General features: G+C 41.9%; 104 protein-coding genes and 2 pseudogenes (1 of these 106 only partly in view). 74 read left to right on the forward strand and 32 right to left on the reverse strand.

What is annotated here, in order from left to right; genetic code table 11:
- Positions 1 to 100: 100 nt before the first annotated feature.
- The 3 genes from AU255_RS09880 to AU255_RS09895 all read right to left on the reverse strand — a co-directional run bounded on the left by AU255_RS09880 (position 101) and on the right by AU255_RS09895 (position 4,282).
- Positions 101 to 1,795: an FAD-dependent oxidoreductase gene (locus AU255_RS09880; protein WP_080522712.1), complete on the reverse strand. Its 1,695-nt coding sequence runs from the start codon at positions 1,793 to 1,795 to the stop codon at positions 101 to 103.
- 434 nt (positions 1,796 to 2,229) lie between these two features.
- Positions 2,230 to 2,934, reverse strand: coding sequence for a response regulator (locus AU255_RS09890; protein ID WP_080523330.1), 705 nt, complete (start codon positions 2,932 to 2,934; stop codon positions 2,230 to 2,232).
- 4 nt (positions 2,935 to 2,938) lie between these two features.
- Positions 2,939 to 4,282 carry a histidine kinase gene (locus AU255_RS09895; protein WP_080522714.1) on the reverse strand — a complete coding sequence of 448 codons (1,344 nt, stop codon included), beginning with the start codon at positions 4,280 to 4,282 and terminating at the stop codon, positions 2,939 to 2,941.
- Positions 4,283 to 4,509: 227 nt separating this feature from the next.
- Between AU255_RS09895 and AU255_RS09900 the strand changes: the two genes are divergently transcribed.
- The 5 genes from AU255_RS09900 (at position 4,510) to AU255_RS09930 (ending at position 7,789) form a co-directional block, all read left to right on the forward strand.
- Positions 4,510 to 4,947 carry a cupin domain-containing protein gene (locus AU255_RS09900; RefSeq protein ID WP_080522715.1) on the forward strand — a complete coding sequence of 146 codons (438 nt, stop codon included), beginning with the start codon at positions 4,510 to 4,512 and terminating at the stop codon, positions 4,945 to 4,947.
- 22 nt (positions 4,948 to 4,969) lie between these two features.
- Positions 4,970 to 5,491: a DUF2380 domain-containing protein gene (locus AU255_RS09905; RefSeq protein WP_080522716.1), complete on the forward strand. Its 522-nt coding sequence runs from the start codon at positions 4,970 to 4,972 to the stop codon at positions 5,489 to 5,491.
- A 90-nt stretch (positions 5,492 to 5,581) separates the two neighbouring features.
- Positions 5,582 to 6,115, forward strand: coding sequence for an REP-associated tyrosine transposase (locus AU255_RS09910; RefSeq protein ID WP_080522717.1), 534 nt, complete (start codon positions 5,582 to 5,584; stop codon positions 6,113 to 6,115).
- A gap of 616 nt (positions 6,116 to 6,731) precedes the next feature.
- Positions 6,732 to 7,241 carry a GNAT family N-acetyltransferase gene (locus tag AU255_RS09925; protein WP_233144605.1) on the forward strand — a complete coding sequence of 170 codons (510 nt, stop codon included), beginning with the start codon at positions 6,732 to 6,734 and terminating at the stop codon, positions 7,239 to 7,241.
- Positions 7,242 to 7,360: 119 nt separating this feature from the next.
- Entirely contained in the window at positions 7,361 to 7,789 is a 429-nt protein-coding gene (locus AU255_RS09930) for a DUF1330 domain-containing protein (protein ID WP_080522720.1), read from the forward strand.
- A 550-nt stretch (positions 7,790 to 8,339) separates the two neighbouring features.
- Here AU255_RS09930 and AU255_RS09935 read toward each other — a convergent pair.
- Positions 8,340 to 8,690 (reverse strand): annotated as a pseudogene (locus AU255_RS09935) (ZIP family metal transporter); the annotation flags it as partial.
- A gap of 66 nt (positions 8,691 to 8,756) precedes the next feature.
- Here AU255_RS09935 and AU255_RS09940 point away from each other — a divergent pair.
- Positions 8,757 to 9,464 (forward strand): transposase, encoded by a 708-nt coding sequence (locus AU255_RS09940; protein WP_080522722.1) that lies wholly within the window; start codon positions 8,757 to 8,759, stop codon positions 9,462 to 9,464.
- Positions 9,465 to 9,521: 57 nt separating this feature from the next.
- Here the strand turns inward: AU255_RS09940 and AU255_RS09945 are convergent, their stop codons facing one another.
- Entirely contained in the window at positions 9,522 to 10,910 is a 1,389-nt protein-coding gene (locus AU255_RS09945; protein ID WP_080523332.1) for an IS4 family transposase, read from the reverse strand.
- A gap of 165 nt (positions 10,911 to 11,075) precedes the next feature.
- Here AU255_RS09945 and AU255_RS09950 point away from each other — a divergent pair, with 165 nt between their 5' ends.
- From AU255_RS09950 to AU255_RS09990, 9 genes are all read left to right on the forward strand, one after another.
- Positions 11,076 to 11,531, forward strand: a complete 456-nt coding sequence (locus AU255_RS09950) for a hypothetical protein (protein WP_080522723.1) — start codon at positions 11,076 to 11,078, stop codon at positions 11,529 to 11,531.
- Between the two features lie 690 nt (positions 11,532 to 12,221).
- Positions 12,222 to 13,217 (forward strand): IS30 family transposase, encoded by a 996-nt coding sequence (locus AU255_RS09955; protein WP_143735900.1) that lies wholly within the window; start codon positions 12,222 to 12,224, stop codon positions 13,215 to 13,217.
- Positions 13,218 to 13,292: 75 nt separating this feature from the next.
- Complete coding sequence (locus AU255_RS09960; protein WP_080522724.1) at positions 13,293 to 13,610, forward strand: cupin domain-containing protein; 318 nt, start codon at positions 13,293 to 13,295, stop codon at positions 13,608 to 13,610.
- Positions 13,611 to 13,808: 198 nt separating this feature from the next.
- The gene (locus AU255_RS09965; RefSeq protein WP_080522725.1) at positions 13,809 to 13,934 is read left to right on the forward strand and encodes a type II toxin-antitoxin system RelE/ParE family toxin; all 126 of its coding nucleotides are present in this window, start codon (positions 13,809 to 13,811) and stop codon (positions 13,932 to 13,934) included.
- Between the two features lie 10 nt (positions 13,935 to 13,944).
- On the forward strand, positions 13,945 to 14,160 hold the full coding sequence (locus tag AU255_RS09970) for a HigA family addiction module antitoxin (RefSeq protein ID WP_233144607.1): 216 nt from the start codon (positions 13,945 to 13,947) through the stop codon (positions 14,158 to 14,160).
- A 231-nt stretch (positions 14,161 to 14,391) separates the two neighbouring features.
- Positions 14,392 to 14,634, forward strand: coding sequence for a type II toxin-antitoxin system Phd/YefM family antitoxin (locus AU255_RS09975; RefSeq protein ID WP_080522726.1), 243 nt, complete (start codon positions 14,392 to 14,394; stop codon positions 14,632 to 14,634).
- The gene (locus AU255_RS09980; RefSeq protein ID WP_080522727.1) at positions 14,631 to 14,894 is read left to right on the forward strand and encodes a Txe/YoeB family addiction module toxin; all 264 of its coding nucleotides are present in this window, start codon (positions 14,631 to 14,633) and stop codon (positions 14,892 to 14,894) included. Before AU255_RS09975 ends, AU255_RS09980 begins: the two co-directional genes overlap by 4 nt.
- 447 nt (positions 14,895 to 15,341) lie before the next feature.
- A complete protein-coding gene (locus AU255_RS09985) occupies positions 15,342 to 15,710 on the forward strand; it encodes a type II toxin-antitoxin system RelE/ParE family toxin (RefSeq protein ID WP_080522728.1) in 369 nt (122 codons plus the stop codon).
- A gap of 34 nt (positions 15,711 to 15,744) precedes the next feature.
- The gene (locus AU255_RS09990; protein ID WP_080522729.1) at positions 15,745 to 16,047 is read left to right on the forward strand and encodes a helix-turn-helix domain-containing protein; all 303 of its coding nucleotides are present in this window, start codon (positions 15,745 to 15,747) and stop codon (positions 16,045 to 16,047) included.
- Between the two features lie 218 nt (positions 16,048 to 16,265).
- On the opposite strand, the gene AU255_RS19790 is transcribed toward AU255_RS09990, so the two are convergent.
- The 7 genes from AU255_RS19790 to AU255_RS10020 all read right to left on the reverse strand — a co-directional run bounded on the left by AU255_RS19790 (position 16,266) and on the right by AU255_RS10020 (position 21,246).
- A complete protein-coding gene (locus AU255_RS19790) occupies positions 16,266 to 16,442 on the reverse strand; it encodes a BrnA antitoxin family protein (RefSeq protein WP_143735901.1) in 177 nt (58 codons plus the stop codon).
- Positions 16,443 to 16,448: 6 nt separating this feature from the next.
- Positions 16,449 to 17,408, reverse strand: a complete 960-nt coding sequence (locus AU255_RS09995; RefSeq protein WP_408606489.1) for a ZIP family metal transporter — start codon at positions 17,406 to 17,408, stop codon at positions 16,449 to 16,451.
- 77 nt (positions 17,409 to 17,485) lie between these two features.
- A complete protein-coding gene (locus AU255_RS10000) occupies positions 17,486 to 18,235 on the reverse strand; it encodes a VIT1/CCC1 transporter family protein (protein WP_080522731.1) in 750 nt (249 codons plus the stop codon).
- An 18-nt stretch (positions 18,236 to 18,253) separates the two neighbouring features.
- On the reverse strand, positions 18,254 to 19,600 hold the full coding sequence (locus AU255_RS10005) for a sensor histidine kinase (protein WP_080522732.1): 1,347 nt from the start codon (positions 19,598 to 19,600) through the stop codon (positions 18,254 to 18,256).
- Entirely contained in the window at positions 19,597 to 20,265 is a 669-nt protein-coding gene (locus AU255_RS10010) for a response regulator transcription factor (protein WP_080522733.1), read from the reverse strand. Before AU255_RS10010 ends, AU255_RS10005 begins: the two co-directional genes overlap by 4 nt.
- A 2-nt stretch (positions 20,266 to 20,267) precedes the next feature.
- Positions 20,268 to 20,576 carry a PepSY domain-containing protein gene (locus tag AU255_RS10015; protein ID WP_158083098.1) on the reverse strand — a complete coding sequence of 103 codons (309 nt, stop codon included), beginning with the start codon at positions 20,574 to 20,576 and terminating at the stop codon, positions 20,268 to 20,270.
- Positions 20,577 to 20,664: 88 nt separating this feature from the next.
- Positions 20,665 to 21,246, reverse strand: coding sequence for a cytochrome b/b6 domain-containing protein (locus tag AU255_RS10020; protein WP_080522735.1), 582 nt, complete (start codon positions 21,244 to 21,246; stop codon positions 20,665 to 20,667).
- A 317-nt stretch (positions 21,247 to 21,563) separates the two neighbouring features.
- On the opposite strand from AU255_RS10020, the gene AU255_RS10025 reads away from it, so the two are divergent.
- The gene (locus AU255_RS10025; protein WP_080522736.1) at positions 21,564 to 23,510 is read left to right on the forward strand and encodes a heavy metal translocating P-type ATPase; all 1,947 of its coding nucleotides are present in this window, start codon (positions 21,564 to 21,566) and stop codon (positions 23,508 to 23,510) included.
- A 219-nt stretch (positions 23,511 to 23,729) separates the two neighbouring features.
- A complete protein-coding gene (locus AU255_RS10030) occupies positions 23,730 to 25,694 on the forward strand; it encodes an esterase/lipase family protein (protein WP_080522737.1) in 1,965 nt (654 codons plus the stop codon).
- 307 nt (positions 25,695 to 26,001) lie between these two features.
- Here AU255_RS10030 and AU255_RS10035 read toward each other — a convergent pair whose 3' ends face one another.
- Together AU255_RS10035 and AU255_RS10040 are read right to left on the reverse strand one after the other, a co-directional pair.
- Complete coding sequence (locus AU255_RS10035; protein WP_080522738.1) at positions 26,002 to 29,082, reverse strand: efflux RND transporter permease subunit; 3,081 nt, start codon at positions 29,080 to 29,082, stop codon at positions 26,002 to 26,004.
- Positions 29,083 to 29,150: 68 nt separating this feature from the next.
- Positions 29,151 to 30,167 carry an efflux RND transporter periplasmic adaptor subunit gene (locus AU255_RS10040; RefSeq protein ID WP_080522739.1) on the reverse strand — a complete coding sequence of 339 codons (1,017 nt, stop codon included), beginning with the start codon at positions 30,165 to 30,167 and terminating at the stop codon, positions 29,151 to 29,153.
- A gap of 140 nt (positions 30,168 to 30,307) precedes the next feature.
- On the opposite strand from AU255_RS10040, the gene gcvH reads away from it, so the two are divergent.
- The 10 genes from gcvH (at position 30,308) to AU255_RS10090 (ending at position 38,005) form a co-directional block, all read left to right on the forward strand.
- The gene (gcvH, locus tag AU255_RS10045; protein ID WP_080522740.1) at positions 30,308 to 30,688 is read left to right on the forward strand and encodes a glycine cleavage system protein GcvH; all 381 of its coding nucleotides are present in this window, start codon (positions 30,308 to 30,310) and stop codon (positions 30,686 to 30,688) included.
- Positions 30,689 to 30,927: 239 nt separating this feature from the next.
- Positions 30,928 to 31,287 carry a diacylglycerol kinase gene (locus AU255_RS10050; RefSeq protein ID WP_080522741.1) on the forward strand — a complete coding sequence of 120 codons (360 nt, stop codon included), beginning with the start codon at positions 30,928 to 30,930 and terminating at the stop codon, positions 31,285 to 31,287.
- A gap of 13 nt (positions 31,288 to 31,300) precedes the next feature.
- Positions 31,301 to 32,233, forward strand: coding sequence for a carbohydrate kinase family protein (locus AU255_RS10055; protein WP_080522742.1), 933 nt, complete (start codon positions 31,301 to 31,303; stop codon positions 32,231 to 32,233).
- Positions 32,234 to 32,347: 114 nt separating this feature from the next.
- Positions 32,348 to 33,070: a HupE/UreJ family protein gene (locus tag AU255_RS10060; protein WP_080522743.1), complete on the forward strand. Its 723-nt coding sequence runs from the start codon at positions 32,348 to 32,350 to the stop codon at positions 33,068 to 33,070.
- A gap of 5 nt (positions 33,071 to 33,075) precedes the next feature.
- Positions 33,076 to 33,621 (forward strand): hypothetical protein, encoded by a 546-nt coding sequence (locus AU255_RS10065; RefSeq protein WP_080522744.1) that lies wholly within the window; start codon positions 33,076 to 33,078, stop codon positions 33,619 to 33,621.
- A 303-nt stretch (positions 33,622 to 33,924) separates the two neighbouring features.
- On the forward strand, positions 33,925 to 34,677 hold the full coding sequence (locus tag AU255_RS10070; protein ID WP_080522745.1) for a YebC/PmpR family DNA-binding transcriptional regulator: 753 nt from the start codon (positions 33,925 to 33,927) through the stop codon (positions 34,675 to 34,677).
- A gap of 3 nt (positions 34,678 to 34,680) precedes the next feature.
- On the forward strand, positions 34,681 to 35,181 hold the full coding sequence (gene ruvC / locus AU255_RS10075) for a crossover junction endodeoxyribonuclease RuvC (RefSeq protein ID WP_080522746.1): 501 nt from the start codon (positions 34,681 to 34,683) through the stop codon (positions 35,179 to 35,181).
- On the forward strand, positions 35,178 to 35,786 hold the full coding sequence (ruvA, locus tag AU255_RS10080; RefSeq protein WP_080522747.1) for a Holliday junction branch migration protein RuvA: 609 nt from the start codon (positions 35,178 to 35,180) through the stop codon (positions 35,784 to 35,786). Before ruvC ends, ruvA begins: the two co-directional genes overlap by 4 nt.
- 378 nt (positions 35,787 to 36,164) lie before the next feature.
- A complete protein-coding gene (gene rlmD / locus AU255_RS10085) occupies positions 36,165 to 37,502 on the forward strand; it encodes a 23S rRNA (uracil(1939)-C(5))-methyltransferase RlmD (protein ID WP_080522748.1) in 1,338 nt (445 codons plus the stop codon).
- Positions 37,503 to 37,504: 2 nt separating this feature from the next.
- Positions 37,505 to 38,005 carry a L,D-transpeptidase gene (locus AU255_RS10090; RefSeq protein WP_080522749.1) on the forward strand — a complete coding sequence of 167 codons (501 nt, stop codon included), beginning with the start codon at positions 37,505 to 37,507 and terminating at the stop codon, positions 38,003 to 38,005.
- Between the two features lie 137 nt (positions 38,006 to 38,142).
- Here AU255_RS10090 and AU255_RS10095 read toward each other — a convergent pair whose 3' ends face one another.
- The 3 genes from AU255_RS10095 to queG form a co-directional block, all read right to left on the reverse strand.
- Positions 38,143 to 39,249, reverse strand: a complete 1,107-nt coding sequence (locus AU255_RS10095; protein ID WP_332889051.1) for a TolC family outer membrane protein — start codon at positions 39,247 to 39,249, stop codon at positions 38,143 to 38,145.
- The gene (locus tag AU255_RS20785; RefSeq protein WP_233144608.1) at positions 39,159 to 39,455 is read right to left on the reverse strand and encodes a TolC family protein; all 297 of its coding nucleotides are present in this window, start codon (positions 39,453 to 39,455) and stop codon (positions 39,159 to 39,161) included. The genes AU255_RS10095 and AU255_RS20785 overlap by 91 nt, the downstream gene beginning before the upstream one ends.
- Positions 39,456 to 39,538: 83 nt before the next feature.
- On the reverse strand, positions 39,539 to 40,588 hold the full coding sequence (gene queG, locus AU255_RS10100; RefSeq protein ID WP_080523333.1) for a tRNA epoxyqueuosine(34) reductase QueG: 1,050 nt from the start codon (positions 40,586 to 40,588) through the stop codon (positions 39,539 to 39,541).
- 39 nt (positions 40,589 to 40,627) lie between these two features.
- Here queG and AU255_RS10105 point away from each other — a divergent pair, with 39 nt between their 5' ends.
- The 12 genes and pseudogenes from AU255_RS10105 to AU255_RS20795 all read left to right on the forward strand — a co-directional run bounded on the left by AU255_RS10105 (position 40,628) and on the right by AU255_RS20795 (position 50,582).
- Positions 40,628 to 42,091 carry an NAD(P)H-hydrate dehydratase gene (locus AU255_RS10105; protein WP_080522750.1) on the forward strand — a complete coding sequence of 488 codons (1,464 nt, stop codon included), beginning with the start codon at positions 40,628 to 40,630 and terminating at the stop codon, positions 42,089 to 42,091.
- Positions 42,092 to 42,093: 2 nt separating this feature from the next.
- Complete coding sequence (tsaE, locus tag AU255_RS10110; protein WP_080522751.1) at positions 42,094 to 42,528, forward strand: tRNA (adenosine(37)-N6)-threonylcarbamoyltransferase complex ATPase subunit type 1 TsaE; 435 nt, start codon at positions 42,094 to 42,096, stop codon at positions 42,526 to 42,528.
- Positions 42,529 to 42,678: 150 nt separating this feature from the next.
- Positions 42,679 to 45,114, forward strand: coding sequence for a fatty acid cis/trans isomerase (locus AU255_RS10115; protein WP_080522752.1), 2,436 nt, complete (start codon positions 42,679 to 42,681; stop codon positions 45,112 to 45,114).
- Between the two features lie 142 nt (positions 45,115 to 45,256).
- Positions 45,257 to 46,444 (forward strand): cytochrome-c peroxidase, encoded by a 1,188-nt coding sequence (locus AU255_RS10120; RefSeq protein ID WP_080522753.1) that lies wholly within the window; start codon positions 45,257 to 45,259, stop codon positions 46,442 to 46,444.
- An 81-nt stretch (positions 46,445 to 46,525) separates the two neighbouring features.
- Positions 46,526 to 46,600, forward strand: a pseudogene (locus tag AU255_RS20790) (hypothetical protein); the annotation flags it as partial.
- Positions 46,600 to 47,406 carry a LysR substrate-binding domain-containing protein gene (locus AU255_RS10125; protein ID WP_233144662.1) on the forward strand — a complete coding sequence of 269 codons (807 nt, stop codon included), beginning with the start codon at positions 46,600 to 46,602 and terminating at the stop codon, positions 47,404 to 47,406. The pseudogene AU255_RS20790 and the gene AU255_RS10125, both read left to right, overlap by 1 nt.
- Before the next feature lie 129 nt (positions 47,407 to 47,535).
- Complete coding sequence (locus AU255_RS21395; RefSeq protein ID WP_408606490.1) at positions 47,536 to 47,652, forward strand: ferritin family protein; 117 nt, start codon at positions 47,536 to 47,538, stop codon at positions 47,650 to 47,652.
- A gap of 29 nt (positions 47,653 to 47,681) precedes the next feature.
- The gene (locus AU255_RS10130) at positions 47,682 to 48,206 is read left to right on the forward strand and encodes a peroxiredoxin (RefSeq protein WP_080522754.1); all 525 of its coding nucleotides are present in this window, start codon (positions 47,682 to 47,684) and stop codon (positions 48,204 to 48,206) included.
- 79 nt (positions 48,207 to 48,285) lie between these two features.
- On the forward strand, positions 48,286 to 49,635 hold the full coding sequence (gor, locus tag AU255_RS10135) for a glutathione-disulfide reductase (protein ID WP_080522755.1): 1,350 nt from the start codon (positions 48,286 to 48,288) through the stop codon (positions 49,633 to 49,635).
- Positions 49,636 to 49,755: 120 nt separating this feature from the next.
- On the forward strand, positions 49,756 to 49,890 hold the full coding sequence (locus tag AU255_RS21095) for a hypothetical protein (RefSeq protein WP_269844783.1): 135 nt from the start codon (positions 49,756 to 49,758) through the stop codon (positions 49,888 to 49,890).
- A 360-nt stretch (positions 49,891 to 50,250) separates the two neighbouring features.
- Positions 50,251 to 50,382, forward strand: a complete 132-nt coding sequence (locus AU255_RS21100; protein ID WP_269844784.1) for a hypothetical protein — start codon at positions 50,251 to 50,253, stop codon at positions 50,380 to 50,382.
- Positions 50,379 to 50,582, forward strand: coding sequence for a hypothetical protein (locus tag AU255_RS20795; protein ID WP_233144609.1), 204 nt, complete (start codon positions 50,379 to 50,381; stop codon positions 50,580 to 50,582). The genes AU255_RS21100 and AU255_RS20795 overlap by 4 nt, the downstream gene beginning before the upstream one ends.
- A 445-nt stretch (positions 50,583 to 51,027) precedes the next feature.
- Here the strand turns inward: AU255_RS20795 and AU255_RS10150 are convergent, their stop codons facing one another.
- Positions 51,028 to 54,927 carry a DUF3683 domain-containing protein gene (locus tag AU255_RS10150; protein ID WP_080522756.1) on the reverse strand — a complete coding sequence of 1,300 codons (3,900 nt, stop codon included), beginning with the start codon at positions 54,925 to 54,927 and terminating at the stop codon, positions 51,028 to 51,030.
- Between the two features lie 364 nt (positions 54,928 to 55,291).
- Here AU255_RS10150 and AU255_RS10155 point away from each other — a divergent pair, with 364 nt between their 5' ends.
- The 6 genes from AU255_RS10155 (at position 55,292) to AU255_RS10180 (ending at position 63,203) form a co-directional block, all read left to right on the forward strand.
- Positions 55,292 to 57,025: an FAD-dependent oxidoreductase gene (locus tag AU255_RS10155; protein WP_080522757.1), complete on the forward strand. Its 1,734-nt coding sequence runs from the start codon at positions 55,292 to 55,294 to the stop codon at positions 57,023 to 57,025.
- 39 nt (positions 57,026 to 57,064) lie between these two features.
- Positions 57,065 to 59,524 (forward strand): heavy metal translocating P-type ATPase, encoded by a 2,460-nt coding sequence (locus AU255_RS10160; RefSeq protein ID WP_233144610.1) that lies wholly within the window; start codon positions 57,065 to 57,067, stop codon positions 59,522 to 59,524.
- A 164-nt stretch (positions 59,525 to 59,688) separates the two neighbouring features.
- The gene (locus tag AU255_RS10165) at positions 59,689 to 60,471 is read left to right on the forward strand and encodes an MlaE family ABC transporter permease (protein ID WP_080522759.1); all 783 of its coding nucleotides are present in this window, start codon (positions 59,689 to 59,691) and stop codon (positions 60,469 to 60,471) included.
- The gene (locus AU255_RS10170; RefSeq protein WP_080522760.1) at positions 60,468 to 61,247 is read left to right on the forward strand and encodes an ATP-binding cassette domain-containing protein; all 780 of its coding nucleotides are present in this window, start codon (positions 60,468 to 60,470) and stop codon (positions 61,245 to 61,247) included. Before AU255_RS10165 ends, AU255_RS10170 begins: the two co-directional genes overlap by 4 nt.
- Positions 61,237 to 62,256, forward strand: a complete 1,020-nt coding sequence (locus tag AU255_RS10175; RefSeq protein WP_080522761.1) for an MlaD family protein — start codon at positions 61,237 to 61,239, stop codon at positions 62,254 to 62,256. Before AU255_RS10170 ends, AU255_RS10175 begins: the two co-directional genes overlap by 11 nt.
- Positions 62,253 to 63,203 carry a hypothetical protein gene (locus AU255_RS10180; protein ID WP_143735902.1) on the forward strand — a complete coding sequence of 317 codons (951 nt, stop codon included), beginning with the start codon at positions 62,253 to 62,255 and terminating at the stop codon, positions 63,201 to 63,203. Before AU255_RS10175 ends, AU255_RS10180 begins: the two co-directional genes overlap by 4 nt.
- Positions 63,204 to 63,397: 194 nt before the next feature.
- Here AU255_RS10180 and AU255_RS10185 read toward each other — a convergent pair whose 3' ends face one another.
- The 4 genes from AU255_RS10185 to AU255_RS10200 form a co-directional block, all read right to left on the reverse strand.
- Positions 63,398 to 64,564 carry an HlyD family efflux transporter periplasmic adaptor subunit gene (locus AU255_RS10185; protein WP_080522763.1) on the reverse strand — a complete coding sequence of 389 codons (1,167 nt, stop codon included), beginning with the start codon at positions 64,562 to 64,564 and terminating at the stop codon, positions 63,398 to 63,400.
- Positions 64,552 to 66,027, reverse strand: coding sequence for an efflux transporter outer membrane subunit (locus AU255_RS10190; RefSeq protein WP_080522764.1), 1,476 nt, complete (start codon positions 66,025 to 66,027; stop codon positions 64,552 to 64,554). The genes AU255_RS10185 and AU255_RS10190 overlap by 13 nt, the downstream gene beginning before the upstream one ends.
- Positions 66,024 to 67,604 (reverse strand): DHA2 family efflux MFS transporter permease subunit, encoded by a 1,581-nt coding sequence (locus AU255_RS10195; protein ID WP_080522765.1) that lies wholly within the window; start codon positions 67,602 to 67,604, stop codon positions 66,024 to 66,026. The genes AU255_RS10190 and AU255_RS10195 overlap by 4 nt, the downstream gene beginning before the upstream one ends.
- A gap of 165 nt (positions 67,605 to 67,769) precedes the next feature.
- Positions 67,770 to 68,657, reverse strand: a complete 888-nt coding sequence (locus AU255_RS10200; protein WP_080522766.1) for a hypothetical protein — start codon at positions 68,655 to 68,657, stop codon at positions 67,770 to 67,772.
- Positions 68,658 to 68,890: 233 nt separating this feature from the next.
- On the opposite strand from AU255_RS10200, the gene AU255_RS10205 reads away from it, so the two are divergent.
- Positions 68,891 to 69,763: a LysR family transcriptional regulator gene (locus AU255_RS10205; RefSeq protein ID WP_080522767.1), complete on the forward strand. Its 873-nt coding sequence runs from the start codon at positions 68,891 to 68,893 to the stop codon at positions 69,761 to 69,763.
- 479 nt (positions 69,764 to 70,242) lie between these two features.
- Here the strand turns inward: AU255_RS10205 and bioA are convergent, their stop codons facing one another.
- Positions 70,243 to 71,532, reverse strand: a complete 1,290-nt coding sequence (gene bioA, locus AU255_RS10210) for an adenosylmethionine--8-amino-7-oxononanoate transaminase (RefSeq protein ID WP_080522768.1) — start codon at positions 71,530 to 71,532, stop codon at positions 70,243 to 70,245.
- 120 nt (positions 71,533 to 71,652) lie between these two features.
- Entirely contained in the window at positions 71,653 to 72,087 is a 435-nt protein-coding gene (gene dksA, locus AU255_RS10215) for an RNA polymerase-binding protein DksA (protein WP_080522769.1), read from the reverse strand.
- A 113-nt stretch (positions 72,088 to 72,200) separates the two neighbouring features.
- On the opposite strand from dksA, the gene AU255_RS10220 reads away from it, so the two are divergent.
- From AU255_RS10220 to pyrF, 14 genes are all read left to right on the forward strand, one after another.
- A complete protein-coding gene (locus AU255_RS10220; protein ID WP_080522770.1) occupies positions 72,201 to 73,370 on the forward strand; it encodes an aminotransferase class I/II-fold pyridoxal phosphate-dependent enzyme in 1,170 nt (389 codons plus the stop codon).
- A 4-nt stretch (positions 73,371 to 73,374) separates the two neighbouring features.
- Complete coding sequence (locus AU255_RS10225; protein ID WP_198942585.1) at positions 73,375 to 73,701, forward strand: rhodanese-like domain-containing protein; 327 nt, start codon at positions 73,375 to 73,377, stop codon at positions 73,699 to 73,701.
- A 228-nt stretch (positions 73,702 to 73,929) separates the two neighbouring features.
- The gene (locus AU255_RS10230; RefSeq protein WP_080522771.1) at positions 73,930 to 75,186 is read left to right on the forward strand and encodes a glutamate-5-semialdehyde dehydrogenase; all 1,257 of its coding nucleotides are present in this window, start codon (positions 73,930 to 73,932) and stop codon (positions 75,184 to 75,186) included.
- Entirely contained in the window at positions 75,187 to 75,810 is a 624-nt protein-coding gene (gene nadD / locus AU255_RS10235) for a nicotinate-nucleotide adenylyltransferase (RefSeq protein WP_080522772.1), read from the forward strand. It abuts the gene before it with no gap.
- A 24-nt stretch (positions 75,811 to 75,834) separates the two neighbouring features.
- Entirely contained in the window at positions 75,835 to 76,194 is a 360-nt protein-coding gene (rsfS, locus tag AU255_RS10240) for a ribosome silencing factor (protein ID WP_080522773.1), read from the forward strand.
- Positions 76,184 to 76,606 carry a DUF3617 domain-containing protein gene (locus AU255_RS10245; RefSeq protein ID WP_080522774.1) on the forward strand — a complete coding sequence of 141 codons (423 nt, stop codon included), beginning with the start codon at positions 76,184 to 76,186 and terminating at the stop codon, positions 76,604 to 76,606. Before rsfS ends, AU255_RS10245 begins: the two co-directional genes overlap by 11 nt.
- Before the next feature lie 95 nt (positions 76,607 to 76,701).
- Positions 76,702 to 77,577, forward strand: coding sequence for a 4-hydroxy-tetrahydrodipicolinate synthase (gene dapA, locus AU255_RS10250; RefSeq protein WP_080522775.1), 876 nt, complete (start codon positions 76,702 to 76,704; stop codon positions 77,575 to 77,577).
- A gap of 21 nt (positions 77,578 to 77,598) precedes the next feature.
- Positions 77,599 to 78,174, forward strand: coding sequence for an outer membrane protein assembly factor BamC (bamC, locus tag AU255_RS10255; protein WP_080522776.1), 576 nt, complete (start codon positions 77,599 to 77,601; stop codon positions 78,172 to 78,174).
- Between the two features lie 151 nt (positions 78,175 to 78,325).
- Complete coding sequence (gene purL, locus AU255_RS10260) at positions 78,326 to 82,192, forward strand: phosphoribosylformylglycinamidine synthase (RefSeq protein WP_080522777.1); 3,867 nt, start codon at positions 78,326 to 78,328, stop codon at positions 82,190 to 82,192.
- 47 nt (positions 82,193 to 82,239) lie between these two features.
- Positions 82,240 to 82,776, forward strand: coding sequence for a hypothetical protein (locus AU255_RS10265; RefSeq protein WP_080522778.1), 537 nt, complete (start codon positions 82,240 to 82,242; stop codon positions 82,774 to 82,776).
- Positions 82,777 to 82,825: 49 nt separating this feature from the next.
- Positions 82,826 to 83,821 carry an IS30 family transposase gene (locus tag AU255_RS10270; protein ID WP_143735847.1) on the forward strand — a complete coding sequence of 332 codons (996 nt, stop codon included), beginning with the start codon at positions 82,826 to 82,828 and terminating at the stop codon, positions 83,819 to 83,821.
- 245 nt (positions 83,822 to 84,066) lie between these two features.
- Positions 84,067 to 84,861, forward strand: coding sequence for an NYN domain-containing protein (locus AU255_RS10275; RefSeq protein ID WP_080522779.1), 795 nt, complete (start codon positions 84,067 to 84,069; stop codon positions 84,859 to 84,861).
- Positions 84,862 to 84,900: 39 nt separating this feature from the next.
- The gene (locus AU255_RS10280) at positions 84,901 to 86,019 is read left to right on the forward strand and encodes an aminotransferase class V-fold PLP-dependent enzyme (RefSeq protein ID WP_080522780.1); all 1,119 of its coding nucleotides are present in this window, start codon (positions 84,901 to 84,903) and stop codon (positions 86,017 to 86,019) included.
- Between the two features lie 202 nt (positions 86,020 to 86,221).
- On the forward strand, positions 86,222 to 86,950 hold the full coding sequence (gene pyrF / locus AU255_RS10285) for an orotidine-5'-phosphate decarboxylase (RefSeq protein WP_080522781.1): 729 nt from the start codon (positions 86,222 to 86,224) through the stop codon (positions 86,948 to 86,950).
- 123 nt (positions 86,951 to 87,073) lie between these two features.
- Here the strand turns inward: pyrF and ltrA are convergent, their stop codons facing one another.
- Positions 87,074 to 88,387, reverse strand: a complete 1,314-nt coding sequence (gene ltrA / locus AU255_RS10290; protein WP_080522782.1) for a group II intron reverse transcriptase/maturase — start codon at positions 88,385 to 88,387, stop codon at positions 87,074 to 87,076.
- Positions 88,388 to 89,278: 891 nt separating this feature from the next.
- Here ltrA and AU255_RS21400 point away from each other — a divergent pair.
- The 4 genes from AU255_RS21400 (at position 89,279) to glk (ending at position 97,152) form a co-directional block, all read left to right on the forward strand.
- Positions 89,279 to 89,401, forward strand: a complete 123-nt coding sequence (locus tag AU255_RS21400; RefSeq protein WP_408606491.1) for a hypothetical protein — start codon at positions 89,279 to 89,281, stop codon at positions 89,399 to 89,401.
- A gap of 485 nt (positions 89,402 to 89,886) precedes the next feature.
- Positions 89,887 to 92,334 carry an EAL domain-containing protein gene (locus tag AU255_RS10295; protein ID WP_080522783.1) on the forward strand — a complete coding sequence of 816 codons (2,448 nt, stop codon included), beginning with the start codon at positions 89,887 to 89,889 and terminating at the stop codon, positions 92,332 to 92,334.
- A gap of 610 nt (positions 92,335 to 92,944) precedes the next feature.
- The gene (locus tag AU255_RS10305) at positions 92,945 to 96,163 is read left to right on the forward strand and encodes a glycoside hydrolase family 15 protein (protein WP_233144611.1); all 3,219 of its coding nucleotides are present in this window, start codon (positions 92,945 to 92,947) and stop codon (positions 96,161 to 96,163) included.
- 2 nt (positions 96,164 to 96,165) lie between these two features.
- Positions 96,166 to 97,152 carry a glucokinase gene (glk, locus tag AU255_RS10310; protein WP_080522786.1) on the forward strand — a complete coding sequence of 329 codons (987 nt, stop codon included), beginning with the start codon at positions 96,166 to 96,168 and terminating at the stop codon, positions 97,150 to 97,152.
- Between the two features lie 112 nt (positions 97,153 to 97,264).
- Here the strand turns inward: glk and AU255_RS10315 are convergent, their stop codons facing one another.
- The 3 genes from AU255_RS10315 to AU255_RS10325 form a co-directional block, all read right to left on the reverse strand.
- Positions 97,265 to 98,722, reverse strand: coding sequence for an MFS transporter (locus tag AU255_RS10315; protein WP_158083099.1), 1,458 nt, complete (start codon positions 98,720 to 98,722; stop codon positions 97,265 to 97,267).
- Positions 98,723 to 98,904: 182 nt separating this feature from the next.
- Positions 98,905 to 99,702 (reverse strand): transglutaminase domain-containing protein, encoded by a 798-nt coding sequence (locus AU255_RS10320; protein ID WP_080522788.1) that lies wholly within the window; start codon positions 99,700 to 99,702, stop codon positions 98,905 to 98,907.
- Positions 99,703 to 99,806: 104 nt separating this feature from the next.
- Positions 99,807 to 100,304: an acyl-CoA thioesterase gene (locus tag AU255_RS10325; protein ID WP_080522789.1), complete on the reverse strand. Its 498-nt coding sequence runs from the start codon at positions 100,302 to 100,304 to the stop codon at positions 99,807 to 99,809.
- 393 nt (positions 100,305 to 100,697) lie between these two features.
- Between AU255_RS10325 and AU255_RS20355 the strand changes: the two genes are divergently transcribed.
- The 4 genes from AU255_RS20355 to AU255_RS10335 all read left to right on the forward strand — a co-directional run bounded on the left by AU255_RS20355 (position 100,698) and on the right by AU255_RS10335 (position 103,297).
- Entirely contained in the window at positions 100,698 to 101,402 is a 705-nt protein-coding gene (locus AU255_RS20355) for an inorganic phosphate transporter (RefSeq protein WP_198942586.1), read from the forward strand.
- 5 nt (positions 101,403 to 101,407) lie between these two features.
- On the forward strand, positions 101,408 to 102,262 hold the full coding sequence (locus tag AU255_RS20360; RefSeq protein ID WP_198942587.1) for an inorganic phosphate transporter: 855 nt from the start codon (positions 101,408 to 101,410) through the stop codon (positions 102,260 to 102,262).
- A gap of 163 nt (positions 102,263 to 102,425) precedes the next feature.
- On the forward strand, positions 102,426 to 102,572 hold the full coding sequence (locus AU255_RS20800; protein WP_233144612.1) for a hypothetical protein: 147 nt from the start codon (positions 102,426 to 102,428) through the stop codon (positions 102,570 to 102,572).
- A 167-nt stretch (positions 102,573 to 102,739) separates the two neighbouring features.
- Positions 102,740 to 103,297, forward strand: coding sequence for a hypothetical protein (locus tag AU255_RS10335; RefSeq protein WP_080522790.1), 558 nt, complete (start codon positions 102,740 to 102,742; stop codon positions 103,295 to 103,297).
- Positions 103,298 to 103,322: 25 nt separating this feature from the next.
- On the opposite strand, the gene AU255_RS10340 is transcribed toward AU255_RS10335, so the two are convergent.
- From AU255_RS10340 to AU255_RS10345, 3 genes are all read right to left on the reverse strand, one after another.
- Complete coding sequence (locus AU255_RS10340) at positions 103,323 to 104,192, reverse strand: endonuclease/exonuclease/phosphatase family protein (RefSeq protein WP_080522791.1); 870 nt, start codon at positions 104,190 to 104,192, stop codon at positions 103,323 to 103,325.
- An 83-nt stretch (positions 104,193 to 104,275) separates the two neighbouring features.
- Positions 104,276 to 104,416 (reverse strand): hypothetical protein, encoded by a 141-nt coding sequence (locus tag AU255_RS20095; RefSeq protein WP_158083100.1) that lies wholly within the window; start codon positions 104,414 to 104,416, stop codon positions 104,276 to 104,278.
- A 9-nt stretch (positions 104,417 to 104,425) separates the two neighbouring features.
- Positions 104,426 to 105,127: a protein-L-isoaspartate(D-aspartate) O-methyltransferase gene (locus tag AU255_RS10345; protein WP_080522792.1), complete on the reverse strand. Its 702-nt coding sequence runs from the start codon at positions 105,125 to 105,127 to the stop codon at positions 104,426 to 104,428.
- Between the two features lie 199 nt (positions 105,128 to 105,326).
- Between AU255_RS10345 and AU255_RS10350 the strand changes: the two genes are divergently transcribed.
- The 4 genes from AU255_RS10350 (at position 105,327) to AU255_RS10365 (ending at position 110,905) form a co-directional block, all read left to right on the forward strand.
- Positions 105,327 to 106,352, forward strand: a complete 1,026-nt coding sequence (locus tag AU255_RS10350) for a zinc-dependent alcohol dehydrogenase family protein (RefSeq protein WP_080522793.1) — start codon at positions 105,327 to 105,329, stop codon at positions 106,350 to 106,352.
- 392 nt (positions 106,353 to 106,744) lie between these two features.
- On the forward strand, positions 106,745 to 107,695 hold the full coding sequence (gene ygfZ, locus AU255_RS10355; protein ID WP_080522794.1) for a CAF17-like 4Fe-4S cluster assembly/insertion protein YgfZ: 951 nt from the start codon (positions 106,745 to 106,747) through the stop codon (positions 107,693 to 107,695).
- 5 nt (positions 107,696 to 107,700) lie between these two features.
- On the forward strand, positions 107,701 to 108,684 hold the full coding sequence (locus AU255_RS10360; protein ID WP_080522795.1) for a COX15/CtaA family protein: 984 nt from the start codon (positions 107,701 to 107,703) through the stop codon (positions 108,682 to 108,684).
- 76 nt (positions 108,685 to 108,760) lie between these two features.
- Positions 108,761 to 110,905, forward strand: a complete 2,145-nt coding sequence (locus AU255_RS10365; protein ID WP_080522796.1) for an AMP-binding protein — start codon at positions 108,761 to 108,763, stop codon at positions 110,903 to 110,905.
- 436 nt (positions 110,906 to 111,341) lie between these two features.
- Here the strand turns inward: AU255_RS10365 and AU255_RS10370 are convergent, their stop codons facing one another.
- Positions 111,342 to 111,986: an alpha/beta hydrolase family protein gene (locus tag AU255_RS10370; protein ID WP_080522797.1), complete on the reverse strand. Its 645-nt coding sequence runs from the start codon at positions 111,984 to 111,986 to the stop codon at positions 111,342 to 111,344.
- 126 nt (positions 111,987 to 112,112) lie between these two features.
- On the opposite strand from AU255_RS10370, the gene AU255_RS10375 reads away from it, so the two are divergent.
- On the forward strand, positions 112,113 to 114,086 hold the full coding sequence (locus AU255_RS10375; protein ID WP_080522798.1) for a diguanylate cyclase: 1,974 nt from the start codon (positions 112,113 to 112,115) through the stop codon (positions 114,084 to 114,086).
- A 123-nt stretch (positions 114,087 to 114,209) separates the two neighbouring features.
- A protein-coding gene (locus AU255_RS10380) for an FAD-binding oxidoreductase (RefSeq protein WP_080522799.1) crosses the window boundary here: on the forward strand, positions 114,210 to 115,343 show its 5' portion. It continues 369 nt past the right edge of the window; the window shows 1,134 of its 1,503 coding nt (coding positions 1-1,134); the start codon lies at positions 114,210 to 114,212; the stop codon falls past the right edge of the window.

The following is a 115,343-nucleotide window of genomic DNA, read 5'->3' on the forward strand; positions in this document are numbered from 1 at the left end:
TCACCGGGCAATTCTCAGCTTTTGTTAACCAGATATTTATTTGTTTAAGAGCTGTCATATAGGCAGTGGCAGATATTTACAGTGTTCAAATGTGCCACTATCATTTCAGACCGTAGGACGTGACAATAGGCTCTCTACCCAGTGTAACATCATTGAAGTATTCATAGGTACAAACGCCTAAAAACCCGCCAGAAATATTAATGACCTGTGTGTAACCTTTCTGTTGCAGTGCGAGCACAGCATTATAAGAGCGTTGTCCTGAACGACAATGGACATAAACAGGAACATCTTTAGGGATTTCCGTATATCTTTCACGCAATTGTGAGAGAGGAATAATTTTGGCATTTTTAATATGTGCCTGGTCATATTCATGCATTTCGCGTACATCAAGAATATACGCATCCTGCTCGACTAATTCACGAACTTTGCTCATGGAAACTTGATTAAAAGCGCCATGCAAAATATTAGATGCCACATAACCAGCAAAATTGACCGCATCCTTACCGGTGCCAAAAGGGGGGGCATAACACAATTCAAGATCACGCAAGTTATCAACGGTTGCACCAAATTTAATTGCTGTTGCGATAACATCTATTCGTTTATCGACATTGCCATGCCCAATTGCCTGAGCACCCAGTACACGGCCGGTAGGTTTTTCAAAAATAACCTTGAAGTCGAGTGTTTCCGAATGTGGCATGATACCGACTCTGTCAAAAGGGATAATCTCTACCCAGCCATACTCAATATTGAGGTTCGCTAAAATATTTTCGTTGAGCCCCGTTGCAGCAGCATTATAGTTAAAAACTTTAACCACCGAAGAACCGATATAACCTGTATTTCTAATCGGTTTGCCATGTATATGATCAGCTACTGCACGCGCTTGTTTTAGCGCAGGGCCCGCTAAAGCGAGTTTAAAATTATCCTGTGCCAGAATGTTATACACTTCAATAGCGTCACCCACAGCATAGATATCAGGATCGTTAGTCAGGAAATTAGAATCGACTTTTATCGCCCCGGTTTTACCCAGTTCAAGCCCTGCCTGTTTAGCCAGACCTGTTTCCGGCACAATGCCTATCGACATCACAATGACTTCTGAGGTGATTTCTTTGCCTGACTGCAAAATCACTTTATTCGTATCAAAAGCAGTGACTTTATCGCCGAGCACCAGCTCAACGCCATTGTCTATGATTTCTTTATGCAGAATTTGCACCATATCATCATCAAACTGATTTAACACTTGAGGAAGTGCTTCCACCAGCGACACCTTATGACCCGCTTCAACCAGGTTTTCCATCACTTCGATACCAATAAAGCCGCCACCGATTACCGTAATTCTTGAAGGCTTAACCTGGTGAATGAATTTGTTGAGCTTATCAATATCCACCACATTTCTTACCGTAAAAATATTGGCTTTTTCGATACCTGGAATCGAAGGAACAATCGCTCTTGCACCCGGTGAAAGTATGAGTTTATCGTAAGGCTCTTTATAGCTTTCACGGCTGACCAGGTTTTTAACTTCAACCTGTTTATTGGCTCGGTCTATGGATAGAACTTCGCTATTCGTTCTTGCTTCAATATTATACTGGCTCTTGAATAGCCCAGGATTCATCAATATAAGATTTTCCGCCTTTTTAATTTGACCGCTTAAATGATAAGGCAGACAACAATTTGAAAATGATACATCGCGGCCTTTTTCAAACATAATAATTTCATCATCTTCACCCAATCTTCTTAGCCTTGCAGCGGCAGATGCGCCACCCGCGACACCACCTACGATTAAATATTTTTTGCTCATAATATTAAGTTCTTAAGTTGATAAATTATAATTTTCATGTTCTACATGAACGCAGTTGTATTGATATATGTTTATTGTGTCGGACACAGTCAGTTCTGGCAAATTACTTCTATGTAAAATTGGAGCATAAAAAAAATCTCAAGGGATATTTTCTCACACTCTCGCGTATAAAATACAATAGTGAACCCCATTCCACCCAAAACAACCGCCACTCTGTCGGCACAAAAAGATGTCAGATCCATACCAACAAGTTCATAATGAAAAAGAGACAACGTATCCATACGTCTGCGTTACTCACTGTTTTAACGCGAATGCAATTGATAGGGTAGCCAATTTACCTTGCCCAAACTTTCCTTCGATGGGAATGCGTTATCGCTAGTCATTGAGTCATTGCTGCTGTTCTTGCTTCATTTTTAGTTAATTATTCTAAACTATCAGTGAGTTATTTTGTGAGTAGGCTCTAATAATTCCGTTTCTGATCCCGATAGCTCAGAAAAATTAATCACTTTCATTCTGATCGCCAGATAAATCAGCTCAATGTCACTGCTGACGTTTAACTTACTTTTAATCAGGTAATGACAATTGGATACAGTTTTCTGGCTAAGATTAAGGGCTCTAGCAATCTCTTCTTTGGAACGCGACTCAGCCAGCATGCGAAAGATTTCAAATTCACGAGTCGATAAAGATTTTAATGCTGTATGTTGGTAACCAGATTTTTCCAAAGCTAATGCCTGAGCCATATCGGGGCTTAAGTAGTGGCGGCCGGCATACACTTCATAAATCGCCTGTAACAATATTTCCGGTGCGCTATTTTTAGTGACATAGCCTAGCGTACCGGCATTCAGTGCCTGTAGCGCAAAGATCGGATTTTGATGCATACTGAAAACCAGAATTTTGGCCAGTGGCTCGCGTTGTTTAATGCGCGTGATGGTTTCAATCCCGCCTTGTTTAGGCAAGGAAAGATCCATAATCACGACATCAGGATGCATATCTTTAAAGCGTTGATAGGCTTCTGCGCCATCAGAGGCTTCAGTGATGACTTCCAATCTCGCTTGTTTTTTTAGCAATGAGCGATAGCCTTCGCGAATCATGGCATGGTCATCGACCAGCAGTAGCGTAATTTTGGGTTCAGACGTCATCATGTCAGTTTTTCTGTAAGGGAATTGTGATATGTACGCGCAATCCACCGGATTTATTATTTTCCAGATTCAATTGTCCGCCTAATGCGCTGACCCGCTCACGCATACCTAATAATCCCATGCCTGAATTTGGCTTAAACGGTAGCTCTGCACTGCCATTATCGCTTATCGTCAGTGTTACTCGATCACTGTTAATCGTCAGCTCAATCGTCGCGCTGGACGCATGGGCATGTTTAGCAATATTAGTGATGCCTTCCTGGATAAGCCGGAACAGCGTCATCGGCAAAGGCTCTGCGAGCTGCGCGCAATCTCCTTTGATCATGAGGCAATAATGAATTTTACGACCAGCGCGAGTATTCCATTCGCTAAGCAAACTGTTTAAACTGGCTTCAAGCCCTAATTCATCAACTTCAGCGGGTCTTAGTTTCACCAATAGCTCGCGTACCGTTTGCATAATATGGTCATTAATGCGGCTGATATTTTTAGCTTCATCCACTAATACCGGGCATTCCTGTTCTGCAGTTTGGGTAATAGAGGCTGCCAGGGCATTAATCGCCGCTAAGCACTGACCCAATTCATCGTGCAACTCTCTGGCTAAATAACGTCGTTCTTGGTCCTGCAAGGTAATCAGTTTATAGGTTAATTGTTTGCGCTCATTTAAGAGCTGCTGCTGACTGCTGGCTAAGTCATTAATCGCTGTTGCTGTTTGTTGCCATTCCAAAAGCTTAAAATCAGGCAGGCGCACAGTTAAATCACCGCTCTGCATTTTCTTTAATCCAGTCACGATCACTTGAGCAGGGCGTAAAGCCTGACGGATGGATAAATAAACCAATAAACAAACTGCCACAATAGTAAAAGCAGATAGCGTTAATAAGACCCGCAGATTTTCCCATGCCCGCGCTAATTCTTTTTCTGCGCTAGGTGTCAGGCTAAGTGCACCATGTTTCCGACCTTTAAAGGTAATTTCCCGTTTTATTTCAAGACCGGGATTAAACAGCCATTGGTACGCGATTGCAAAGGCACGTGGCCATTGTGTTGCAGGCCATTCAGCTCCTCGACAAAGACCGCGTGTAAAACCATTATTGGCAGTAATAAAACGGAGACAAACGCCAGAAACATGACTGGTTTCCTGCCATAAGCTTAAATCAGGAAATTTATTAGCCTGGCCAAAACCGGCATCAATACGCAGTAATTGCATGTGCAATTGTTGAGTTACTGAATCGAGTAAGGCTTGCGCTTCCTGCTTTGCTTGCCGATCCGCCTGATAGAGCACATAAGATGCTGTGCCCAACAAACAAAATAGTGCCACCAGAGTGATGCGTAGCAGCAAATGGAATTTCAAATTCATACAAACATACTCGAAGCGATTAACAGCATAAACGGAAATAAAATACCCTGTTTGTCATTCTATGCGTCAAAGAAAATGATTGAAAGCGATCTTAACAGTGCGGGCAAATTGCCCGGTCATCGTGGGCAATTATCTGCATCCTTAATGACTCTAAATGATTATGCTACCAATAACGGCAAAATTAGTCGTGTCGTGTCGTTACATTAACTTACCCAGAGGATAAACCCATGACCCCTTACACGTTTGATGATCGAAATATTCATTGGCATAAACTTGGCGATTTTGAGCACATTGTTTATTCCATTTTAGATATTGATACAGATAATAAAATTGTCGATGTACTGTTTAAATTGGAGCCACATAAACAAATCGTTCTGCATAGGCATAAAGCGCTTAATAAAACCCTGGTTATACAAGGCGAACATCACTTATATAAAGCAAATGGCGACATCAAGGAAGTCCGTGCTGTCGGTAGCTATACGTCAAGCCCTGCCAGTGAGGAACCGCACAGAGAGTGCGGCGGAGATGAAGGCGCGGTGGTTTTTTTTAGTATCCGAGGCGAGGAGGGGATTTTATACGAAATACTTGATGATCAAGAAAGTATAATCGGCACACTCAGTTTTCAGGACTTTAGCGACTTATTTGCCGCGCATAAAAATCATTAACGATGATAAAAATGAGGATAAGATGAACATAATAAAAGGCATCGTTGCCCCAGGTCTCTTGCTGTTTATGCTGCTTATTTTCGGAACAGCGAATGCCGCAGAGAGAATCGCTATCTTGTCTTTTGAACTGAATGACATCACCTCTTTACCCAATACGCTGGCAGAGCAAATTAGAACCGCTTCAATAAAGCCCTTACTAGAACAAGCCATGATTCAGACAGGTGAGTATGAAATTATCCAGATTAGCCCCGAGCAACAAAAAGCCAGCAATGCAGGCTTCGGTTATTTATTCAGCTTTCATGATATTGCCGCTAAGCTGGGTAAAGGCGTTAATGCAGACTGGATCATAGTTGGCCAACACAGCAAGCCCAGTTTTCTGTTTTCGTATTTGATTGCACATGTTATCAATGCCCATACAGGGAAGTCGGTAGCACGCTATGATATAGAGCTAAAAGGTAATCATGAAAAAGTGATGCAGCGAGGGGTGAGGAAACTGGCCAGGGAGATTGATCGGGTGATTGTTGGGTTGGGGAAAGGTGACTAAGCGTTAAGCACGGTAGGTCCTATGAGCGTAGCGTAATCGGACGCATGATTGCCCGTGTGACCATTGTCCTTTTCAAAAAGGATAAAGATTATGCCCAACTATCGAAGAGCATTAATTCCAGGAGGAACGTATTTTTTTACGGTTAATCTTCTCCAACGGCGTGATAATAATTTGTTGATTCGGGTGATAAACCTGCGTCGAGAAACGGTACGAAAAGTACGTAAAAGTCACCCTTTCTATATCGATGCGTGGGTTGTATTACCTGATCATTTGCATTGCGCGTGGACATTGCCGCCTGATGATAGTAATTTTAGCCTGCGTTGGGGTTTAATAAAAAGTGGATTTTCACGATCCTTACCTAAAAACGGAAAGACGCACCACAAGGTAAGAAAGGCAGCAGGAGAACGAGGAATATGGCAACGACATTTTTGTGAGTATGTCATTCGTGATGACTTGGACTACCAGCGTCATGTGGATTATATTCATGTAAACCCATTGAAGCATGGTTATGTAAAACGAATTATAGATTGGCCTTATTTAACTTTTCATCATTATGTAGCCCGTGGAATTTATTTGCCGAATTGGTGTTGTGATATAAATAACTCGGTTGATGGTGATGAATAACATGCGTCCGATTACGCTATGCTAATCGGACCTACCGTGCTGCCCGGTTTGTTGATAAGAAGGAGCATTATTTTTTCTGTTGTCAGTATGGTTATGATGAGGCGGTTCAGCAATAGGGTACGCAACAGGCGAATGTTTCCTGATTGAAGTGGAGGAGTGATTAGAATCACTCCGGGGAAGAGGGTAGGCAGTTTTTGTATCAGTATGATCAGAATTTTGAGGTGTTTCGGTACGGATATTGGCATGATTAACGAACTTCATCCGATAAAAGAGCTGGATAGCTTGTTGAGCTGGTTGACATTGCTGTTCAGACTGCCGTTTTTGCCTTAATTTTTGCAAAAAAAGGGTAAGCTGTTTTTATTATCAGGGCTATGCTCATATTTATGACAAAAATCCCAATAATAGCGTAGCCATTTTTTATAGTAACCTTGTTCCGGTTTTGGTACAGCTTCTTGAATTAATAAATCACAGAAATAGTGGTTAATATGTTTTGGAATAGTGAACATGGGAAGATATACTGAAACTGTTTTTTGATAGAAAAAGATGGATATACTGCCTAGAGATAGTAGCTTTCAGTAAAGTGCTTGTCAAATAAGTAAAGTCTAGTGTATAAGTTATGCAGAAACTAGATAATAACTTGTTACATGGAGAAACTAGTCTTATGATTTCGGTGAAACTGAGAGATCTTCATTACCAAGATAAAGAAGCTGTCACTGCCATGCTTCGAGATCCTCAGGTAATGAGGTTTCTAGGGCCTCGTCGCGCCCTAGCAGAAGATGAGGCGGATTCGTGGTTCGAGACAGCGCTCGCTAACCCGACCCGCTTCGCTATTGTCGAGGCTAAAACTGACGAGTTCATCGGGTTTTGCGGCGTTAAACAGATAAATGGTGTTCCGGATTTTGGCTATTTCATCAGGTCGGAGTTTTGGGGCAAGGGCATAGCTGCCAAGGCGTGTGAGTTGGCAGTTGAAAGGCTATCCTCCGAAATCGATTTGGAGATCGTTCAGGTTTTCATCGCGGATGACAATTTGGCTAGCCAAAGAGTAGCTCAAAAGCTGGGCTGGCAGGCCACGCACAATGCTTCTAAGGATGGTGAATATGGCCATTACTACCGAATCACCATGTAACCAGGCGGTCAACCGGACGCCAAAAGCGTGCCGCTTTTGGTTTCCTCCGCTGGCGCTCCGGCGCCGGTTACCTCAGCGTTATGTTTTATGCGGTTTCGAGAATAAATTAGGAGAGAAAAATGAAAAAAGAATATTTTGAGCCTACACAAGAATCTGGTGCGGCACTTTTTAAAAGGAATATAGGTGGTGAAGTGGTAATGCTGAATCTGCTTCGCCTTAGAGATGTAGCCGACTACTCAAACAATCCTGAGCTATCCCCGGAATCGCCCATTTCAGGTAAAGAAGCTTTCAAAAACTACATTGACCATACACTTCCTTTTTTGCAACGTTCTGGTGGTGAATTGCTCCTGTTAGGTGAAGGGGGCAAATATTTTATTGGGCCAAGTGATGAAAAATGGGATCTTGTCATGCTAGTTAAGCAGAGTTCAGTCCAAAACTTTTTCTCATTTGCTAGCGATCCTGAGTGTATGGCGGGCATTGGTCATAGAACTGCAGCAATAGCAGATTCTAGACTGCTGCCAATAGTTGAGAATGCAGCGGCAACATAACAAAACGTTCAAGTACGTTCCGGCGCTGCGCGCCTCCACCGGTCCCAAAATGGCTGCGCCCTTTTGGGCCGCTTAGGAGCGAGGGTTTAATAATACCCGAAAGTATGACGTAGGATTTTGGCATCACAGGCGTGCTAGGAAAACAGGCGCATAGCAGGCTACGCAACTGGTTTTCTAGCGTGACTGTGAAGTCAAAAGACAAGTCAGACTCGGGTATTATTGAATTCTCGCTCCTTAACTCAAACGTTATAGGCTTAGCTTGAATTCGTGCGGTTTGGCCTCATAACTATTGAGCGGTAATTTCGCCGTGTCAAAGCTGGAGAACAGTCATGTTCGAAGAAGCAAAAGAAGCTGCTGAGGCACGAAGCGCAGCATCTTTAAGTTGCAAAGATACACCTCCTTCCCTATAAACTGATCATTCATAGGTGCTACATCATCCTTAAGCACTTCATCCATGCGCGTTTGCCAGTGACAAAAACCACGTTAAAAACTTTCCAACGGCCAGCGCCCAAAAGTGTGTACCAAGATCAATTCGCCTTCCCATACTTTTCTACTTCATCATATTGTCCAGAAGCATCATAACTATAAAACCTGCTATCACAGCGAATGTTGCATAACGGGCTTTGCATTTTGCCTGGGTTTCCGGGATGATCTCCTCACTAATTACAAACAACATGGCACCAGCTGCAAACCCCATGGCGACAGGTAAAATAGGTTGAAAAAGAGATACTGCAACCAGGCCAAATAATGCACCTACCGGTTCTACCAGGCCCGTCAGTGTTGCAATGATGACTGCTTTTTTAGGGTTGTATCCCAATGCAACCAGAGGCAATGAAACATCCATTCCTTCAGGTATATTCTGTAAACCAATAGCAATAGCCAGTGCGATACCATTTTGAATAACTGGGGTCAGATACAAATTAAATGTTATACTGATCATTAAATAATTTATATTCGGTATCATATCATGGCGCGCCTCCCAAGAATATCACCCGCTGGAGTTCCGGTTCACATAATTCAGCGAGGTAATAATAGGCATACCTGTTTTGCTGCAATGGAAGATTATAGTGCTTACATAAGTTGGCTAAAAGAGTATTCAATAAAGTATGCAGTGGATATTCACGCCTGGGTATTGATGACAAATCATGTCCATCTGCTTTGTACACCACAACGAGATGGGGCGGTGAGCTCAATGATGCAATCAGTTGGTCGTCGGTATGTGCAATATTTCAATTATCAGTATCAGCGAAGCGGTACGCTCTGGGAAGGGCGCTATAAATCGTGTTTGGTTCAAGCAGAGAAGTATTTGATAGAGGTATATCGGTATATCGAAATGAATCCAGTAAGGGCAAAGATGGTGGAAGATCCAAGTGAGTATGTTTGGTCAAGCTATCAGGTTAATGCATTGGCTAAGAAATCCGATTTATGTACACCTCATCCCGAATATTTAAGGTTAGGGAGTACAAAGAGTGAGCGCATGGAAAATTACCGTGCTTTGTTTGCTTATCATGTGGATGGCGATTTATTGGGTGAAATCAGGTTGGGTCTCAACAAGGGCATGGCTATTGGGCATGATCGTTTCAAGGAGGAGATTGAGAAGTTGACTGGTAGAAGACTGAAGCCCCAAAAAGTAGGGCGACCTATCGGGTGGCGTAAGAAAATGAAGGGTATTTAATTTGTATCTGACCCGAATGGCACTTACTTAAGAATACAACACATACATCACAGTGAGTTACTTTATTTTTTTCGGGTGTCCATTCTTTCTAATCTCTGCTCTTGCTTCTTCTCTAGGTTTCATTAACAAGGAAAAAGGCTTTGGTCTTCTTTTTACTGCACGAGGCTCTATTCGACCAGGACGATTTCCAACCCGCTGCTGAGCAATCAATACAAATAATGATTCTTCAATGACTCCTGTACCAGTAAGAGCAGTCTGTTGAGTCCATGCCAACCACAATTGTAGTGTATGCTTAAAGCTAAGCTGGCGTGGTAATATATCGGCTAATAAAGCCGCTTGAGCCATTAATAATCGAATCAGATTATAGGCCAGAAAATAGACCCATATCTCCTTTTCACTCATTTCGGGTGTTTTACAGCTTAGCGTTTCCATTCCCATCGTCGTTTTTATGTTCCGGAAATCAACTTCAATCTGCCAGCGTTTTTTATACAAAACCTTGAGTTCTGGTTTCGATGCTTCTTTAGGGCATAGCAATGTTGTTATGAGTATTTTGCCATGGGTGCTTAACTCACGGATAAGTAACGTTTTCGGTGCAACATCATAGTACGCTTGTGCCATCCAGTCTGGTTTGATCTTTGGTTTGGTTAGTTCGATTAGGTGATCTCTGGTACCTATTCGTTTGCCTTTCCTAAAGTCAGTTACCCGTTTACGCGCGCCCATTTGCTCAAAGACGGCATCAATGCCTTTTTCACGCAGTGAAGCTAACAAAAAATAGGTACCATAAAAAGCATCGCCAAGAACAAGGTCTCCCGTATTAAAGGTGTCTATAATATTACGAAGCAAACTTTGCTCATCTGAGCCTTTTCCATTGAACCGTCCTATCGACGCATTTAAAACGGCCCCACTTGAAAGGCAGATAACGCCAACCAACCGACAAATTGGAAAACCAAGTCCTGGTTTTTGACCACTCTGCTGAGGATATACTGCCTGATTTTCAACGGTGTCGGGCATTGTTACAGTGGTTCCATCAATTAAATGTACACGCCTTCCATGCCAGCGCCATTGCTCAGGGATTTGACAGTTAATGAGCTCACCTGTCTGGCAAACTAGGTCAGAAACCATTGCTAATGGCAAACGCTGTCTTGCTCGACAATACCCCCCCGTAGAGGTACTAACAGGTGCAAGACCACCAATGATACGTTTTATTGCTGCATCATTGACCGCTTTTTGACAGGAGCGGTCTTCACTCAATGCTTGTGCTAAAAATATTGAAAGTGTTTCTGTTGGGGGATAAAGTCGCTCTCGGTGTTCAGGTAATAAGGTGTCAACTCTTGATAGCAGTTCAGGACAGGTGAGCAGGTTAAAAAATTGATACGAATCTGTCTTTTCTGCACATTTTTTTATTCTTTGTTGCTGGCAGCGTAAAAATTTGTTATTAATAAACATTAAGGCAGGTTTCTCGGTGATGGCTAAGTTTTTTTGTCGCAATCAGTTTATCATCTAACCTGCCTTTTTTAATATTTTCAATAGGTTATATCTTAAGTAAGTGCCATTCGTATCTGACCCCAGTTATTCCAGTTATTATGACCCCAGTTATTATCATAGAAAAAGATGGATATACTGCCTATCAGCATATCAAGGCTCTCTCGTCTGCTGATAAGACTCGACCAGAGGCAATGCGAAGCGCTTTGGGCACAGGAGCCATTCTCAATAGATTCGAAGTATGAATATCTAGTCTTGGGCGTATTGAAAGAACAACCCGGTGATACTGAGCTTCAGAAAGAAGGTGACGTTATTAAGCTATCGCAATCCCAAGTATCTACAATATTATCTTTCGCTGTTAACTATCTTAATTTACTCGAGGTAATATTCGCTTCCTGGAAATACTATACTGCTGACCGTAACATGATTGAAGCGGAGTTTTATTCTAATATTTCTCCAAAGCGAGATTTTTTCCCACTTAACAACTTTAGGATTGCAACGGGAATCTATCCTTCTATAGCAGAGTTCACGTTGCACATGAAGAACAAATACAATAAAGCGGATTTAAAAAACAAAATTGCCTAACAAATCCATAAACTCGGACCGTAAAAAGCGCCGCTACGCTCGTGTGTCATGAAGAAAGGCGAAAGTCTTTCATGCTGTATTAAAGATGAGGGTAGGCCCCTCGATTTCGACAGTCAGTTGTTGAAATCAAACCACCCGATGCGGCTACTGTAAAGAGCAGTGGTCGTGAGCGATTTGGGAAAAGGCCGCCTTGAGCGGTCAGGTACGTATTATGGAGATGAACGAAAGTGAACCCCCGATGCAGTGTCGAAATGGAAAACGTTGCTGTCAAAACCAGACTATGAGCGTAAGTCTGGGATAAGTCTTGATGTGAACTGGAATACAGGCAAGGCGGCAGTCGGCATAGAGGGGGCATGAACATAATAGATAAAAGGGTCAGTACCCTTTTTAAGTAATATAAACATAACTATTTGTTTATATTTATTAAATTCCTTTAGCCCTTAAAAAAGGGCTACGACCCCTTTTACCCCCTTAAAAAGGGCTACGACCCCTTTTACTACCCGATGTATCAAGCGAAAAAAGGAAATGGTAGATGTTAGCCATAAAGTTGGGCATAATGTTGAGAATTAAAAAATGATTGATAGGTTTGGTTGAACTTCCCGAATTCATATAATAACTGCAACACCTCTTTAAAGGGTTAGATGGTATAGTTTCCGTCGACTAAAACCTGAAACTAAAAAGAGGTGCTCAATGAACACGTTTAACCATCTAACCCAAGAGGAAAGATTTTACATTTATACGCAACTAAAACAAGGCGTTTCTAAGAATCAAATAGCCATCACATTGGGGCGTCATAAATCGACTATTGGACGTGAAATTACGCGTAATACAGGTCAGTGTGGTTATCGTTACAAGCAAGCTGAGAGAATAGCTAAACAACGCCATATTGATAAGCCCAAAAACATCAAGATGACGGCTGAGTTACAACAGATAATAACGCCTTTAATCAAAGAGAAATGGAGTCCTGACTGTATTTCAGGACGCTTAAAACAACAAGGTAAGGACTCCGTCAGTCATGAGACTATTTACCGTTATATTTTAGCTAACAAAGCAGCCGGTGGCGATTTGTATACTTATTTGAGGCATCAAGCCAAACCTTATCGTAAGCGATATGGAAAAAATGATTATCGCGGAACGATACCCAGCCGTGTTGATATTGATGAGCGACCAAAAGTGGTTGATGATAAAACGCGTTTAGGTGATTGGGAAACAGATACTGTTATCGGTAAAGGACATAAAGGCGTATTGGTGACGCTGACTGAACGGGTCTCAAGGCTCAACTTCGCCATCTCAATTGAGCGTAAAGAATCTGAATTAACGAAAGAGGCGATTATCAATGCTCTTGAGCCTTTTAAACGTTGGGTTCACACGATTACCTTTGATAATGGACGTGAGTTTTGTGGGCATGAAGCCATTGCAAAAACACTCGACTGCGGCACTTATTTTGCCAAACCGTATCATTCGTGGCAACGAGGTTTAAATGAAAACCACAATGGCTTATTAAGGCAATACTTCCCTAAAAAAGAACCTTTGGATAAGGTAACTCAAGATGAGGTTGATAGTGCAATTACAGCACTTAATCATCGTCCAAGAAAAGGGTTAAATTACAGAACTCCATGGGAAGTATTTTGCCAAATAACGGGGGTTGATATAAATAAATCACAGGGTGTTGCATTAATTGCTTGAATTCGCGCTTCTATTTATGGGTTTTTCTACAACCTCGTTATGCATTGTTAATATTTCGAATATGGAGGGTTGTGAATGTCAGTGTTTAATAATCTTCTAACCTGCCAACTACAAGGCGTCAAAGGCACTGAGGTGGTTGTAAGCCATGTTACTGTACCTCCGAATACAACGTTACCTAAGCATTGGCATCCCGGAGAAGAATTCGCATACATACTTGATGGATCACTTGTTTTATGCCAGGAAAATGAACCTGAAATGGTGTTTAAAAAAGGAGATGCGTGTGTCGTTCCCTGGAAAAAAATTCATACTGTGATGACAAGGGATGAAAATGTAACGATATTAGTTTTTCGCGTACACGAACAAGGCCAGCCAGAAAGAGTCCTAGTGGAATAGATGCTTGTTAGCTAATGCATACAAAGCGCGTTAAAGTCCGTTCCGGCGCTGCGCGCCACCACCGGACGCAGCTGCAGATAAAAGGGTCAGTACCCTTTTTAAGTAATATAAACATAACTATTTGTTTATATTACTTAAATTCCTTTAACCCTTAAAAAAGGGCTACGACCCCTTTTACTACGCGACCCCTTTTACTATATGTTGGAATCGTTGTCTGGTAATCGTCGAGGCCAGTACAGCATTCGAATCAACAAACAGTTTCGAGTGTGCTTCTGCTGGACCAAGGCGGGTGCGGAAGACGTCGAAATTGTTGATTATCACTAGGAGTTAACTTATGCGAAACATTGATGCCGTAACGCCAGGCGAGTTATTGAAGGAGGAGTTTCTTGAGCCGATGGGTATTTCTCAATATCGCCTTGCTAAAGAAATCGGGGTGCCTGCTCAGAGAATCGGCCAGATTATTGCTGGAAAGCGTTCGATAACCGCAGACACTGACTTGCGGCTCTGCCGGTTCTTTGGTTTGTCTAAGGGTTATTGGTTGCGGGCTTAGGTTGTCTATGACACTGAGATTGCGGAAGATGCCCTTGAGGACCAGTTAAAGAATATTCGTCCCTGGAATTCTGTTTCAGGGTTTGAGCATAGGGCATAACCAGATGCTTCACCCGACCAAAAACAGCGATGCGGTTTTTGGTCGGGTGAGCTTATCGTTAGCTGTAAAAAATAATCTTGCCGTTACGTACGTTTAGGCGTACGATATTGTTTTCTGTTTAGGAGAATATATATGAATACTCTTACGGCAAGTGAAGCTAGGGCAAATTTGTACAGGCTATTAGATCAAACTTCAGAAACTCATCAGCCAATAACTATTTCAGGAAAAAGAAACAGTGCTGTATTAGTTTCTAGTGAGGACTGGGAATCAATTCAAGAAACGCTTTATCTGCTAACTGTTCCGGGTATGAGAGAGAGTATCAAGCAAGGAATGGAAGAACCTATTGAAAATTGTTCTAAGGAGCTTGATTGGTGAGTTGGGTACTCGTATATACCAAGCATGCTCAAAAAGATGCAAAGAAACTTGTTTCCTCAGGTCTAAAAAGTAAAGCAAAATATTTGCTACAAGTTATCGAAGAGAATCCTTTTCAAAACCCACCGCCATTTGAAAGATTGGTTGGTGATTTATCTGGTGCAATTTCTCGACGTATTAATATCCAGCATCGGATTGTGTACCAAGTTTATGAAGAGAAAAAAGTCATAAAAGTTCTGCGTATGTGGACACATTATGAGTAATATCAAAATTTGTTCAGCTAACAAAGCGTTCAAATCGGACACCGTAATGCTGTCACCTGTTTTGCAAAAACACGCAAAACAGTCGCCATCATCACTTCGCCGGTTAACGCGGCGTTAGGCTTAGAAACTCGACTCTCAGAAAGATCGATCTCCAAATTAGCATCTATATTGCCTCAAATGCCTTATTGATACATGTGAAATATCCCATGTACGTTACAACTATTAATAATTTTCTTACTTTATCCTCCTCAATTAATCAGTTAAGCAATGGTTCAATTATTGCTGATAAGTTTAATACATATCTTTAACAAACCAACACTGCATTGTAGGAGAAACGCTATAGATAAAAGGGTCAGTACCCTTTTTAAGTAATATAAAAATAACTATTTGTTTATATTGATTAAATTCCTTTAACCCTTAAAAAAGGCTACGACCCCTTTTACTGAAATGGCTGGAATTATCGGGTGTTTTTACAATATCAACGGATGCTGTAGAAGAAAATTTAAAACCTTTATAAAATGGGCTAAAAAGCAGGGAATTAGTGATGATGACTTGAAAAAAGCTATAGCTGAAATACAAATAGGTCTAATAGATGTAAATTTAGGCGGAGATGTATATAAAAAAAGGATAGGGATACATGGCAGAGGTAAACGGAGTTCACATCGAACTATAGTTTTAATGAAAGTAGGCGATAAAGCAATATTTGCCCATGGGTTTGCAAAGGGAGAGAAGGATAATATTGCAAAAAATGAACTTGAAGGCTTTAAGGGAATGGCAGAAGCTTTTCTTGGTTTGAATGATGAAATTGCAGTCTAAATTGATAAACAGAGTTTAGTAGAGGTATTTTTAAATGAATAATGTCCAAGAAACAATAAGCGAAATGGCTGCAGATCTCTATGAAGTTGGTGCAATAGATAAAGTAACATTAAGAAAATTCAATATTAAATCATTGTCTCCCGTACCAAATTATACTGCGAAACAGATTAGTTTAATTAGGAAGAAAGTAGGCCTTAGCCAGGCAGTGTTTGCTGCTTATTTAAATGTGTCTGACAGGGCTGTAAAAAAGTGGGAGCAAGGAGAAAGTAAGCCTAGCGGAGCAACTCTTAAACTACTTTCTATAGTAGATAAAAAAGGGATTGAAATAATTGCATAGTATTTGGGGTTTGATAGGAAAGCCAATTCTGATGTTTACCCAAATTTTATAACGCAAAATCAACCAGACGAGCTGGTTATTTTTGCGTTATAGGCTTAGCTTGAATTCGTGCGGTTTGCACCCATAACTATTGAGCGGTAATTTCGCCGTGTCAAAGCTGGAGAACAGTCATGTTCGAAGAAGCAAAAGAAGCTGCTGAGGCACGAAGCGCACCATCTTTAAGTTGCAAATGATGCGCCTCCTTCGTCGGCACATCCTATAAACTGGTCATTCAGATGAGCTACATAATCCTTAAGCACTTCATCCATGCGCGTTTGCCAGTGACAAAACTGCGTTAAAAACTTTCCAACGGCCAGCGCCCAAAAGTGTGTACCAAGATCAATTCGCCTTCCCATACTTTTCTACTTCATCATATTGTCCAGAAGCATCATAACTATAAAACCTGCTATCACAGCGAATGTTGCATAACGGGCTTTGCCTTTTGCCTGGGTTTCCGGGATGATCTCCTCACTAATCACAAACAGCATGGCACCGGCTGCAAACCCCATGGCGACAGGTAAAATAGGTTGAAAAAGAGATACTGCAACCAGGCCAAATAATGCACCTACCGGTTCTACCAGGCCAGTCAGTGTTGCAATGATGACTGCTTTTTTAGGGTTGTATCCCAATGCAACCAGAGGCAATGAAACAGCCATTCCTTCAGGTATATTCTGTAAACCAATAGCAATAGCCAGTGCGATACCATTTTGCATGTTATCAACACCGAAGCTAACGCCTACCGATAGGCCCTCGGGAAAATTGTGAATGGTAATGGCGAAAATGAACAGCCATATTTTTCTGAATGACAGGTCTGATGCTTCATTTGAACCAACAAAATGGATATGGGGCAGCTTTCTATCGGCTAAATCGAGGAATAAAACGCCCATTACCATACCTACCGCAACGACATAAATACCCCAGCCGGGCCATAGCAGATTGCCGAACTCCATGCCAGGAACAATTAACGAAAATGCAGTCGCTGCTAGCATGACACCACCCGCAGCACCTAGCATCGCATTATAAACTTTCACTGGAACTTGCTTGAATAATAGCGCTATGGAACCGCCAACACCAGTCGCCAGGCCGGCAAGAATACTCGCTATAAAGCCCACCGCGACTGCATAGCCGAATATAAGATAAAGTGTCCCTATTACCAATACCAGTATCGTACCCGCCATTGCAGCCAGCACTTGTTTTTGATTTCTGTTAGAAAGCGCAAGAAACTGAGTTTGTTTGTTCTTGAGTCCCAGAAAAGAAACGATTTGGTTAAAAATGGCTAATGCTTTCGCTTGAAGCGTATCGGTATTATCGCTACTTGTAATATTCATAAGATAGTTGTTTTTTAGTTGAAAATATAATCCTGGCTGTGTTTTGTTCTTACGGGCAGTTAGTTTGCTTTTTATCCCACAGCACCAAACAGCATGCCAACACCTGCTGTAACAATCATCGCCAGCACTCCCCAAAAGGTAATACGTGTAATAGCGATTACTATCGATGAGCCACCTGTGTAAGCAGATAGTCCGCCTAATAGCACCAGAGATATGATCGACATTGTGCCTACTGTAGAGATCAAAGGTGCCGCCTCTAATGTCGTCAGGTTACTCATAAATAAGGAAAACTGTTCCATTTGCAAAAATGGATAAACAATAACCATTAACAATGGCAGGGCGGCACCTATTGAAAAGGTAAAGGCTGATGTAAATGCTGCCTGAATCGGGCGGGCGCTAAAAATATCAGAAATGCCCAATTCATCACGAGCATGAGCACCTAAAGCATCGTGTGCCATTAACTGTTCGGCAACTTGTTGCGCTAAATTCGGGTCTAGTCCTCTATCCATATAAATGCTCTTCAATTCATGTACTTCATGAAGGTGATTATTCTCCAGTTCTCTACGTTCCCGTTCCAGATCTGCATTTTCGGTATCTGCCTGGGAACTGACCGATACATATTCACCAGCGGCCATAGACATGGCTCCCGCAACCAGGCCGGCAGTTCCGGTGACTAGAATAGTATGATTATCCACATTGGTTGCGGCAATGCCGATGATCAGGCTAGCAGTTGAAACGATGCCATCGTTAGCACCTAAGACAGCTGCACGTAACCAGCCTGTATGTTGAGATCGATGTTTTTCATGATGTGTCTTGGGCATATTATTATCCTTGTGATCTTAAATTGTTTCTGAGGGTAGAATGACCAGTGGTAACTGAACCACTACACGAAATCCCCCTAATTTAGAAGAGCGACCAAATGTAAGTTCTCCCCCGTTTTGATTGACTATACATTGTGCAATCGATAAGCCCAGTCCATGTCCTGGCGTTGACTCATCCAGCCGGGTTCCACGAAGATTTAATTTTGATAGATCCGCTGTGGAAACGCCCGGGCCGTCATCTTCAATGATCAATTGAAAGTTAGAATCCAGGAAAATACTGATTTGAACGGAAGAATGAGCCCATTTACAGGCGTTATCAACAAGATTACCCGCGAGCTCTAACATATCTTCACGATCAAATAAGACACTGATTTTTTCTGGAACATTCAGCGCAATGGATAATTTTTTATCTTGATAGATGCGCTGCATGGCATTAATCAGATCGCTTAGTTCCTGATGTATTTCAATTTTTGTGGTTGCCGGCCCGCCACCAGCTAAGCGACTACGCTTTAACACCCGATTCATCAACCTTTGCATATGAATTGTTTGGGAATTTAGTGTATTGCAGATGTCAGGTTGAGCCTGTAACGCTTCTTCATTAACTAATTGTTGCACGACTGTCAAAGGTGTTTTCAGCGCATGGGCTAAATCACCTAGACTATTGCGTGAATCTTGCAGGCGTTGCTGCAAAACACTGAGTAATCGATTAACTTCAGAAACCAGTAATGCAACTTCTTCCGGGACATCGGTATCAAGCTGTGTTCTTTCTCCACGCTCCAGACTATCAATTTGTATCTGGATGCGTTTTAACGGTCGAAAGCTTAAGCGTAAAATAATAATTTGGATGCCTAACAGCAATGCCAGTAACAGCAACGCAATCATTGAATAGCGATGCTGAAAGTTATCCATAATAACCAGGGAAGGGGATAAATTCTCGGCAACAGCAATAGTGATCGTCTGCCCTTGTATTTTATAGGCGGACACCAGCATAATTAAAGGCTGCTGTTGAGGACCTGTCCGGTACAATTGCTGTGTTTCACCTGCAGCTAAAAGTGGCATGGCGAAATCCTGATCCCAGAGCGATCGTGAACGGAGCACATTATTATTCAGGACAATACGAAAATATTGTCCCGAAAAAGGACGTAAGTAAACTGGCTCAATTTGTTTGGAGTCCAGACTCAGTTGTCCCTGTTGATCAATATTGATTGCCTGCAACAGGCTTTCACCATCGTGCTGTAAGTGCATCGCAATGTATTGTTCGGATAAATCTGCTATCGAGTGTGTTGTCACCTGCCATAACAGCAAAAAAACCAGCATCAGGCTGATGGACAATCCCAGGCTTAGTCGTAGCTGTAGCGACTTCATCTGGCATGCTCATTAAAAACATAACCTTGCCCCCGACGAGTTTCAAAATAATCTTTACCCAGTTTTTTGCGTAAATGATTAACATAAACTTCAATCACATTGCTGTCCTTATCTGAATTTAGATCATAGACCTGGTCTGTCAATTTTGATTTACTCAATATTTTCCCGGGATGTAACATAAAATAACGTAATAATTTGAATTCAATACCGGTTAATTCAATAGCGGTATTGTCTGATAACGTTACTTGTTGTCGCTCTTCATCCATCAGCCAGTCCCCCACCTTTAAAATTCCGCCAGGCTGGTGATTCACACGTAGTATCAACGCATTGATACGGGCTAGTAATTCTTCAATATGAAAAGGCTTGGCCAGGTAATCATCAGCGCCGGCTTTAAAGCCATCGACTTTTTCATGCCAGGCATCTCTTGCCGTAAGGATAATAACTGGAAGAGAATTGCCCCTGGCACGCCAATTTTGCAAAACTGTTAAGCCATTCCGTTGTGGTAAGCCAAGGTCCAGTATGGCCAAAGCATAAATGTCTTCCTGACCCAAATATTCAGCTTCAATGCCGTCTTGGGCTACATCAACAGAATAGCCTGCCTTTTCCAGTGACTTCTTTAGCGTCTTGATCAGATTTGTATCATCTTCAACCAATAGTAAGCGCATATTTAATGATCTTTTTGTTTCATTAGTAACTCCCCGGTAGTGGCATCCACTCTCAATTTCCAGATGATCCCCTGTCGATCAAGTAACTCGATTTGATAAATATATTGCTCATGCTCTGTTTCCAGTTCGACTTCTATTACCTGGCCGGGATATTGTTCTGAGTACTGTCTAAGAATAACCTCCAGAGGTTTTATTTTGTCAGAATCACGCAGTCGTTTTGCGATATCATGATCCGTTTGTCCCAGGCTTGCTGAACAAAAGACAAACACAAACAAAGTACTTGCAAGCATTTTGATAGCCACTTTTTTCATATTCAATAACAGATAAATGTAGTTTAAATAAGATTTATTATTGCTAAGCCTTAAAAAAAGTAACCCGACAAAGCAGGTTACTGATAAGTTATTCCAGGTTATCTGGTTTTTCCGCAGACTTTTTATATCCATTCCACATCGATTTAACTAGATTTTCTTTGTGTATATAGCTTTCAAAGCCCACACCAAGAATATGCACAAACACTAAAAATAGCGTGAAATTTGCAAAAAATTCATGCGATTCTTCCCAAAGTTCTTCATAGTCAGAGCCGACAATACCTGCCAAAGGTCCTGCCGCTTGATCAGCAGCATAAACCGCAAAACCGGTAACGCAAGTCACTAGTAAACTAACCAATAATAAAACAATCATTGCCGCACCTGCCGGATTATGACCTATGTAACGTTTGGCTTTTAAGGCGAAAGCATCCTTAATGTAGTTTACAGATTGAATGGGATTACATAAAAAATTACCAAAACGGGCATACTGATTGCCAGCGACTCCCCAAATAAGTCTGAATATCAATAGGCCTGTAATCAGATAGCCCGCCCAGACATGCACAGTTAATAAATCATCTTCGGTAAAATAAGCAACAAAAAAACCTGCGACCAACAGCCAGTGAAAAATTCTAAGCGGAAGATCCCATACTCTAACAATATTATTTGCATTCATTTTTAATACTCCTTTGTAAAATTAGTCTCTACTATATTCATGTAAGCTTAAATAAAGCTGAAAATTTATGGGTATAAAACAGCATTTGTATGCACTTATTGCAAAGTAAACGAGAATGGCTGGATTTAATTCCTTTTGCATCTGCGCTACGGTTTGGTTATTTGCCCTTTTTTAAATTATCTACCGAAATTTGTAGTATGCTTAATTTATAGATGATCACATTGATAGGGCCTTATACTCCCATAGTCCCTGGATTTCCATTTCTGCTCCGTTGACTCTAGTTTTTCCAATATAACTAGCACGAACATATAACTATTATGACAAAACCTCCGCAATCGACAAGCAAGTCAAAATCAGAAAATATCATTGCTGTGTTAAGCCTGCTGGGTATCAGCGTTTTCCTTTTGATACATTATGTTTTTGATAGTGGGCATGAAATATATACGCTATCCTTACATACTTCTTTAGCTTCTGCGCTTGCCAACGTCTACGAAGGTCAATTTATTTACCAGATTTCTTTGGGTGAGTTGCCCTTGATGAGCGTTTTGATATTAGGGGGAGTTCCTTTACTTTACCAGCTCAGCGTAAAACTATTTGAGGGTAATTTCGGTGCTGATCTGCTGGCAGGAATATCCATCGTTACCGCGGTATTACTGGACGAATATTTGGCAGGTAGTCTGGTCGTGTTAATGCTATCCGGTGGTGCGGTACTCGAATCCTACGCAGTAAAAAAAGCATCTTCTGTCCTTGAAGCCCTGGCTAATCGGATGCCTTCAATTGCGCATAGAAAATCGAATGATAAGCTTATTGATATAGGAACCGAGCAAGTTATTATTGGTGACACCCTATTGATTCTCCCGCATGAAATCTGTCCGGTTGACGGCACAGTTCTGGAGGGTTCCAGTGCCATGGATGAATCCTATTTAACGGGTGAACCGTACATGATGTCGAAAATATGCGGGTCGCAAGTACTGTCAGGGGCGATCAACGGGGATTCTGCACTGACCATTCGAGCAGATAAATTAGCTGTCGATTCGCGTTATGCCAAAATCATGGAAGTCATGCATTCGTCAGAACAACATAGACCTAAACTCAGACGCCTGGGTGATCAACTGGGCGCACTTTACACGCCGCTAGCCGTTGCCATTGCTGTACTGGCCTGGATGGCCAGCGGCGATGTCATACGTTTTCTGGCGGTACTGGTCATTGCTACTCCTTGCCCATTATTAATCGGTATACCGGTGACTATTATCAGTTCAATTTCACTGGCCGCGCGTCGTGAAATCATTATCAAGAACCCCGCTATTCTGGAAACCATCGGCACTTGCCGTACTGCTATTTTTGATAAAACAGGTACGCTGACTTATGGCCGTCCATCCCTGACTGCAATAAAAACCAGCGGTGCCTATACAGAACAGCAGGTACTGAGCTTAATCGCCAGTCTGGAGGTCTATTCCAAACATCCCTTATCCAGTGCGATTGTTAAAGCCGCAAAAAAATCGGCTTTAACATTATTAAGTGTCGTCAATATTAAAGAGTTACCAGGTGAAGGTCTTAAAGGCACTGTTGAGGGAAAATTAATCCAGATTACCAGCCGCAAAAACTTTCTGGCCAAACAGCCTGAAGCATTAGCAGCGTTACCTTCGCTCAGTGGCGGTCTTGAATGCATCGTTTTAATTAATGATACTTATGCGGCGACGCTGCAATTTCGAGATGAAGTACGCTCCGATAGCTCATCATTTATCAGTCACTTACAGCCTAATCATTTGTTTGAAAAAGTCATGCTGGTATCTGGTGATCGGGAATCAGAAGTTCATTTTCTGGCTGAACAAGTCGGCATTAAGCATGTTTACTTTAGCCAGGGTCCTGAACAAAAACTTGAATTGGTGCGTGCTGAAACCAAAAATGCAAAAACTGTATTTCTAGGTGATGGCATTAATGACGCGCCTGCATTAACTGCAGCTACCATCGGTATAGCCTTTGGTCAAAACAGTGATATCACCGGTGAATCCGCGGATGCGGTGATCATGAACAGTTCGCTACTAAAAGTCGATGAACTATTTCACATTGGCGCACGTATGCGCTCTATTGCCTTACAAAGCGCGGTAGGCGGTATGGCTTTGAGTGTTATCGGTATGGTCTTTGCCGGCCTTGGTTATCTGTCGCCAGTCGCTGGAGCTGTTACCCAGGAGGTTATTGATGTCTTTGCGGTTTTAAATGCATTGCGGGCGGCTATTCCTCCGAAATCACTTTCGGATTTTTAATACAGATGTAATCATACCTTTATTGCCCGTTACATGGCAGCATATGAGTTTTATTGAAAAATATGAACTTTATAATGGAGAAGAGCTTATCAAAAGTTTTATTGACTCTTCTGAACGCGATATTTTGTCTACAGGACACTAATACAAATGGATATAGAGATTTATGCATACAAGCCGTTCTTTTAGTTAATTAAACACTAATGGATTTGAGAAATTAAAATGCAACAAACTACAACTTTGATTCTTATGTTTATCGTAAGCGCATTCATGCTCTCAGGATGTTCGACACCGATTAACGTAAAGCATGTAAATATTCAGGATGCTTATCGTATTAACACGACTAACGCGCTGTCAACTAATACGCCGTCGGATGCCTCACGCATCGTGCTCAGACGGCAAGGATTGCTGGATAGATTCGAAACTGAGCCTACTGTGGTGCTGGCCGAACTGCATAATAGTCTTGAACCCGTGGGCGATGAGGATCGGTTATTTGCGCTGGCCGAACTTTCTATGCTGCATGCCAGGAATACCAAAGACCGCGCCTATTTTTTGGCATCAGCCGTGTATGCCTGGTCACTGCTGTTTCCAGGAAATGGATTGGAGATACAGATACTACCATCTGATCCAAGACTCCGACTTAGCTATGATATTTACAATCAAGCCGTTGCTCAAGGTTTGGCTGCAGACGATGATGCAGAAGAAAACGAAGTGCGTCTGCAAGCCGGGAATTACAAACTTCCATTCGGCACACTACAGCTAAGCCTGGATGAATCTGGGATGGTGTGGGGTGGATATCCCCTAGACCAATTTATTTCAACAAATGCTCTGGAAATTGATGGTCTCAGAAATCGTTACCTTAACTCTGGAATCGGTGTTCCATTAGCAGCAAGTCTTGCAAAAAAACAGGTGTCAGAAAACAAGGTTGCTGGTTCAGATCGCCTTGGACCCTTCATAAAAGTTCCCGTTACTGCATTGTTGCGTTTTGAAAACGCGCGCACCAATCTGCATAATGGCAATATTCAAGGGGAAATTGAGGTGTATGCAGCAGATCAAACCTCAACCGTAATGATTGATGGACAAAAGCAATTTCTCGAATCCGATTCAACAGCTGCACTTGCCTATCAACTTAATGATAGCCCGATCTATTCATTGGAGCTCACTGCATTTTTACGTGGAGGGATCTTTACTAGTGGTCTGATTCCAAAAAACCGGGTAAAGGATGGAATTTTTTTTATGCGACCTTATCGCCCCGGAAAAATTCCATTGGTATTAGTACATGGAACCGCATCAAGTCCCGCACGTTGGTCTGAACTCGCTAACGAACTTAATGGCGACCCAAAAATACGCGAGCATTTTCAAATATGGCTCTTTGTTTACGACAGCGGCAATTATATTGGCTATTCAGCAGGCAGATTACGCAAAGCACTGGAGAATACTGTGCATGAGCTTGACCCAGAAGGCAAAGACTCAGCATTGCAGCAGATGGTTGTCATAGGCCACAGTCAAGGAGGGCTATTGACTAAGCTCACTGCAATTGACAGCGGGACACGCTTTTGGGAGCAAATCAGTAGCAAGCCATTCGAGCAGATCAAGGTTGATGCTGAAACCCGCGAACTCCTACAGGAATCAATGTTCTTCACTCCTTTGCCTTTTGTCAAACGGGTGATATTTATTGCGACACCACACAACGGGGCCATGTTAGCAGGATATCAAGTGGTAACAGGACTTGCTTCCAGAGTTCTGAGCTTCCCTATGACCATACTTACTAAGGCTACTCAGCTTGCTACAGTGACTGGCGATGAAAAATTAACTGCATTTCTACGCCGACCGCCAACGTCGATTGATAATATGAATCCGCACAGCCCGGCTGTGCAAACTCTGGCATCTATACCTGTTTCATCAGGCATTCATGCACACTCGATTATCGCAGTCGACGGTTACGGACCAATAGAGGAAGGTGATGATGGCGTGGTTGCCTATAAAAGTGCTCATATTGATGAAGCCGTTTCGGAGTTGGTGGTTCATTGGGGGCACTCGTGTCAAGGTCAGCCGGAAGTTATTGAAGAAGTCAGACGCATTCTGTTTGAGCACTTAAAGACATCAGAACCAACACTACCCGTTTACCAAGAGACGGCAGACTTGCCAAACTCATTTCCAGGCGGAACGCGTGAGAATGAGAAATAAAGAAACAAGTGGTTTCAAGAAAAACAGGCAAATTTAGTTTTATATATTTTTACCTTAATATTGATGCAATTTTGTTGCTGAAAATAGGGTGGTTTTGCATATTTCCTGAATCCTGCAAGCCATATGGCAGGTTATTTTATGGATCTGAATTCAAGGATGTCTCTTATATTAAGCGTATGCTGTATTTCTCTTAAGGCCCAAAGCAGAAAATTTTCTCGATCGACGAAAAAACAAAACAGTTTTGCTGACAGTCATTTTAATCATTTAAAAATAATTTCTGTTCTGTTTAACTCTGTATTCGCCGGATTCAGGTATTAAACTTTCCATATCTTAGTAACATCAGTGGTAAGAGTAATAAGTTCAATAATGTCGATGAAGCTAATCCGCCAATAATAATTGCTGCCATAGGCCCCATAATTTCTAATCCCGGGTTATTACTGTTAAATGCAATAGGGGCCATAGCCAGCGCAGTCACTAATGCCGTCATTAATATAGAGGGTAAACGCTCTTGTGCGCCTTTTAACGCGGTTGTTAAATTCCACGGCAAACCATCCTGTTCAACCAGGTGCTGGTAATGCGATAGCAGCATAATGCTGTTGCGTACAGTAATACCAAATAAGGTAATAAAACCAATAATAGAGCCTATGGATAAAGTACTATCCATCAAAATAACAGCAATCATTCCGCCTATGAGCGAGAAGGGAATATTGAGCATGGTAATCCAGACATGACGCAGGTTCTGGATAGCAATATAAATAAAAATAAGCACACCTATACCTGCGAGCAGGGCATGTAATATCAGGTCTTTTTTGGCTTGCGCCTGTTCAACGGCTGCTCCGGTAAATTCTACATAGATATTATTTTCGAAGGCAATATTTTCGTTGACTCGGGTTCTGAGTTCTTGCATAAATGCGGCCATATCATGTCCAGTCACATTACAGGTAATGCTTTGTCGCCTTTGAGCATTTTGATGCAAAATATTGTAACGTCCTTCATTATGTTTAATATCGACTAATTGATTTAAATTTATCAGTTTTCCGGATAATGTTCTTATAGGCAGTTCGCCTATTAATTCAGGTTGATGGCGTAACTGCGGGTCTAAAGTGACGCTAATATTGTAACTGCGATTACCTTGCAGGTGTTTGCCAACCACATATCCAGCATAAGCGGCCTGGACTGTCTGCAACACTTGTGTTGTCTGTACACCCCAGAATTTGAGTTTTTCCTGATTTAACTGAATTTGTATAAACGGTGTGCCAGGAGGTGAGCGCAGTTGTATTTCAGTTGCTCCTGGGATTTCCTGCATCAGGCTTGCTATTTGCTGTGCTTTTATATCCAGCAGGTTTAAATCATTACCATAAATATTCACCACGACAGGTGATGTATAGCCAGAAATGGTTTCATCAACACGCTCGATTAAAAAAGTATTGGCCTCATATAACAGGCCAGGAAATTCAGCCAGAATATCACGTAGTTGTTGTAAAACTGCCTCTTGCTCAGCGCCGGAGAGTGGTTTAAGACGTACTTCATATTCGCTGTAATGGCTGCCGTAGGTATCAGCGCCTCGTTCTGCACGTCCTGCCCATTGTGAAACAGATTCAATCTGGGGGATTTTGTTGAATTGCCCGGTTATTTGTATGCCCTGACGTATTGATTCCTGTAGTGACGTTCCCGGTATACTGGTGGTATGAACTATGTAATGACCTTCGCGTAACTCAGGCAGGAATTTATGTCCTAGTGTCGTAAAGCGCATAACTGTTAATAATGAAATTATCAGACAGACAATGATAATCAGTTTGAAATGTGTAGATATTGTTTTTAACAAACGGCTATAAATCGGGTTTAGATAGGCAATCACAGGCGGAATGGCAGTGAGTCGAAGATCTTTGCTTAATAAAACATAACACAGCGCAGGCGTTAATGTTAAAGCAACCAGTAGTGACATTAAGATTGCCAGAATATAGGAGTATCCCAGAGGAGCAAATAATCGACCGGCAACACCGTCTAAAGTTAATAGCGGGACAAACACCAGAGCAACAATAAAACTGGCATAAACCACAGAACTGCGCACTTCCATCGATGCATCATAAACTATTTTATGGCTAGGCTTTGGGCTTGCTGATAAGCGATTTTCACGTAAACGGCGGAAAATATTTTCGGTATCAATAATCGCATCATCAACGACTTCTCCTAGCGCAATCGCCAGGCCGCCAAGGACCATAATATTTAGATTTATTTCCAGTTCGAGCAAGACTAGTACCGCACTGATTAACGACAAAGGAATGGCAATAGCGGAAATAAAGGCGGTGCGTAAATTATATAAAAACAGATATAAAATGATGACTACAAACAACCCCCCTAAAAGTAAATGGCTGGCCAGGTTGCTGACCGAGGTTTTAATATAATCAGCGGGTTTGAATAAGTGTGCGTTGAAATCTATTTGCTGTTCTGCAAACAGGGGATCAAATTCTTTTAAAGCCTGCTCTACTGCATTGGATACCGTCAGCGTATTGGCATCAAATTGCCCAATCACCATCATCACAATACCGCGCTTTCCCATAACCTGAGCTGCACCAATGGATGGCTCTGCCGCGTATTGAATACTGGCTATCTCACCTAATAGTAGTGTGCTTTTGTTATCGTATTTTATAATGCTCTGGCGCAGTTGCTCAGGCGTTGTCCCCAATCCAGCGACTTGCAGAGTAAAGCGCTGGTTGTTGCTTTCTATAAAGCCGCTGCCTTGTATTTTTCCGTTTTGTGCAGCAGCTGTAATGACTTCTGTCAATGAAATATTATGGCGCTGTAGCTTAAGCGGATCGAGCTGGATTTGTATTTGTCTGATATCGCCGCCAAAAATATTAACATCGGCTACACCATGCACTGATAATAAACGCGGTACCAGTATCGTATCGACTAAATCACGTAATTGCATCAGGTCTTTGTGCACAGAACTGAGTCCAATCGTTAACACTGTCGCTGATGATGAGGTTAATGGCACAGGAATCGGAGCATGCACACCCTCCGGTAGCTGCGTAGTTACAGTAGAGAGACGTTCAGTAACTAATTGACGATTTCGATAAATATCACTATCTTCAGCAAATATTGCTGTGATTATGGATAGACCTTGAATAGATTCGGAGCGTGTCGATTGTAAACCCATTAAACCGCTAAGGGATAATTCAATAGGTTGAGTCACTAATACTTCAACTTGCTCGGCAGAAAAGCCAGGCGACTCTGTTTGAATAATGATTTGTTTCGGTGAAAATTCGGGGAATACATCTAGCCCGGCATTGATAAAGCGATAGCTACCGTAGATTAATATTAATAAAGCTATGGCGATAACAACGCCATAGAAACGTATGGAAAATCTGACTAAATGTGCAAGCATAGTAAAATCAGGAAATTAGCAATGATGTAGGATACGCACTGTGTACCTTACTTTGTAAGGGCAAGATATTAATCGTCATCATCTTCTGCAGGAATCTGGTTGCGGAATTCTTCTGATAAAAGCATTTGTGCTCCTATGCTTACGAGCTTGTCACCATGCTGTAATTCATTTTGGATAAAATAGGCATCACTGTGGACAAGTTTTTTCTGGGTGATTTTAACGCGTTTAAACTGTTCATCATCAACTTGCAGATAAACAAAAGCCTGGCCTAAATGCCATACTAATGCCGATGCAGGAATGATTATCCCGGTTAATTTTTCTTCATTTATGGGTAACCAGGCAGTAACACGCTGATGATAGTGCTGTACAACCTGGTCACTCAAGTAGAAAAATGGCGTGCCGGCCTGTTGCTGCTGCTGAGTGTTTTCAAAAATGGGTGCATCAGCTATGAAACTGGCTGATTGCGCTTTTTCGCGCAACCCAAAGGGCTGTATAAAAATTGTTTTGCCGGGCACCGATATCTGGGGGGGTAGATAAATTAGATACAGCGATCTTTTCAGAGTGCTTAACATATTGTCTGACGGGGGGGCATCATTTAAAAACCAGCTACTTAGAATTTCCCCCCATTTTGCTTGTGCAAATAACTGGATAGTATTTGCTTGTTGTTCAGCCGTATTAAACAGTGCCTGATCAATTTTTAGCTGAACTTGTTGGTCACGTAATTTAAGTGTGGAAACTGCCTGATCACGTTGCAAACTTTGTAAACGCTGGACGTTTCTCTGGCTTTGTTGCATTTTTATATATGCTGTTTCTTGTTGCACTTTAGCGAGTAAATAGTCTTTACGAACATTGATTAAAGGGCTTAGGTCTACATGAATAGCAAACGTTTCAATTTCTGGGCTAAATTGACTGTTGCGTAACTCCAGGGTTTTTATACCAGTTGCCTGTTGCGTTGTCTGATCGATAAAGACGCTAAAATCAGCAGGATTAATGGCGTGATTATTATCGACTTCTGCGTAACTTTTTGGCCCAGCCAGAGCAAGTAGCAGGAAAAAAATGCTAATTATCGGCAATGATTTAAACATGATGGTATGACAATATTAAGCTTATTACGATAAATGTAATTTATTATAAGGTATTCGGTTGAATAGTAGCGGTTAATAAGATAATTTAGGATAAAATATGCATATCCATAATAATTAAAAATAACACAGGTGATACCGGAATGAGCCAAAATCTTGAAGAGTTAAAGTATGCAGTTACGCATGAGTGGGCCAAGTTAGAAGACGATAATATTATTAAAGTTGGCATTACTGATTTCGCGCAGGAACAATTAGGCGATCTAGTCTATATAGAGTTACCCGAAGTAGGTCGTCAATTGGCTGCTGATGAACAATGTGCCGTAGTGGAGTCGGTTAAAACAGCATCAGACTTGTTTTGTCCTGTCGCTGGTGAAGTTATTGCTATTAATGAAAGTTTAACTGATGCTCCAGAACAGGTGAATGAGGATGCATTTAATACCTGGTTATTTAGTTTACGCATAAAAAGTATTGATGATCTGGATAGATTATTAGATGCAGAGGGTTATGAACAAGTAATTTCCTAAGCCTTGGTATTTATCTGCATAAATATCAGCAGTTTAAAGACTGTAGAAACTATCCACAAAATCTGTGCATAACTCTGTGGATAGTTTGCAACAAACGATGTTAAAGGACTGTAATAATTACAGTTTTGTTAAATTGACTAATTAATATACATTCATATAAATCAATAACCTATGGCGATCAGGTCTTTGTGTTAGCAGAAAATATTACTATAATTTTACTTGACAGGAGTTTGTGGAAAATGGCTGGACAAAATGCAAAAGGTTTAAAACGTATTGTGAATGCGTTCTTTTTTTCAATCGCTGGATTTAAAGCGACCTGGAAACATGAAGAAGCCTTTAGGCAAGAAGTGCTATTACTAATGGTAGCAGCCCCTCTGGCGCTTTGGATTACAGAAAATAATATAGAACAGGTTTTACTTATTGGTAGTGTCGTCGGTGTGCTATTAGTTGAACTATTAAATTCTGCTGTAGAAGCTGCGATTGATAGGATAGGCTTCGAGCATCATGAACTTTCAGGTAGAGCAAAAGATATCGGTTCAGCAGCGGTTATGTTATCGTTAACGTTGGCCGCTTTGACATGGGCGCTAATTTTAATTTAATCGGAAATAATATATGAGTGCATTGGTTTGCGGGTCTATGGCCTACGATACAATTATGGTTTTTCATGATAAGTTTAAAAACCATATTCTTCCAGAAAAAGTACATATGTTGAATGTATCTTTTTTAGTGCCGGCGATTCGCAGAGAGTTTGGTGGTTGCGCTGGTAATATTGCGTATAACTTAAAATTATTGGGCGAGAAACCCAAGATCATGGCGACGGTAGGTCATGATTTTGAACCCTATGCGCAGTGGTTGAGTCAATGCAAAATAACGCGTGAGTATATTACAAAGCTAGACGACCATTATACAGGGCAGGCTTATATCACCACTGATGAAGATGATAATCAGATTACTGCATTCCATCCAGGTGCGATGAATGATTCTCACCTTAACTCGGTACCTCAGGATGCAGGTATAGAAATCGGCATTGTTTCTCCTGATGGAAAGTTAGGTATGCAACAGCACGCACAAGAATTTGTTGATGCTGGAATACCCTTTATTTTTGACCCTGGCCAGGGTATGCCTATGTTCAGTGGCGAGGAGTTACTAGATTTGCTAGGTTTGGCAACCTGGGCAACATTCAATGACTATGAGTCTGAATTAATGCAGGATCGTACCGGCTTAACATTAGAGCAAATTGCCGAGCAAGTTGACGCTCTCGTTATTACTTTAGGTGGTAAAGGCTCTAAAATTTACACTCAGGGAGAATGTATAAACATACCTTCAGCAAAGGCTAAACAGTTAAGTGATCCTACAGGGTGCGGTGATGCTTATCGTGCCGGTCTGTTATTTGGTCTCATGAATGAATATGACTGGCCAACAACTGGGCGTATTGCCTCTTTAATGGGCTCAATTAAAATTGAGCATCATGGTACGCAGAACCATCATTTTACGATGGAGCAATTTAAAGCACGCTATCAACATAGTTTTGGTGAATCATTCTAGATTGTTTTTTTTATGCTGCAGAGGAAATACAATCTGTGATGATTAGGGTCACGGATTGCTGGTTGTATAAATTCCTGCGGAAGTCATACAACCAGCAAACCAAAATAAATAGTCATGTTGAATAACTGTACAACAAAATACCTTATTTCCTTAAAATTTTCTACTTCGCTCTCAGTCGCCGCGTTAACTCTTTTGTGTATTTCCGCAGCCGTAGCTCATGGTGTCGATGCTAATACTCAGCAATTTCTACAGGCCAATCATGGTACTGCTATTGGACCATTTCTATATATTGGTGCCAAGCATATGCTCACCGGCTATGACCATTTATTATTTCTCCTCGGGGTTATTTTCTTTTTATTTCGTACCCGGGATATATTAATTTATGTCAGCCTGTTTACCTTAGGCCATAGTTTGACACTGTTTTTTGGTGTGCTGGAAAATATTTCCGTTAATGCTTATTTAGTTGACGCTATTATTGGATTGTCAGTGGTTTATAAGGGCTTTGATAATCTGGGTGGTTTTCAGCGATTATTTGCTCGCCAACCAAATACTAAAGTAGCTGTGCTGATTTTTGGTTTATTTCATGGCATGGGTTTAGCCACAAAGTTACAGGATTTTGATTTGCCAGAACATGATCTGTGGAAGAATTTACTGGCATTTAATCTGGGTGTTGAGATCGGTCAGTTTGTAGCTTTATTATTTATGTTAATACTGTTAAATCTCTGGCGGCGTTTTGATAGTTATTTTAGTTTTGCTGTGGTCACTAATACTTTGTTAATGGCTGCGGGTCTGGTTTTATTCGGCTATCAAATGACTGGCTATGTACTTAACGTGTAATACTTATGAATGAAGTAAATATCCCTGTACAATCCTTGAAAACCTTAATCATTAGTATGATTAGTGCGGTTATTCTGGCATTTTGTATTTTAATAGTTTTTATTGGTCCGGCTGAATATGGCATTGATCCAACTGGCTTAGGAAAGAAACTGGGGTTAACTGTATTAGCAAAACCATTTTCAGAAAGTGTGAAAAAAGTAATGTCCTGCCCCTCAGGGGAGCAAGCAGCTGACTGGCAAGACATTGTGCAAATTACCATACCTGCAAAATCAGACCTGGAATATAAATTTTATTTGCAAAAGGATGCTTATATAAGGTACGCATGGAACAGTGATGGCGATGCAGTGTATTTTGATTTTCATGGAGAGCCAGCGGGGGATAAAACGGGATATTTTAAAAGTTATCGTGAAACGACTGCGAACGCATCCGAGGGAGATTTAATGGCACCCTTTACCGGAACGCATGGATGGTACTGGAAAAATGATACCAACAAAGCTATTCATGTCATTTTAAAAACTAAAGGCCAGTATAAAATTAAGGGTTTGATTTAGTTATACTTCACGCGGCCACATATGCGGCTTTCTAGCGGCCGATTTTAGCCGATAGCCGCGTTTCTGAAATAGTTGCGGAGCTTGCTATGCGCCTGTTTCAGAGCCTTGCTCTCGACTAAATTCGACTCGATATAAAATCCGCATCCGTGACCGCGCGAAGCATAATGCGGAGCAGACTTTAGCAGTTTTCCCGTTATTAATAGATAGGTGGGCTAAAGCCTACGCCCCGTTTTTATGTTAAAATCGGTTTTTTTCACATAATTCATATTGTGAATTGACCAAATACAGTTATAGAGAGGAGCAATGGCAGGACATAGTAAGTGGGCCAATATTAAACACCGTAAAGCAGGTCAGGATGCAAAGCGGGGGAAATTATTTACAAAAGTTATTCGTGAAATTTCTGTCGCAGCAAAAACTGGTGGTGCTGATCCGGCTAGTAATCCTAGCTTACGGACTGCGATTGATAAGGCTCTGGGCGCTAATATGAAGCGTGATACCATTGATAATACCATTAAAAAAGCAACGGGTGCTATGGATGGTGTTAATTATGAAGAAGTGCGTTATGAAGGCTATGGGCCCGGTGGGATTGCAGTAATTGTCGATTGTTTAACTGATAACCGTAACCGTACCGTTGGTGAAGTACGGCATGCTTTTTCTAAAGCGGGGGGGAATCTCGGTACGGATGGTTCCGTTGCCTATATGTTTAATAAAGTTGGCATTTTAAGCTATACGAGTGATGTTGATGAAGATGTACTGATGGAAGCCGCTTTAGAGGCCGGTGCTGAAGATGTAATCAGTAACGATGACGGCTCAGTTGATGTCATGACGGCATGGGAAGAGTTTTTAAATGTTAAGGAAGAGATGATTCCATTAGATTTCGAACCAGCGGGTGGAGAAGTCACCATGCAAGCAGATATTTTGAACGAACTCGATGTCAATGATGCAGAAAAAATATTGCGACTAGTAGATGCCCTGGAAGATCTGGATGATGTACAAAACGTCTATACTAATGCAGATATCAGTGATGAAGTGATGGCTCAACTGGAAGATGAATAGAAAGTGGCCAGAATTTTAGGGATAGACCCGGGTTCACGCCTGACTGGATTTGGTATTATTGACGAAACAGCCACTGGCTATAAGTATGTAGCCAGTGGCTGTTTGCGTATTAAAGGTGATAAATTCCCGGTGCGCTTAAAGCAGATTTTTGCAGGTATCAGCGATATTGTTGAAGAATATCAACCCACTGAAATGGCTATAGAACAAGTATTTATGCATAAAAATGCAGATTCTGCATTGAAATTAGGTCAGGCGCGAGGAGCTGCAATTTGTGCAGTACAATTATTTGATATCCCCGTGTTTGAATATGCTGCCCGTCAGGTGAAACAGGCGGTGGTTGGTAATGGTTCAGCTGACAAATTACAGGTACAACAAATGGTGAGAATTTTGCTTGGCTTAAGCGGTGAGTTACAGATAGATGCCAGTGATGCTCTGGGAATCAGTTTATGTCATTCTAATTTTCAGCAAACGCAAAGACGTTTATCACGAGTTGTGATTTCATGATTGGCTTTATACGCGGGAAATTAGTGCTGAAAAGGCCGCCTATGCTAGTGCTGGATGTGCAGGGTGTCGGTTATGAAATAGAAGCACCGATGAGCACTTTTTATAATCTTCCGGCGATGGGTGAAACGGTACATTTGCATACGCATTTAGTAGTACGCGAGGATGCGCATATTCTGTTTGGTTTTTCCACGGAATCAGATAGAGTGATGTTTCGTACTTTAATCAAAGTGAATGGTGTCGGGCCAAAGTTGGCATTGACCATTTTATCTGGACAAAGTGCGGATGAATTTCATCGCTGCATTCATGATAATGATGCCGCAGCCTTGGTCCGCTTGCCCGGGGTGGGTAAAAAAACAGCTGAGCGCTTGATTATAGAAATGCGCGATAAATTACCGACGCTGGATGAGGTCAATGCCGACAACAGTAACGCAGCACAGGCTAGCACAGGCTTGTCAAGAAACAGTGCCAAACAAGAAGCTATCAGTGCTTTATGCTCTCTGGGATATAAAGCACAAGATGCCAGTAAAATGGTGCAAGGTATCGCGCAAGAGGATAAAAGCTGTGAAGATATTATCCGTTTGGCTTTACAGGGAAAAACACAGTAATTGCATACATTTATACTCCTTGACCAATGTCATCAAATTAAGATACTGGTAATTATAATGAATAAGAAACAATTGTAGTTTGGGTTATATTTTTATTGAAATATAACCCAATAAAGCTGTTATCACTTAAGACGAGATATACCAAAGGAGTGACGCGCTTTAGCTATTACTGAAACAGCAATAGCTAAAGCTAAAGCTATTTGCATTCTTTCATAGTCTTTTCCCCCGTCTTATGTTTGTAACTCTACAATATTCACTTTTTTTATTATATTTTTTATTTCTTAATTTAATGGCATTGGCCCCTTTAAAACTTTAAAAGACCAGGATAAAACACGTACAGCATTCTTCCAGAATAGTTGCTGTACGAGATAACATAATATGGCACGTAGACGATTTCACAAGAAAAGAAAATTACCCGAAGATCCCATAAAAGTTACGATTGAGTCTCTGGCTCATGATGGACGAGGAGTCGCACATGTTGATGGCAAAGTTATATTTATTGACGAAGCTTTGCCGGGTGAAGAGCTAGAATTTATTTATACTGATAGTCGTAAAGACTATGCGGAAGGTAAAGTACAAACTTTATTCACACGAGCTTCTGAGCGTGTTGATGCTGAATGTCCGCATTTTGGTAATTGTGGTGGCTGCAGTTTTCAGCATGTCAGTGATACCGCACAGATCAGTTTTAAACAAGACTTATTGGTAGACCAGTTTCAACGTATCGGGAAAGTCGAAATCCAGGAAATTTGGCAACCATTAACTGGACCGCATTGGGGTTACCGGCGCAAAGCACGAATGGGTGTTAAATATGTAGAGAAAAAAGGCCGTGTACTGGTTGGATTCCGCGAACGCCGTAATCAATTTTTAGCCGAGATCGAAAGTTGTAAAGTAATGCACCCCATAGTGGGTGAAAAATTGATGGATTTATCCGCGATGATTGGTCAATTAAGCATTAAAGATAAAATTCCGCAAATCGAAGTTGCTATTGGTGATGAGGATTGTGTACTTTCATTTCGAGTGCTGGAACCAGCAACAGATGAAGATAAAGAAATTATGCGTGCCTTTGGGCATCAGCATAACATTTCCATGTGCTTGCAATCAAAAGGCCCGGATACTATTACCCCAATTGACGGCGAGCCGGAAGTTATACCGACCTATAGTTTGCCGGATCAAGGCATCACATTTCGTTTTAAACCTGCCATGTTTACTCAGGTAAATTATGAAATTAACCGGCAAATGATTAACCGGGTTATGCAAGAAATGGATTTTAATGCACAGGACCGGGTATTAGATTTATTTTGTGGATTGGGTAATTTTACGTTACCTATCGCAACCAAAGCGGGGCATGTCGTAGGGATTGAAGGTGACCAGCCTTTAGTCAATCATGCCAAAGAAAATGCTTTATTAAATAAGCTAGGCAATGTTGAATTTTTTGCGGCTGATTTAAGCAAAGATGTTAGCGATCAAGCCTGGGCAAGGCAAAAGTATAATAAAGTAATGTTAGATCCATCGCGTGCTGGCGCATCAGAGATTCTACATAATCTTAAAAAGTGGGAACCGGAATTAATCATGTATGTCTCTTGTAATCCCTCTACCTTAGCCAGAGATGCAGGAATTCTGGTTAATGAATTAGGCTACACTTTAGTTAAAGCGGGTGTTATGGATATGTTTCCCCAAACGGGACATGTAGAATCGATCGCCTTATTTAAAAAATAACAATGTTCAATGGTACTTTACCCAATCGATATATCGACGTCTGTATCGCGACGCAAACGTTGAATCTTATCGAAAATGGCACTGTGATCCATAGTTATCCCGTTTCGACTGCAAAAAATGGTGCGGGTGAGCGCATGGGCTCGGAGTGCACACCGAGAGGCTGGCATAAAGTCAGAGCTAAAATCGGTGATAAACAGCCTTTAAACAGTGTCTTTGTCGGGCGCCGCTCCACAGGCGAAATATACACTCCCGAACTGGATCAGCAATACCCGGAACGAGACTGGATTTTAACGCGTATTCTTTGGTTAGGTGGCCTGCAGTCGGGCTTTAATCGCTATGGAGCATTAGATAGCAGCTGGCGGTATATCTATATTCATGGTTGTCCAGACCATTTGCTGCAAGGGAAACCTGAGTCTCATGGCTGTATTAGAATGCATAATACGGATGTGCTGAGTTTATTTAATCAGATAAACGCCGGTGAACTGGTTTTTATTCATACATAGCGTGGCGGATTTCAAAGCGTTAATGTTGACAAGGATGGACTTTTGCTTTTTATGGTAAAAAACTAAAATAGCTGAGCTATTATCATATGTGACACAAGTTGCCCACCCATTTAACTGTTAGCGGACTAAGGTCCACACTATTTTAAATAACGGTTGATCGCTTCAAGATCAGCAACAGTTAACGTACTCGCAGCAAACTTTAAGCGTACGCCATTTATTAAAAAAGCATAACGGGATTTTGAATACTTACTTTGCGCACTAGTATAATTTCTTGTTGTAGAAAGCACATCAACCATGGTTCTTGTGCCTACTTCAAAACCCGCTTCAGTTGCTTCCAGTGAACTTTTTCCTGATTTAACAGCTGATTTTAATGCGCCTACTTGACTAATAGCAGTGATAACTCCCCGGTAAGAATCTTTTACTTCTTTAGTTACAGCTCTTTGTGTGGCAACTAAATTCTCTTTTGCCTCGCTAAATTGGTATTCGGCTTGGCGTGTTCTAGAATTGACTGCACCGCCTGAAAAAAGTGGAATATTTAATTGTAAACCGATATTTTCAGTATTACCTTGCGCAGCAAGATTTCCGGTCGTATCGTTAAGACCAAATGCACCGACTAAATCCAAAGTAGGGTAATGACCACTACGTTGTAAGTCAATATTTTCCTGGGCAATCTCAGAGCCACTTTGAGCTACCAAAATAAGTAAATTTTGATTCAGCGCCTGGTTATTCCATTCATCTATATTATTCGGGACTGGCTCTGGTAGCGGTAAAGTCTCGCCTAATATACTCAGTTCATCTGAAAAGGGCCCAATAATTTCTTTTAAAGCTTCTTTAGCACTTTGCACAGCATTCTGTGCAGCAATAACATCGGATCTACTTTGATCATAACCTGCTTGTGCCTCATAAACATCGGTAATGGCAATAAGTCCTACATCAAATCGTTGTTGTGCCTGCTCTAACTGTCTGGCTATGGTTTTCTTTTCAGCAATAGCAAATGTGAGATCATCCTGAGCAGCCAGTACGTTGAAATAAGCAATGGTTGTTTTACGCATTAAATTTTGTTGTTCAGCCAGAAACCGGGCGTCAGCTTGAGCAATTTGTAATTCTGATTGAGATAGTTGCACCCACATATCATAATGAAAAATGGGTTGCGTTAAATTAATGGCAAATTGACTATTCCAATAATTGTTCTGACGAGTTTGTCCGGGGAAGTTATTATTAAAAAAGAATTCTGATATGACCAGTTATAACCGCTGGAAGCGCCTGCATTTACTGAAGGTAAAAGTTGAGCTATGCTTTGATCCTTGCTTTCAGCTACCGCCATTTTATTGGCTAGTGAGCGGCGCAATATAGGATCATTTTGTAGCGCGAGATCATAGGTTTCCAATAAGTTCTGTGCTGGCAATGCACTAGAAAATAAGAGTAAAAAAGAAATGCTCGTTTTTTTCATAAACGCTTTCCAAAGCTAATAACAATAATGCCAATTATTATATAAGTTATGATAGATAAAGTAAGTTTCTTTACACAATTTATTTATGCATGCTGTTTTAGTGCCCACAATATATGCTCCCTGACCAACTCGGATGACTGATCTAATTTAACGTTTAAAGTCTGTTTAATAACTGTTGATGCTGGCGCATTTCCAAGGGCAACTGCAATATTACGTAACCACTGTTGATAGCCTATGCGCCTGATGGCAGACCCTTCTGTTTTATCAAAAAACTCGTTTTCTGACCAGTTAAATAATTCAATTAAATGCTGTGCATTTAAGTTATGTCTAGGGTTGAAATCTGCTTCGTTACTGAGTTTAGCAAACCGATTCCATGGGCAAATTAACTGACAATCATCACAGCCATAGATACGATTACCCATAAGAGGTCTTAAATCTACGGGAATAGAGCCTTTAAGTTCAATTGTTAGATACGAAATACAGCGTCTGGCATCCACCTGATAAGGAGCAACAATCGCCTGGGTGGGGCAAATATTAATACAGGCTACGCACTGACCGCAATGGTTTTGGCTGGGAACATTACTTGGCAAAGCTAGCGATGTATAAATCTCGCCCAGAAAAAACCATGAGCCTGCTTTTTTATTAATAATATTACTGTGTTTACCTATCCAGCCCAAACCTGCTTTTTCAGCAATGGCTTTTTCAAGCACTGGAGCAGAATCAACAAAAGCCCGATAACCAAAGACACCGACTTCCTGTTCAATACGTTGGGCCAGTTTTTGCAAACGTTTACGTAAGACTTTATGGTAATCCCGGCCCAGTGCATAACGGGAAATAAAAGCGGCAACCGGGTTATTTAAGGTCGTCTCCATGGACTCATGGTCTTCCGGTAAATAATCCATACGTACCGAAATAATGCTCACTGTTTCTGGCTGTAAAAGAGCAGGGCGGCTACGTTTCAAGCCATGCTTATGCATATAGTCCATATCTGCGTGGTAACCATGCGCTAGCCAATCCTCAAGCCGCTGTTCCGCTTGTTGTAAATTGGTGTCGGTTATGCCTACTTGCTGAAAGCCTAACTCATAGCCCCATTGTTTTATTTGCCGGGACAGTTCATTGATTGCTGTATCCATTCTATAATGTGTCAATATTTTATAAACACCCGTCTTAATATGCAAACTTTACCTACCCAACTGTATTCTGCACAACAGGCCAGAGACATAGATCGTATGGCTCAGGAATTGCCTAGTATAACAGGCTTTCAATTGATGACTAAAGCGGCTCAGGCCGGGTTCAAGGCGATACAAAAGTATTACCCATCTGCCAGTAAAATATCTGTTCTGTGTGGCGCCGGTAATAACGCAGGTGACGGTTATTTAATTGCAGCTATCGCTATAAAAGCGGGGTATCTGGTACAACTGGTTTCATTAGTTGCAGAGGAAAAATTACATGGGGATGCTGCTCGTGCGAAACAAGAATTTATTGCTGTAGGCGGTAAGATCTTACAAGATTATTTAGTGATTGATCATGCGACTGATCTAGTGGTTGATGCATTATTCGGTACTGGCTTAGATAGAGCTGTGACGGGGTATTTTGCAGATGCAATTAGCTATATCAATACGTTATCAATTCCGGTATTGGCCGTCGATATTCCCTCAGGCTTAAATGCAGATACAGGTAATATTATGGGCTGTGCAATAGTTGCCAATATGACAATTACCTTTATTGTCTTAAAAAAAGGCTTATATACCGGCCTGGCTGCCGATTATTGTGGCACTATTATTTTTGCAGATTTAGCCGTGCCCGATACCATTATTCAATCTTTACCTAGTAAAGAACGTTTATTAATTCCTTCTGAACTCACTAAACGCAATGCCAGTGCGCATAAAGGTCATTTTGGTCATGTATTAATAGTGGGCGGGGATTATGGCTATGCAGGTGCTGTGCATTTGGCAGCGGTTGCAGCACTTAATAGCGGTGCGGGTCTGGTAAGTGTTGCTACACGAAGAGAACATGCGTTACAAACGCATATATGTAGCCCTGAATTAATGGGACATGCGCTAGAACAGTTAGCTGATATTACTGAATTACTTGCTAAAGCAACAGTTCTGGTTTTAGGGCCTGGCATGGCTCAAGGTGCATGGGCGAAAAGTATCTGGCCGACACTGATAGCATTGGATTTGCCTCGCGTTATTGATGCTGATGCGTTGAATTTATTGGCTAATGAGCCTACTTATTCTGATAACTGGATTTTAACGCCACACCCGGGCGAAGCCGCACGATTATTACACTGCTCAACAGCTGATATATTGCAGGATCGATATGCAGCTGTACGCATATTACAAAAAGAATATGGAGGTGTATGTATTTTAAAAGGTTCTGGAACACTGATATGTGCTGGTGATGAAGTAGATGTTAACACCACAGGTAATCCAGGCATGGCCTCCGGTGGCATGGGCGATGTTTTATCAGGCCTGATCGGTAGTTTGCTGGCGCAGAAATATTCGCTAATCGAAGCGGCGAGACAGGGCGTTTATTTACACGGTCTTGCCGCAGACAAAGCAGCAGCGAGCAAAGGTCAACGCGGCTTACGTGCCAGTAATGTTTTACAATTTTTAACGGAAGTGGTTAATTGATCATGCAATTTTTATTAAGCACATCAGCAGAAACCGAAGCTTTTGGCGCAAAATTATTTCACGCTCTTCCTGAAAAATGTGTCGTTTTTCTTAACGGTAATCTAGGCGCGGGAAAGACAACTTTGGTGCGTGGATTTATGCGCGCAGCAGGGCATACATCCACAGTAAAAAGTCCGACTTATAATATAGTTGAAGAATATAAATTAAATAATCGCCTGTTTTTTCATTTCGATTTATATCGCTTGATGGATCCAGAAGAGCTTGAATGGATCGGCATAAATGATTATTTACAGGAAAACAGTATCTGTTTTATAGAGTGGCCTGAAAAAGGCGAGGGATATTTAGGCGCTGCTGATGTCATTTTATCGTTAACAACGACAGAAAATGGACACTTACTGGTGATTAAAAAAATACCAGAGGGAGTTGAGATTCATTAACTCTAAAGAAAAGAGTTAATCAGGTTTCATCTTCTTTTATTAAAATGCTAATTCAACGAACGAGTTAGTTTTAATTAGTGTAATATTCCAGAAAAATAATATATGCTCACAGAGTGTTTCCAATAAAAATAACAACAGCATTCAGACATCATGAATAGATATATCAGTACTAGAATCTATACTATATTAGTAGTTCTTATCATTATTAGTGGCTGTACGACGGTGTACCAAAAAGCTCAATCGCCTGATTTTGATGCTTTATACGGGCCTTCTTATCCAAAGCAACGCTCACTGCCACCGGATACAAAGCTGGCTAAAGGTGCAATTTCCTATCACCAAGACATCAAGCCTATTTTAGACACACGATGTGTCGCCTGTCATGCCTGCTACGATGCCCCTTGTCAATTAAAACTTGGATCTACAGCAGGTCTGGACAGGGGAGCTACCAAGCAAGTGGTATATGATGGTGCCAGATTAACGACTGTGTCACCAACCCGTTTATTTATTGATGCAACAAGTACTGAAGGCTGGCGTAATAAAGATTTTTACCCGGTATTGAATGAACGAGAAGATTCAGCCCAGGCAAATTTAAACAATGCGTTGCTAGCAAAAATATTACTTTTGAAACGTGATAATCCATTGCCTGAGTCAGGAAAGCTGTCGGATTCATTCGATCTCAGTCTGGAAAGAGAATTATCATGTCCAACTGTTGATGAATTTGCAGAATTTCAACAGAATCATCCAGATTGGGGGATGCCTTATGCCATGCCAGGATTGTCTCTAAAGCAGGAATACACTGTAATGCAATGGTTGCAGGAAGGTGCAAAATTTGATGCCGGGCCTGTTCCTTCAAAAGGTGCAGTTAAAGCAATTGCAGAATGGGAAAAGTTTTTCAATCGCCAGTCTTTAAAACAACAACTGGTTTCGCGTTATGTTTATGAACATCTGTTTCTTGGCCATATTCATTTCCAGGGACATTCTAAAAAAGAATTTTATCGTTTAGTACGTTCGACCACGCCACCTGGCGAAGCTATTCAAGAAATTCCCACTGCGCTTCCCTACGATGATCCTGGTGTTGCTAAGTTTTATTATCGCTTACGTCCGGTTTTAGGTGTTATAGTCGATAAAACGCATTTTGTATATGAATTTAGTCAGGACAAAATGCGGCGCTATAAAGAGTTATTTTTTCAAACTGACTATAGCGTCACTAAACTGCCTTCATATGAACCTCAAATTGCAGCTAACCCATTTACAAGCTTCACTGAATTGCCAAAAAATGCACGTTATCAATTTTTGCTGGATGATGCCCAGTATTTTATTTCAGGATTTATAAAAGGACCTGTTTGTAGAGGGCAGGTTGCTCTAAATGTAATACGCGATAGATTCTGGGTAGTTTTCTTTAAACCAGGCGGTCGCAATAACTTACCTGGATTCAGTGAGAAATTTGATACTTTCCTGAAAGAACAAGATCCAATATTAAGCCTGCCAGGGGTTGCTGGGGATCAGTTAGGGCTATTTGGCTGGCGAAAATATAATAAGCTTGCTGAAGATTATCTGAAAAATAAGAACACCTTTGCCAATCAACTTATTGATGAGTATGGTGGTTTTACCATTGATGATATCTGGGATGGAGAAGGAGTCAATCAGAATGCCGCGTTAACGGTTTTCAGACACTTCAATAGTGCAACAGTAGTCAAAGGTTTAGTTGGAGACACACCTTTAACTGGCTGGGTTCTTGATTATGCCCTTTTTGAACGGATTCATTATTTGCTAGTGGCGGGCTTTAATGTTTATGCCTCTGTGGATAATCAATTGGCAACCCGAATGTATATGGATTTTTTGCGTATGGATGGAGAGGATAACTTTCTAAGACTACTACCTGATGATCAACGTAAAAAAATATATGACTCTTGGTATAAAGGGATTAGTGGAGATATTGTTACTTACTTTGATAAACCCTATTACAGCGCGGGTTATGAGACTGGCGTCATATACAAAACGAGTCATTATAAGCAAGAGTTTTTTGATCAGGTCAAGCATCGATTAGGTAAAGCTGTGAGCGAGAAGTATGCTTTAGATCGATGTAGTCAGGAAGCCTGCAAAAAAAGCAAAGCATCAGAGTTCCAAAGAAAAGCAGATATTGCCATGGTTGAACTCTCTAAACTTAAAGGAGAAGAGCTGGACTTGTTGCCGGAAGTGGCTTTCGTCAAGGTGAGTAATAAGCAGAACAAAACGGCACAGATTTACACACTATTATTAAATAAAGCACTGGAAAATGTTGCGATTATGATAGCCGAGGAATTGCGACGCGAGCCAGCTCTCGATACGTTGACAGTAGTGCCCGGATTTATAGGTAGTTATCCGAACTATTTCTTTCATGTAGAAACAGAACAATTAGCTGACTTTATTGCAGCCATCAAATATGCACGTACTCCCGAAGATGTAGAGTCGTTTTACCGTAAATATGGCATTCGCCGTACCAATCCAGAAATCTGGCAATATGTTGACTGGTTTAACGAAGAGCAAAAAAACTATCGTGGCCTGGAAGCAGGCTTATTTGATTTAAATAGATATAACAATTTTTAGTAATGTATGTGATGGTTGAGTTAAGCCTTTTAACCCTGTAATAGGCGAAATACAGGTAGGAGAAATTAATAATATATACCATAATTGATAATGATTCTCATTAGCGATATAATTTATATTATTTCGCATACGGGCATTATTTATGATTTTCAAACCAACCTCTATTTCAACGGCAATACTTCTTTTAATGGTCGTTTTTCAGGCAGAAGCAGGTCAGAACCAACACACCAACAAAAGAAGCGAGCTCGGAAAACAACTTTTTTTTGATACTAATTTATCCAACCCTCCAGGGCAATCCTGTGCGAGTTGTCATGATCCAAAACATGGTTTTATTGATTCAACTGTATCGACTCCAACCTCAGAAGGTGTTACTGCAGGGCGTTTTGGTAGCCGTAACACACCAACAGCTATGTACATGGCTTTTAGTCCCAAGTTCCATTACGACGAAGAGGAGGAACTGTATATAGGAGGGCAATTTTTAGACGGTCGTGCTGCAACACTTGAAGAACAAGCGCAAATGCCTTTTTTGAATCACCTAGAAATGGCAAATACCAATAAACAAATGGTTGTAGATAAAGTACGTTCAGCCAACTACTCAAAGTTATTCAAGCGAGTTTTCGGAAAACATGGGTTTGATAATACAGAGCAAGCCTACAGCAATATAGCCAATGCTATCGCTGCTTTTGAACGCACAGAAAAATTTAATCGTTTTACTTCCAAATATGATTACTATTTGGCCGGTAAGGCAAGATTTACTGAACAAGAAGAGCATGGACTAGCACTGTTCGAGCGTGAGGATAAAGGTAACTGTGCAGCCTGTCACCCAAGTCAATCAGGGCCAGAAGGTGAATCACCCCTGTTTACTGATTTTTCTTATGATAATCTTGGTGTTCCTCGAAATCCTGATAATTTTTTCTATGCGATGTCAGTGGAATATAATGTTGAAGGTGAGGCGTTTGTTGATGTGGGTTTAGCGGCCAATCCTGTCGTGAAAGCAACGGGGCAAACTGAACAGGAAAAAGGTAAGATTAAAGTGCCTACTTTGCGTAATGTAGCTATAACAGGCCCCTGGATGCATAATGGTTACTTCCAAACACTACAAGGTGTGGTCGAATTTTACAATACTCGCGATGTGCGCAATGTTTGTGCAGAAGCAAATATTACCCAGGCTCTGGCACAAAGCAAAGATTGTTGGCCAATGGCGGAAGTGGCAGAAAATGTCAACGATAGCGAGTTAGGCAATTTGAATTTAACGGAAGATGAAGTGCAGGATATTGTTGCTTTCTTAAAAACGCTAACTGATGGTTATCACCCCTTAAAGAATAAATAAAAGCATCTATGCTATGCTGATTATCATTTCTTATACCCCATCAGTTTGATGGGGTATTTTTAAGCTATTATTGGGGTGCTTGTGAACTTACGAGATTTGTATTATCTGGTTGCTGTAGATGATTTGCGCAGCTTTATTCAGGCAGCAGAACAATGCTGCATTACCCAGCCGACTCTCAGCACCCAAATCAAAAAATGGAAGAAAGTCTTGGAGTGCAAATTTTCGAGCGTTCCAATAAAAAAGTTATTCCTACCGAAACCGGCGCAACCGTCATTGCTTCGGCCAGGCGCATTTTAAATGAAATTCAACAAATCAACGAACTGGCAGAATTGGCTCAGGACCCTTTATCCGGTAATTTCAGATTAGGTGCTTTTCCAACTTTATCGACTTATATTTTTCCTGATTTAGTCCCCGCCATCAAACAGCAGTTACCTAAGATACGTTTGATACTTATTGAAGAAAAAACCGACACGCTGATAGAACAGCTAAAACAAGGTAAACTTGATGTCGCCTTGCTTTCCTTACCAATAAACGGAGACACCTTGCAATATGAACATCTTTTTGAAGATGTTTTTAAGTTGGCAGTGGCAACTGATCATCCACTGGCGAGCAAAAAAATTATTAAACAATCTGATCTCCGTCAACAACAGCTATTATTACTGGATGAAGGACATTGTTTGCGTGGTCAGGCTTTACAATTCTGCCAGCTCAATGGTGCCGAAGAGCAGCAGGATGTAAGGGCTACGGGTCTGGAAACCCTCAGACAAATGGTTAGAGCGGGTACCGGAATTACTTTCATTCCTGAAATTGCAATGCGTAAGCCAGACCCCGGTATCTGCTACTTGTCTTTTGCTGAACCTGTACCGAGTCGCAATATTGGCCTGGTTTGGCGCAAAACCAGTGCAAAAACGCATTTAATCAAGCAATTCATTTCATTGATCAAAAACACTGCAAACAGTTAAGCCGCCTCATGCATTGACTGTATCAATGATTCCTATAGTAACAATCAATTTTTAATCCTCTGCTAGCATTGCTAGAATGTCCTTGAGCTGAATGGGGATAATAAAACGTCTGCTATTAATTTCCTCGAACTGAAAACGATAGTGGCGCATAATCGCAATGAAGAGAAAGAACATGTGATCATGTTACTCGAATGGATAAAGCATTACATGATTGTCTCTTTAGCGATATACCTAACGCTCATTTAACCTTAGCTATTAATTAACAGGATAAACTAATGAACTCAATCGTACCTGATGTTATTTTCAAAACACGTGTCCGTGATGAAAGTCTCGGTGGTGATAACCCTTTTCGCTGGCAAGATGTCAGCACGGATGATATTTTCAAAGGCAAAAAAATAGCTTTATTTGCTCTCCCTGGTGCATTTACACCGACCTGTTCCAGTACCCATTTGCCTGGCTTCGAAGCCAAATACCAGGAATTTATTGATCAAGGTGTCGATGAAGTTTATTGTTTAAGTGTCAACGATGCCTTCACCATGTTTCAGTGGAGTAAACACTTGGGTGTAAGCCATGTGAAATTGTTGCCGGACGGCAATGCCGATTTTACCCGTGCGATGGGTATGCTGGTTAAAAAAGAAAATCTGGGCTTTGGTTATCGCTCCTGGCGTTACTCGATGCTGGTTGATAATAAACACATTGTTCAAATGTTCAGTGAGCCTGGTAAAAGTGATAATTGTCCAGATGATCCATTTGAAGTCAGTGGCGCGGATACATTACTGAATTATTTAAAACAACGCTGATTTTTCTGTCCGTGAACCGATTTAATCAATTTATGGGCTATTATGTATAAATATTTTTTGACTGACTAAGGAATAACTGATGTCTCAATATGACTACGACTTATTTGTTATAGGCGCTGGTTCTGGCGGTGTTCGAGCCGCTAGAACGGTTGCGGATCTTGGTGCAAAAGTCGCTATTGCTGAACATCAATATCTTGGCGGCACCTGTGTGAACGTGGGCTGTGTGCCAAAAAAACTGTTTGTTTATGCGTCACATTTTCATGAAGATTTTCAGGCTGCAAAAGGCTTTGGCTGGAATGTGCAACAGGCACAATTCAATTGGACGCGATTGATGGCGCAGAAAAATCAGGAAATTCAGCGATTACAGGGGATTTACGGCAACTTGCTGGATAATTCAGGCGTTACGCTGATTGAAGGTCAGGCAAGCTTAATAGATGCACATACGCTAAAAGTAGGTGACCAGCAATTCAGCAGCCAGCGTATTTTGATCGCTACCGGTGGCAAACCGTTTATACCTGATATTAGCGGTAAACAGCATATCAAAACTTCAGATGATATTTTCGCCCTTAAGCAATTACCTGAGCGTATAGTGATTGTTGGCGGTGGTTATATTGCGGTTGAATTTGCAGGCATTATGAATGGTCTGGGAGTAAAAACAACACTCTGTTATCGTAGCGAAAAACTACTGAGAGGTTTTGATGATGAGGTCAGGGAATTTGCTGCTGAAGAAATGCGTAAAAAAGGTATTGATATTCGATACAACACCTCCATCAATGCTATCGAAGCTTTTGATAACGGACTTATCGCCCATATTGATAATCAACAGACGCTTGAAACCGACTTGATTTTATATGCGACGGGTCGCACGCCAAACATTGAAGGCCTGGGGCTAGAAGCGATCGGTGTGTCATTAAAAGATAGCGGTGCAATTAAAGTGGATGAACACTATCAAAGCAATATTCCATCTATCTATGCACTAGGCGATGTGACCCATCGCATAAATTTAACCCCTGTTGCCACTGCCGAAGCAATGGCTTTGGTCAATGAACTGTATGGCAATCGATTCACACCCGTTGATTACGAGCACATTCCAACAGCTGTTTTCAGCCAGCCTAATATTGCAACGGTTGGGTTAACCGAAACAGAAGCGAGAAAACGCTATAGTGATATTGATAGTTATAAATCCGTGTTTACTCCGATGAAACACACACTTTCAGGACTTAACGAGAAATCGTTGATGAAAATGCTGGTCAGACGCAGTACCGATCAAGTGCTCGGTATTCACATGGTTGGGCCGGAAGCAGGTGAAATTATCCAAGGAATGGCCGTTGCACTGCGTGCAGGTGCAACTAAATCCGTTTTTGATTCGACCATTGGCATTCACCCAACGGCGGCAGAAGAATTTGTAACGATGCGCAATCCACAATAATTTAAGAGAGATAGATACTTCATAAGCATCACTTATATTCACTTGATTTATAAACAATGTATGAAGGTTTTAAAAAGTAGACATAACTATTTTAATCATAAAGGCGTACATTTCATCGTTTTGAACAGTATAAGAACTTATGATGATTGGACCTATAACCGTTGGCCTACTGCAGAACAGCGCATGAGCGAAATGGCCGGGCTGGATAATCCTAACGGTTCACCGTTTATGGTGGGGGATGAACAAAGGAAATAGCTGAAAGGTGACCTCGATAAAGTAGCAGAAGCAACGCATGTCGTGGTCTTTTCGCATTCCCCCCCTACAAAAAATTTATAAAGGCTGGAATTTTTGGACACCGAAGATGTCGAGCAAATTCAGGCCTTGTTAAAACCCTTTAACAAAGTCTCCGTGATTTATGGGCATGTGCATCAGACCCGAATTCATACAATCAAATTGGCAATATCAGTTTCCATTCGGTAATGGCCACTTCCTGACCGTGGCCTTATCCGGCCGCTTATGCCCAAGCGAAACAGTATTTTTCCAAAATTGACCGTGCCAATGAATAGAGCCGACTCGTTCTTTGAGCGAGATGTCACTGGCTGGTAATTTATCAATATGGATAACGGTCATGTCGATCTGAATTTTACGCTGCATAACAATACAGACCGTAGCGTCAAATTTAGCAAGGTCGATAAACAAGCAGAAGATACACAGTATAAATCCAAAGACTCACGTAGTCATCGATGATTCAGGCTGATGAATTTAAAGATCAGGACTTACAGCGCTGGCAACAACAATTTATGGAGATTGTGCAACAAGGCCGGGTATTATGGACCAGCGGGGAGCTAGGCAGTAACGGTGTTGCCCCGAATGCCGCGAACACCCACCCGGAAACCTATCCAAAATATCAAAAACAAATTGGCAAAGTCATCTCCTCTAGGAAATGATTAACTGGTGTTTGCGCAACCCTTTGGAAGATCAGCCATTAGCAGCTGATTGATCATAAAATGACTGCATTACAAGCTTATGTGCTTCATGAACGTCGTGGTGTGCCATTGAATCCCGGTAAACATTAACCCCTCCCGCACAACCAAGTGTTCAAAAGTAGGCAGGGCAGGGAAGCTACTTTTGAACCAAGAAAAAATATGGGTTACAGGTTGTCAGTTAATACGCCCAAAATTGATAATTCTTAGTGGGTACTTATTTAAGGCTCTGAATAAACCTTAAATAAGCAACAAGAATTGATAATATGACTAACAGATCATGCAATTAACTGACTATTTGCGAAAACAACCTGAACTTCCATTAGCCCTAATATAGGATCTGTTTCCTGAATTTCCAGGGGAATAACGGTGTCCGCTAACAAACGCAGGGCAGTCTAGTTCAGCATAGTTATACTAATACCCGCTCAATCCCACCTTTGGATGCCTGTTTGATATAAGTCTGCATCCAGTCCTTACCTAAGACATTACGCGCAATTTCTACCACGATATAATCAACGTCGAGTTGTTCATCACCATCTTCAAAGCGTTGTAGGCCCTGCACACAAGATGGGCAAGAAGTGAGCATTTTAATGGGTGCAACTGGGTTTTCAGCGCGCAGCTTGGCCTTGTCATTTTCCAGTTCTTCGGCTTTGCGATAACGCACCCCGGTAGAAACATCCGGTCGACCAACGGCTAAAGTGCCAGATTCCCCACAACAACGATCAGATTTATGCACGCTGGTACCCATTAATGCATTGACGGTTTTCATCGGATCTTGCTGCTTTAGTGGTGTATGGCAAGGGTCATGGTACATATATTGGGTGCCACTGAGGCCTTCCAGTTTGACACCTTTTTCCAGTAAGTATTCATGAATATCAATCATTCGACACCCCGGAAAAATCTTGTCGAATTCATAATCTTCCAGTTGATCCAGACAAGTCCCGCAACTGACAACAACAGTTTTAATATCCAGATAGTTTAATGTGTTAGCAACACGATGAAACAGGATACGATTATCAGTTGTAATTTGATCTGCCTTATCGAATTCGCCAGCAGCACGTTGAGGAAAACCACAGCATAAATATCCCGGTGGTAATACAGTTTGTACGCCAACTTCATACAACATCGCCTGAGTAGCTAAGCCAACCTGAGAGAACAAGCGCTCTGAACCACAACCCGGGAAATAAAATACCGCCTCGGAATTGGTACGTGTTTTAATCGGGTCGCGAATAATAGGAACAATATCATTACTTTCTATACCTAGCAGTGCTCTGGCCGTTTTACTGGGTAATTTGCCCGGCATTTTACGGTTGGTGAAATGCACCACATATTCTTGCATATTGGGTTTGCCAGTTGATGATGGCGGTTGTTTGAGTTGCGCTTTACCCCAGGGTCGGATAAAGAAATTACCGATCCGTTGCGCTTTATAAGACCATTCAATCAATACTTTACGCATCAATTTAACGCTATTCGGATGATCGGTGGATAAAAAAGCGATAGCCAGAGTTTTCACTGGATTAAAGCTCTGCTTACCCATTTTACGTAGCAAGTTACGCATATTCATCGACACATCACCGAAATCTATATCCACTGGACAAGGACTTTCACATTTGTGACATACGGTGCAATGGTCGGCTACATCTTCAAACTCGTTCCAGTGCGTAATAGAAATACCGCGTCGGGTTTGTTCTTCGTATAAAAATGCTTCAATCAGCAGCGATGTAGCCAGAATTTTATTACGAGGTGAATACAATAAGTTAGCACGTGGAACATGCGTAGAGCATACTGGTTTACATTTTCCACAGCGCAGACAATCTTTTATGGAATCCGAGATAGCGCCGATTTCACTTTGTTGCATAATCAGTGATTCATAACCCATTAAACTAAATGAGGTCGTATAAGCTGCACGTAAATCGGCCCCTGGCATGAGCTTTCCGGCGTTAAAACGGTCTTCCGGATCGACTTGTTTTTTGTAGCTATGAAAACTGGCTAGTTCTTCTTGAGTGAGAAATTCGTATTTGGTTATGCCTATACCATGTTCCCCCGAGATAACACCGCCCAGTGAACGTGCAAGAACCATGATGCGTGCTACTGCCTCGTTGGCTTCCTGTAACATTTCATAATGATCAGAATTGACCGGTAAATTAGTGTGTACATTACCGTCACCAGCATGCATATGCAGTGCGACAAACACACGAGCACGCAAAATATCTTTATGCGTCATTTCCAGCCGCTCTATGATCAGCTTGAAATTATCGCCTTCGAAAATCTCTTTCAAACTCAGCAATAATTCCTGTTTCCAGGAAACTCGTATCGAATGATCCTGTATACGATGAAACAAGGAGGGTTGTTCTGTGCGGTTAGTAAATTCACCTACACTAATACCCAGCTGTTCAAAAGCTGCTTCAGCCTTGGGTAAGGGCGTATCTAAATTGTCATACAACCACTGCCAGCGTTTGCGTACCTGTTCGACGGTATTGAGTGCTAATTCGCGTCGATCGCCAATTAGTTCAGCTTTATTAATATCATCTTCATAGTGACGTAACGGTAGCTCTCCTTGCAGGAAGTGACTTAGCGCACTACACAGGCGTATTTTGTTACGCAATGATAATTCGATATTGATACGTTCGATACCATCACAATAATCACCCATGCGCGGCAGTGGAATAACGACATCTTCATTGATTTTGAAAGCATTCGTGTGTTTTGCGATAGCAGCGGTACGCGATCGATCCAGCCAGAAAGTCTTGCGTGCCTCGGGGCTGACAGCGATAAAACCTTCAGCACCTCTGGCGTTACACACGCGTATAACTTCGGAGGCCGCTAAAGCGACCTGGTTTTCATTATCACCGACAATGTCGCCGATTAACACCATTTTCGGACGGCCAAGATGCTTGGCTTTGCTCGCATATCCGACGGCTTTGACATAGCGATCATCCAGGTGTTCAAGCCCGGCTAACATAATCCGTGTCTCGCCTTCTTTAGGTAAGGCGTTTAGATAATCACGAATCTCTACAATGGCAGGCACAGCTTCTCTGACCTGGCCATAAAATTCCACGCAGATAGTACGTGTATGCGCTGGCATCTTGTGTAAAATCCAGCGCGCCGAGGTAATGATACCGTCGCAGCCTTCTTTTTGGATACCCGGTAACCCGCCAAGAAATTTGTCTGTAACGTCTTTACCTAATTCGCCTTTGCGGAATTGTGTGCCAGGAATAAGCAGTGGTTCTTCGGAAAGTAATTTTTTACCGCTGGCATCAAAACGTTTGAGTACAAAGTTAACTTGATCCTGGTCATGAATTTTACCCAGATTGTGCTGGAAGCGCTCAACCTCAAGCCAGTTCCCATCCGGCGTAACCATACGCCAGGAAACCAAATTATCCAGTGCAGTTCCCCATAGCACAGCTTTTTTACCACCGGCGTTCATGGCTACATTTCCACCTATGCAAGAGGCATCTGCAGAAGTGGGATCACAGGCAAATACCAGTCCGGCACTGTCGGCAATATCCATAACACGTCGTGTAACGACACCCGCACCGGTATAAATCGTTGCATAGGTCTGATCAATACCTGGCAATGAGCTGGCATGATCTATCTGACCAATTTCCATTAGTTTTTCGGTGTTAATCACCGCAGAAAAGGGTGTTAATGGCACAGCACCGCCGGTGTAGCCAGTACCACCTCCACGTGGAATAATGGTTAAATTAAGTTTGATACAATCTCTAACCAGTTTTCCAACTTCCTCTTCAGTGCGTGGATAAAGCACAACAAAAGGATATTCAACGCGCCAATCCGTCGCATCTGTCACATGCGAGACACGAGCAAAACCATCGAAACAGATGTTGTCTTTGCGCGTATGCTTAGATAAGAGCGCCAAGGATTTGCTACGCATTTTTTCGGTACTTTTGAAGTGTGCTTCAAAGTTATCGACTGCTTGACGCGCGGCTTCGATTAATATTACTACTCTTTTTGTCCGATCAGCCCCTTCTGCTTCATATTCGGAGCTGCGCTTCTCCATTTGTGACAATCTATGGCGTAAAGCTTCAAGCAGCGATTTACGTCTTTTGCGGTTGTCAAGCAAGTCATCCTCGAGATATGGATTACGCTGTACGGCCCAGATATCGCCAAGCACTTCGAAAAGCATCTGCGCAGAACGTCCAGTGACACGCTCATCGCGTAGCGAATCCAGAACTTGCCAATTGTCCTCGCCTAATAGGCGGATGACTATTTCGCGGTCGGAAAAAGACGTGTAGTTATAAGGGATTTCGCGTAACCGTACTGGTGACGCTGCCGAAGATAATAGGGGGATTTTGTATCCACTGTCATGCTAAGTAATGGCGTGGTGAAGAAAACTTATTTTAGCATTTTCGAAGGCTATCCGTAAACATCCAACTCTAGGAATAGAGCAGGGTAGCGGCGTTTTTCAAGCCGCTTTTCTCATTATATTTTCTAGGGTTTTAGAGGGTTAATAGCTAGTCGTGTTGAGTGTCAGTGTTTTAATTTTGTGCATTTAAGATTAATATCTTAGGCAGTTTATGGCAAAGTATATAATTTAATTTTTTATTTTATGCACATTAACCACTGGCATATTGTCTCTGCTTCATCTGGTTATTTTCTGGCTATGAACTATTATTTTCATAATCTCGTATACGCTAAATAAGGATATAACAAACATGTCAAAAAAGAGAATATTAATTGTTGGTGGTGTTGCAGGAGGCGCTACTTGCGCTGCCAGGATACGCAGATTAAATGAAGCGTGTGAGATTATCATTTTTGAAATGGGCTCTTATGTCTCATTCGCTAATTGTGGTTTGCCTTATTTTATCGGTGATGTCATAGTCGAAGAAGACGCATTACTGGTTGCGACCCCCGCTTTATTTGAAAATCGATTTAATATTCGTGTTTGCACTGATACTCAGGTTATGTCGATAGACAGGGAAAACCAGCGCATTAACGTGTGTGACTTAAAATCCGGTGAACAGCGCAATGAGCATTATGATGCACTGGTATTATCCACAGGTTCTCAATCGGTATGGCCTGATATAAAAGGTCTGGATTTACCGGGGGTGCATGTCTTAAGAACCATTCCTGATAGTCGAAAAATTCGTGCGCAATTAGATAATATAGAGCGTGCAGTTGTTATGGGTGCCGGATATCTAGGACTGGAATTGGCTGAAAACCTGACAAAAAGAGCAGTACAGGTCACAGTATTACAATCTTCTGATCAGGTCATGCCCAGTCTGGATAAAGAAATGGCAGCCTATGTCGCTAAGCATTTGCGACTACATGGGCTAGAACTAAAATTAAGCTGTCAGACTTCGGCTATCACACAGAATAGCGATCATTCATTACAGGTCTCACTAAGTTCTGGTGAACAATTAAATGTTGATGCAGTGATGATCTCTATTGGTGTCAAGCCTCGTGCTGAACTGGCCATACAGGCAGGCCTGGAGGTGGGTAGCCATGGAGGCATTCGCGTAAATGAATATCTGCAAACCAGCGATCCTAATATCTGGGCTGTTGGCGATGTGGTTGAAGTGAAGAATGTGATCACCAATGAATGGCAGTTGTTTCCTTTGGCAGGACCGGCCAATAAACAGGGAAGGCTGGCTGCTACAGATATTGTTAGAAAAAAGCTAGACACTATTCAAGCGGTACCTTACAGAGGAGTTCTAGGTACCACAGTCTGCGGTCTTTTTGGTTTAACCGTCGCTACGACAGGGGTTAATGAAAAAACACTGAAACAATGTCCCGGCATTGAGTATGAAAAAGTCTATTTACATCCCAGTAATCACGTTGGATATTATCCAGGTGCTAAACCGATTCATATTAAAATGCTTTATGACGTACGCAACGGCAAGATTCTTGGCGCACAAGCGCTGGGTGAATCAGGTGTGGCAAGGAGAATTGATGTGCTGGCATCTTTTATACAGATGGGCGGTACAGTTTTTGATCTGGAAGAAGCCGAGCTGTGCTACGCGCCGCAATTCGGCGCTACCAAAGATCCGGTAAATCTGGCAGGAATGATTGCTGCAAATCATTTACGTGGCAATCACCCGCTGGCTAAATGGGAAGATCTGGCAGATACGCATACTCAAGTTACTGACGAGCAGGATGATGTTGATCAAATGCTGGCATTTATTATGGATGATCCATATTCACAGGCTCAAATTATTGACGTGCGTACAGTTACCGAGTTTGCAGGGAAACATATTCCGCAAGCCATCAACATTCCACTGGATTCATTACGCGACCGTTTGCATGAATTATCACAGGAGCGTGAAATCTGGGTTGTCTGTGGTGTCGGACAACGAGCCTATAACGCAACACGCATTTTGCAACAGCATGGCTTTCGCGTACGTAATCTTTCCGGTGGCATGCAAACATATGCAAGCTACGAGGAATAGCGTTACACTTGCACTTAAACACTATCAAGAGTAATGAATATGTCTAAAACACAAGAATTTAGCCATTTTATAATTAAGCATCAGTTGCAGCGACGCATTAGAATTATTGTGCCAAGTCTTTTTCGGGATAAGGAACGTGCGACTATTTTGCAGATTGTGTTGTTAAAAAGAGCAGCGATTGAAGAAGTAAGTTGTGTCTGGCAAATTAATTCCCTCACTATTTATTTTGATCCTGAACAACTACCTAAAGAAAACTTGTTCAAACTATTAGAGACTGTGCTGGCCAATTTTTCTAAAAAACCGCATGCCAGCATCAGTAAATTTTCCGCACACCATAAACACCCCGACGGCCCTAAACAGGATGTCGTGTTTGGTATAGGCGGCATGAGCTGTGCTTCCTGTGCCTTATTTCTGGAAATGGTACTCTCCAGAAACCTTAATAACCAGCATGTCAGCATCAATTATATTTCCGAAACAGGTAATGTCAGCGGTTATTTGACCAAGGAGGAAATATTTAAAATAGTTCATGATAGTGGCTATCAGGCATACTCAATCGATACTCTGGCAGAAAGAAAATTATTACTCAAATTCAGTCACAATCACTTACTCAGCACTAAAAAACGCTTGCTGATCATTACACTACTGGATGTGCCCGTTTTGCTTGCCAGTTTATTTTTTAAAACCAGTAAACGGATGCGATTGATACAGGCACTGTTCAGTTTTCCGGTGGTATTTTTAGGCGGTGGCGGGGAAATCTTTAAAAAATCCTGGATTCAGGCAAAACAGGGAACCTTGAATATGGATACGCTGGTTGCCATAGGGGCGGGTTCGGCTTATATGGTCAGTATTCCTGCATTATTCAATGTACGAAAACACGCTTATTTTGAAGCAGCTACTGCAATTATCGGATTTGTCCAGGTGGGTCGATATCTGGAGGAATTGGCTAAAAGTAAAATGGTTCATGATGTTGAAGAGCTGGTTAATATGCAGCCGCAAAATGCAACGCTATTAGAAGGTAGAATTGAAAGCATTATAAGCATAGATAAAATAGCGATAGATAATGTGCTTTTAATCCGCCCAGGCGAGAGAATTCCTGTTGATGGTATCGTGTTGAGCGGGCTTTCCAGTGTCGATGAGTCAATGGTTACAGGCGCTAATGCGCCCTGCATAAAAGAAAAAGGACACAAACTGTTTGATGGCAGTATTAATGGCAGTGGTGTATTGCGCATGCAAGCAACTGCAATTGGTAAAGATACTGTACTAGCAGGCCTTGTGCATATGATTGATCAAACCCAGAGTTCGAAATTACAAATTCAGAAAACGGTCGATATTATATCCTCGCATTTAACACCCGCGATTATGTTTTTATCTGTGCTCACATTTGGAGGCTGGGTGATCAGGGGCGAAGCTGTTGCACATGCCTTTGCCAATGCAATTTCTGTGTTGCTAATTTCTTGCCCCTGCGCTTTAGGTTTGGCGACTCCTGCAGCGACCAGTGTCAGTTCAGGACAGGCTGCGAAGCGCAAAATCTATATACGCAATGGCAATGCATTGGAACAAATGGCCGTAATAGATACCATTATTTTTGATAAAACCGGCACGCTAACAGAAGGTCATGCCAAAGTCGTTGGCTATTTGAATATTTCAGATTTGCAGGACGATTATCTGTTGCAGCTTGCTGCTTCTGTGGAATTTAATTCAGAACATTTGTTGGGCAAAGCCGTGGTTGAGTATGTAAGAAGTTTGGATCTGCCATTATTTCAAGCGACTAAATTTCATTCTATTCCAGATCAGGGGGTACGCGCGGAAGTCAATGGACATGGTATTATGCTGGGTAATGAAAGCTGGCTGCAACAACAGAAAATTGATATGTCGGTTGTCCAAGACACCGCCGCAAATTGGGCTAAACAGGGAAACAACCTGATTTATCTGGTTGTCGATAATAAACTTGCGGCATTGCTATCATTAACTGACCAAATAAGAAAAGGTGCCAGACAGTTGATGATTGATTTACATAAGCAAGGTATTGAAACGCTGATGCTTACAGGGGACACCAAAGCTTCGGCACAAGTTGTAGCGGATTTGGCTGGAATTGAATCAGTGACTGCCAATGCGAGCCCGGCCAGAAAAATTCAGTTTATTAGGGATCTACAGACACGGGGTAGAGTGGTGGCCATGGTCGGTGATGGCATTAATGATGCTCCCGCTCTTGCGGCAGCAAATGTTAGTCTGGTGGTTGGAAATGCTACCGGGATAGCGATTGAAACTGCTGATTATATTCTGGTTGATAGTGATATAAGTAAAGTGGCTGAAGTACTGGATCTCAGTAAGCAGACATTAACGGTGGTTCAGCAAAATCTGTTTTGGGCATTTGCTTACAATGCGATAGCAATACCCGTCGCCATGACCGGTAAATTAAGCCCGATGATTTCATCAGCGGCGATGGCCTTAAGTTCAGTGTCTGTTATTGCCAATTCACTGCGGTTGAATAAAAAATAAACATAAAGGCAATGTCATTAAATTTAATCCAGAAAGGGTGATTTATGCCCTGAATTCACTTGATTAAGTAGCTATCGCACATGTTACGGTATTGATATTGAGTAAATTATAGGTAGTGCCAATTAAACTTCCCATAGTTCGTATGGAATATCAAGGATTAAACTATGAATTTTTTCGGTTGGGTTGGCCAAAGCTGTATTGCGTCGTTCCTTTACATCATTGACTTCACTTGTTTTCTGACGCAGACACTTGCCGTATGGCAGCCTCACCGTAATGTTTTTAACAGGGCGGTCTATTCCAATTTGCTCGGCCAGCTCATTTATACAGGAATTGATGCAATTGCGATGATTTCATTTCTGGCTGTGCTGGTTGGAATTGGAGCAACTTCTCAACTAATTTATATCATGCAGGCCATAACCGGTGCCGGTGATTTGACTGAAATTCTTGCCAGACTTGTGGTCAGTGAGCTTGGTCCGCTGATTACCGGAGTCATTCTCGTTGGCCGATCGTGTTCAGCTATTGCTGTTGATTTGGGAAATACCAAAGTCCGTGGCGAAATTGAACCACTGGAGTTTCTAGGTATTGATGTAGCTGATTATTTTGTTGTTCCCAGAATAATTTGTATGATGATTAGTCAAGTAACACTAGCCCTGTACTTTTCAATTTTGATGGTATTAAGTGGGGTATTTTTTAGTGCATTTATCTATCATTTTTCAGCACAGGAATCATTGTTGCAATTGCTAAATAAAATGACTGTCAATGTAGTCATGATTTTTATGCTTAAAAACCTTATTTTTGGTTTGGTAATTGGCGCTCTGGCTTGTTTTCATGGGCTTTTAGTAGAAAATTCTCCGACTCAGGTACCGCAACAGATGCAAAAGGCTGTGGTGAGAAGTCTGGTATTTTTATTCCTGGCAGATGGCTATTTTTTACTCGTCACCTTATGACTGCTGTTACTATTACAGATACCATCAAGGCATATGCAGCTACTCCAGATCCGGGAGATAGTAGTTTGATGTTTCCTTCTTTAGACTGTCGGATACACTCTAATAGTCTGACCTGTCTGGTAGGGCCCCATCGCTTCCAGTTGAGAGCCTATTTGGAAATGTTAGCCGGCATCAGTAAACCAAAACAGGGCGAGGTAAAGGTTTTTGGACATATGATCTCAGAGCTTGATAAAGCAGCCTGGCGGAATCTCCGATCGCAAATAGGCTATCTTTCCGGAGCCTCCCCTTTGTTGTCAGTACAGCACGGATTGATGAATGTGATGTTACCGCTGCTTTATCATCGTCATCTTTCATTCCGCGAGACGGCTGATAAAGCGAGAGCTTTAATGACTGAATTAAACTGTGATTTTGAGCCGACAACGTTTCCGGCACTGTTAAACAGTTTTCAGCGATCACAGCTCGCCCTGGCGCGTGCCTTAATTCTTGATCCTTCCTTACTAATTCTGGATGTCCCATTTCATGACCTCGGAGCGAAGCAGCGAGAGCAAATGGGTAGTTTACTGGGAAAATATAAACACCATCGTGCCGTATGCATGATTGGTGGACTTCAATATGCTCACTTTCTGGAGCAGCATGCGAACCAGATTATTTTTATTTCCGAGCATAAAATAATAAATTTCAGTAGTTGGCAGGCATTTATGCAAACTGAAGACCAGGAAGTTAAGGACTTGATGAATGTTTTTCAGAGTACACCATGGGGCTTAAATGAAAACTGATCCAGCAAGAAAAACCGGACCTTATATGCATAAGGTTACTTACAATTACCGTGAGCGGATTGTAGGCTTTTTTGTTATTTCTGCTTTTGTATTGTTCTCGCTACTTATCATCATCAGTGGTAGAAACCAGCATTTTTTTGAAAAACAAGTGACTTATTATATGGATGTTACCAGTACCGAAGGAATTAGCCAGGGGAGTGTTGTCAAGGCATTAGGAAATGAAGTAGGAACAGTAACAGCCATGAATCTCAGAGAAAACAGTAAAATTCGGGTTACGATTGAAGTTTATGCAGGAAGCCAGGCTTTTATTAGAACCGGAGCAAAGGTAATAGTTAACAGGTTAACCAATATTAGCGAAGCATTAATTGAAATAAAGTCTGATTCGATAAATGCACCCGTGTTAGCGGAAGGAAGTGTTATACCCGTAGATGAGACCCCATCATTAAATGATTTGTTACTGGGTGTTGCACATATTATTCAGGCAGCAGACAGGCATGACCTATTAAACAAGCTAGAAACTCTATTACCAAAACTGGAAGTAACCATAGAAAATGCACATAAAATTATCGCACAAATAGCGACTGGGCATGGAGTTCTCGGGGCGGCCGTTTTCGACAAACAGGTGGAAAAAGAGTTAAAGGTTGTTGTTACCTCAGGTGCAGAAATTTTGCAGGAAGCTAAAGGCACTGTCGGTCTAGCTAAACAGAGACTGATTCAAATGGAACCTTTGTTAAATGATGCTCAATATATAAGCCAGGATATACGTATTGCCTCACAAAATATTCCAGCGATGGTTAAAAATCTGAACGAAATCATTGAAAAAACTAACACCGCTATAACGCTGATCAACAGCGAATTAGAACATATTCCGGGCACAATTATTGATACTAGAAGAACTTTAAGCAAAACTGATCACTTAATAGATAGCGTTCAAAGTACATGGCCCTTGTCGAATGATATTGATAAAAATAAACTTAATCTGCTGATTCCAGTACACCCTCTACCATGATAAGGACATATATCAAGGCATGTTTGCTAATCTTTTCTTTCATGCTTTCAGCTTGTGGCGGTAATACTGTTACCAAATCGCCAGTCATACTGGATGCAGAAAGTGATATGAATAATGGTTTGCAAGCATTTGCGGATGCTGACTGGAGCAGTGCTCAAAGTTTTTTTAGCAGGGCATTGTCACTATACGAAGGAATAGACAGTCAAAAGGGTATTCTATATAGTCATATTAATCTGGCTGAAGTGGGGTTATCTGTTGGTAACTATCAGGCAACTCAGTTACATCTGGAGCGTGCCGGCATAATTGCAAAAAATGTCGAATTCCAGGATTATCAACCACGTATTACCCTGCTATTAGCGCAAAGTATACTTCAACAACAAGACTATGTTCAGGCTGAAAAAATATTGCAAGCGTTGCTTCCAGAGTTCAATGAACTGATACCCGTCAATACACCTGACACAATACAGTTGACTGCTATTGCAAGCCGAACCAGAATTGCATTTGCGCAGCAACAGGACGAGTCAAAATGGACTCAACGCTATGCTCAAGCATTGACCAAATCGGATAGCAATTCTGTTGCTCTAGAAAGCCGTTTGCTGCGTTTTCAGGCTGAACTACTGCGGAGGGAACAGCATTTTAGAGACGCTGAATCTCATTTGCAGCGTGCGCTTACCGGGTATAAAGCGATTTCTTCACGTGCGGATATCGCAGCGACACTTGCAGAGTTAGGATGTCTTTCGGCCCAGGGTCATTGGCAGGATGCGCAGGGATATTTTATTCGATCCAATAAGGTATTTAGTTATATTGGAGATATTGACGCTATTATCAATAATACAAAACTCCTGATTAGAGTGGAGTTGCAATTGGGAAATCTTGAGCGCTGTAACTCATTAACAAAGCGGCTGACAGAAATACAAAAAGAACATCTGCAAGAAGTGGAGAAATAGCCCGAATCCAGAAGAGTGTGCGGGCTGAACAAGGTCGACACTTCCAGTAAAAAATTACCAGCTATATGCATTAATTTGGCTCCGTTTCCCTGATTTTCAGCGAGGGAAGCCTCTATTTAAATGCGCTGGAAAATTGAACTGGATTTTTTTACCCATTAAAATTCATAACAGAGTCGCATACCAGACAGGATCATTCATCTGACTGCCACCGTATTCGCCACGATAATTTTTGCGATCATTTGTTCGACACCGTCCAATTCATCACTGAACACATCGGTCCGATAGGCCGTGCCAGCAGTATTCACTTCGGAATTCAGCATCGGCTCGCCAGGCTCGCTGGTATTAACCCGGGTCAGAGTCGAAAGACCGGGCAGCAGTGGATTTTGCCGGAGCTCTTCGGCATCAATTGCGATACGTATGGGAACCCGCTCGGTAATATGGATAAAATTGCCGTTTGCGTTGTTGGTCGGCAATAAGGCGAAACTGCTACCGGTACCCGGATTTATCCCGATCACCCGTCCGTGATAAAGCATAGCCTTACCATATGCATCAACCCTGATTTCGGCGCTCTGTCCCGGTCTGATGGCGGCCAACTTGGTTTCCAAAAAGTTGGCCTCGACCCAGACATCGTACATCGGCACAATGACCATAAGCTGCGCTCCTGCCTCGACCAGATTGCCAACCTGGGCTTTACGCTTGGCCACAAAACCCGATATCGGTGCCACCACATTACGCCGATGATAAGCCAGAAAAGCCCGGCGTAACTTGCTCTTGGCTTTTTCCACTGCTGGATGATGCGCTACGCTCTGACCTAATATTTGTGCTTCGATACCAGACTTCTCAGCCTTGATAGCAGCAATGGATGCTTCCAAAGCGCGCACCTGGTCCCGCGCATTCTGCACCTGTTGTTCCGATACCGCACCTTCACGCACTGCCAGATCAAACCGGCGCAGATCATGCTGGACTTTGGTAAATTCCGCTTTACGTGCTTCCATCCGTTGTTGCAGAGTATCGATACGAGTTTTCAAGGTGACGATGTCGCGCAGCGTTTCAGCTAATTCGGCCTGTGCCTGTTGCAGATCTATCTGCGCCCGGGCACCATCTAGCTTAACCAGTACTTGGCCCGCTTGCACATATTGGGTATTTTCCGCCAGAATTTCAACAACAGTACCATCGGTCTGCGCTTTCAAACTAATCAGATGGCCGGTGATAAATGCGTCATCGGTGGTCTCCCAATCTCGATTGAGATACCACCAACGTACGAAATAGGCCATGCTGGCCAGTAGTATGATGGCTGTTACCATAATTAATCGGCGTCTGCGTTGCCTGATAATGGCTTTTGGTCGAATCAATTTTTGCATGGTTTGTCGCACACCTTCTCGTTGTTGTTAAAACCTCCTCCCAACGCTCTGATTACCTGTACCGCTGCTTTTAAATACTCTCCCTGCAAAGCGCTAAGAAATAGCCGTTGTTGATAATCTGCGACCTGCATCTGTAGTAATTCATTCTGATCGGTGAGTCCCTGCTTGACTTTGACCTCAGCAATCTGAAGTTTTTTCAGCATTGCTGCAAGTGTCTGTTGCTGCTCAGTCAGTCGGACATCAATGTCTTGCCAGCGGGCCAGCGTATCGGCCACGTCTTTAACGGCATGCAGTAATTGGCTGTTATATTTATATGTCGCTTCGTCATAAGCAGCTTCCTGGTAATCGAGGTTGGCGCGCAATCGCCCCCCCTCGAAAATCGGAAAAGTGACGGAGGGCCCCACCGCATAAGCTAAGCTGGATCCCTCCAACAATATGTCGGTCATGCTGACGCTATGCAGACCGACAAAAGAAACCAAATTGACATCCGGGTAAAATTCGGTCTCAGCTACCTTGATTTCCTGCGCAGCCGCCTCCACATACAACCGTGCTGCCTGAAGATCGGGCCGATGCGCCAACAGGTGCAGTGGCAGATCGCTTGGCAGGGGTAATTTTTCCGGTAATATGGTAGGGCTAGCCACGATATCTCGCCCCCAATCGGGCCCCTTGCCGGCCAGCGCGGCTAAAATATTTTGTTGCAACGCAATTTGAGTTTGCAACGCGGAAACTTGTTGTTGAACGTTATGCAATTCAACTTCGGCGCTGAGTAATGGATCATTTGCAATTAAACCGGAAGCGAACAAGACCTGATTCAGCCGTAATAACCGTTGGTGACAGACGAGAATCTGCTCCTCAAATTTTAATGTTTCGCTGGTTATGGCCAAGTCAAAATAAGCCTGAGCAACAGCCGCTGACAGTAACAAGCGGGCGTCAACCTGCTCCATTGCAGCGGCCATCGATCTACCAATAGCGGCTTGTAGCGCTGCTTTGTCTTTCCCCCACAGATCTAGGTGATAGCGTAATACCAAAGGATTGATCAATAATTGGCGAAAATCATCGCCAGCCAGTTTGGCTTGCACACCGTTGGCTGAAAAGCGCTGAAACCTAAAACTAACATTGGCACGCACGGTTGGATACTGTTCGGCTGCCTGTGCGTCGACAAGTGACTGTGATTGTTGCAAACGGGACGCAACTTCCTTAAGCTGTGGACTATCGCTCACGGCGGTCTCAATTAAATCGGATAATTTTGGCATTGCAAAGACCGTCCACCAGTCCTTCGCCGGCCATTGATCGTTGCCAGGCAGATTTTGTCGAGCCGGTGTCAGCGTTTTGTCCAGTTCCGGTAACGTCATCATTTCAGCCCGTTCGTCCGCTTCAGGAAACAGTGCGCAAGAAGTCAACATGAGCAGCAGCAACACATTGATTAAGTGCAATACATAATGCCATGGCTGTGTATCGCTCATACTTCCCTCACCATCAAACCCATGACTCGACGTCGTATAGCCTGCGCCAGGGTTCGTTTGCTCGATTCCCATGTCGGATTAGCAAACCAGACCAAAATAGCCAAACCAAGAAAGATGCAAGCCGCCAGCCAATAAGCGTCATTTAATGCTAGAATCGTAGCCTGTTGATTCGCCATCCCACCCAATTTGGTGAAAGCTTCAGCATCGGACAAACCGGCACCGTTCAATTTGGTTATAATCTGGCTGAAAGAGTGGTCGTGCGGCGTTTGCATTTCGGCGAACCGGTTCAGATGCAACGGGGTGCGCTGATAAAGCACAATACCTTGCAGGGTAATGCCGAATGCGCCACCGGCAATACGTACCAGGCTCGCCAGCTCAACCGCCCGCCACTGTCGTTGTGGAGGCAACCCATGCAGCAGCAATGCAGTTAGGGGCGTAAAAAAACTGCCCAGACAGATACCTTCCAATAATTTGGGCCAAAATAATTGTGCATAAGCATCCTGGTGATCGAAACGACTCAACCAGAAATAGGTCACGGCAAAGCCGAGCAGATTTAATGAAGCCAGCAGGCGGGCATCGTAGCGCTTGACGATCTCGTGAAATACGCCGGCTACAGGCTTGGCGAAAATAGCCATCGGCAAAAACACCAGTCCCGCCAGAAAGGATGAATAGCCCAGCGTCAACTGCAGTTGCACAATCAACATCGACAACAAGCCTTGAAAACAGAGAAAACCTAAAAATAAACTCAAGACGCCGATGGTGAAATTACGGTAGGCAAATAAACTAATATCCAGAAATGGTTCGCGCGTGCCCAATTCCCATATCACCCAATAAATCAGAGTAATCAGAGTAAGGGCTAGCAACGTCATCAAATAGGTGGAATTACCCCAGTCCTTATCGTTACCCTGATTAAGCAAAGTTTGCAGACTGCCTAACATCAGAGCCAACAACAGGAAACCCGGCATATCGAAGCGACGGCGAATTTTACGTGCACCACGTTTATATAACAGCGCACCAACCATGCCGGCAATGGCTAAAGCGACGGGGATATTGAATAGAAATAGCCAGCGCCAGCCTAAGATGTCGGCAATCCAGCCGCCGCATGGCGGACCCAAGGTGAATGGGGTCAGCGTAAACAAACTCCAGACACCGATCCCCACTGATTTACGTCGATCCGGGTACTCTTTCAAAATCATGGATTGCCCCAAAGGTAGTGTCAGTCCCCCGGAAAAACCCAAAACTATACGCGCCGCTAAAAATCCATACAATGAACTGCAATAGGCGCAAGCCACCGAAGCTGCGGCAAAAATAACAAATGCCCAGATGAAAGGCCGGTATTCTCCGATGCGTCGTGAAAACCAGATTCCCACCGGAAACGACAATGCCAGGCCGATCATGTAATCGGTTTGCGTCCAGGTCGCAAAACTAGGCGGTATGTCTAGACCTCCGGCAATGCGCGGCAACATTGCGATGTAGGCTCCGGCATTGAATAAAACTAAGGCATGCCCGAGGCCCAGACAAATATTGAACAATACGAAACGCCAACCGCGCAGTCGCTTGTTATAACCTATCATCATTCAGCAAATCGGGTAGTATCGAACCAGAACATAGCGGCGAACCATTAGGGCGTGCCCAACAAACCTTGTAGTTTTGATATTCAATTGTATCGTTGTCTTTATATAGCCCCTGACACGTAACAAAGGTCCGCATTTCATCTATATAGTCACTTGGATCTGTGTGTTTCATGAAGATACCGTATTATGCTTACCCTGTAAGCCTAGCTCTTGAAAATACTGCATCAGCATTTGCATTCCCATTTCGCTGACCTTAGCCTTAAATTTTACTCCCTGGTAAGCCAATAAAGCTTGCGCCGTGGTTTCATAAAGCCGGGTTGACTGACTGTTTCGCGCAACCACTTTTCCTGTATCGGCATCAATTAATTTGACTAATAATTGCAAGGCAATTTGTCCCTCAAAAATTTTGTAATGGCCAATACCTATTTCAAGTACCGCATCGACAGAACTAGCCTGCAATTGGTTTATATCAATGGCGGAATCATTCTTTTCGTACCATTGCTGGATGGCCTCCCGCCAACTATCGAGATAGGGGCTACTACGATCATCGCTGGACAACGGTAAATTAACCGTGGCAGGGTACTCCGGTGTTTTGATGTGCATTGCGTTCAGTTGTGTTATGGCCTGGTCCGACACGGCCAGAGTTGGCATCCAATCACCCGTCTTATAGAAAGCTTGTCGGCATTGGTCATTAGCCTGTGCATTCGTGACTTGCGTATAACTCACTACCGTCACGCTATCACCTTCACCGACCAGGCCGGTAATCAGAATTCCACCCGGATTACGATATATTTTTTGTTGTTTTTCCATCGGCAATGTGATGTCTTCGTATTCTTGGTACACTGGCATCCGAGTTGTAAGCAAATCCGGTGTCACTTCGAGAGGCGGTGCTTCTACTGCCACGACCAGAATTGATCTTATTTCAGCGATAGCTGGCTTAGGATCTTGTTGTAGCGCACCGGTGGACTGACATCCGATCAGCGCAGACAATATTGACAGCCAGATTAGACAATTCTTAACGTGCGTCCGGCTGGGTAGCATAAATTGATTAAACATTGTAAAAACCTCCCCATTAAGTGATGGGAAACTCCGAATTAATCAGCGTTTTCCCCTAATACAGCCGCCACCTGGCGCAAGATATTCGTGCGGGTCGGCCGGCATGCTGTACTGACTAATGGTCTGAATCAACGACCAATCGTCTTGAAAATATACTATATACCCAGCATCTTATATAAGACAAACGATTTTTATTGGACTTTAATATCGGAAAAGGCGATACTAAAAAAACTATGGATATTGAACAAATCAGAACTTTTTTAAGCGTCGCTGCAAATGGTAGCTTTCAAGAAGCGGCCAATCGGCTATATGTCACGCAGTCGACAGTGAGTACCCGTATTCAGCGCTTAGAGTCTTATTTACGCGTCCGCCTGTTTGTGCGCAATCGATCGGGAGCACATCTGACGCAGCAGGGACAACGATTTTTGCGCCATGCGAAATCCCTGTTGCTGACATTGGAACAGGCACGTCATGATATCGGTCTGCCCAGCCGGTTTCGAGCCAGCATAACCGTAGGTGCGCGCATCGCCTTGTGGGAAGAATTACTGCCACACTGGATCGGTGAAATACGCCAACAGTCGCCGGATGTTTCCATCCGGTGCGATATTGGTTTTGAGGAGGATTTAATGCGCAGATTGATCGAAGGCAACATCGACATCGGGCTGATGTACACGCCGCAACACAGCCCCGGACTTAAGATCGAGCATTTGTTTGATGAAATGCTGGTACTGGTCACCACCACACCAGACATTCCCTGGCCGGACGATAATTATATCTATGTGGATTGGGGGCCGGCATTTTATGCACAACACAGCAGCAGCTATCCCAACCTGGAACGCTCCGCGCAAGTGGTCAACATAGGTTGGCTGGGGATCCAATTGATAAGGAATAATGGCGGCTCATGTTTTCTACCGATACGCATGGCCGAGCCGTTTATTCGCAATAAATCGCTTTATACGGTCCCCGACAGCCCGCAATTCAGATTGCCGGCCTATATGGTTTTTCCTCAGGATCGAGATTGCATGGTGCTACAACAATTACTTGATGAGCTACGTACTCTGGCAGCGACGGAACGCAATAAAAGCTACGAGTCCATTACCGGATAAATCAGCACGGCATATATTAGACAAGGCCATTAGCAGGATATAGGAAAGAACTAGGAATTTGATATCGGTATATAAAAGTGATATCCCTCGCCTCATAGAAATCGAACAGGAAACGAAGAAGCTTTAGCGGAAGAGTGGTGTTCGCCACTCCCTTCACTGCGTGATCGTAAGGCCGGATCTTTTGTCGAAGTCTGAGCAATAGCGTGGGTGGAGCAAAAATACACGGCATTCCGACACGGCGTTAAATCATTTATGGTAGGAATGCGAAGCCAGTACCGAGCTTACGATGGTACCAACGCAGATAGACCCCACGCAATTTTTCGCTACGTAGGCGAGACGCGGGACCACTTTGTAGCAATGAGAGCTAAACCGCAGCATTACCCGGCGTTCCAGGATGAGTCCTGCTAACTATTATCCAACTTCTCAAAGAAGCCAAGGCGATAGCAATTCATATCAATGATTAATTATTTTTTATAGAGCTAAGGCTCTATATCAGCAACAACTTTAAGCACAGCATCAATCAGCTGGTTAAGTTCTGTACTTGAGATAATAAAAGGCGGCATTAGGTAAATAAGTTTATTGAAGGGTCGCACCCAGACACCGGCATCAACAAATTTAGGCTGTAAAGTCTTTAAGTCTACTGGATGATGCAGTTCAATAACACCGATAGCACCTAAAACACGCACGTCCTTTACATGTGCGTAGTGCGCGCAAGCTTGCAGACCAGTCGCTAATGTTTGCTCTATAGTGCGAACTGTTTGTTGCCAGGGTGAATTCAGTAACAGCTTTAAACTTGCCAGGGCAGTGGCACAGGCAAGTGGGTTAGCCATAAAAGTCGGACCATGCATAAATAAGCCAGGCTCACCCAGGCGAATGGTATCTGCGATTTCCTGAGTTGCCAAAGTGGCTGCCAACGTCATATAACCGCCGGTCAAGGCTTTGCCCAGGCAGAGTATATCCGGTGCTATTTCTGCATGTTCACAGGCAAATAACTTGCCGGTACGACCAAACCCTGTCGCAATTTCATCTACAATCAACAGTACGTCATATTGGGTACATAGTTCTCGCACTTGCTGTAGATATTCGGGAGAATAAAAACGCATTCCACCTGCGCCTTGAACAATAGGTTCAAGAATAATGGCAGCGATTTGCGCATGATTTTCTTTTAGCTGATTTTCAAGTGGCGCAATATCCTCAGGTGTACATGGCTGGGTAAAGGTACAGTTGGGTGCAGCGGCAAAAAGCTGCTTAATTAGAGTATTGGCAAATAAGCTATGCATCCCATTAACTGGGTCGCTAACCGACATGGCCCCGAAGGTATCACCGTGATAGCCATGGCGTATAGTGAGTAGCTTCGCTTTTTGAGACTGGTTTTTGGCATACCAGTACTGAATTGCCATTTTCATGGCTACTTCTATAGCAACTGAACCAGAATCAGCAAAGAAAACTGTTTGCAAGGGCTCAGGGGTGATTTTTACTAATTGTAATGCCAGATCAACAGCGGGCTGGTGCGTCAAGCCACCGAACATAATATGAGCCATATCATGTAATTGTGTGCTAATCGCCTGGTTTAAAACCGGGTGATTATAACCATGTATGGCACTCCACCAGGATGACATGCCATCGATCAAGACACGACCATCCATTAGCGTAATGCGTACACCTTGAGCTGATTTTACCGGGTAAATAGGTGTGTCGGCTTGTATGGCACTGTAAGGATGCCATACATGTTGCCGGTCTTGCTCTAAGAGAGCGTTTTGTGATTGCACGAGTTAAAGGGTGTCTCAGAGTAGTTGAGTAAGAGTCAGCGGTCTAAATATTTGCAACTTAGGATCAGGTTTGCCAGGCAGTGACTCTAACTGCTTTGCTCTACCCACCCATTTATTGGTTTAACCCATCTGTTTTTCACGGATTTCATCCAGTGTTTTACAATCTATACACTGATCTGCCGTAGGTCGAGCTTCTAAACGTCGTACTCCAATTTCTATACCACATGATTCGCAATAGCCGTAGTCGTCTGTGTCGATCATAGCTAAAGCATCATTGATTTTTTTAAGCAGTTTTCTTTCTCTATCTCGTGTTCTTAATTCAAGACTAAATTCAGACTCTTGTGATGCGCGATCATTTGGATCAGGATAATTTGCGGCATCGTCGCGCATATGGTCAACGGTACGATCCACTTCACGCATTAAGTCATTTTTCCAGTTGGTTAAAACTGCTCTAAAATGTGCTTTTTGCGCTTCATTCATATATTCTTCGCCTTTACTTTCTTCATATGGCTTAAAATTGAAAGGCGTACTTTCAGCTATCGTGCTGTTAGTCATCCACTAACTCCAGGTTTATTATAAAAAACTGCGCATTTTTATCAGGATAATAACAATTAAGCAAGAAATATTGCTATTATTTATCGATTAAATTTTTATTAAAAGAGGCTTATATGCAGGTAGCAAGCAGGATGGAGGCGATTACGCCTTTTTATGTCATGGAGTTATTAGCTCGAGCAAAACAGCTAGAAGCACAAGGGCGCGATATCATCCATATGGAAATAGGCGAACCTGACTTTACAACGCCTCAGCCGATCATTGATGCCGGGGTAGCTTATATCAAAGCAGGGCATGTAAAATATACTCCGGCTGCAGGTTTGCCTGAATTAAGGCAGAAAATTGCCGATTATTATTGGCAGCGTTACCGGGTTACTGTGCCGATACAACGTATATTTATCACCCCGGGTGCAACAGGTGCATTCCTGCTTGCTTTGGGCGTGAGTTTAAATTCGGGTGATGAGGTTTTATTATCTGACCCATGCTATCCCTGCAATGAGAATTTCATTCATCTATTTGATGCTAAAGTTAAGCATGTGCCGGTATATGCAGATACAGCGTATCAATTATCTGCAGATTTATTACAACAGCATTGGCAAGCGCTAACGCGTGCAATTTTAATTGCCTCGCCTTCGAATCCAACGGGCACTATTATTCAAGCAGCTGAATTAGAAAAATGTATTCATTTTGTTAATACCAGGCAAGGCTTGCTATATTCTGATGAAATATATCATGGACTGGAGTATGAACCGGGTGTTACCAGCGCACTGGCATTTAGTGACCAGGTGTTTGTTATTAATAGTTTTTCCAAATATTTTGGTATGACAGGCTGGCGGGTAGGGTGGTTAATCGTGCCTGAGGCATATAGCCCGGCAACAGAAAAATTAGCACAAAATATTTTTATTTCAACTTGCAGTCAATCACAATACGCAGCTTTGGCAGCTTTTGACGAGCAAACACTAGCAGAGTTAGAAAAGAGACGTCAGGACTTTTCCCTTAAAAGAGATTTTTTGTATGCACATTTATTACGCCTGGGGTTTAATATTCCGGTAAAACCTGCAGGCGCATTTTATATTTATGCTGATTGCAGTCAATTTAGCAATGATAGCCAGCAATTTGCACAGCAATTATTAGAAACTGAAGGGCTTGCTGTCACGCCAGGTAAAGATTTTGGCTATAATGAACATGAAAAGTACCTGCGTTTTGCATACACTGGCTCAATGGAAAATATTTCCGCGGGCATGCAACGCCTAGAGCGTTTTATATCATCCAAACAGACGAGTTAAAAAAATGGCTATAACACAAGTGTCGCCCATTAGTTTACAACAGCAGTTACTGGAAAATCCGCAGGCTTATGTGTTGCTCGATGTACGTGAGCCTTTCGAATACGCAATAGCAAATTTAGAAAATAGCATATTAATTCCGATGAATCAGGTTCCTGATCGTCTGGATGAGCTGGAAAAACAACAAGCCATCGTGGTCATCTGTCATCATGGTATACGCAGTGAGAATGTTGCATATTATCTTGATCAACAAGGATTTTCCCGGATTTTTAATTTAACCGGGGGCATAGATGCCTGGGCACGTTCCTGCGATGCTAAAATGGCTTTGTATTAAGCTGACGATTTATATTGGATAATATTCTTATTTCTGTCGGAGTTAAAAAGTAACAGCTTGAATTTTTACCCTCCGATTTCCAATAAACGACTTGCAGATTGTCTGCTCTGCTTGTGCAGTTTGCGTACCGGGCTATCAAATTATTGCTAATTAAGAATATAATACGCCACCATAAATTGCTAAATGCATTATCTACGCAAGTGAACAGAACAACACACTGAGTAAAAAATGAATATTAAAGACTATATGATCAGCCTGGGGCAGCAAGCAAAAGTTGCAGGCAGAGAGCTTAGCCGTGCTGATTCGGGTAAAAAAAATGCCGCATTGCTAGCGATTGCCGAACAACTGGCCAGTCAGGCAGATTATCTGGCCAAAGAAAACGCTAAAGATATACAGGCAGGAAAAGAAAAAGGCCTCGATCCAGCCCTTATAGACAGGCTGGAATTAACACCAGCCAGAATCCAGGCTATGATTGATGGCTTGCAAGAGGTTGCAGCTTTGCCTGATCCAATTGGCGCAATATCAAATTTGAATTATCGTCCTAGTGGCATTCAGGTTGGCCAAATGCGTGTTCCTTTAGGTGTTATCGGGATTATTTATGAATCACGACCAAATGTGACAGTTGATGCAGCGGCTTTATGTTTAAAATCAGGTAATGCCTGTATTTTACGCGGTGGCTCTGAATCAATTCATTCCAATCAGGCAATTGCCCGCTGTATTGAGCAGGGCCTTACTGTAGCTGGCTTACCAGTAGAGAGTGTCCAGGTAGTGGCAACCACCGATAGAGAAGCAGTTGGTGAACTGATTACCTTGTCTGCTTATGTCGATGTGATCGTACCGCGGGGTGGTAAAAGTCTTATTGCACGTATTTCTAAAGAGGCCACGATCCCGGTTATTAAGCATTTAGACGGCATTTGTCATGTTTATATTGATGCAACAGCTGATATTGAAAAAGCGATTAATATTGCTGTAAATGCTAAAACGCATCGTTATGGTGTCTGTAATGCCATGGAGACCCTGCTTGTCGCAGAATCCATTGCGATGCAGGTTTTGCCGGAATTAGCAAAAAAATACAAGACAGCCGGTGTAGAATTGCGTGGCTGCCTGAAAACCTGTTCTATTATGCCTGATTGTATTCGGGCAGCTGAAGAAGATTGGGCGACAGAATATTTGGCGCCGATATTGTCGATTAAAATCGTTGCTGATATTGATGAGGCAATGATGCATATCAGTGAATTTAGCTCGGGTCATACTGAATCAATTATCACCGAAAACTATACTTTAGCGCGTCGCTTTTTGCGTGAAGTTGATTCCAGCTCAGTAATGATTAATGCTTCAACTCGTTTTGCGGATGGTTTCGAATATGGACTGGGTGCTGAAATCGGTATCAGCACAGATAAGTTGCATGCACGTGGGCCAGTTGGCTTAGAGGGCTTAACCAGCCTAAAATATATTGTTCTTGGAGATGGGCATATCCGTCAGTAAATGATTGGTATTTACGGGGGTACTTTTAACCCGGTGCATTACGGGCATTTGCGCACTGCACTGGAAGTAAGCGAGATTTTTGCTCTGCATGAATTACGCTTATTACCCTGTGCCCAACCAGCTCACAGGACTGAGCCTGAAGTCAGTGCGGAAGCACGCGTACAGATGTTACAAATGGCGATCAAAGATTATCCGCAATTTAGCTGTGATACGCGCGAACTGGAACGGGCAGGACCTTCATATATGGTCGATACACTCGCGTCGATTCGTTCAGAGATTGATGATGATATGCCATTGCTGTTATTTATCGGAACAGATGCGTTTAATAGTCTGACTTCCTGGCATCGTTGGCAGGCTTTGTTTGATTACGCCCATATTGTGGTTATGACACGACCTGGTTATAAGCCAGACTCTCTGATAAATTTTTACCTGGATAGGCAAGTTGATGATAGACATTCGTTAAAATCATGTCCTAGTGGTAAAATCTATTTCCAGCAAGTGACGCAATTAGAAATTTCAGCATCGTTTATCCGAAAAGCCGTTGCTGAGCAAAAAAACATCAGTTTTTTATTGCCTGAGTCCGTCATTGAATATATACAGGCAAAGCGATTATATCGAGCCTGAACAGAATTAAACAAAGGAAAATGAATGCAAGCAGATGAATTATTAGCTATTGTAACCAATGAGCTAAATGAACGAAAAGCAGAAAATATCACGACTATTGACGTGATAGGTAAAACCAGTTTTACGGATTATATGGTAATCGCGACCGGCACTTCTGATCGACATATTAAAGCTTTAAGTAATTATGTCGCGATGGCATTAAAAGAAAAAGGTGTTAGTCCTCGAGGCGTGGAAGGCGCACAAGGTTCTGAATGGGTGCTAATGGATTTAGGCGATGTTATTGTGCATATAATGACTGCTCAAACAAGAGAGTTTTATCAATTGGAAAAGCTCTGGAGTGTTGAGAATCTGATGAATAATGAAGAGTTGAGCTATGATGAATAAATACCTGGTAACACTACTTTTAACTATATTTGCAAACACTGTTTTTGCTGAAATGCCTGATATTCAAGAAGGTTTATGGGAAGTCACTTCCGTAGCGAATATACCCGCAATGCCAATGAAAATGCCAGAAGTCACTATGGAGCGTTGCTTTACTAAACAAAACATGAATCCGGAAAATATTTTACAGCAAAACAATTGTCAGATAAATAAAATGGATATTCAGAATAATCAGGCAAAATGGAGCATGACCTGTGAACAGCAAGGCATGACCATGCAAGGCGCAGGAGATATTCAGTATCACAAAAATGATTTTTCCGGGACATTTGATATGACCATGTCGGGTGCACCAGAAGGTGATATGAGCATTCAAACACAAATAACAGGACGTTATATAGGTGTGTGCCCTGAGTAAATCAGGAAGCTATAAAACAACTGTAAGTCGTGGCAGTATTGTTTTGTTTACTTATAATGTTTTAAAACTATTTTTTAAATTTCCGAGAGTTCTTCATGATTTTAGGTAGTATAGTAGCGTTAGTCACCCCAATGTTTGATAACGGCGATGTGGATAAGCACAGCCTTAAAAAATTAGTAGAATTTCACATAGAGCAAGATACCGATGCTATTGTTGCAATGGGAACCACCGGTGAATCCGCTACGTTAAATGATCATGAACACATGGATGTAGTAAAAGCCGTCGTTGATTATGTTGCCGGGCGAATTCCTGTTATAGCTGGAACAGGTGCGAATTCGACCAGTGAAGCAATTACTTTAACCCGGGCGGCAAAACAGGTCGGCGCTGATGCCTGTTTACTAGTGACCCCTTATTATAATAAACCGACGCAGGAAGGACTCTATCTGCATTATAAAGCGATTGCAGAGGCCGTAGACATTCCACAGATTCTGTATAATGTTCCCGGTAGAACAGCATGCGATATGTTGCCTGAAACAATTGGTCGCCTGGCAAAAATTGATCATATTATTGGCGTTAAAGAAGCTACCGGTGATTTATCCCGTGTGTCTGCCATCCGCGATTTATGCGGTGATGATTTCGCATTATATACCGGCGATGATGCGAGTAGTTGTGAGTTTTGTCTGTTAGGCGGCAATGGTACGATTACAGTTTCCGGCAATGTCGCTCCGCGACTGGTGCACCAAATGGCTACCGCAGCGATAAATGGAGATCGTGAGACCGCAACAAGTATTGATGCCAGCTTGCGGGGTTTACATAAACAGCTGTTTATACAATCCAACCCCATTCCCGTTAAATGGGCTGTTGCTGAAATGGGCTTAATACACAAAGGAATACGTCTTCCTTTAACATGGCTGACTGAAGATTGTTTTGATATAGTCCGTTCGGCTATGCAACAAGCATCAGTCCTTTAATCCTGGCATAAATAATACGGCATGAAACTGATTAAACTTTTTATTATATTTACTTTTACATTTGTAGCAGCTTGCAGCCAGTTTTTTCCAGATAAAGAAAAAGACTACGTTAATAGTAAAGAAATTCCTCCACTACAAATTCCTCCCGGGATGCAAGCCGACAAACTAGCTGCTGAATCAGAAGCAGTGGTCGTACCGCTTACTTTAGGCAAATCCATTGAATACATCGACCAGGGTGAAAATAATACCTATTTACGTATTAATTCACCTTTTGCGCATGTCTGGCGCATAGTGGGTAAGGCATTAACAGAGCGAGCAATAGAAATTACCGATAAAAACCGCTCACTAGCAACCTATTATGTGCAGTATGACCCGGAAATCCAAATGGTTAGTGATGGAGGTTTTTGGGATGAATTTGTTTTTTTCTTCGGCAGCGATGCGAACCAGGAACTTCCTTATCAGGTTTTTTTAACAGAATCAGAGTTAGGCACTGATATATTTGTGCGTGATCAACTAGGAAATAATTTATCTCAAGGTGATGGTATAAAACTGTTGAATTTATTATTTGCAACCATCAAAGATGATTTTGATAACTAATTGCAACTGAGTATCCTCACAGGTTAATGGGGAATACCATTTGCGTTGCATGTATATAGAAATACAGAGCATTCCTGAATGGACTTCCCGTGAGGGAACAAAATATAGATTTACTACACCCTTACGATTTAATTACTGACGCCCCATAGCTATGCTTAAAATCCCTGGTAGTTCCGCATTATCAAAATTTAGAATCCAAAAATTACTAACTGACTTACAAACAATAGAACCTTCTATTAGCCATATTTCAGCGTCTTATGTACATTTTGCAGAAGTTCAACATGAACTCAGTGCAGCAGATGACAAGATTTTGCGCAAGTTATTAGCTTACGGCTCGGAAACAGAAAATAGACAACAGAAGGGGAATATAACTTACTGGGTTGTACCTCGACCTGGAACGATTTCACCCTGGTCCAGTAAAGCAACAGAAATTGCTCAGCGCTGTGGTTTAGGTATTGGACGTCTGGAACGAGGCACTGAGTTTACTCTTGACTGCGCAGTCGCTATTGATCAAGCAAAACGGCATGCCATACATGCTTTATTACATGACCGGATGATGCAAACGGTTGTTGATACACTTGAGCAACTGGATTTATTTGTCCAGCATCAGCCACTCCCTTTAAGCACTGTTGCTATTATTGAATGTGGACGTGATGCATTAGTGCAGGCAAATAGTGATTTAGGTCTGGCTCTATCGGATGACGAAATTGATTATTTAGTCGATAGTTTTAAAGCACTGAGCCGCAATCCTAGTGATGTTGAGTTAATGATGTTTGCTCAGGCAAACTCTGAACATTGTCGGCATAAAATTTTTAATGCTAGCTGGACGATCGATGGTATCGATCAGGCAAAATCATTATTCAGCATGATTCGTAATACCGCTGAGAAAAATCCGGAGGGTATTCTTTCAGCTTACAGTGATAACGCTTCAGTTGCCCAGGGATCGTTAGCCGATGTATTTATTCGTAACCCGATAAGCGGTGAATATTCGTATACGCAAGAAGATGCGCATTTATTAATGAAGGTGGAAACTCACAACCATCCAACAGCTATCTCCCCTTACCCTGGTGCAGCGACAGGTTCAGGTGGAGAAATTCGCGATGAAGGCGCAACAGGCCGGGGTTCAGCGACCAAAGCAGGGCTAACAGGATTTACCGTTTCACATTTAAAAATCCCTGGCTTTGAGCAGCCTTGGGAAACCAAATTTGGTAAGCCCGAGCGTATTGCTTCAGCTCTAGATATTATGCTGGAAGGGCCACTCGGTGGCGCTGCATTTAATAATGAATTTGGGCGGCCTAATATTGCCGGTTACTTTCGTAGCTTTGAACAAGTGGTTGAGGGCAGTGGAGGCGATCAATTACACGGCTATCACAAGCCAATTATGATAGCCGGTGGTATGGGCAATATACGCCCTATGCTGGTAAATAAACATAAAATCCCTGCTGGCTCGCTGATTATTATTTTAGGCGGCCCGGCTATGTTAATTGGCCTGGGTGGTAGCGCTGCCTCGTCACAAGCTTCTGGTGAAAGTGCAGCAGAACTGGATTTTGCCTCTGTGCAACGTGAAAACCCTGAAATGGAACGTCGTTGTCAGGAAGTTATTAATCATTGTAATGCTTTAGGTAACGAGACCCCCATAGTTTCTATTCATGATATAGGTGCAGGTGGTTTGTCGAATGCCGTACCGGAAATTATTCATGATTGCGAGCAAGGGGGGCGCTTTGAACTGCGCAAGGTAAATAGCGATGATAAAGGCATGTCACCAATGCAGATATGGTGCAATGAAGCGCAAGAGCGCTATGTCGTCGCAATAAAACCGGAAGCTTTAGAATTATTTGAGTCTTTTTGTGTGCGTGAACATTGTCTGTATGCCGTTATCGGTGAAGCAACAGATGCAGAGCATTTAACATTGACGGATGAACTATTTGGCGACAAACCTGTTGATCTTCCTATGTCGGTGCTGTTTGGTAAATCACCAAAATTGCATCGTGATGTGACTCATCTGGTAACAGAGCATAAAGCACTGGATTTCTCAGGGATAGCAATAAAAGATGCTGTGGAGCGTGTATTGTCGTTTCCAGCGGTCGCCGATAAAAGTTTTTTAATTCATATCGGTGATCGCTCGGTAACCGGGCTAGTTGCCAGGGATCAAATGGTAGGTCCATGGCAAGTGCCTGTTGCGGATGTCGCCGTCACGGCTTCAGGCTTTCATGCAACAACAGGCGAAGCAATGGCAATGGGTGAGCGCACCCCGTTAGCCGTTATCAATGCGCCTGCTTCGGGTCGTATGGCAATTGCCGAATCTCTCAGCAATTTAGCCGCGGCGAAAATCGAATCGCTCAAGCATGTTAAAATTTCTGCAAACTGGATGGCAGCGGCTGGAAGCCCAGGTGAAGATGCGGCATTATTTGATACTGTAAGAACAGTGGGTATGGAAATCTGTCCTGAATTAGGTATTGCCATACCTGTCGGTAAGGATTCCTTATCAATGAAAACTGTATGGAATGAGGCCGAGCGTGAAACCACGATGACTTCACCGCTATCATTGATTATTACCGCATTTGCACCGGTTACTGATATTACCCGTACCCTGACGCCCGAATTAAAAAATGCAGACAGTGTGTTAATGCTGATTGATTTAGGGCAGGGGAGAAACCGTTTAGGCGGCTCAGTGTTAGCGCAAGTGTATCAACAAATGGGGTGTGAAGTCCCTGATTTAGATGATACTGCCTTATTCAAAGCATTTTTCAATAGCATTCAGGCACTCACCGCAGACGATAAACTATTGGCTTATCATGACCGTTCAGATGGTGGTTTATTAGCAACGGTTGCGGAAATGATTTTTGCTGGACGCAAAGGAGCTGAGCTTGAACTGGATCGGCTAGGTGAAGATGTTCTGGGCACTTTATTTAATGAAGAGCTCGGAGCAGTTGTTCAGGTCAGGCAAAACGATTGTGATGCAGTGCTAGATGTATTTGAAACCGCAGGCCTGGCAGATTGTACGCATCTGATCGGCTGGGTAACAGAAGAAAATCAGCAACTCACTATTAGTTATGCAGGTGACGTCATCTATTCCGCTGGTCGCGCTGAATTACAACACACCTGGTCTGAAGTCAGTTATCGTATGCAAGCCTTACGCGATAATCCAGATTGTGCAAAACAACAATTTGAGCGCATTGCCGATAATAAAGATCCGGGGTTAACAGCGAGCCTGAGTTTTGATGTGACTGAAAATATAGCTGCGCCATTTGCTGCCGTGCGTCCACGTGTTGCTATATTAAGAGAGCAGGGCGTTAATGGTCATATCGAAATGGCCGCGGCTTTTGATAAAGCGGGTTTTACCAGTATCGATGTGCATATGACCGATATAATCAGCGCTAGAGTCAGTTTAAAAGACTTTGTAGGTCTGGTTGCCTGTGGCGGCTTTTCTTATGGGGATGTTTTAGGCGCCGGCGGTGGCTGGGCAAAATCAATTTTATTTAATGAGCGCGCCAGAAATGAATTTTCGGACTTTTTTCGCCGTAGCGATACTTTTGGTTTGGGCGTCTGTAATGGCTGCCAAATGCTATCCGGCTTAAAAGAACTCATTCCCGGCGCTGAGCATTGGCCCAAGTTTATGCGCAATCACTCAGAACAGTTTGAAGCACGCGTGGCGATGGTGAAGATTCAGGATTCACCCTCCATATTACTCAAAGGAATGGCCGGTTCAAGCATGCCAGTAGTCATTGCACACGGGGAAGGACGGGCAGAGTTTTCTGGAAATGATCAGGGACAGGCATTAGTCGCTTTGAATTATATAGATAATTATGGTGAGCTGACAGAAGGCTTTCCCATGAACCCCAATGGTTCACCTGATGGTATTACGGGGCTAACAACGACAGATGGTCGTTTTACTATTATGATGCCACATCCAGAGCGATGCTTTAGAACCCTGCAAAATTCATGGCAGCCTGCTGACTGGAGCGAAGACGGTGCGTGGTTAAGAATGTTTAGAAATGCACGCGTCTGGGTTGGTTAATAATTTGATTTACACCCTTTTTTAGTAAAGAGCATTAATTAATTGAAATGAGTGTACTTGTTTTACAAATTATTATTAAACAATGGGATAAGAGCCAGAGATCAGACACGCATAAAAAAATGCGCGCGAATATCCCTGATAGATACCCACTTATTTTTCCACCTGCATTGTATGTTTTTGGTTCGCACTGTGTCATAGATCAGCATGGTGATGATATTCAAGGCAGCCGCATCAAGTATATTAAAGATGTTGAAGGAAAGATAAGGCTTGACCGGTTTCAAGTCACTGCAGACAATAACATTGACTATTACGGCTCTCAATCGAAACAGATTCCCAGGAGAATTGGTTCTCTGAATAATCAATGGATACAATGCAAATACAACTGCAGATACAGCATCTTTGAATCCGATATGTATTATTGGCTGTATGAAGAAGTCACCTTAAATGCCGTATGTTTAGATACAGTTAATGAGAATCTGTTTTTAAATGCCGAACCTGACATTATTTATGAAGATTATATTGATCTGGCTAAAAGGCAGTACCCGAATTCATATAATAACTGCAACACCTCTTTAAAGGGTTAGATGGTATAGTTTCCGTCGACTAAAACCTGAAACTAAAAAGAGGTGCTCAATGAACACGTTTAACCATCTAACCCAAGAGGAAAGATTTTACATTTATACGCAACTAAAACAAGGCGTTTCTAAGAATCAAATAGCCATCACATTGGGGCGTCATAAATCGACTATTGGACGTGAAATTACGCGTAATACAGGTCAGTGTGGTTATCGTTACAAGCAAGCTGAGAGAATAGCTAAACAACGCCATATTGATAAGCCCAAAAACATCAAGATGACGGCTGAGTTACAACAGATAATAACGCCTTTAATCAAAGAGAAATGGAGCCCTGACTGTATTTCAGGACGCTTAAAACAACAAGGTAAGGACTCCGTCAGTCATGAGACTATTTACCGTTATATTTTAGCTAACAAAGCAGCCGGTGGCGATTTGTATACTTATTTGAGGCATCAAGCCAAACCTTATCGTAAGCGATATGGAAAAAATGATTATCGCGGAACGATACCCAGCCGTGTTGATATTGATGAGCGACCACAAGTGGTTGATGATAAAACGCGTTTAGGTGATTGGGAAGCAGATACTGTTATCGGTAAAGGACATAAAGGCGTATTGGTGACGCTGACTGAACGGGTCTCAAAGCTCAACTTCGCCATCTCAATTGAGCGTAAAGAATCTGAATTAACGAAAGAGGCGATTATCAATGCTCTTGAGCCTTTTAAACGTTGGGTTCACACGATTACCTTTGATAATGGACGTGAGTTTTGTGGGCATGAAGCCATTGCAAAAACACTTGACTGCGGCACTTATTTTGCCAAACCGTATCATTCGTGGCAACGAGGTTTAAATGAAAACCACAATGGCTTATTAAGGCAATACTTCCCTAAAAAAGAACCTTTGGATAAGGTAACTCAAGATGAGGTTGATAGTGCCATTACAGCACTTAATCATCGTCCAAGAAAAGGGTTAAATTACAGAACTCCATGGGAAGTATTTTGCCAAATAACGGGGGTTGATATAAATAAATCACAGGGTGTTGCATTAATTGCTTGAATTCGCGGTAATACAGTTAGAGGAAAATCAATAATACTTCTTTAATTTAACATAATATACATTATGCGAAGTCATATAATGACATTATAAATATCCCAGATCAATGCAATATTAGAATTTATCCCTTCAACACTTTCAAACAACCTTATCCTAAGTCTTGACTATCAATAAGCTAACGAATGGATTAAACTGCAAATCAGTACGATCAAATATGAATATCATATTAACTCAAGCAAAATAAAATCATGATTTCACCTAGACTCAGTGCAAAAATAGAATCTGACGAACCTTCCATGAAAATAGCTGTTCTTATTGATGCAGATAATGCCCAGGCAGCTGTCATTGAAAAGTTATTAGCTGAAGTTGCGCGATTTGGAGAAGCTACTGTAAAACGTATTTATGGTGATTTCACATCACCAAGCAGCGCATCATGGAAAAAAGTACTTCAGGAATTTGCCATAAAACCTGTTCAGCAGTTTGCTTACACAACAGGAAAAAATGCTACCGACAGTGCATTGATTATTGATGCAATGGATTTGTTATATACGAGAAATTTTGACGGATTCTGTTTAGTGACAAGTGATAGTGATTTTACTGGTCTAGCCATGCGTATACGCGAAGAAGGCCTTACTGTTCTTGGCTTTGGTGAGCAGAAAACGCCTGCTGCATTTAAAAACTCTTGCCATAAATTTATATTTACGGAGGTATTACGCCCCGAATTAGAGAAAGTGATAAGTGTAAATAAACAGCAAACTAAAACCATCTCTGATAGTGCCAGTGACGTAACTAAAAAAATCAAACCTTCATTTCCTAAAAAGTTTATTTTGGATGCTCTTGAACAATCAAGTGATGATGAAGGTTGGGCTCAATTAGGTACATTCGGTAGCTACTTAACAAAACTACAGCCAGATTTTGATTCAAGAAATTTTGGCTTCAAAAAACTCTCTGATTTAGTTAAGGCAAAAACCAATCTGTTCGTTATAGACCATCGTGAAACACCGGGTTCCAGCTTTAAACAGCTATATATTAAAGCAAAGTAACCTCTCACATACTTAAACATAAATAAATTAAATGCAGCTATGAGACATCCAGAATTTCCCTTATCCGCTGAACTTATTTATCTTAACCATGCTGCCGTTGCCCCGTGGCCAAAACGAACGAGTACAGCCGTTAGCAAATTTGCACAACAAAATACCCTTTATGGTTCATCTTGTTATCTAGACTGGCTGCAAAAAGAAACGCAATTACGTGTTCAGTTACAAACCTTATTAAACGCTCCTGACGCCACTGATATTGCCTTGGTGAAAAATACCTCAGAAGCCCTGTCCTTTGTCGCATATGGTCTGGACTGGCACTCTGGCGATAATATTGTTTCCAGTAACGAAGAATTTCCCTCTAACCGAATCGTCTGGCAATCTTTAAGCGAGCTAGGTGTTGAGTTTCGTGAAGCAGATTTAGCACAGGCCGCAACACCCGAAGATGCACTGTTTGCATTAGTGGATAAACAAACCCGATTAATAACGATTAGTTCTATCCAGTTTGCCAGTGGTTTACGCCTGGATATAGATAGAATTGGCCAGTTCTGTCAACAAAATAATATTCTTTTCTGTATAGATGCTATTCAAAGTCTCGGGGCTGTGCAATTTGATGTACAAAAATGCCAGGCTGATTTCGTTATGGCAGATGGCCATAAATGGATGCTAGGTCCCGAAGGTTTGGGAGTCTTTTATACCAGCCCTGCGTCTCGAGAAAAATTAAAGCTGACTCAATATGGCTGGCATATGATGGACAATACTCATAATTATGAAAATAAACCCTGGTCTATCCACCCGACAGCACAACGTTTTGAATGTGGCAGTCCTAATACACTGGGTATTCATGCATTATCTGCCAGCTTATCCTTATTACTAGAGACAGGAATGGAGACAGTTGAAAAGCAGGTTTTGGCCAATGCCCGCTATTTAATGGCAGCGATAAAATCACGCCCTTATTTACAGCTATTGACGGATGAAACAGCAAAATTACAATCAGGTATTGTTGTGTTTAAGCATAAGCAACTGAGTAAAGAAGCCTTATATGCGCATCTGCAGAAAAATCATGTTGTATGCGCAATGCGTGGCGAAGGTATTCGTTTTTCAGCACATTTTTATAATTCGACGCAAGAATTAGATAAAGCGATGCTATTAATTCCTGATTGAAAATAGCATCCGTAGGATGGGCAAAGGAGCGTTATCCCGTGCCCATCACTCATACAGTGTAAAAGATGGGCACGAAAAAGCCCTTTGCCCATCCTACAAGTCAAGTATACACAGGGCTTAAACAAAAAAAGTTACAGCTTAATAACATAGGTTAAAATAACGCCTCTAATCCAGGCAAATACAAGACAACATATTCACAATTATGACTCATCACTCTATTTCTACTAAACCCATCCCGACTAACGAAAGACTCATTATGGCTCTGGATTTCCCTAGCATACCTGAAGCACAGGCATTGGTTGAGGAGCTGGGTGATTCAGTCGTTTTTTATAAAGTGGGTATGGAAATATTTATGGCAGGAGACTATTTCGCATTTATTGAATGGCTAAAAGCCAGACACAAAAAAATATTTGTCGATTTAAAGTTTTTTGATATACCTGCTACTGTTGGCCGCGCTATAAAAGCACTGAGTAGTAAAGGCGTAGATATGGCGACGATTCATGGCAATGATTCGATTATGCAAGCAGCAGCTAAAGAAAAAGAGGATTTAAAAGTTCTGGCGGTCACGGCATTAACCAGTTTAGATCGAGGCGATCTGGACGATCTGGGGTTTCAATGTGATGTACAGCAGCTGGTTCTGTCACGCGCAAAACGGGCTTTAGCTATAGGCTGTGATGGTATTGTATCTTCCGGTTTAGAAGTACCGATGCTACGAGAAAATCTGGATCATAAATTATTAGTGATTACCCCCGGAGTTCGCCCCGTAGACAATCGAGTTGAAGATGACCAAAAACGTGTGGTCACTGTAGAACAGGCTTTCCAGAATGGTGCAGATTATATTGTGATTGGCCGTCCAATTCGTGATGCAGAAAACAGAAAACAAATGGCTGATAAAATTCAGGCACAAATTGCGTCTCAGTTTAAGTGCTAGATAAATACCTGACGTGAATTTTTAGCTGCATTTGTCGGGTTATAGTTTATAAATCGGGTCAGAGGGAGCCCCGCAGCTCCCGTCTGCCCACAGAACCGTGCGTACGGGTCCGTACACGGCTCCTCACGCAAGACGTATCCATTGAGAAACTTCAAACCAATGCTCTAACTTTCGGTCGGATCGTATTTCCTGCCCTTTCAGATTTATAAACCAACTGTTCGGATAAGCCCTCGTCACTGCTCGCGCATTGGAGAGTTGCCACCGTTTGTTGTTTGAAAAGACGGCTTTTGATGCTTGTTTTCGTGGTACGCCCCGTTTGACCAGTTTTCGATATAGATGCTGTTTTCTCTTTTGTTGATCGACTATTCGTGATCGTAGTCGTCGCCTGATATGGGCTTCGATTTTATTCAATTGTGAGGGGTAGTAAGTCAAACTGTAGTAATTTGACCAGCCCACATACCATTGATTGATCTCGTCCAGTGATGTATCCAGAGTCTGATGTGTACCTCGCGGTGTCAGTGCTTCGATTTTACTCATGGCTGTTTGCAGGGCTTTATGCGCAATGGCAATTGTCCCCTTAACCACGGTAAAACCTAAAAACTTTACCGCATCGGATTTAGCCACCTGGCTTTTCTCCTGATTCACTTTCAGTTTCAGCTTCTTTTCGATGAATTGGCTGACTTTTTCCATCACTCGATCTGCCGCTTTTTGCGATTTTACGAAGATATTACAGTCGTCCGCGTACCTGCAAAATTCCAGTCCACGTTTTTCCAATTCCTGATCCAGTTCATCCAGAACGATATTGCTCAGCAAGGGACTGAGTGAGCCCCCTTGCATTGCGCCTTCCTTGCTGGGGTTGACGATGCCATTGATCATGACGCCGCTACGCAACCTGTTTCCGACTAGGCGAAGTATCCGTTTGTCGGATATTTTCTCGCCCATTCGGGCTATCAGCCTGTCGTGATGGATTCTATCAAAAAACTTGGATAGATCTATATCCACCACGTAGGGCTTGCCACTGTTCACTATCTGTTGTGCCGCTTGTACCGCTTCGTGCTGGCTTCGCCCTGGGCGAAATCCATAGCTGTGCGGTGAAAAATGCGGATCAAAGACCGGTTCCAGCAGTAGCTTTAATATTGTTTGTACCACTCGATCCCGTACCGTCGGTATGCCGAGTAGTCGTACACCTTTGCCTCCCGGCTTGGCTATTTCTACTCGACGGACTGGCGAGGGTTGATAAGTCCAGTTTGCGAGTTCCTCTTGCAACTGACTTAGCTCTTCGTCTAAACGAGTTTCAAAGTCTGCAATGGTTATTCCGTCTATGCCGGGTTTACCTTTGTTTTTCTTTACCTGTTTAAAAGCGACGCCCAAGTATAAGGTTGAGCATAACTGGTCGAAAAGTCTGGGTTCCTCTATTAATAGGTCGTGTTCGTTCATTTCACTTTTTTTTCTTTCTTTTGCAATGGGCTTTCTTCAATCTCGCACAACCGATTCGTTCACTGTTTACGACGCGAATAGAGGGTTGTTCCTGTTAGGCTGATCTCAGTCCATCAGTTTATAATCAACGGCCATGGCCGCTTACGTGTTCCGCCCTTCACCTCCAACGTCCTGTTGCTGATTTGATGTTTTACCCTCCTTCATGTCACCATGAATTCATCGGCACCAAACTTTACGATTACTATGGCTTCATCTGAAAACCCTCGGTTCATAACGTCTACATTACTGTAGCGCTTAGGGCTTAAGGAGTCGCAGTTACTCCGACCCAAAGCCGACGGCTCTTCACTGGGTAAGATAGTCAACTATCTCTCGATCTACCTACCTTCAATACAACAACACGTTACGGTGAGAATATTGGACTTCGGTGGTCGCGGGCACCTTATCCCCTTGTTGCCGCCTTACGAAGGTTCACTTTCGTTTAGGTGATCGATTTGGCTAGAGCTTCCTTCAGATTCCGCATTGGCTCCCAATAACCGTGTTTCCCTGTTGGGTAGCTACCGGGAGTTTCTTTGGACACCCTTGCTTTCGCCTACTTTTTCCCTTCTCACAGGGCAAAGGCTGGACTTCCACCAGCTAGCTGACTATCATGCCAGTCACACCGCTCAGATTTCGACAAAACACCCGGCCTACGACTATGCGAAGGTCGGTGAACGTTACCCATCCGCTAAAGCTGCTTCGTTTCCTGTCTGCCCTCCAAGCAATGAATACTTACCTTGTAGTTACTGACTTGATGGGCCAGGGTATCAATCCAGTTACCTGTGATTGCTCCGGGGCGCCTCAGGTTTTTGGTTAGAACATAGCGAGATTCAGTTCCCGGTATAGAAAATCACCATTGCTGGAAATATTAAAGATATATACCAGCATATACTGGCAGTAGTTAAAGCTATAGACCATCACAGAAATATCCGCACAGGCTCTATTTTAATTGAAGAAATGGCTATTGCCGGGGAATAAAAGTCTATCTACCCATACAATCAGCTAGAGTAAAAAAACTTCAGCTTTTGTTAATACCAGCACCAGCAAAAGCTATTGCTCTCCTTTTATAACTACAATAAATCCTACTACCTGCCTTTCTTTACTTCATACGCATTGGTCACGGGCGATGTTTAGCACTTTAACAATATACTTTCGGCACAAATAGCAGAAATTAAAAAACAATTATGTGATCATGCATTAAATGGTACTATGATTTACATCTCAGGTTATTTACTTGGAAAACCGGCCTCGCTTACGAAAATTTTACTTAATAATCAAATAACTTAATGAGTCTCAAGCTATCTCTTTATTGCTTTGCGATAATAATGGCACCGACACTTAAAACTTCAAATGGAATAGCTGATATTAAACCGATCCAAGCTTTCGAGCATATCGAATACTTATTATGAATTTTTTAAGGCCTATAGTTTGGCGACCCATCAAATAAATCTGGTATAAATTTTATGTCTTTAGAAAAAAAGAACGTAACTGAAAAAAAGAAAAATGCTGCCATAGAAGAAAGCTTCAGATATATTTTTGAAAATTCACTCAACGAAATTTTTGTATTTGATGCAGAAACCTTTAAATTTATTAAAGCCAATCGAGGGGCCTGTAAAAATATCGGTTACACACAGGAAGAATTAACTCAACTTACACCAGTGGATATAAAGCCAGAAATGAACCTGGAAACGTTCGTTCAGCTTGTCGAACCACTACGAACCCGGGCTAAAGAAATTATCCAGTTCGAAACTATCCATCAGCGAAAAAATGGTAGCTCTTATTTTGTAGAAGTACACTTACAACTAACTCATTTTTTAACAAAACCTGCATTCATTGCCATTATTCTTGATATATCACGACGTAAAGAGGTTGAAAATCGATTGAATCTGGTTATTGACGGTGCTGAACTTGGATACTGGGACTGGAATTATGTCTCTGACGAACATTTTGTTAATGACCGCTGGTTGGAAATGTTAGGTCTGCAACGATCCCAGCTTGACAACCAGGTGGACGACTGGGCAAATCGCTTACATCCTGATGACCAACAGCGAGTACATAAAGTTATTGAACAAAGTATCAAGAGCAAAAAGCCTTATACCGTTGAATTTAGGATACGTCATCAGCAAGGGCACTGGACATGGATTCAGGGTTCAGGCGCTGTCGTTGCCTATGATATAGATAATCATTCAGCCTTAAGATTATGTGGAACACATCAGGATATATCGCTTCGCAAACAAAATGAAGAACAGATCAAAAAACTTTTACAGGCAGTTGAGCAGAGCCCTAGCCTTGTCATTATTACTGACACGACCGGAAATATCGAATATGTTAATTCTAAAATCCTCGAGTTAACGGGATATTTTGCTGACGAAGTAATCGGTAAAAACATATGTATCTTAAGCTCAGGAAAAACCACTATTAATGATTACAGAGAACTATGGAACACTCTTAAATCGGGAAAAAACTGGCGAGGAATACTACAGAATAAAAAGAAAAATGGAGACCTTTACTGGTCTCAGGAGTCATTTGCCCCCATTAAGGATAGCAATGACCAAGTATCACATTTTATTGCTATTCAAGAAGACATTACAGAAGCAAAGAAACTTTCAGAACAGTTAAATTATCAAGCATCGCATGACCCCTTGACTGACTTGATCAATCGACGGGAATTTGAAAACCGCATTAACAGGGTCATTGCAACCGCTAAAACTACTAATAGTGTACATGTTTTATGCTATCTGGATTTAGACCACTTTAAAATTATTAATGATACATGCACTCACATTGCCGGTGATGAACTGTTGAAGCAATTCGCTAAAATTTTAAAGAACACTTTTCGCTACAGAGATACAGTAGGTCGCTTAGGGGGAGATGAGTTTGCCATTCTGTTAGAGCACTGTTCGCTTCAACAGGCTGAATTACATGCTCAAGAATTATTAACCAAGATCAGTAACTTTCAATTTTATTGGGATAATAAAAATTTTCGTATTGGTGTCAGTATTGGCATTACAGATATAACAACAAACACCAAGAGTTTATCTGATTTATTGTCTAATGCAGATATCGCCTGTTACTCAGCAAAAAATGCCGGTAGAAACTGTACACATATCTATCAAAAAACGGATAGCATTTTAGCTTCAAATCGAAAAGAACTACAATGGATTAGTAAAATAAATCAGGCACTTAATGAAAACCTGTTTACCTTATATGTACAGCCTATTTATCAATTAAATACGACTAATAGCCCTGACCATTATGAAGTGTTAATACGCATGCAAGACACTAATGGCGATATTATTCTCCCCGGAGCATTTTTACCGGCAGTAGAAAGATTTAACCTTTCATTACAGCTAGATCAATGGGTGATCAGAGCTGTATTTAACTGGATTAAACAAACAACTGAAAAAGATATTAATGTACCCTTTTTATCAATTAATCTTTCTGGAAAAAATCTAGGCAATAAACACTTGCTGTATTTTATTCATGAACAGCTAAATAACAATTCTCACTTATTCGCTAATAAAATCTGTTTTGAAATTACAGAAACAGCTGCAATCAATAAATTAATTGATGCACAAGATTTTATTTCAGAATTAAGCCAACGTGGTGTCAAATTTTCTCTCGATGATTTCGGCAGTGGCTTGTCATCATTTGATTATTTAAAAAATCTTCCGGTAGATTACCTTAAAATTGACGGGCAGTTTGTCAAAAATATTGAAGATGATGCAGTAGCTTTTGCTCTGGTTAAATCAATTAATGAAATTGGGCATATCATGGGAAAAAAAACAATTGCGGAGTTTGTTGAGAATGAAGAAGTCTTAAAAAAATTATCTGAACTTAATATTGATTATGTTCAGGGCTATTATATTGGTAAGCCCGAACCGCTTGATCAATTTCTTAGTTTGGAGTAATAAGCGCGCCACTATTTTTCGCGAAACCTGCGACGGGTTCCTTCCGGTCTCCGCAGCGAAAAACTACGTGGTAACTATTGCCTTCGGCAGCCCGCTTCCGTACTGCTTCGCCATACCACCGCAAGCTCGGTAATGGCTTCGCAGTACTACTACAAATAACTTGACGCCGTTTCGGAATGCCTTGTATTTTGTCTCCACCTTCACTATCGCTATGATCACGACCCCCAGGCTTCCTAAGGCTACGCGGGGGCGGCGAACCACTCATTAACCAAAGCTACTTCATTTCCTGTCCGCCTTCAGGGAGTATTTAGGTTTATCAGGATAAAGTTTTCCATCATTATTTTTCTTGTCGCTGCAATTTATTAGAGGTCTTATTTTATCATTGTTAGGCTGTTAAATCCGCAGACTCCTGGACAAATATTTCTCCAAAGCTGTGAAGTATAACCCTATTTACTATGCCGTTCGAGTTCCTAATAAATAGCATATAGAGCCGCTTAAGTTGTGACATACAATAAAAGTTTTTAATGTCTGTATTCATCAATAAACTCATAGTGTAGTATTAGTACTAAACTCAATATAAACCGGCTATCATTTGATAATGAAAATAGACATGAACCCTTTATCAGAATTAGATCATTATTTTCAGCAAGTGCAGAATATCATTCTCGACCGACAGGATCCGATCAGTGGACTATTACCAGCAAGTACAGCAATAACAGCTCATGGTGACTATACAGATGCCTGGGTACGTGACAATGTTTATAGTATTCTTGCCGCCTGGGGGCTTGCACTAGCCTATCGTCGTAGTGCTGATAGTATAGGAAGAACCTATATCCTTGAACAAAGTGTGGTTAAATTAATGCGTGGTTTGTTAGTCGCTATGATGCGCCAGGCACATAAAGTCGAGCGTTTCAAACACACTCAAGACCCTCTTGATGCCTTGCATGCCAAATATGACACCCACACCGGAGAGATAGTAGTAGGCGACCATGAATGGGGGCATTTACAACTCGATGCAACATCACTTTTCTTATTGATGTTAGCGCAAATGACTGCATCTGGTCTGCGTATCGTTTTCACCATAGATGAAGTAAATTTCATACAAAACCTTGTGCATTATATTGCACGTGCCTATCGTACTCCCGATTACGGTATCTGGGAGCGGGGTAATAAAAGTAACCATGGTATTGCCGAATTAAATGCCAGTTCCGTTGGTATGGCTAAAGCCGCACTTGAAGCCATGTCAGGATTTAATCTATTTGGCAAGGATGGTGGTCAGTCTTCTAAAATTCACGTGCTCAGCGATGAAATTGCGCGCTCCAGGATTGCACTGGAAGCTTTATTACCGCGCGAATCAATTTCCAAAGAAGTCGATTCAGCAGTTCTAAGTGTGATTGGTTTCCCCGCATTTGCCGTTGATGATCCAGATTTGTTACAAAAAACTGAACAGCTTATCTGTGAAAAACTTCAAGGTAAATATGGCTGTAAACGTTTTTTGCGCGATGGTCATCAAGTAGTTATTGAAGACAGTCACCGTATGCACTATGAAGCCCATGAACTAAAGCAGTTCATGGATATTGAATGTGAATGGCCCTTGTTTTTTAGCTATTTACTACTCAATAAACTGTTTGCCGGCGATACCGATAAAGCCCGGGAATATCGTAATAAACTAAAAGGACTCCTGGTTGAACAAAATGGTCAGCTATTGCTACCAGAATTGTACATCGTGCCTGAAGATAAAATAGAAGCCGAACGCAAGAATCCGCACAGTCAGGAACGGGTACCCAATGAAAATGTGCCCTTAGTATGGGCTCAAAGCCTGTTTATTCTTGGAGAAATGCTCCAGGATGGTTTACTGGAATTCAGTGACATTGACCCATTAGGGCGTAGTAACTTTATGGGTCGTAATCAAAAAACAGACCTAAAAATCCAGTTGACGCTACTTGCGGAAGACCCGGAGGTACAAAGCAAGCTGGCTAAATTGGGCATTAATACCCAAACAATTGATCAGATTGCCCCTATTCAAATTAGAGAATCCAGCGACCTGGCTGCTGCATTCACTCAAGTAGGACGCAATAAGCGGCTGGGTTTAAGTGGCAGACCCAATAAGCAAATTCGTGCCCTGGGAACATCCCTGCTCTATAAACTTGGTGATCAACAGTTTGTGTTTTTACCACAGTTTTTAAACCAGCGTGGTTTTTATCTCATGCTGGACATTCCTTTACTTGTCGAGCGTCTACGCCTGGAGCTGGGGTATATCTATCAACATTGGGACCGTCCAGGAAAACCACTAGTCACTATCGTTATCAAACACAATATGCTGGACAATGACGGACATCAATTATTAGTAGACTTTATGCAGGAATTAAAACAAGGAGAAATTCTTGGTGTCCCTGTTCAACTAGGTAATATGCACGAGTTCATCACCACAACCGGTCTTGAAACCATTAACTATCTACATGACTTCCACTTTTCCGAAAAAAGCGAGCCAAACGAAATTCGCCCATGTTGCATCTTATTACCGGTAGACCTGACAAAAACCGAAGCAGTAATGCCGCAAGCTATAAATGACTGGAATAAGTTAACTGACGATACACTGATAAAACTGCTTACCAATAGTACCAATCTGTATGCACAACATGAAATTCTCAATTTATTGTATTGTCGGCATGGGCTCGATTTTGAAATAAGCTTACCCGAAGCAAACGACCTTCGATATCATCTGCGTGATGTGTTTGAGGAAATCTATACTTTGGCTGGGAACCTGAATGAATGGAGTCTGGTGCGACATTGTGCCGGTTTACTAAATAAACACGATGCGAACCTGGAGCAAGCAGCGACGGATATCTTAGTGCGCCAGAAAAGTCTTAGTGTTGGCCGTGAATACAGTAATAAGGCTACCTTCCAACGCCCAGCTAATGCACACGAGATACTGGAAAGAATTCGCACCTTCAATAGCCCCAATGTTTACGTTCATATTATCATTCAGGAATTAATAATCTATCTGGGTATTTTGATTAAATCCAACCCGGAGTTATTTAACGATATGCATACTGTTAGAGTCGGGCATATTATGCAATTAATTATAATTCGTCTACAGCGGCAACAGAAATGTAACCTGGGTGAAGCTTTCGATGCATTAGTAGCGCTCCCACCCCATACCATTGAATTAAAGGTAAAAGAAACCCTGGCCGATTACCAGAACTCGGAATCTCAATTAAACATGAGTGAATCATTACGCTATGAAGGCCAGATTAAAAACCTGGATAGTGCCCGTTTTTCAGAGCAAATCGACCCTAAAGATCGAGGCAGAGCTGGGGATTGGCACGAATGGCGCGAACAACAAGGCAGTATAGGGCGTCAAACAGAGTCATTTTTTGCTGATGTCTGGGAAGTACTGCACCATTGTAAAGGTTTAATCATCAGTGAGAAATTGAATAAGCAACGGCGCCTGGATAGCGAGCATATACTCGCCGAAATGACGGATAAAGAAAAAAGCTTTGTTCTGTTGATCAACCACCGGCTGGATAAAGTTCAGTCTCCTGACTACCGGCAATTAACAGTAGAAACGCTACATGCTTTGGCATCTATTTTCAGAGATAACCCGGATTTACAAGTCGAAGATACTTTAATGACCGACACTCTGATTTATCATGCTGTGCGCCTTACCTGGCTAGATAAACATCCAGAACGAGAGGCTCAATATGAACTGGATCACGCCTTATCATGGCAAGGATTTTATCAACTACCTCCGCATGAAGTAGCCAATGGAATTATCGACGGATTAAAGTACTTATTAGCAACAAACAACGAAATACCAGGAGCTTAACAATGATATTAGCAGGTGATATTGGTGGTACAAAAACTGTTTTAGCCTTATTCGCAAAAAATAATCAGGGCACATTACAATGTGAATTTGAACAGACATTTGCCAGTAATGACTATCCTCAATTCGATGATATTCTAACAATTTTCATAAAATCCGACACCACAATAGATGCAGCCTGTTTAGGTATTGCCGGTCCAATCGTAGATCAGCGTTGCCAGACCACAAACTTGCCCTGGATAATCGATGCCCGGGAACTTTCTGCAAAATTCGGCACCAAAAAGGTGAAGCTGTTAAATGACCTTGAAGCCATGGCGATCGGCATGTTAAATAGTCCTGCTGAAGATCTGCTCGAACTTAATCCACAGGCACAAATTAAAACCGGCAATATTGCCGTTATCGCTGCAGGAACAGGCCTAGGGCAGGCGGTTCTTTATTGGGATGGGCAACAACATCAACCGATTGCTACCGAGGGCGGGCATTGTGATTTTGCCCCGCAAACACTACAACAAGACCGTTTTCTTTGTTATCTGCGCAAAAAGTTTAATGGCCACGTTAGCTGGGAGCGCGTTCTTTCTGGAGATGGCTTCGGCTATCTGTATGATTTTCTGCTTGATATAGGCTTCGGGCCCGCCTGCCTGGCGGTACCAACAGCGAATGATGTCAGCAGCTATGCCGGCGATAGAAATGCGATCATTTCCCGTCTGGGGATTAATCATGAAGATCCTCTCTGTGTTGAAGCAGTACGCTTATTTGCTGAGCTTTATGCTGCAGAAGCTGGCAACCTGGCCTTGAAATGTTTATCAACAGGGGGAGTGTATATTGGCGGTGGTATCGGCCCTAAAATCCGCTCTGCTCTGGAGAACGAAAAGTTCTTAAGTGCTTTTACTAACAAAGGTCGCTTTAAAAATTTACTTAGCCAGATGTCGATCAAGCTATCGCTGAACCCGAACACTCCCCTTATAGGCGCTGCTAATTATTTCTCTGATTAGCTATTTTTAAACTAAACCACGCATGCAAATATCTTGATGATCTGTTGTTTGTTTACGATGTATTAAGCAATGTAACTGACATTCCATTGAATAACTCTAGAAATAATCCTGATTACTTTACTGGCTTTAGGTAGATAAAGTCCGATCCGTCATGCTTTAAAAGTCGAAAAATACCAGGCAAAACGACTAACCCAATCAGCAGGGTTGCAGCGCCTAATGCGACTAATAGCAGACTAGCATGATTGGAAAATAACTTCATTCCTACACCATATGCAATTGCCGAAGCCAGAATAAAAATCCAGTTAAACCAGTTGACGGCCGCAAATACACGCCCTTTTTCACTGTGAGAAGGACGTGCCTGGATAAATGTTAGCAAAGGCACTGAAAAAAAACCGGCTGCTGCCCCCAGCAACAAAAACAAGCCAAAAGTTGCTGCGCGTACTGATGCAGCCGCTACTGGAATAATGTTAGCTACTGCCAATAACTGAGGCGAATCTTTGAGTTGATTAAAAGACTGGATATCTTCTGCAGTAGGGCTATATACTGGAATCAGCGACAAACTCAGAAGACATATAACCAGCATAATCAACGCCGGGATCACCAAACCTACACGTACTTTACCCATGGAAAAACGACCGACCAACACGCTCCCGATTGCGATACCCAGTGATGTAATGGCAACCATCATACTGGTTTCAAAATTACTCAAACCTAATTGAAAACGGCCAAATGCATTGATGGATGTCAAGGTCACACCGCCAACGAACCAGAACCATGAATACAGAAAAATAATTCTCATCAGTAACGGGTCGCCACGAAAAATACTGCTTAATGTCGGTAATACACTGATAAATGATTTAGCCGATAAACGCCTCTGAGCATCTGCAGGAGGATTCCGGGCAATGCCCAATGAAGTCAATGTTCCTAGCAGCGCAATAGCGACAGTAAGCAGTCCAGCCAGATACATCCGCCCAGAAAGCAGATCTGCAAGTATGCCCGCAACTGCCACACCGAATATTATCGCCAAAAATGTGGTCATTTGTGTCATCCCCGTTGCCGAGGCAAGATCATAGGGACGCACCAGTTCCGGAAGGCCGCCATATTTAGGCGGACCAAAAAAAGCACTTTGTGACCCTAGAAGAAAAGCTACACCAGCAAGCATGCAAAGATAAAAAGGGGCTTCTTTAGCATCTGAGCTACCGACAGTGATCATCAGGAATGCCCCTACACCCAGTAACGCAATAATGACCTCTGCAATCTTGCAAATAACCATCAAACGGCCTTTGCTAAAGCGATCAGAGAGATCGCCAGCCAGTCCCGAAAAGAGTAAAAAAGGCAATGCAAACAAAAACTGCACCACCGCCTGATACTCTACATCCGCCAAGGTATAGCCCACCCCTAATAACAAAACTAACTGTTTGAAAACATTATCGTTGAAGGCCCCTAGAGCCTGGGTACCCAGAAAGCTGAGAAATGACCTGTTTTTAAAAGGTAGCGCGGGCAAATCGTCCCGTTTAATTTGAGATGCTGGAGATATAAAGTCATGCTCAGCTAATACTTGCTTAGTCATTGTTATTGATTCCTTTACAGTCATGCGTATTAAATATGTTGAAATCAGTAAATCCAGAATATCCTTTCTGATTACGATTCAAAAATAAGTGTTTATTAGCGGACTTACGTCCATTCCTACTCATGTCTTGAATGTGTTTAATACTGAACGTATTTCCTAACAAATAAACCTATACTTCGATCTTAGTCCGGAGCATCAACAAGCAAGTCTACGCTAACTTGCATATTGGATAAACTAGCGCCGGCACCAAACTGATGAAACACTGATACATCAGCAGCATCGCGCCCATATGCAATGGCTACTCGGCCACCATGAATCACATTTTGTGTTGGATCAAAGGTATACCAGCGGTCACCCACATAGGCTTCGAACCATGCGTGCATGTCCATAGGCTGAAGACCATAAAGATAGCCTACAACCAAACGAGCAGGGATACTAATACTGCGGCACAACGCTATGCCCAGATGCGCTAAATCGCGACATACACCTTCGCAACGAACATTAACCTCTTGCGCAGAAATAGGTAGATTACTCGAACCAGGCGTATAGCGTATAAAATGTCTAACCCATTGGTCAATACTAGCCACCTGATCATAACCAGGCAATACTTCAGCGGTAATCTCGCGAGCAAGATCGCCAAACCTGTCTGACTCGCAATATCGGCTAGGCAATAAATGGGTAAGTACGAACTCCGGAAGATTTTGAACTTCTACAAACTGCGCACCCGGTGCTTTATCCACTTCATCCGCTGTCATAACTTCTGCCGAGGTATGAATGGCAAACTGTCCAATCGGCGCTACCAGGCGCTGACAAAGGTTGCCAAAGATATCGGTATATTCCACCACGGGAACGCTGGGCGTAAGAGTATAGGATTCACGCGCGACCCACTGCTGTACTCCGCTGCGCGGGCGCAACATTAACACCAAAGGAGTCCTTGCCTCCAAATCGAAATCAAGTTTACAACCCATTTTAATCCACATTATAAATATAACTCCGTAATAAGAAAATTATTAAGCTGTATCAGGGTATCCCATTTACGCATACATCAACGGGCTAATCCAGTACCTGCTTTTAAAAGGTCAATCTATACCTCATCTTCGGGAATTTCATCATGCAATGCAAGGCTTTGCTCCAAAACCTGTTGACGCATTTTTTTGCGTAACTTAGCCGCTTCATATAAACGTTTATCAACTGCGGTCGCGATTATTAGCGGTGTTACCTGTTTGGGTTTGCCGTTTTCATCCACCGCAACCATGGTAAAAAAGCAGGAAATAGTATTGCGCTGCTCATGACTGGTCAGGTTTTCGGCAACCACTTTAATGCCGATTTCCATAGAGCTGGTGCCAACATAATTAACATGTGCATATAAAGTCACTAACTCGCCAACTTTAATATGCTGTGTAAAAAACACTTGATCCAGAGATGCCGTCACGACATAGCTTCTGCTATATTTTGCCGCACAAGCATAAGCAACCTGGTCTAAAAGTTTTAGCATTGCTCCTCCATGTACCACACCGGCAAAATTTGCCATATCGGGTGTCATCAGTAAACACATAGTCAGTGATTTTTCTGGTTGGTTCATAGTCTGCCTAGTTTGTATAGTTTGTATTCTTTTACCGTTAGTAATTATCAGGGAACTACTATCAATCATTATCTCAGTTTATTCATTAGATTATACTGTTCATGCCAATTATACTTCGAACGGCCATGAATGCCGATTTCAATCGGCTGACACAGCACGATATTTATTCACAATTGTGACCGCATGAAGTATAGCTACAAATCCTAACTTTTGATCTCACAGCATAGAATTAAATATTAGCTATATCCCTTCTTTCGGCTGAAGTGTCAGATAAGCCTGGTGTTACTGTCATTCCATACTTTAATTTAAGTTCACTCTTTGTCACAGAATTGAAATATTCTTTTGTTATGTTTGCTAACTTGCTCATAAACTTACCCTAACAACCAAACTAATATGCTTAGCAAAATACCAAAACTCAGTTTATTTTTTGGCGTTCTTCTACTCGCCATGACCAGTTACTTTCTTATGTGGGGCATGGATTACGTCAACCACAATCACGTGACTATTTTCGTATTAGCGACAATATTTGGCATTTTTATGGCATTTAATATTGGTGGTAACGATGTCGCTAACTCATTTGGTACCAGTGTCGGCGCAGGCACGCTTACTATTCCACAAGCATTGGCCATTGCTGCAATTTTTGAAGTGAGTGGTGCAATGATTGCTGGTGGAGAAGTGACTAAAACCATCCGCAAAGGCATCGTAGATTTATCGACGATTGCCATCGAACCCATGCAATTCGTGTATATCATGATGTCGGCATTGCTTGCCGCCGCAATGTGGTTACTATTCGCAACTAGAAAAGGATACCCCGTTTCAACCACTCATTCCATTATAGGCGGCGTTGTTGGTAGTTCAATTACTTTAGGCTTTATCTTAAATGGAGCAGAAACAGCCTTCTCTCTGGTCCAGTGGAGTAAAATCGGCACAATTGCACTTTCATGGGTTATTTCCCCGCTACTCGGTGGAGCGGTTTCCTATGTCCTGTTTGCAATGATAAAAAAGCATATTCTTAATTACAATGATGAATCCGATAAAAAACTAAAAGACATTCATAAAGAGAAAAAAAGCTCAAAAAAGTGCATAAAACAGCCATAGAAAGAATGACTGAAATCCAACAAATGGCTTATAACGGTGCACTCGCACGTGATGCTGGCTTAAGGAATGAAGAGGACTTTGACCCTGACGAGCTAGAAACGGATTACTATATAGATATTCATAATCTTAATGCAAAAAAAGAAGACCTTGCCGCTCATAGAGCGCTAGAAACTTATGTTCCCATTATTGCCGCTTTAGGTTCTATGGTGATCTCTGCCATGCTAATCTTCAAAGGCTTAAAGAATATGCACCTTGAATTATCGACGCTCAATAACTTATTGATAATGCTGATGATTGCCGCGTCTATCTGGATGGCGACCTATATATTTGCCAAAACACTCAAAGGTCACTCTCTCAATAAATCAACTTTTTTATTGTTTAGCTGGATGCAGGTTTTTACTGCATCAGGCTTTGCATTCAGTCACGGCGCTAACGACATTGCCAATGCTATCGGCCCTTTCGCGGCTATTTTAGATGTATTACGTACTGGCGAAATGGGTTCATCGGCTGCGGTTCCACCCATCGCCATGCTGACTTTTGGTGTTGCGCTAATCTCTGGGCTTTGGTTTATTGGTAAAGAAGTTATCGCGACAGTAGGTCACAACTTGACTGAGATGCACCCTGCTTCTGGATTCTCAGCTGAACTTGCTGCTGCTGCCGTGGTATTGCTTGCTTCAATGTTCGGTATCCCTGTTTCCAGTACGCATATTCTTATTGGTGCTATTATGGGAATTGGTTTGGTTAATAAACAAGCGAACTGGGATTTAATGAAACCGATTGCACTGGCATGGGTCATTACTCTACCGGCAGCAGCAATTTTAAGCTCGCTTGTCTTTCTTGCTTTAGCTAATATTTTTTAGGTGTCATTCTCACCTACTTTTTGTAAGGAGCGAATTGCTGGCTGAAGGCCGTCTTGCGCCCTGAAATCAAGATAAGCAAATATGTGTCGCTCTATATAACCCTGGAGTTCCAAGTTGCCAGAAGATATTTTGTGCATGAAGTAAAAAACCGCTTGATCGGCAAGTGGCTTGTGAGCTTACGACAGCCTGGCTCACACTCGTTTGCCTGACCTATCAAGATTTCACCTTTGGCTGTGTCATTTCAGCCGCAATGATGCTTAACCTATTGGTGGCTGCGATTGCCGGAATCAGTATTCCTCTAGTACAATAAAAAATGGCTAAAGATCCTGATTACTTTTATTACCGATACCTTGGATTTTTTAATTTTTTAGGACTAGATACCTACTTTTTATTTGTGAAACAAACATAGACGACTTCAATAATTAAAAGTAGGTGTAAAATACATTGATTGGTTTACGTGTAAAGACAAAATACATTATGAATACATTGCTTAATTTTCGATTATCCTGGTTTTTGATTTGTTTATACTGTTTAACTGCCGCACACGCTGAAGATCAAAACAGCGCAACTCCAGTTTCCTGGCAGGAATTTAAGTCAGATGATGGACACTTTTCAATCGAGTTCCCCACAGCACCGAAAATCAAGAAAAACACTCAAGAGTCAGTTATTGGCGATGTGATCAATCATGTTTTTGAATCGAAAACTGGCATAGGGATATTCAGCCTGGATTATTCAGACATCCCCGGTTTTGCTGTTTCCTTTACCGGTAATGACAAGATATACAGCCAAGCAACTGAGACATTATTAAAAAAAACATTCGGCAAGATACAATCGAGTACAGACATTAAATACCAAAACCATTCTGGCAAACATCTGATTTACGATATCCAACAGACATCCGACAAACCAGAGTTTGATGGACAAACCTATCTATTCCTTATCGAAAAGCGTTTGTATGTGATCAATGCAATCGCGCCGGCAGCTACATCCATGTCCCATATCAAGTATTTCCTGAATAGTGTGCGCTTTTATTAGAAAAGCGACTTCATACTCAAACACTCTATAGATAGCTGATCAGCGAGCTGGTACTAAACAAATAAAACCTTGCCAGATAGCCAAAATGATCGGAAACAACTGGAAAAAATCTATGATTGAAAATTACCTCCAGTGAGGTAATCTTTATCTGACTGTCATGCCGTTTAAAAATATAATCTATGCGTTTTGGCGGACTATTATACCAACCATCAATATGTCCTTGAAAACTAGGTTCATAAAAACGTTGTGGATGCATCTGAAAGAACTGATCCACATATTCCTGATTCCCGACAATATAATTATAAGCGTCTTCTCCAGCAGGTGCATTAAAATCACCCACTAGTAAATCAGCTCTAAAACCAAAATTCATACGTGAATAAATCAGATTTTTCAGCCGATTATATTCTTCGTAGAAACCATGATTCGACCAGCTTAAATGCACATTGGATATATGAACCAGTCCATACCATGGCACGTCGATACCTGTCAGAGTGACATTGCGCGACATATAATTATCTTTGCTCTGGTCATTAGAAACATAAGCGGAATGCTGGTGCTGCATAGGATAACGACTTAGAATTGCCGTGCCTTCTCGCCAACGATCAAAACCAATATGGCTCCAGTCCTGATGTATATGATAGTAATTCCCCCAACTACGTAATTTCTGAGTAATACGATAAGCCATATTCGACGGCGACTCCCCGTAAGGGTGAGTTATCGGATCGTGCATATATTCACCGACTTCCTGAAAGCAGATAACATCAATCCTTAACTGGGCTATAGCTTCAGCAATTATATGTACTTCACGTTCATGATGATGCATGGTATCGAACGGGCAATGCCGAGAATGCTGGTGATAGGTATGTAAGTTTAAGGTTAGCAGGGAGAGTTCCATGGTTTCTTACAGTTATTATTTAATTTCCACTGGATTACTTGCATACTTAGATTCAACTAACGAGTGCAATTCATTTTTAAGGACTATGTACCTTCTTTCCAGGACGTTACAAAAGTCATCTGCTCCGGCGTTATGCAGTCAATGTTGATACCCATAGCTGCCAGCTTTATTGTGGCAACTTGTTGATCAATATCGGTTGGCACAGGATGGTTATTTTCATACATAGACTTTGCTCAGTGAATTTTGCGGGAGCCAGGAAGGACATTATCGGCGCAATCTGTTTCATGTTTGCCGGTGAGCGGTACAAAGCTGACACCAAGAATAGATTGGGTCTCGATTTCGCCGTTTGCCTTTTTTTCGACAAGCATCAACTCCTGATAACTATTAGGGAAACCAAGCGGGATAACCATTCGTGCTCCAACTTTTAGCTGTTCAATGAGTGAAGGCGGAATACAGGGGGCCGCGGCAGTGACTATAATGCCGTCATAAGGTGCATGTTCTGGCCAACCGAAATAACCATCTCCTGTGCGCAGGCTTATGTTAGTGTAACCTAGTTTGTTGAGTCGATTGAGCGCCTTTGCAGCCAGACTTTCTATAATTTCAACACTATAAACCTGTTGCACCATACGGGACAAGACAGCGGTCTGATAACCGGAACCAGTTCCGATTTCAAGAATACTGTCACTAGGTTTTGTATTCAATAAGTCGCTCATCAGGGCAACTATATAAGGTTGGGAAATGGTCTGCCCAGAGCCGATGGGGACCGGGCCGTTTTCATAGGCACGGTAATGCAACTCGCGAGGGATAAATTCATACCTCGGAACCTGTTGAATAGCGGCCTTAACCCTGGTATCCATTGCATTTTTGCCTATGTACATACGGGTTAGTTTGAACTCCATTTCAATATCGTCCAGCATGCGTTGCAGATCGTTCATGCATCATTCTCCGTAATGCTATAGGTACTCTAAATGCCGGTGTCTCCGGTGAATTTAAATTAACTCAAGATATTTTCTATTACGCATTCCATCATAACGCAGAGTTTTTTCAAATGTAAGCTTTACTAATGACCTTAAGAAGAGAATCATTAGAAGATCAGAAAAAGATATTACTGCAAATCAAAAAAAGGTGGACGAAATGAAAGCAATGGTATTAAAAAATCTTTGTAATCTTAAAGAAAATCAGACTCCGCTTGAGATTCTGGAGCTCCCTGTTCCCGTTCCTGCCGAAAACGAAATTTTACTGAAAGTCTCAACTTGTGGTGTCTGTCATACAGAACTGGATGAAATTGAGGGACGAACCCCTCCCCCGAAATTACCAGTAGTTCCCGGGCATCAAGTGGTTGGCCGGGTTGAGGCTATAGGTACAAAGGTTACCACTTTTAAAACGGGTGACAGAGTGGGTGTCGCCTGGATTTTTTCTGCCTGTGGAAAATGTAAGTTTTGTCTGTCAGGCCATGAAAACCTGTGTAGAGATTTTAAGGCAACCGGGCGTGACGCCAATGGCGGCTATGCTCAATATATGGTCGTTGCAGCGCATTTCGCTTATGCAATACCGAAATTCTTTTCTGCTGAATGCGCTGCTCCCTTACTGTGTGCCGGTGCAATTGGTTACCGATCATTATGTTTAACGGGATTACAGAATGGACAGCGTCTCGGTTTAACCGGATTTGGTGCTTCAGGGCATCTGGTTTTAAAGATGGTAAAACACAGCTATCCGAACAGCGAAGTTTTTGTTTTTGCCAGAAATGCTGCAGAAAGGACATTTGCCCTGAGCCTGGGTGCTGTATGGGCTGGAGATACCACAGAAAAGGCACCGAGTAAACTGGATTGTATTATTGATACCACACCGGCATGGGAACCCGTAGTTGAGGCATTGGCTAATCTGGATTCTGGAGGAAGACTGGTAATTAATGCGATTCGTAAAGAAGGCGATAAACAAAGTTTACTGGATCTGGATTATCCTCTGCATCTTTGGCAGGAGAAAGAAATAAAAAGTGTCGCTAACATTACCCGCCGTGATGTTAACGAATTTCTCAACCTGGCTGCTGCAATGGAACTCAAACCTGAAGTTCAGGTGTTTGCATTGGAACAGGCTAACGAGGCATTGCTCGAGCTGAAGAATCAGAAGATTCGTGGCGCCAAGGTACTGAAAATAGAATGAATTCGTTTGTTGATAGGCACTATTCGATTCGCAGAATTTTCGTGCACACGAATACCTGCCTTTTCTGAACAAATCTTATATTGCAAAATGACTTGGGGCATCCGGAAAGCAGAGCATTCCAATCAAGGGTTTATAGAGATATAACTATCTATACTCCATGCAGAACCACTTAATTGATCGAATTTATTTGGCAGACTACGATCAAATATTGAATATTTTTCTATACGAAACTTTACACAAAAGTACACAAAATGATTTTAAGCGCGTACTTATTAAGGGATCTCATATCCATATGAGCGGAGATTTTGCAGTTCGTGCAAAAGTCTCTTAATGTATAATATCGCAAATATATTTTGGCTACGACTAGCTTAAACTAACGACTAATACATATTATGCATGCCGACTGGATAGCTTACCTGAATACACTGAATTTATTAACCCACACTCCGCCCGACAAGCAGGCTGTATTAGCTCCTCTCACACATTTAGCAGTTTTAACGGTTTCAGGTAAAGATGCGGCCAGTTTTTTACAAGGGCAGACTACTTGCGATATTAAGGCATTAACAGAATCCAGGCCCGTTTTAGGTGCTTACTGTAATGCCAAAGGCCGTGCTATCAGTACCTTTATTGTTATTAAGCGGCAAGAATCATTTCTGCTTATTCTCACTTGCGATTTACTTGATAGCGTTAGAAAAAAACTACAAATGTATGTCTTGCGTGCTGACGTGCAATTAACCGATCATAGTGATGATTTGTGCATTAGCGGCACCGCTAATATCGAAGTAACTCCGCAAGATAATTTATATACTTACCCTCAGCTTGATAACGGTTTCCTGTTTATCGGCAACCTTGAAGAAACACGCTTATTCTGGTCTGAAATAACACAACGGCAGCCTTTAAGCCTGGTTAATTCAAGTGCCTGGTTGGGGCTGGATATTCAGGCAGGCATACCCTGGTTGTACGCACAAACCAGTGAAGAATTTGTCCCGCAAATGCTTAATCTGGATAAATTAGGCGCTATAAGCTTTAATAAAGGTTGCTATACCGGCCAGGAGATCGTTGCCCGTACGCATTATTTAGGAAAAAATAAACGTGCCATGTATCAGGCTCACTGTCTAACTACTCGTGATATTGTCCCTGGCTGTACGGTTATCGACGATCAGGATGCCGTATTAGGCACTGTGGTATTGGCCGCAGCGCATGACAATGTAACTCAACTACTTGTCGTACTCAAAGACCAGGCTGCAGAAACAAAAATTCTCCAGCTTAATAATCAAAGCCACGATAAAATCACGCTCAATGTAATAAGTCACGACCAAAGCCACATTATGGAACACGAGTAACGTTAATGAACCCAGAAATTGCACGCCGCTTCAGGCGCTTAGGTACACTCACAATTTTCGCAGTCTACTTTGTTATATTAGTAGGCGGTATCGTCCGTGCTTCAGGCGCAGGCATGGGGTGTCCTGACTGGCCTACTTGCTTTGGCCAACTGATTCCGCCGACTAGCGTAGCTGAATTACCTGATAATTATCATGAAATTTATGCCGTTGGTTATGCCAATACCGACTTTAATGTCATCAAAACCTGGACCGAATACCTTAACCGCCTTACTGGCGTTACGATTGGTTTTTTGATTTTTTTAACCCTTTGGGCATCTCGCGCCTATCTGAAAACAGATAAGCAGGTGTTTTATTTATCCTTAGCCGTATTCCTGTTAGTCGGCTTTCAGGGCTGGTTAGGTTCTGTGGTGGTAAAAACACACTTGCACCCCTTAATGATAACTGCACATATGCTACTCGCTCTGTTCATAGTCGCCTTATTAATCTATGCCATTGCGCGTTCGCAAAATGATTTATTACGCCGGATTGATATCTCTGAATTACCAGCTAAATTCAAAACTGTTTTGCTTGTAGCTATGGGCTTTACCTTGTTACAAGTGGGTATGGGAACACAGGTCAGAGAAGCCGTAGATTTAATTGCCACGCATCACAACTATATAGACCGCGAATACTGGCGCGATAGCTTCCCGATAATTTTTTACATACACCGCTCATTTTCTGCTGTTATATTATTCACCAATCTATGGTTAGCCTGGAAAGTGTATCAATCTGTTGATAAAAATAGCTTATTATTCCGTCTCGCCTGTGTTCTGGTCGGGTTAATAATTACCGCTATTCTTGCCGGCGTATCTTTAGACCGCTTAGGTATGCCGCCAGTAGCGCAGCCGATACATTTATTGATGGCAAATTTAATATTTGGCGTACAGTTTTTTATCTTTATCTGCATCAGTTATGCAGCTAAAACAACACCTCAAACCGTGATACCGTAAAATTATTTTATACGGGTTACTTACCTATTTCTGATGAATACGCTGCGCTGTTTTCATCCAACATACTGAGACTCTGATGCTAAAAAAATTCTTAAAATGGCTGTTGACTTTTGTTTATAAAATTGAAATAAAAGGCTTGGAGAATTACAACAAAGCAGGCGATCGCGTACTTATCATTGCCAATCATACCTCCTTTTTAGACCCCCTATTACTGGGTGTTTTCTTACCTGACAATATTACGTTTGCAATTAATAGTCATATTGCCGAACGCTGGTGGTTAAAGCCTTTTCTGAGTCTGTCCCAGGTTTTTCCTATGGACCCGACTCACCCTATTTCTTTAAAAAATTTAATCCATTACTTACAAAAACCCTGTAAAACAGTTATTTTTCCCGAAGGCCGGATTACTGTTACCGGTTCATTGATGAAAATATACGACGGTACCGGAATGGTTGCCGATAAATCCGGAGCAACAATTCTCCCTATCCGTATAGAAGGCGCGCAATATACGCATTTTTCACGTTTACATAATATTGTCCGGTTACGTTTTTTTCCTAAAATTACCCTGCAAATTCTCCCCCCTACGCACATTTCAATTGCTAAGGATTTACGTGGAAAAGATCGCCGTCATGCCAGCGGTTTGGTGTTAACTGACATCATGAGCGATATGATATTTGCCACCAGTCACTATAAACAATCGCTATTTGCTGCGCTGCTGGAAGCTAAAAAAATACATGGCGGCAAACACACTGTTGCCGAAGATTTAGACAGGATTCCCTTATCCTATAACACACTGATCACTCGATCTATTGCGATAGGTAACGCACTGACCAGGATCACCGAAAAAGGGGAAAATATCGGTGTTTATCTACCCAATAATTGCAAAACACTGAATGTTGTTTTAGGCCTGCAATTGCATGAGCGCACACCAGCCATGTTGAATTACTCAACGGGTGCATCAGGCATGCTTTCAGCCTGTCATACGGCAAAAATTAAAACCGTCCTCACATCACGTCGTTTTATCGAACTCGGAAAATTTGCTGAAGATGCACAAACATTGTCAGAAAATATCAATCTTGTCTTTCTGGAAGATTTAGCCAAAAACATTGGTACTATTGATAAACTAAGTGCATTACTACAAGCTAAAACAGCTGACTTATGGTATCCCCGTGTTGAACCCAACCCAGATAACCCTGCTGTAGTGCTATTTACTTCGGGCTCGGAAGGCGCACCTAAAGGTGTGGTATTGTCACATAAAAATATCCTGGCAAATCATAAACAGGTTTCTGCGCGCATTAACTTTAATGCCCAGGATACCGTGTTAAATTTTTTGCCGATGTTTCATTCTTTTGGTTTTACTGTCGGTACCATGTTGCCCATCATGAATGGCATGACTACCTTTTTCTACCCATCGCCATTGCATTACAGCATTATTCCAGAAATGGCTTATGAAACCAGCGCTACTATTATCTTTGGCACCAATACATTTTTAGCTGCCTACGGAAAAAAAGCCCATGCTTATGATTTTTACAATATCCGCTATGTGGTTGCAGGCGCTGAAAAGCTGCATGAAAATACCCGACAATTGTGGGCTGACAAATTTGGCATCCGGATATTAGAAGGCTATGGTGCGACTGAAACCAGCCCGGTTGCTGCAGTTAATACTCCGATGTTTTATAAAACAGGCACTGTGGGTCGCTTAATGCCGGGCATGCAATACAAACTCGAAGAAATTCCAGGTATTGAAAATGCAGGTAAACTGCATCTTTATGGGGAAAATATTATGCGCGGCTACTTGCTGGCAAATAATCCGGGTCAGCTTGTACCGCCCTACTCCCTTTATGGTGAAGACTGGTATGATACCGGTGACATAGTGCATGTCGATGCAGATCAATATATTTCCATTCGCGGGCGTAGCAAACGGTTTGCAAAAATTGCCGGTGAAATGGTGTCTTTAACGGCTACCGAACAATTAATCAATGATATCTGGCCTGATGCACAACACGTAGTAGTCTGTATTCCAGAAGAGAGAAAAGGTGAACAGTTAGTACTTATTACCACTCAGAAAAATGCCACCAGTAAAGACCTCGCTGCACTGGCCAAAGGCGTCGGGAGCATTAATTTACCAAAAAAAATCATTACTGCAGAGCATGTGCCCGTGCTTGCAACCGGGAAAATTAATTATATTGAAGCAACTGAATTAGCCCTGGATTATTTTAAATAATCACGGCGTGCCAGGTATGATAATCACCTACAGAGCTGTCCGCCTGCTATGAAACTACTTATATTGTATTTTTACAGATATTATGCATCAATCCGCTTTAATGCTAGAGATGCAGTTCGGAGTTGAATTCACCTATTGATTAATAGTGGGAAAACTAATAAAAGGAATGATACTACACCATTGGATACATTAGTTCGTAGAGCGTAGTAACAGACTTTCTGTTATCATACCCGTATTTTATTAACAAGAACATTCGTCCTGATTTTTTTGATATTCACTAACAAATCAGACAGATTAGACATGATATTAATATTCTAACTTTTTGCCTTGTTTCCCTACAATATTAACAAGAAAATCAGGCGCATTTACCTGCTATCCATTTATTACATTTATTCTTTTTATTACTCTCTACAGACTGCTTTATCAAAGGGCTATATTACTTTTTCAGAAAATCTAGAATTATATTGGTCAAAGCATCTGCCTGTGATGTTTTAAAGATATGCTGCGCATGGGCGCTACCTGGAATTAATTTGAGCATTTTAGGCTTTGGGGCTTTGTTATATGCGACTTTAAGTCCTTTGGCCAGATATTCATCTGCGCTGGCAATAAATAATAAATCTCCTTTTAGCTTCTCAGCTTGATATACACTCGCTGGTGATAATAAAATCAGTTGATTTATGCTGCCCGGCTCTGAAAACACACTCGCCTTTGCAGTCGCAGAGCCTCCCATGCTAGCACCTAATACCGATATTTCACTGATGTCAGACTGGGTCTTTAAAAAATGTATTCCCGCTAAAATATCCTGATATAAAGCACTTGATTGACTACCTTTTGTAGACTTACCGTAGCCTCTAAAATCTATCGCCAGGACAGTGTAATTATTATCCAGTAGCTGTTGCTCAAATACACCCCAGCTTTCTTTATTAAAAATAGCGCCATGTGCTAATAAAACTGCATGAGAACCACGTTTTTGTAGATGGGCATAAATCGTAGCATTATCTTTTGTACTAAAATGCACTTCATTTGCAGACAAATTAACACTGAATAGCACAAGATTAACAATTAAAAGTAGTTTTTTCATACCAATATCCTTTATAAACAGCCCAACTCAGTTGTTTCAATCTAACTAGAATATATCAATATGAGTTATGCTACGATATATGCGTACTGATTAACTTAACATAACAAAGTCTCTTTTGCACTGCCCATGATCGATAATGCTAATCACCATTCAACGCTTCATCAAACGGCAAACTGCATACTAAAACGTGACGTTGACGACCTACAAATCATTCCATACCTGGCTGTTAAACTATTACGTTTAACAATTGACAATACTGCTCGTGCAGCCGAACTGTCAACATTATTATTAAGCGAACCCTCTCTCGCTGAAAAAGTACTCAGCAGTGTTAATTCAGTCGTGTTTTCACCCAATCAAAAAATAAAATCGATTCAGCATGCAATTAAAATTCTAGGGGATTCAAAGGTAAGACAAATAGCTTTAAACCAGTTAATTTTCAACAAACTGATATATCAAAAAGCTAATTTCGAATTCGAGCAACTTTTTTTTTGGCAACATTGCTTATTTGTCGCGACACTGGCACGCATTATCGCTACCAGCTTAAATCATGATGACCCTGATGTGCTACATAGCGCTGGTTTATTACATGATATAGGCAAAATAATTCTGGAGACACATGCAAAGATCAACTATAGCGCTTTTATCCGACACTGTGAGGGCAATATTGAACCCTCTCCTCAGAGTGAACATGTTTTTTTTGGTTTAAATCATGCTGAAATAGGCCTGGTTTTCTGTCAACAATGGAATATACCAAAACAAATTACTGCAAGTGTTTACTGCCACCATGTTATGCCTGACGATAATAGTCAATTTCTCGATTGTAAACTCGAAATCGCCATCATCAGCCTGGCCGACTACATTGCCAGCTTACAAGGCATAGGCTCAAATACAGTTAAGCAGACGCCTGTATTACATCCTGACGTTTTAGAACAGCTGGATATTAAAAAAATAAATATTCAGAAATTATTGAATACTGCTGATAATGAAATGCAAGATAGTTGCGCGATTTTTAATATAAAATTTCCAAATATCTATAAATTACGGGCCGCTTTAGTTCAATCCGCTATTTTATGCAGTTCACAAAATACACAGTCTAATTTATTAGCAGGTAACATATCAGTAAGCAGTTTGACCATCCCTCACAGAAGCCTTAATCCAGATGAAATAGTGCCTGCTACCCTGGCAGCCATTCAGCAGGATTTTCATTTTGACCGCCTAATCATGTTGAATATAAACCCAAAACAACGTAATTTGGAAACAACATATACCTGGCCGGAATCACTGCATAATAGCTCCTTGCAACATTTTAATATAAAGATAGATATATTACCCAATACTCATTTAAGAAGTTTACGTGAACGTAAAGCTGTGATTATTAGCAACAATCAACCTGAAAATAAAGTTTTCCTTGAGCCTCTCAATATTGATGAATGTTTGTTTTTTCCAATCGTAAGCAATGAGCGACTTGTGGCCCTGCTTTATGCTGATAACCACACTAGTTACCGGTCAATAGAGCCGGAATGCATCAACCATATCGAACCTATTATCCATGAACTAGGTATTGCACTGGCAAATGCACAATGTTTTATGCAGGAAAAAAACAGGGCAGAACTTGATTCACTCACAGGTTTATCAAATAATCGGATGCTAACAGAGCTTATAAACAGCACCTTTAAATTAGGTCTTCAACAACTACGTCACATTGCAGTCGGGTTTATAGACATTGACTATTTCAAAAATTTTAATGATACCTGTGGTCATCAAGTTGGCGATGAAGCACTGGTAATGGTTGCTCAGATCATGCGCTCCCTGACTCGACCAAGTGATTTTATAGGCCGCTATGGTGGAGATGAGTTTGTATTTATCCTGCAAAATACTGACAAGCACGGGGTACACAGCTATGCAGAGAGGATCAGACTGGAAGTTGAGCAACAAGGAAAGATCCTTAGCAGACAGTTTAATGGACATGAAATCACCATAAGCATCGGCGTCAGCCTATATCATCAAGAATTTGATAGCTATGCCAAAATGATTAGTGCTGCTGATTCTGCAATGTATCAAGCAAAGCAGAAAGGTAGGAATTGCGTGGTCGTGATATAGCTCTGTATCTGGTATATTTTTGCTTCCTCAGTAATAGCCTAAACCTTAAATTTTTAGGATAATAGAGTTCAAGAACCTATTTTCTATCACCTTATCAACAAAATAATAATAAGGATAAAACTCATGCTGGATTTTTTGATCAAATATCGGGGGGTATTTGTTGTTCTTTTTGTTCTCCCTGCTTCGATGCTTTTTAAACTGTATATGGGCACCCGAAATCGCCTGGTATTCTGGTTAAATAGCGCCCCGGAAAAACATGCAGATAAAGTAATCAAAGTTCAGCAACAAGTCAAAGACTGGCAACAGAAAACCGGCGGCAATATTCCCATGTGTACAGCTCGTCCTGGATGGCAAACAATGTCCCTGAAACAGGGAAATTATAAAAAAACTCATTTTCAGGTTAATGTCAGCTTAATGGATGTTTTGGAAATTGATGAAGAAAAAGGCACTGTGCGCGTTGAACCTATGGCGAATATGGGGCAAATATCGGCGATGTTAAAGCCTCTAGGCTGGTCTTTGGCTGTAGTTCCTGAATTAGATGCTTTAACTGTCGGAGGATTAATTAACGGTTTTGGCATTGAATCCAGTTCACACAAATATGGTCTATTTCAGCATATTTGTGAAAGTCTGGAAATCGTCACAGCTAATGGCGAATTAGTTAAATGTTCTAAAGAAGAAAATAGTGAACTCTATTATGCGATTCCCTGGTCATATGGTTCTCTTGGTTTTTTAGTCTGTGCGGAAATTAAAATTGTACCGAGTAAAGATTTTGTACATATCACATATATTCCTTATAAGGACAAACAAGTTTTTGTAGCGCGCTTTACTGAAGAATCATTAAAACCCTTTGATGAAGCGTATGATTTCATAGAAGGCTTGATGTATTCTGAACAAGAAGGTGTCTTAATGCTGGGTAACTTTGTCGATAAAGTGCCCGCAGGGGATACCAAAAATGCATTGAATAACTTCTGGAAACCCTGGTTTTATGAGCATGTGCGCAGTATCTTGAAGCAAGACAAAGAACAGGAAGAATATGTGCCATTGCGTCATTATTATCACCGACATACGCGGTCTTTTTTCTGGGAAATGGCTCAAATCATCCCCTTTGGTAACAGCATCTGGTTTCGCTACCTGCTGGGCTGGATGTCACCGCCTGAAATTTCTTTAATAAAACTAACTGAGTCAGCAGCGATTCATGAATTATATGATACCCATCATATGGATCAGGATTTCTTATTACCCATCAGTACTCTGGAT

The sequence above is a fragment of the Methyloprofundus sedimenti genome (assembly GCF_002072955.1).
GTDB classification, from domain to species: Bacteria; Pseudomonadota; Gammaproteobacteria; order Methylococcales; family Methylomonadaceae; genus Methyloprofundus; species Methyloprofundus sedimenti.

Excerpts from the sequence above, each read along its gene's own strand:
- AU255_RS09975 (WP_080522726.1), top strand. The coding sequence starts at position 14,392 with ATGAATACTCTTACGGCAAGTGAAGCTAGGGCAAATTTGTACAGGCTA.
- glk (WP_080522786.1), top strand. The coding sequence starts at position 96,166 with ATGATATTAGCAGGTGATATTGGTGGTACAAAAACTGTTTTAGCCTTA.
- AU255_RS10015 (WP_158083098.1), bottom strand. The coding sequence starts at position 20,576 with ATGAAAAAAGTGGCTATCAAAATGCTTGCAAGTACTTTGTTTGTGTTT.
- pyrF (WP_080522781.1), top strand. The coding sequence starts at position 86,222 with ATGACTCATCACTCTATTTCTACTAAACCCATCCCGACTAACGAAAGA.
- AU255_RS09955 (WP_143735900.1), top strand. The coding sequence starts at position 12,222 with ATGAACACGTTTAACCATCTAACCCAAGAGGAAAGATTTTACATTTAT.
- ruvA (WP_080522747.1), top strand. The coding sequence starts at position 35,178 with ATGATTGGCTTTATACGCGGGAAATTAGTGCTGAAAAGGCCGCCTATG.
- AU255_RS10375 (WP_080522798.1), top strand. The coding sequence starts at position 112,113 with ATGATCGATAATGCTAATCACCATTCAACGCTTCATCAAACGGCAAAC.
- AU255_RS10055 (WP_080522742.1), top strand. The coding sequence starts at position 31,301 with ATGAGTGCATTGGTTTGCGGGTCTATGGCCTACGATACAATTATGGTT.
- AU255_RS10200 (WP_080522766.1), bottom strand. The coding sequence starts at position 68,657 with ATGTTTAATCAATTTATGCTACCCAGCCGGACGCACGTTAAGAATTGT.
- AU255_RS10295 (WP_080522783.1), top strand. The coding sequence starts at position 89,887 with ATGTCTTTAGAAAAAAAGAACGTAACTGAAAAAAAGAAAAATGCTGCC.
- AU255_RS10120 (WP_080522753.1), top strand. The coding sequence starts at position 45,257 with ATGATTTTCAAACCAACCTCTATTTCAACGGCAATACTTCTTTTAATG.
- AU255_RS10180 (WP_143735902.1), top strand. The coding sequence starts at position 62,253 with ATGATAAGGACATATATCAAGGCATGTTTGCTAATCTTTTCTTTCATG.
- AU255_RS09990 (WP_080522729.1), top strand. The coding sequence starts at position 15,745 with ATGAATAATGTCCAAGAAACAATAAGCGAAATGGCTGCAGATCTCTAT.
- AU255_RS20095 (WP_158083100.1), bottom strand. The coding sequence starts at position 104,416 with ATGTATGAAAATAACCATCCTGTGCCAACCGATATTGATCAACAAGTT.
- gcvH (WP_080522740.1), top strand. The coding sequence starts at position 30,308 with ATGAGCCAAAATCTTGAAGAGTTAAAGTATGCAGTTACGCATGAGTGG.
- AU255_RS10325 (WP_080522789.1), bottom strand. The coding sequence starts at position 100,304 with ATGAACCAACCAGAAAAATCACTGACTATGTGTTTACTGATGACACCC.
- AU255_RS09965 (WP_080522725.1), top strand. The coding sequence starts at position 13,809 with ATGTTGGAATCGTTGTCTGGTAATCGTCGAGGCCAGTACAGCATTCGA.
- AU255_RS10000 (WP_080522731.1), bottom strand. The coding sequence starts at position 18,235 with ATGCCCAAGACACATCATGAAAAACATCGATCTCAACATACAGGCTGG.
- AU255_RS09890 (WP_080523330.1), bottom strand. The coding sequence starts at position 2,934 with ATGACGTCTGAACCCAAAATTACGCTACTGCTGGTCGATGACCATGCC.
- AU255_RS10005 (WP_080522732.1), bottom strand. The coding sequence starts at position 19,600 with ATGAAGTCGCTACAGCTACGACTAAGCCTGGGATTGTCCATCAGCCTG.
- AU255_RS10370 (WP_080522797.1), bottom strand. The coding sequence starts at position 111,986 with ATGAAAAAACTACTTTTAATTGTTAATCTTGTGCTATTCAGTGTTAAT.
- AU255_RS09960 (WP_080522724.1), top strand. The coding sequence starts at position 13,293 with ATGTCAGTGTTTAATAATCTTCTAACCTGCCAACTACAAGGCGTCAAA.
- AU255_RS10350 (WP_080522793.1), top strand. The coding sequence starts at position 105,327 with ATGAAAGCAATGGTATTAAAAAATCTTTGTAATCTTAAAGAAAATCAG.
- AU255_RS10065 (WP_080522744.1), top strand. The coding sequence starts at position 33,076 with ATGAATGAAGTAAATATCCCTGTACAATCCTTGAAAACCTTAATCATT.
- AU255_RS10035 (WP_080522738.1), bottom strand. The coding sequence starts at position 29,082 with ATGCTTGCACATTTAGTCAGATTTTCCATACGTTTCTATGGCGTTGTT.
- AU255_RS09900 (WP_080522715.1), top strand. The coding sequence starts at position 4,510 with ATGACCCCTTACACGTTTGATGATCGAAATATTCATTGGCATAAACTT.
- AU255_RS09910 (WP_080522717.1), top strand. The coding sequence starts at position 5,582 with ATGCCCAACTATCGAAGAGCATTAATTCCAGGAGGAACGTATTTTTTT.
- AU255_RS10190 (WP_080522764.1), bottom strand. The coding sequence starts at position 66,027 with ATGAGCGATACACAGCCATGGCATTATGTATTGCACTTAATCAATGTG.
- AU255_RS10115 (WP_080522752.1), top strand. The coding sequence starts at position 42,679 with ATGAATAGATATATCAGTACTAGAATCTATACTATATTAGTAGTTCTT.
- AU255_RS09945 (WP_080523332.1), bottom strand. The coding sequence starts at position 10,910 with ATGTTTATTAATAACAAATTTTTACGCTGCCAGCAACAAAGAATAAAA.
- AU255_RS21100 (WP_269844784.1), top strand. The coding sequence starts at position 50,251 with ATGGATAACGGTCATGTCGATCTGAATTTTACGCTGCATAACAATACA.
- AU255_RS09880 (WP_080522712.1), bottom strand. The coding sequence starts at position 1,795 with ATGAGCAAAAAATATTTAATCGTAGGTGGTGTCGCGGGTGGCGCATCT.
- AU255_RS10025 (WP_080522736.1), top strand. The coding sequence starts at position 21,564 with ATGACAAAACCTCCGCAATCGACAAGCAAGTCAAAATCAGAAAATATC.
- AU255_RS10280 (WP_080522780.1), top strand. The coding sequence starts at position 84,901 with ATGAGACATCCAGAATTTCCCTTATCCGCTGAACTTATTTATCTTAAC.
- AU255_RS10225 (WP_198942585.1), top strand. The coding sequence starts at position 73,375 with ATGGCTATAACACAAGTGTCGCCCATTAGTTTACAACAGCAGTTACTG.
- AU255_RS10090 (WP_080522749.1), top strand. The coding sequence starts at position 37,505 with ATGTTCAATGGTACTTTACCCAATCGATATATCGACGTCTGTATCGCG.
- AU255_RS10195 (WP_080522765.1), bottom strand. The coding sequence starts at position 67,604 with ATGATGATAGGTTATAACAAGCGACTGCGCGGTTGGCGTTTCGTATTG.
- AU255_RS10305 (WP_233144611.1), top strand. The coding sequence starts at position 92,945 with ATGAACCCTTTATCAGAATTAGATCATTATTTTCAGCAAGTGCAGAAT.
- bamC (WP_080522776.1), top strand. The coding sequence starts at position 77,599 with ATGAAACTGATTAAACTTTTTATTATATTTACTTTTACATTTGTAGCA.
- dapA (WP_080522775.1), top strand. The coding sequence starts at position 76,702 with ATGATTTTAGGTAGTATAGTAGCGTTAGTCACCCCAATGTTTGATAAC.
- rlmD (WP_080522748.1), top strand. The coding sequence starts at position 36,165 with ATGGCACGTAGACGATTTCACAAGAAAAGAAAATTACCCGAAGATCCC.
- tsaE (WP_080522751.1), top strand. The coding sequence starts at position 42,094 with ATGCAATTTTTATTAAGCACATCAGCAGAAACCGAAGCTTTTGGCGCA.
- AU255_RS20795 (WP_233144609.1), top strand. The coding sequence starts at position 50,379 with ATGATTCAGGCTGATGAATTTAAAGATCAGGACTTACAGCGCTGGCAA.
- AU255_RS10315 (WP_158083099.1), bottom strand. The coding sequence starts at position 98,722 with ATGACTAAGCAAGTATTAGCTGAGCATGACTTTATATCTCCAGCATCT.
- AU255_RS09940 (WP_080522722.1), top strand. The coding sequence starts at position 8,757 with ATGGCGCGCCTCCCAAGAATATCACCCGCTGGAGTTCCGGTTCACATA.
- AU255_RS09950 (WP_080522723.1), top strand. The coding sequence starts at position 11,076 with ATGGATATACTGCCTATCAGCATATCAAGGCTCTCTCGTCTGCTGATA.
- AU255_RS10020 (WP_080522735.1), bottom strand. The coding sequence starts at position 21,246 with ATGAATGCAAATAATATTGTTAGAGTATGGGATCTTCCGCTTAGAATT.
- gor (WP_080522755.1), top strand. The coding sequence starts at position 48,286 with ATGTCTCAATATGACTACGACTTATTTGTTATAGGCGCTGGTTCTGGC.
- queG (WP_080523333.1), bottom strand. The coding sequence starts at position 40,588 with ATGGATACAGCAATCAATGAACTGTCCCGGCAAATAAAACAATGGGGC.
- AU255_RS10165 (WP_080522759.1), top strand. The coding sequence starts at position 59,689 with ATGAATTTTTTCGGTTGGGTTGGCCAAAGCTGTATTGCGTCGTTCCTT.
- AU255_RS10170 (WP_080522760.1), top strand. The coding sequence starts at position 60,468 with ATGACTGCTGTTACTATTACAGATACCATCAAGGCATATGCAGCTACT.
- AU255_RS10245 (WP_080522774.1), top strand. The coding sequence starts at position 76,184 with ATGATGAATAAATACCTGGTAACACTACTTTTAACTATATTTGCAAAC.
- AU255_RS10340 (WP_080522791.1), bottom strand. The coding sequence starts at position 104,192 with ATGGAACTCTCCCTGCTAACCTTAAACTTACATACCTATCACCAGCAT.
- AU255_RS10345 (WP_080522792.1), bottom strand. The coding sequence starts at position 105,127 with ATGAACGATCTGCAACGCATGCTGGACGATATTGAAATGGAGTTCAAA.
- AU255_RS20785 (WP_233144608.1), bottom strand. The coding sequence starts at position 39,455 with ATGAAAAAAACGAGCATTTCTTTTTTACTCTTATTTTCTAGTGCATTG.
- AU255_RS10275 (WP_080522779.1), top strand. The coding sequence starts at position 84,067 with ATGATTTCACCTAGACTCAGTGCAAAAATAGAATCTGACGAACCTTCC.
- AU255_RS10160 (WP_233144610.1), top strand. The coding sequence starts at position 57,065 with ATGTCTAAAACACAAGAATTTAGCCATTTTATAATTAAGCATCAGTTG.
- AU255_RS09925 (WP_233144605.1), top strand. The coding sequence starts at position 6,732 with ATGCAGAAACTAGATAATAACTTGTTACATGGAGAAACTAGTCTTATG.
- AU255_RS20355 (WP_198942586.1), top strand. The coding sequence starts at position 100,698 with ATGCTTAGCAAAATACCAAAACTCAGTTTATTTTTTGGCGTTCTTCTA.
- AU255_RS10175 (WP_080522761.1), top strand. The coding sequence starts at position 61,237 with ATGAAAACTGATCCAGCAAGAAAAACCGGACCTTATATGCATAAGGTT.
- AU255_RS09895 (WP_080522714.1), bottom strand. The coding sequence starts at position 4,282 with ATGAATTTGAAATTCCATTTGCTGCTACGCATCACTCTGGTGGCACTA.
- AU255_RS10105 (WP_080522750.1), top strand. The coding sequence starts at position 40,628 with ATGCAAACTTTACCTACCCAACTGTATTCTGCACAACAGGCCAGAGAC.
- AU255_RS09985 (WP_080522728.1), top strand. The coding sequence starts at position 15,342 with ATGGCTGGAATTATCGGGTGTTTTTACAATATCAACGGATGCTGTAGA.
- AU255_RS10320 (WP_080522788.1), bottom strand. The coding sequence starts at position 99,702 with ATGTGGATTAAAATGGGTTGTAAACTTGATTTCGATTTGGAGGCAAGG.
- AU255_RS10205 (WP_080522767.1), top strand. The coding sequence starts at position 68,891 with ATGGATATTGAACAAATCAGAACTTTTTTAAGCGTCGCTGCAAATGGT.
- AU255_RS10265 (WP_080522778.1), top strand. The coding sequence starts at position 82,240 with ATGAGTGTACTTGTTTTACAAATTATTATTAAACAATGGGATAAGAGC.
- AU255_RS20360 (WP_198942587.1), top strand. The coding sequence starts at position 101,408 with ATGACTGAAATCCAACAAATGGCTTATAACGGTGCACTCGCACGTGAT.
- AU255_RS09905 (WP_080522716.1), top strand. The coding sequence starts at position 4,970 with ATGAACATAATAAAAGGCATCGTTGCCCCAGGTCTCTTGCTGTTTATG.
- AU255_RS09970 (WP_233144607.1), top strand. The coding sequence starts at position 13,945 with ATGCGAAACATTGATGCCGTAACGCCAGGCGAGTTATTGAAGGAGGAG.
- ygfZ (WP_080522794.1), top strand. The coding sequence starts at position 106,745 with ATGCATGCCGACTGGATAGCTTACCTGAATACACTGAATTTATTAACC.
- dksA (WP_080522769.1), bottom strand. The coding sequence starts at position 72,087 with ATGACTAACAGCACGATAGCTGAAAGTACGCCTTTCAATTTTAAGCCA.
- AU255_RS10360 (WP_080522795.1), top strand. The coding sequence starts at position 107,701 with ATGAACCCAGAAATTGCACGCCGCTTCAGGCGCTTAGGTACACTCACA.
- AU255_RS09930 (WP_080522720.1), top strand. The coding sequence starts at position 7,361 with ATGAAAAAAGAATATTTTGAGCCTACACAAGAATCTGGTGCGGCACTT.
- AU255_RS10155 (WP_080522757.1), top strand. The coding sequence starts at position 55,292 with ATGTCAAAAAAGAGAATATTAATTGTTGGTGGTGTTGCAGGAGGCGCT.
- AU255_RS10040 (WP_080522739.1), bottom strand. The coding sequence starts at position 30,167 with ATGTTTAAATCATTGCCGATAATTAGCATTTTTTTCCTGCTACTTGCT.
- nadD (WP_080522772.1), top strand. The coding sequence starts at position 75,187 with ATGATTGGTATTTACGGGGGTACTTTTAACCCGGTGCATTACGGGCAT.
- AU255_RS10010 (WP_080522733.1), bottom strand. The coding sequence starts at position 20,265 with ATGCGCTTACTATTGGTTGAAGATGATACAAATCTGATCAAGACGCTA.
- AU255_RS10050 (WP_080522741.1), top strand. The coding sequence starts at position 30,928 with ATGGCTGGACAAAATGCAAAAGGTTTAAAACGTATTGTGAATGCGTTC.
- purL (WP_080522777.1), top strand. The coding sequence starts at position 78,326 with ATGCTTAAAATCCCTGGTAGTTCCGCATTATCAAAATTTAGAATCCAA.
- AU255_RS10130 (WP_080522754.1), top strand. The coding sequence starts at position 47,682 with ATGAACTCAATCGTACCTGATGTTATTTTCAAAACACGTGTCCGTGAT.
- ltrA (WP_080522782.1), bottom strand. The coding sequence starts at position 88,387 with ATGAACGAACACGACCTATTAATAGAGGAACCCAGACTTTTCGACCAG.
- AU255_RS10030 (WP_080522737.1), top strand. The coding sequence starts at position 23,730 with ATGCAACAAACTACAACTTTGATTCTTATGTTTATCGTAAGCGCATTC.
- AU255_RS10230 (WP_080522771.1), top strand. The coding sequence starts at position 73,930 with ATGAATATTAAAGACTATATGATCAGCCTGGGGCAGCAAGCAAAAGTT.
- rsfS (WP_080522773.1), top strand. The coding sequence starts at position 75,835 with ATGCAAGCAGATGAATTATTAGCTATTGTAACCAATGAGCTAAATGAA.
- AU255_RS10220 (WP_080522770.1), top strand. The coding sequence starts at position 72,201 with ATGCAGGTAGCAAGCAGGATGGAGGCGATTACGCCTTTTTATGTCATG.
- AU255_RS10060 (WP_080522743.1), top strand. The coding sequence starts at position 32,348 with ATGTTGAATAACTGTACAACAAAATACCTTATTTCCTTAAAATTTTCT.
- AU255_RS19790 (WP_143735901.1), bottom strand. The coding sequence starts at position 16,442 with ATGGGAAGGCGAATTGATCTTGGTACACACTTTTGGGCGCTGGCCGTT.
- AU255_RS10365 (WP_080522796.1), top strand. The coding sequence starts at position 108,761 with ATGCTAAAAAAATTCTTAAAATGGCTGTTGACTTTTGTTTATAAAATT.
- AU255_RS10185 (WP_080522763.1), bottom strand. The coding sequence starts at position 64,564 with ATGCAAAAATTGATTCGACCAAAAGCCATTATCAGGCAACGCAGACGC.
- AU255_RS10070 (WP_080522745.1), top strand. The coding sequence starts at position 33,925 with ATGGCAGGACATAGTAAGTGGGCCAATATTAAACACCGTAAAGCAGGT.
- AU255_RS10270 (WP_143735847.1), top strand. The coding sequence starts at position 82,826 with ATGAACACGTTTAACCATCTAACCCAAGAGGAAAGATTTTACATTTAT.
- AU255_RS10335 (WP_080522790.1), top strand. The coding sequence starts at position 102,740 with ATGAATACATTGCTTAATTTTCGATTATCCTGGTTTTTGATTTGTTTA.